Annotated in this window: 106 protein-coding genes (2 of these 106 running past the window's edge); 65 read left to right on the top strand and 41 right to left on the bottom strand. The window is 66.2% G+C overall.

Annotation, left to right across the window (positions count from 1 at the left end; translation table 11 throughout):
• Positions 1-591, bottom strand: partial view of a valine--tRNA ligase gene (locus Ga0102493_RS12300; RefSeq protein ID WP_034903333.1) — the start only. The gene continues 2181 nt to the left of window position 1, outside the view; 591 of the gene's 2772 nt are visible here — the first part of the coding sequence; its start codon is at positions 589-591; its stop codon lies beyond the left edge, outside the window.
• 154 nt (positions 592-745) lie between these two features.
• Here Ga0102493_RS12300 and Ga0102493_RS12295 point away from each other — a divergent pair, with 154 nt between their 5' ends.
• From Ga0102493_RS12295 to Ga0102493_RS12280, 4 genes are all read left to right on the top strand, one after another.
• Positions 746-1858 (top strand): ABC transporter permease, encoded by a 1113-nt coding sequence (locus Ga0102493_RS12295; RefSeq protein ID WP_034903336.1) that lies wholly within the window; start codon positions 746-748, stop codon positions 1856-1858.
• 3 nt (positions 1859-1861) lie between these two features.
• Positions 1862-2695, top strand: coding sequence for an ABC transporter ATP-binding protein (locus Ga0102493_RS12290; protein WP_034903339.1), 834 nt, complete (start codon positions 1862-1864; stop codon positions 2693-2695).
• 68 nt (positions 2696-2763) lie between these two features.
• Positions 2764-3711 carry an MlaD family protein gene (locus Ga0102493_RS12285; protein WP_034903342.1) on the top strand — a complete coding sequence of 316 codons (948 nt, stop codon included), beginning with the start codon at positions 2764-2766 and terminating at the stop codon, positions 3709-3711.
• A gap of 16 nt (positions 3712-3727) precedes the next feature.
• Positions 3728-4339: an ABC-type transport auxiliary lipoprotein family protein gene (locus tag Ga0102493_RS12280; protein WP_034903345.1), complete on the top strand. Its 612-nt coding sequence runs from the start codon at positions 3728-3730 to the stop codon at positions 4337-4339.
• A 10-nt stretch (positions 4340-4349) separates the two neighbouring features.
• Here Ga0102493_RS12280 and Ga0102493_RS12275 read toward each other — a convergent pair whose 3' ends face one another.
• The 6 genes from Ga0102493_RS12275 to Ga0102493_RS12250 are packed head-to-tail and all read right to left on the bottom strand — an operon-like array spanning position 4350 to position 8160.
• Positions 4350-5057, bottom strand: coding sequence for an ATP12 family chaperone protein (locus Ga0102493_RS12275; protein WP_034903347.1), 708 nt, complete (start codon positions 5055-5057; stop codon positions 4350-4352).
• Positions 5054-5293, bottom strand: coding sequence for a hypothetical protein (locus tag Ga0102493_RS12270; RefSeq protein ID WP_051697910.1), 240 nt, complete (start codon positions 5291-5293; stop codon positions 5054-5056). The genes Ga0102493_RS12275 and Ga0102493_RS12270 overlap by 4 nt, the downstream gene beginning before the upstream one ends.
• Positions 5290-5946, bottom strand: coding sequence for an HAD-IA family hydrolase (locus Ga0102493_RS12265; RefSeq protein ID WP_236922221.1), 657 nt, complete (start codon positions 5944-5946; stop codon positions 5290-5292). Before Ga0102493_RS12265 ends, Ga0102493_RS12270 begins: the two co-directional genes overlap by 4 nt.
• A 23-nt stretch (positions 5947-5969) precedes the next feature.
• Positions 5970-6569, bottom strand: a complete 600-nt coding sequence (locus Ga0102493_RS12260; RefSeq protein WP_034903354.1) for an FMN-binding negative transcriptional regulator — start codon at positions 6567-6569, stop codon at positions 5970-5972.
• Entirely contained in the window at positions 6569-7750 is a 1182-nt protein-coding gene (locus tag Ga0102493_RS12255) for an RluA family pseudouridine synthase (RefSeq protein WP_034903357.1), read from the bottom strand. Before Ga0102493_RS12255 ends, Ga0102493_RS12260 begins: the two co-directional genes overlap by 1 nt.
• Positions 7747-8160, bottom strand: a complete 414-nt coding sequence (locus Ga0102493_RS12250; protein WP_034903360.1) for a fluoride efflux transporter FluC — start codon at positions 8158-8160, stop codon at positions 7747-7749. Before Ga0102493_RS12250 ends, Ga0102493_RS12255 begins: the two co-directional genes overlap by 4 nt.
• A 223-nt stretch (positions 8161-8383) precedes the next feature.
• On the opposite strand from Ga0102493_RS12250, the gene rpsU reads away from it, so the two are divergent.
• From rpsU to Ga0102493_RS12205, 9 genes are all read left to right on the top strand, one after another.
• A complete protein-coding gene (gene rpsU / locus Ga0102493_RS12245) occupies positions 8384-8590 on the top strand; it encodes a 30S ribosomal protein S21 (protein ID WP_034903363.1) in 207 nt (68 codons plus the stop codon).
• 180 nt (positions 8591-8770) lie between these two features.
• Positions 8771-9376 carry an FKBP-type peptidyl-prolyl cis-trans isomerase gene (locus Ga0102493_RS12240; RefSeq protein ID WP_034903365.1) on the top strand — a complete coding sequence of 202 codons (606 nt, stop codon included), beginning with the start codon at positions 8771-8773 and terminating at the stop codon, positions 9374-9376.
• Positions 9377-9387: 11 nt separating this feature from the next.
• The gene (gene gatC, locus Ga0102493_RS12235; protein ID WP_034903367.1) at positions 9388-9690 is read left to right on the top strand and encodes an Asp-tRNA(Asn)/Glu-tRNA(Gln) amidotransferase subunit GatC; all 303 of its coding nucleotides are present in this window, start codon (positions 9388-9390) and stop codon (positions 9688-9690) included.
• A 2-nt stretch (positions 9691-9692) separates the two neighbouring features.
• Positions 9693-11174, top strand: coding sequence for an Asp-tRNA(Asn)/Glu-tRNA(Gln) amidotransferase subunit GatA (gene gatA / locus Ga0102493_RS12230; protein WP_034903369.1), 1482 nt, complete (start codon positions 9693-9695; stop codon positions 11172-11174).
• Entirely contained in the window at positions 11165-11335 is a 171-nt protein-coding gene (locus Ga0102493_RS12225) for a hypothetical protein (RefSeq protein ID WP_034903371.1), read from the top strand. The genes gatA and Ga0102493_RS12225 overlap by 10 nt, the downstream gene beginning before the upstream one ends.
• Positions 11328-12824 (top strand): Asp-tRNA(Asn)/Glu-tRNA(Gln) amidotransferase subunit GatB, encoded by a 1497-nt coding sequence (gene gatB, locus Ga0102493_RS12220; protein WP_034903374.1) that lies wholly within the window; start codon positions 11328-11330, stop codon positions 12822-12824. The genes Ga0102493_RS12225 and gatB overlap by 8 nt, the downstream gene beginning before the upstream one ends.
• Positions 12825-12860: 36 nt before the next feature.
• Positions 12861-15035, top strand: a complete 2175-nt coding sequence (locus tag Ga0102493_RS12215; RefSeq protein WP_034903377.1) for a S46 family peptidase — start codon at positions 12861-12863, stop codon at positions 15033-15035.
• 65 nt (positions 15036-15100) lie between these two features.
• Positions 15101-16822, top strand: coding sequence for a cation:proton antiporter domain-containing protein (locus Ga0102493_RS12210; protein ID WP_034903379.1), 1722 nt, complete (start codon positions 15101-15103; stop codon positions 16820-16822).
• A gap of 22 nt (positions 16823-16844) precedes the next feature.
• The gene (locus Ga0102493_RS12205) at positions 16845-17285 is read left to right on the top strand and encodes a universal stress protein (RefSeq protein WP_034903382.1); all 441 of its coding nucleotides are present in this window, start codon (positions 16845-16847) and stop codon (positions 17283-17285) included.
• 67 nt (positions 17286-17352) lie between these two features.
• Here the strand turns inward: Ga0102493_RS12205 and Ga0102493_RS12200 are convergent, their stop codons facing one another.
• The 3 genes from Ga0102493_RS12200 to Ga0102493_RS12190 all read right to left on the bottom strand — a co-directional run bounded on the left by Ga0102493_RS12200 (position 17353) and on the right by Ga0102493_RS12190 (position 23164).
• Positions 17353-17658, bottom strand: coding sequence for a hypothetical protein (locus Ga0102493_RS12200; protein WP_034903385.1), 306 nt, complete (start codon positions 17656-17658; stop codon positions 17353-17355).
• Between the two features lie 218 nt (positions 17659-17876).
• Entirely contained in the window at positions 17877-20765 is a 2889-nt protein-coding gene (locus tag Ga0102493_RS12195) for a M16 family metallopeptidase (protein ID WP_034903387.1), read from the bottom strand.
• Between the two features lie 143 nt (positions 20766-20908).
• Positions 20909-23164: an acylase gene (locus tag Ga0102493_RS12190; RefSeq protein ID WP_034903390.1), complete on the bottom strand. Its 2256-nt coding sequence runs from the start codon at positions 23162-23164 to the stop codon at positions 20909-20911.
• A 284-nt stretch (positions 23165-23448) separates the two neighbouring features.
• On the opposite strand from Ga0102493_RS12190, the gene clpB reads away from it, so the two are divergent.
• From clpB to Ga0102493_RS12175, 3 genes are all read left to right on the top strand, one after another.
• Complete coding sequence (gene clpB, locus Ga0102493_RS12185) at positions 23449-26031, top strand: ATP-dependent chaperone ClpB (protein ID WP_034903391.1); 2583 nt, start codon at positions 23449-23451, stop codon at positions 26029-26031.
• 361 nt (positions 26032-26392) lie between these two features.
• Complete coding sequence (locus tag Ga0102493_RS12180) at positions 26393-29860, top strand: TonB-dependent receptor domain-containing protein (RefSeq protein WP_034903713.1); 3468 nt, start codon at positions 26393-26395, stop codon at positions 29858-29860.
• A gap of 177 nt (positions 29861-30037) precedes the next feature.
• Positions 30038-32041: an alpha/beta hydrolase family protein gene (locus Ga0102493_RS12175; RefSeq protein WP_034903393.1), complete on the top strand. Its 2004-nt coding sequence runs from the start codon at positions 30038-30040 to the stop codon at positions 32039-32041.
• Between the two features lie 110 nt (positions 32042-32151).
• Here Ga0102493_RS12175 and Ga0102493_RS12170 read toward each other — a convergent pair whose 3' ends face one another.
• Positions 32152-32727, bottom strand: a complete 576-nt coding sequence (locus Ga0102493_RS12170) for a hypothetical protein (protein ID WP_051697911.1) — start codon at positions 32725-32727, stop codon at positions 32152-32154.
• 274 nt (positions 32728-33001) lie between these two features.
• On the opposite strand from Ga0102493_RS12170, the gene Ga0102493_RS12165 reads away from it, so the two are divergent.
• Complete coding sequence (locus Ga0102493_RS12165; RefSeq protein WP_034903394.1) at positions 33002-35998, top strand: TonB-dependent receptor domain-containing protein; 2997 nt, start codon at positions 33002-33004, stop codon at positions 35996-35998.
• A 125-nt stretch (positions 35999-36123) separates the two neighbouring features.
• Here the strand turns inward: Ga0102493_RS12165 and Ga0102493_RS12160 are convergent, their stop codons facing one another.
• From Ga0102493_RS12160 to Ga0102493_RS12150, 3 genes are read right to left on the bottom strand one after another with little or no spacing between them, the layout of a single operon-like run.
• Positions 36124-37032, bottom strand: coding sequence for a class I SAM-dependent methyltransferase (locus Ga0102493_RS12160; protein ID WP_034903397.1), 909 nt, complete (start codon positions 37030-37032; stop codon positions 36124-36126).
• A 2-nt stretch (positions 37033-37034) separates the two neighbouring features.
• Positions 37035-38786, bottom strand: a complete 1752-nt coding sequence (locus Ga0102493_RS12155) for a putative 2OG-Fe(II) oxygenase (RefSeq protein WP_236922220.1) — start codon at positions 38784-38786, stop codon at positions 37035-37037.
• A complete protein-coding gene (locus Ga0102493_RS12150) occupies positions 38783-39529 on the bottom strand; it encodes a 2OG-Fe(II) oxygenase (RefSeq protein ID WP_051697913.1) in 747 nt (248 codons plus the stop codon). Before Ga0102493_RS12150 ends, Ga0102493_RS12155 begins: the two co-directional genes overlap by 4 nt.
• Positions 39530-39687: 158 nt before the next feature.
• Here Ga0102493_RS12150 and Ga0102493_RS12145 point away from each other — a divergent pair, with 158 nt between their 5' ends.
• The 3 genes from Ga0102493_RS12145 to Ga0102493_RS12135 all read left to right on the top strand — a co-directional run bounded on the left by Ga0102493_RS12145 (position 39688) and on the right by Ga0102493_RS12135 (position 42996).
• On the top strand, positions 39688-40857 hold the full coding sequence (locus Ga0102493_RS12145; RefSeq protein ID WP_034903403.1) for an acetyl-CoA C-acetyltransferase: 1170 nt from the start codon (positions 39688-39690) through the stop codon (positions 40855-40857).
• 42 nt (positions 40858-40899) lie between these two features.
• Positions 40900-41685 (top strand): SDR family NAD(P)-dependent oxidoreductase, encoded by a 786-nt coding sequence (locus Ga0102493_RS12140; protein WP_034903406.1) that lies wholly within the window; start codon positions 40900-40902, stop codon positions 41683-41685.
• A 177-nt stretch (positions 41686-41862) separates the two neighbouring features.
• Positions 41863-42996: a patatin-like phospholipase family protein gene (locus tag Ga0102493_RS12135; protein ID WP_161490064.1), complete on the top strand. Its 1134-nt coding sequence runs from the start codon at positions 41863-41865 to the stop codon at positions 42994-42996.
• A 155-nt stretch (positions 42997-43151) separates the two neighbouring features.
• Here Ga0102493_RS12135 and Ga0102493_RS15790 read toward each other — a convergent pair whose 3' ends face one another.
• Positions 43152-43262 (bottom strand): enoyl-CoA hydratase, encoded by a 111-nt coding sequence (locus Ga0102493_RS15790; RefSeq protein WP_081845627.1) that lies wholly within the window; start codon positions 43260-43262, stop codon positions 43152-43154.
• 32 nt (positions 43263-43294) lie between these two features.
• Positions 43295-43408, bottom strand: a complete 114-nt coding sequence (locus Ga0102493_RS15785) for an enoyl-CoA hydratase (RefSeq protein ID WP_081845641.1) — start codon at positions 43406-43408, stop codon at positions 43295-43297.
• 52 nt (positions 43409-43460) lie between these two features.
• On the opposite strand from Ga0102493_RS15785, the gene Ga0102493_RS15970 reads away from it, so the two are divergent.
• From Ga0102493_RS15970 to Ga0102493_RS12125, 3 genes are all read left to right on the top strand, one after another.
• Positions 43461-43661, top strand: a complete 201-nt coding sequence (locus tag Ga0102493_RS15970) for a hypothetical protein (RefSeq protein WP_150132467.1) — start codon at positions 43461-43463, stop codon at positions 43659-43661.
• 22 nt (positions 43662-43683) lie between these two features.
• Positions 43684-44556, top strand: coding sequence for a crotonase/enoyl-CoA hydratase family protein (locus Ga0102493_RS12130; protein ID WP_034903409.1), 873 nt, complete (start codon positions 43684-43686; stop codon positions 44554-44556).
• A gap of 61 nt (positions 44557-44617) precedes the next feature.
• On the top strand, positions 44618-45151 hold the full coding sequence (locus Ga0102493_RS12125; protein ID WP_081845628.1) for a MarR family winged helix-turn-helix transcriptional regulator: 534 nt from the start codon (positions 44618-44620) through the stop codon (positions 45149-45151).
• An 83-nt stretch (positions 45152-45234) separates the two neighbouring features.
• Here Ga0102493_RS12125 and Ga0102493_RS12120 read toward each other — a convergent pair whose 3' ends face one another.
• From Ga0102493_RS12120 to Ga0102493_RS12090, 7 genes are all read right to left on the bottom strand, one after another.
• On the bottom strand, positions 45235-46227 hold the full coding sequence (locus tag Ga0102493_RS12120) for a type II secretion system F family protein (RefSeq protein ID WP_034903412.1): 993 nt from the start codon (positions 46225-46227) through the stop codon (positions 45235-45237).
• Between the two features lie 20 nt (positions 46228-46247).
• Positions 46248-47219: a type II secretion system F family protein gene (locus tag Ga0102493_RS12115; protein WP_034903413.1), complete on the bottom strand. Its 972-nt coding sequence runs from the start codon at positions 47217-47219 to the stop codon at positions 46248-46250.
• Between the two features lie 119 nt (positions 47220-47338).
• Positions 47339-48619, bottom strand: coding sequence for a pilus assembly protein CpaE (locus tag Ga0102493_RS12110; RefSeq protein WP_034903415.1), 1281 nt, complete (start codon positions 48617-48619; stop codon positions 47339-47341).
• Positions 48620-48622: 3 nt separating this feature from the next.
• Positions 48623-49336 (bottom strand): CpaD family pilus assembly protein, encoded by a 714-nt coding sequence (locus tag Ga0102493_RS12105; RefSeq protein ID WP_051697916.1) that lies wholly within the window; start codon positions 49334-49336, stop codon positions 48623-48625.
• A 21-nt stretch (positions 49337-49357) separates the two neighbouring features.
• Positions 49358-50974: a type II and III secretion system protein family protein gene (locus Ga0102493_RS12100; RefSeq protein ID WP_069297536.1), complete on the bottom strand. Its 1617-nt coding sequence runs from the start codon at positions 50972-50974 to the stop codon at positions 49358-49360.
• Between the two features lie 104 nt (positions 50975-51078).
• On the bottom strand, positions 51079-52164 hold the full coding sequence (gene cpaB / locus Ga0102493_RS12095) for a Flp pilus assembly protein CpaB (RefSeq protein ID WP_034903418.1): 1086 nt from the start codon (positions 52162-52164) through the stop codon (positions 51079-51081).
• A gap of 113 nt (positions 52165-52277) precedes the next feature.
• Positions 52278-52817 (bottom strand): A24 family peptidase, encoded by a 540-nt coding sequence (locus Ga0102493_RS12090; RefSeq protein ID WP_051697918.1) that lies wholly within the window; start codon positions 52815-52817, stop codon positions 52278-52280.
• A 123-nt stretch (positions 52818-52940) separates the two neighbouring features.
• Between Ga0102493_RS12090 and Ga0102493_RS12085 the strand changes: the two genes are divergently transcribed.
• From Ga0102493_RS12085 to Ga0102493_RS16485, 5 genes are all read left to right on the top strand, one after another.
• Positions 52941-53942, top strand: coding sequence for an alpha/beta fold hydrolase (locus Ga0102493_RS12085; RefSeq protein WP_051697920.1), 1002 nt, complete (start codon positions 52941-52943; stop codon positions 53940-53942).
• Positions 53943-53948: 6 nt separating this feature from the next.
• Positions 53949-55073, top strand: a complete 1125-nt coding sequence (locus Ga0102493_RS12080; RefSeq protein ID WP_034903420.1) for an NAD(P)/FAD-dependent oxidoreductase — start codon at positions 53949-53951, stop codon at positions 55071-55073.
• 63 nt (positions 55074-55136) lie between these two features.
• The gene (locus Ga0102493_RS12075; RefSeq protein WP_069297535.1) at positions 55137-55313 is read left to right on the top strand and encodes a YegP family protein; all 177 of its coding nucleotides are present in this window, start codon (positions 55137-55139) and stop codon (positions 55311-55313) included.
• Between the two features lie 63 nt (positions 55314-55376).
• Positions 55377-55577: a hypothetical protein gene (locus tag Ga0102493_RS12070; protein WP_034903423.1), complete on the top strand. Its 201-nt coding sequence runs from the start codon at positions 55377-55379 to the stop codon at positions 55575-55577.
• Positions 55578-55703: 126 nt separating this feature from the next.
• Positions 55704-55835: a hypothetical protein gene (locus Ga0102493_RS16485; protein ID WP_257784819.1), complete on the top strand. Its 132-nt coding sequence runs from the start codon at positions 55704-55706 to the stop codon at positions 55833-55835.
• 102 nt (positions 55836-55937) lie between these two features.
• Here the strand turns inward: Ga0102493_RS16485 and rnhA are convergent, their stop codons facing one another.
• The 3 genes from rnhA to ispH all read right to left on the bottom strand — a co-directional run bounded on the left by rnhA (position 55938) and on the right by ispH (position 58450).
• On the bottom strand, positions 55938-56387 hold the full coding sequence (rnhA, locus tag Ga0102493_RS12065) for a ribonuclease HI (RefSeq protein ID WP_034903426.1): 450 nt from the start codon (positions 56385-56387) through the stop codon (positions 55938-55940).
• A 66-nt stretch (positions 56388-56453) separates the two neighbouring features.
• Entirely contained in the window at positions 56454-57425 is a 972-nt protein-coding gene (locus Ga0102493_RS12060) for a homoserine kinase (protein ID WP_034903429.1), read from the bottom strand.
• A gap of 20 nt (positions 57426-57445) precedes the next feature.
• On the bottom strand, positions 57446-58450 hold the full coding sequence (ispH, locus tag Ga0102493_RS12055; protein ID WP_034903432.1) for a 4-hydroxy-3-methylbut-2-enyl diphosphate reductase: 1005 nt from the start codon (positions 58448-58450) through the stop codon (positions 57446-57448).
• A gap of 124 nt (positions 58451-58574) precedes the next feature.
• On the opposite strand from ispH, the gene Ga0102493_RS12050 reads away from it, so the two are divergent.
• The 9 genes from Ga0102493_RS12050 to tatC all read left to right on the top strand — a co-directional run bounded on the left by Ga0102493_RS12050 (position 58575) and on the right by tatC (position 66349).
• Positions 58575-59237 carry a hypothetical protein gene (locus tag Ga0102493_RS12050; RefSeq protein WP_034903433.1) on the top strand — a complete coding sequence of 221 codons (663 nt, stop codon included), beginning with the start codon at positions 58575-58577 and terminating at the stop codon, positions 59235-59237.
• Between the two features lie 165 nt (positions 59238-59402).
• Positions 59403-61148 (top strand): arginine--tRNA ligase, encoded by a 1746-nt coding sequence (gene argS, locus Ga0102493_RS12045; RefSeq protein ID WP_034903435.1) that lies wholly within the window; start codon positions 59403-59405, stop codon positions 61146-61148.
• 54 nt (positions 61149-61202) lie between these two features.
• Positions 61203-61883: an SPOR domain-containing protein gene (locus Ga0102493_RS12040; protein WP_236922219.1), complete on the top strand. Its 681-nt coding sequence runs from the start codon at positions 61203-61205 to the stop codon at positions 61881-61883.
• A gap of 88 nt (positions 61884-61971) precedes the next feature.
• A complete protein-coding gene (gene nagZ, locus Ga0102493_RS12035; RefSeq protein ID WP_034903441.1) occupies positions 61972-62997 on the top strand; it encodes a beta-N-acetylhexosaminidase in 1026 nt (341 codons plus the stop codon).
• A 74-nt stretch (positions 62998-63071) separates the two neighbouring features.
• The gene (locus tag Ga0102493_RS12030; RefSeq protein ID WP_034903739.1) at positions 63072-63908 is read left to right on the top strand and encodes a segregation and condensation protein A; all 837 of its coding nucleotides are present in this window, start codon (positions 63072-63074) and stop codon (positions 63906-63908) included.
• A gap of 71 nt (positions 63909-63979) precedes the next feature.
• Entirely contained in the window at positions 63980-64615 is a 636-nt protein-coding gene (scpB, locus tag Ga0102493_RS12025) for an SMC-Scp complex subunit ScpB (RefSeq protein ID WP_034903742.1), read from the top strand.
• A 116-nt stretch (positions 64616-64731) separates the two neighbouring features.
• Positions 64732-64977 (top strand): twin-arginine translocase TatA/TatE family subunit, encoded by a 246-nt coding sequence (locus Ga0102493_RS12020; RefSeq protein WP_034903443.1) that lies wholly within the window; start codon positions 64732-64734, stop codon positions 64975-64977.
• A 66-nt stretch (positions 64978-65043) separates the two neighbouring features.
• Positions 65044-65478: a Sec-independent protein translocase protein TatB gene (gene tatB / locus Ga0102493_RS15780; RefSeq protein ID WP_081845629.1), complete on the top strand. Its 435-nt coding sequence runs from the start codon at positions 65044-65046 to the stop codon at positions 65476-65478.
• Positions 65479-65485: 7 nt separating this feature from the next.
• Positions 65486-66349, top strand: coding sequence for a twin-arginine translocase subunit TatC (tatC, locus tag Ga0102493_RS12010; protein WP_051697922.1), 864 nt, complete (start codon positions 65486-65488; stop codon positions 66347-66349).
• Positions 66350-66863: 514 nt separating this feature from the next.
• On the opposite strand, the gene Ga0102493_RS12005 is transcribed toward tatC, so the two are convergent.
• Positions 66864-68504 carry an amidohydrolase gene (locus tag Ga0102493_RS12005; RefSeq protein ID WP_034903747.1) on the bottom strand — a complete coding sequence of 547 codons (1641 nt, stop codon included), beginning with the start codon at positions 68502-68504 and terminating at the stop codon, positions 66864-66866.
• Positions 68505-68506: 2 nt separating this feature from the next.
• Complete coding sequence (locus Ga0102493_RS12000; protein WP_034903445.1) at positions 68507-69412, bottom strand: NAD(P)-dependent oxidoreductase; 906 nt, start codon at positions 69410-69412, stop codon at positions 68507-68509.
• A gap of 167 nt (positions 69413-69579) precedes the next feature.
• Between Ga0102493_RS12000 and Ga0102493_RS11995 the strand changes: the two genes are divergently transcribed.
• Both Ga0102493_RS11995 and Ga0102493_RS11990 read left to right on the top strand, forming a co-directional pair.
• Entirely contained in the window at positions 69580-70845 is a 1266-nt protein-coding gene (locus tag Ga0102493_RS11995; protein ID WP_034903447.1) for a threonine ammonia-lyase, read from the top strand.
• A gap of 223 nt (positions 70846-71068) precedes the next feature.
• Positions 71069-71917: an arginyltransferase gene (locus Ga0102493_RS11990; RefSeq protein WP_034903450.1), complete on the top strand. Its 849-nt coding sequence runs from the start codon at positions 71069-71071 to the stop codon at positions 71915-71917.
• Here the strand turns inward: Ga0102493_RS11990 and Ga0102493_RS11985 are convergent.
• The 7 genes from Ga0102493_RS11985 to Ga0102493_RS11955 form a co-directional block, all read right to left on the bottom strand.
• Positions 71906-72646 (bottom strand): lysozyme, encoded by a 741-nt coding sequence (locus Ga0102493_RS11985; RefSeq protein WP_034903452.1) that lies wholly within the window; start codon positions 72644-72646, stop codon positions 71906-71908. The two genes, Ga0102493_RS11990 and Ga0102493_RS11985, sit on opposite strands and share 12 nt — an antisense overlap.
• Before the next feature lie 233 nt (positions 72647-72879).
• The gene (locus Ga0102493_RS11980; RefSeq protein WP_083228527.1) at positions 72880-74829 is read right to left on the bottom strand and encodes an alkyl/aryl-sulfatase; all 1950 of its coding nucleotides are present in this window, start codon (positions 74827-74829) and stop codon (positions 72880-72882) included.
• A gap of 118 nt (positions 74830-74947) precedes the next feature.
• Positions 74948-76357, bottom strand: coding sequence for a type I glutamate--ammonia ligase (gene glnA / locus Ga0102493_RS11975; protein ID WP_034903455.1), 1410 nt, complete (start codon positions 76355-76357; stop codon positions 74948-74950).
• A gap of 78 nt (positions 76358-76435) precedes the next feature.
• Positions 76436-76774, bottom strand: a complete 339-nt coding sequence (locus tag Ga0102493_RS11970) for a P-II family nitrogen regulator (protein WP_034903458.1) — start codon at positions 76772-76774, stop codon at positions 76436-76438.
• 154 nt (positions 76775-76928) lie between these two features.
• Positions 76929-77861 (bottom strand): N-acetyl-gamma-glutamyl-phosphate reductase, encoded by a 933-nt coding sequence (gene argC / locus Ga0102493_RS11965; RefSeq protein ID WP_034903460.1) that lies wholly within the window; start codon positions 77859-77861, stop codon positions 76929-76931.
• Positions 77858-78238: a hypothetical protein gene (locus Ga0102493_RS11960; RefSeq protein ID WP_081845630.1), complete on the bottom strand. Its 381-nt coding sequence runs from the start codon at positions 78236-78238 to the stop codon at positions 77858-77860. Before Ga0102493_RS11960 ends, argC begins: the two co-directional genes overlap by 4 nt.
• A 90-nt stretch (positions 78239-78328) precedes the next feature.
• Complete coding sequence (locus Ga0102493_RS11955; protein ID WP_034903463.1) at positions 78329-79717, bottom strand: leucyl aminopeptidase family protein; 1389 nt, start codon at positions 79715-79717, stop codon at positions 78329-78331.
• Positions 79718-79802: 85 nt separating this feature from the next.
• Between Ga0102493_RS11955 and Ga0102493_RS11950 the strand changes: the two genes are divergently transcribed.
• The 3 genes from Ga0102493_RS11950 to Ga0102493_RS11940 are packed head-to-tail and all read left to right on the top strand — an operon-like array spanning position 79803 to position 81921.
• Complete coding sequence (locus Ga0102493_RS11950) at positions 79803-80612, top strand: polysaccharide deacetylase family protein (protein WP_150132466.1); 810 nt, start codon at positions 79803-79805, stop codon at positions 80610-80612.
• Between the two features lie 55 nt (positions 80613-80667).
• Positions 80668-81498, top strand: a complete 831-nt coding sequence (gene map / locus Ga0102493_RS11945; protein ID WP_034903465.1) for a type I methionyl aminopeptidase — start codon at positions 80668-80670, stop codon at positions 81496-81498.
• A gap of 51 nt (positions 81499-81549) precedes the next feature.
• On the top strand, positions 81550-81921 hold the full coding sequence (locus tag Ga0102493_RS11940; protein ID WP_069297533.1) for a hypothetical protein: 372 nt from the start codon (positions 81550-81552) through the stop codon (positions 81919-81921).
• Between the two features lie 44 nt (positions 81922-81965).
• Here Ga0102493_RS11940 and Ga0102493_RS11935 read toward each other — a convergent pair whose 3' ends face one another.
• From Ga0102493_RS11935 to ccmA, 3 genes are read right to left on the bottom strand one after another with little or no spacing between them, the layout of a single operon-like run.
• The gene (locus Ga0102493_RS11935; RefSeq protein ID WP_236922217.1) at positions 81966-82628 is read right to left on the bottom strand and encodes a hypothetical protein; all 663 of its coding nucleotides are present in this window, start codon (positions 82626-82628) and stop codon (positions 81966-81968) included.
• Positions 82628-83278 (bottom strand): heme exporter protein CcmB, encoded by a 651-nt coding sequence (locus tag Ga0102493_RS11930; RefSeq protein ID WP_034903470.1) that lies wholly within the window; start codon positions 83276-83278, stop codon positions 82628-82630. Before Ga0102493_RS11930 ends, Ga0102493_RS11935 begins: the two co-directional genes overlap by 1 nt.
• The gene (gene ccmA / locus Ga0102493_RS11925) at positions 83275-83895 is read right to left on the bottom strand and encodes a heme ABC exporter ATP-binding protein CcmA (RefSeq protein ID WP_034903473.1); all 621 of its coding nucleotides are present in this window, start codon (positions 83893-83895) and stop codon (positions 83275-83277) included. Before ccmA ends, Ga0102493_RS11930 begins: the two co-directional genes overlap by 4 nt.
• Positions 83896-83976: 81 nt before the next feature.
• On the opposite strand from ccmA, the gene Ga0102493_RS11920 reads away from it, so the two are divergent.
• On the top strand, positions 83977-84267 hold the full coding sequence (locus tag Ga0102493_RS11920) for a 4a-hydroxytetrahydrobiopterin dehydratase (protein ID WP_034903475.1): 291 nt from the start codon (positions 83977-83979) through the stop codon (positions 84265-84267).
• A 12-nt stretch (positions 84268-84279) separates the two neighbouring features.
• Here Ga0102493_RS11920 and Ga0102493_RS11915 read toward each other — a convergent pair whose 3' ends face one another.
• The 3 genes from Ga0102493_RS11915 to Ga0102493_RS11905 all read right to left on the bottom strand — a co-directional run bounded on the left by Ga0102493_RS11915 (position 84280) and on the right by Ga0102493_RS11905 (position 87824).
• A complete protein-coding gene (locus tag Ga0102493_RS11915) occupies positions 84280-85089 on the bottom strand; it encodes an SDR family oxidoreductase (protein ID WP_034903478.1) in 810 nt (269 codons plus the stop codon).
• A 79-nt stretch (positions 85090-85168) separates the two neighbouring features.
• Complete coding sequence (locus Ga0102493_RS11910; protein ID WP_034903480.1) at positions 85169-87124, bottom strand: S9 family peptidase; 1956 nt, start codon at positions 87122-87124, stop codon at positions 85169-85171.
• Between the two features lie 82 nt (positions 87125-87206).
• Complete coding sequence (locus Ga0102493_RS11905; protein ID WP_034903482.1) at positions 87207-87824, bottom strand: DNA-3-methyladenine glycosylase family protein; 618 nt, start codon at positions 87822-87824, stop codon at positions 87207-87209.
• Positions 87825-87951: 127 nt separating this feature from the next.
• On the opposite strand from Ga0102493_RS11905, the gene Ga0102493_RS11900 reads away from it, so the two are divergent.
• The 22 genes from Ga0102493_RS11900 to Ga0102493_RS11795 form a co-directional block, all read left to right on the top strand.
• A complete protein-coding gene (locus Ga0102493_RS11900) occupies positions 87952-88269 on the top strand; it encodes a 2Fe-2S iron-sulfur cluster-binding protein (RefSeq protein WP_034903485.1) in 318 nt (105 codons plus the stop codon).
• A gap of 42 nt (positions 88270-88311) precedes the next feature.
• Entirely contained in the window at positions 88312-89337 is a 1026-nt protein-coding gene (locus Ga0102493_RS11895; RefSeq protein ID WP_034903488.1) for a cysteine synthase A, read from the top strand.
• A gap of 9 nt (positions 89338-89346) precedes the next feature.
• Positions 89347-89784, top strand: coding sequence for a hypothetical protein (locus tag Ga0102493_RS11890; RefSeq protein ID WP_069297532.1), 438 nt, complete (start codon positions 89347-89349; stop codon positions 89782-89784).
• 43 nt (positions 89785-89827) lie between these two features.
• Positions 89828-90727 carry a motility-associated ABC transporter substrate-binding family protein gene (locus Ga0102493_RS11885; RefSeq protein ID WP_069297531.1) on the top strand — a complete coding sequence of 300 codons (900 nt, stop codon included), beginning with the start codon at positions 89828-89830 and terminating at the stop codon, positions 90725-90727.
• 313 nt (positions 90728-91040) lie between these two features.
• Entirely contained in the window at positions 91041-91535 is a 495-nt protein-coding gene (locus tag Ga0102493_RS11880) for a division/cell wall cluster transcriptional repressor MraZ (RefSeq protein WP_034903491.1), read from the top strand.
• Positions 91532-92482, top strand: a complete 951-nt coding sequence (gene rsmH / locus Ga0102493_RS11875) for a 16S rRNA (cytosine(1402)-N(4))-methyltransferase RsmH (protein ID WP_034903494.1) — start codon at positions 91532-91534, stop codon at positions 92480-92482. Before Ga0102493_RS11880 ends, rsmH begins: the two co-directional genes overlap by 4 nt.
• Positions 92479-93054, top strand: coding sequence for a hypothetical protein (locus tag Ga0102493_RS11870; RefSeq protein WP_034903496.1), 576 nt, complete (start codon positions 92479-92481; stop codon positions 93052-93054). Before rsmH ends, Ga0102493_RS11870 begins: the two co-directional genes overlap by 4 nt.
• Positions 93051-94919: a peptidoglycan D,D-transpeptidase FtsI family protein gene (locus Ga0102493_RS11865; protein WP_081845631.1), complete on the top strand. Its 1869-nt coding sequence runs from the start codon at positions 93051-93053 to the stop codon at positions 94917-94919. Before Ga0102493_RS11870 ends, Ga0102493_RS11865 begins: the two co-directional genes overlap by 4 nt.
• On the top strand, positions 94916-96430 hold the full coding sequence (locus Ga0102493_RS11860) for a UDP-N-acetylmuramoyl-L-alanyl-D-glutamate--2,6-diaminopimelate ligase (RefSeq protein WP_034903498.1): 1515 nt from the start codon (positions 94916-94918) through the stop codon (positions 96428-96430). The genes Ga0102493_RS11865 and Ga0102493_RS11860 overlap by 4 nt, the downstream gene beginning before the upstream one ends.
• Entirely contained in the window at positions 96427-97893 is a 1467-nt protein-coding gene (locus Ga0102493_RS11855) for a UDP-N-acetylmuramoyl-tripeptide--D-alanyl-D-alanine ligase (RefSeq protein WP_051697932.1), read from the top strand. The genes Ga0102493_RS11860 and Ga0102493_RS11855 overlap by 4 nt, the downstream gene beginning before the upstream one ends.
• Before the next feature lie 21 nt (positions 97894-97914).
• Positions 97915-98985: a phospho-N-acetylmuramoyl-pentapeptide-transferase gene (gene mraY, locus Ga0102493_RS11850; RefSeq protein WP_034903500.1), complete on the top strand. Its 1071-nt coding sequence runs from the start codon at positions 97915-97917 to the stop codon at positions 98983-98985.
• 10 nt (positions 98986-98995) lie between these two features.
• A complete protein-coding gene (gene murD, locus Ga0102493_RS11845) occupies positions 98996-100384 on the top strand; it encodes a UDP-N-acetylmuramoyl-L-alanine--D-glutamate ligase (RefSeq protein WP_051697933.1) in 1389 nt (462 codons plus the stop codon).
• Positions 100381-101610, top strand: a complete 1230-nt coding sequence (locus Ga0102493_RS11840) for an FtsW/RodA/SpoVE family cell cycle protein (RefSeq protein WP_034903503.1) — start codon at positions 100381-100383, stop codon at positions 101608-101610. Before murD ends, Ga0102493_RS11840 begins: the two co-directional genes overlap by 4 nt.
• Positions 101607-102833, top strand: a complete 1227-nt coding sequence (gene murG, locus Ga0102493_RS11835; protein ID WP_034903506.1) for an undecaprenyldiphospho-muramoylpentapeptide beta-N-acetylglucosaminyltransferase — start codon at positions 101607-101609, stop codon at positions 102831-102833. The genes Ga0102493_RS11840 and murG overlap by 4 nt, the downstream gene beginning before the upstream one ends.
• Before the next feature lie 10 nt (positions 102834-102843).
• Positions 102844-104304: a UDP-N-acetylmuramate--L-alanine ligase gene (gene murC / locus Ga0102493_RS11830; RefSeq protein WP_034903509.1), complete on the top strand. Its 1461-nt coding sequence runs from the start codon at positions 102844-102846 to the stop codon at positions 104302-104304.
• A complete protein-coding gene (gene murB, locus Ga0102493_RS11825; protein ID WP_081845632.1) occupies positions 104301-105278 on the top strand; it encodes a UDP-N-acetylmuramate dehydrogenase in 978 nt (325 codons plus the stop codon). The genes murC and murB overlap by 4 nt, the downstream gene beginning before the upstream one ends.
• 10 nt (positions 105279-105288) lie before the next feature.
• A complete protein-coding gene (locus tag Ga0102493_RS11820) occupies positions 105289-106257 on the top strand; it encodes a D-alanine--D-alanine ligase (RefSeq protein WP_034903511.1) in 969 nt (322 codons plus the stop codon).
• The gene (locus Ga0102493_RS11815; protein WP_034903513.1) at positions 106250-107188 is read left to right on the top strand and encodes a cell division protein FtsQ/DivIB; all 939 of its coding nucleotides are present in this window, start codon (positions 106250-106252) and stop codon (positions 107186-107188) included. The genes Ga0102493_RS11820 and Ga0102493_RS11815 overlap by 8 nt, the downstream gene beginning before the upstream one ends.
• On the top strand, positions 107188-108525 hold the full coding sequence (gene ftsA, locus Ga0102493_RS11810) for a cell division protein FtsA (protein ID WP_051697935.1): 1338 nt from the start codon (positions 107188-107190) through the stop codon (positions 108523-108525). Before Ga0102493_RS11815 ends, ftsA begins: the two co-directional genes overlap by 1 nt.
• Positions 108526-108712: 187 nt before the next feature.
• On the top strand, positions 108713-110413 hold the full coding sequence (ftsZ, locus tag Ga0102493_RS11805; RefSeq protein WP_034903516.1) for a cell division protein FtsZ: 1701 nt from the start codon (positions 108713-108715) through the stop codon (positions 110411-110413).
• Positions 110414-110546: 133 nt separating this feature from the next.
• Positions 110547-111932, top strand: a complete 1386-nt coding sequence (locus Ga0102493_RS11800) for a tetratricopeptide repeat protein (protein WP_034903519.1) — start codon at positions 110547-110549, stop codon at positions 111930-111932.
• Between the two features lie 160 nt (positions 111933-112092).
• Positions 112093-112276 carry the 5' portion of a type III secretion system chaperone family protein gene (locus Ga0102493_RS11795; protein WP_034903776.1) on the top strand. Its footprint extends 323 nt past the window's final position, so only the first 184 of its 507 coding nucleotides appear in the window; its start codon is at positions 112093-112095; the stop codon falls past the right edge of the window.

The following is a 112276-nucleotide window of genomic DNA, read 5'->3' as shown; positions in this document are numbered from 1 at the left end:
GAAATTGCCCGAGATCGTCTGCTGCTCGACCTCCAGGTCGGAGATCGCGGTGCGCAGTTTCGGGTCCCAGTTCACCAGCCGCTTGTCGCGATAGATGAGGCCGTCATTGTAGAGATCGACGAAGACCCTGGTGACGGCCTTGGTGAAATGCGGGTCCATCGTGAACTGTTCTCTCGACCAGTCCATCGAACAGCCAAGGCGGCGCAGCTGGCCCGTGATCGAGCCGCCGCTCTCCTCCTTCCATTGCCACACCTTCTCGACGAATTCCTCGCGGGTGTAGTTGGTGCGCTTGTCCTGCCGCGTCTCCAGCTGGCGTTCGACCACCATCTGCGTTGCGATCCCCGCATGGTCCATCCCGACCACCCACAGCGCGTCCTTGCCACGCAGGCGCTCATAACGGATCACGATGTCCTGCAGCGTGTTGTCCAGCGCATGGCCGATATGGAGCGAGCCGGTCACATTGGGCGGCGGATTGACGATGGTGAAGGCCTCGGCATCCGGCCGCTCGGGCCGGAAACAGCCGTTCGTCTCCCAATGTTCGTACCAGCGTGCCTCTATCTCGGCGGGGTTGAAAGTGGTGGGTAGGGTCATGTTTTCTCTTGTCGTTGCCCGGACCATCCCCCGTCCGGCGGTGCATTTCTTCGCTTCCCCATGCCAAAGCCCCTTGTGCGGCGCAACACGTGTGACGGCCGCCCCCGCGTCAGGGTGTTGCGGCCGCGCCGCTTTGTCCGCATAGCGTCACGCGATGGATGAGGCAGCGCATTACGAGCTAGAAGAGGGCCCCGGAGAGGATGGCCGCCGCCTTGTCCTGTCCGGGCCGCTGCTGATCTCCACCGTCGGGCGGATCGAACCGGAACTGCGCCGGCTATCCGGGGAAATCGGGGTCATCGACCTGTCCGGCGTGACCGAGATCGACACGGTCGGCGTCTGGGTGGCCACTCGCCTCGCCGATGAACATTCCGCACGGATCGAGGGAGCGGACGAGCGCGCCGGCCACCTGCTCGATGCGATCCAGGGCATGGGCGGCGAAGGCATCGCCGAGGAGCGCTCCCCTGTCTGGGAGCGCGTGCCCATCGCGACCGGAGAAAAGGTCTTTGCCGCGCGCGCGGGCGTGATCGGCGTGGTCGGCTTCTTCGGCCAGGTCCTACTCGCCTTCCTGACGATCCTGATCAACCCCTCGCGCTTTCCCCACCGCGCGCTGGTGCGCCAGATGGAACTCGTCGGCGTCGCCGCGCTGCCGATCATCGGCCTGATGAGTTTCCTCATCGGGGTCGTCATCGCCCAGCAGGGCGCGGTGCAGCTCGAACAGTTCGGGGCCGAATCGCTCACCATCAATCTCGTCGGGCGGATCACCCTGCGTGAGCTGGGCGTGCTGATGACCGCGATCATGGTGGCGGGTCGTTCGGGCAGCGCCTTTGCCGCGCAATTGGGCACGATGAAGCTGACAGAGGAGATCGACGCGATGCGCACGATCGGCATTTCCCCGATCGAGGCGCTGGTCCTGCCGCGCATCATGGCAGCGACCTTCATGATGATCGTGCTCGGCTTCTATGCCTCGATGGTCGCGATCGTGGGCGGGGCGGTGGTCGGCCAGTTCGCGCTCGGCATACCCTTCTTCACCTTCCTCGAGCGGATCCAGGAGGTCGTGCCGACCTATGACCTTTGGGTCGGGCTTATCAAGGCGCCGGTGTTCGGCCTCATTGTCGCGCTTGCAGGGTGCTATCACGGAATGCAGGTGCGCGGGAATTCGGAGGAAGTCGGCAGTCGCACCACGCTTGCGGTGGTCTCGGCAATCTTCGCGGTGATCGTGATCGACGCCTTCTTCGCCGTGTTCTTCACCGAGATCGGCTGGGGTTGAGCCATGGCGGGCAAACGCGATCCCGGCCACGAACGCCATTCCGACGACCCGCCCATCGTGGTCGAGGGGCTGGTCAACCGATTCGGCGATTTCACCGTGCACGACGGTCTCGACCTCACCGTGAACCGCGGCGAGATCCTCGGCGTCGTCGGCGGGTCGGGCTCCGGCAAATCGGTGCTGATGCGCTCGATCATCGGACTGCAACAGCCAACCGCGGGTCATATCGACGTGCTCGGCCATGCCATCACCGAGGTCGATCCCGATGCAAGCGTGGGGGTACGCAGCCGCTGGGGCGTGCTGTTCCAGGGCGGCGCGCTGTTCTCGACGCTGACGGTTGGCGAGAATGTCGAGGCCCCGCTCAAGCAGTTCTATCCCGAACTCTCGGACGACTTGCGGCGCGAGATCGCGCGCTACAAGGTGCTGCTCTCGGGCCTTCCCGAAAGCGCGGTGACCAAGTATCCGAGCGAATTGTCGGGCGGGATGAAGAAGCGCGCCGGGCTTGCCCGCGCCCTTGCGCTCGATCCGGAACTGCTTTTCCTCGACGAGCCGACAGCTGGCCTTGACCCGATCGGGGCGGCCAAGTTCGACCGGCTGACGGTGGACCTTCGCGACACGCTCGGTCTTACCGTCTTTCTCATCACCCACGACCTCGACACTCTCTACGAAGCCTGCGACCGGGTCGCGGTGATCGCCGAGAAGAAGATCATCGCGGTTGGCACGATCCCCGAACTGGTCGAGACCGGGCATCTCTGGATCGAGGAATATTTCAATGGGCCGCGCGGGCGCGCGGCGCAGGGCGCTCACCAGCGCAGCCGCGATGCAGGGACCAGCGCATGAGGCGAGCGAGGCATGGACAAGCCCCCCCGCCCGCGTTCATAGGGACGCTCATGGAAGTAGGCTGCTAGATGGAAACGCGGGCGAACCACCTCTGGGTCGGCGCGGTGACGCTGGTGCTGCTCGCGGCGCTGGCGGCCTTCATCGTGTGGCTGACCCGCGCGGGCGAGGGCTCGCAGAGCGAATACGACATCTTCTATGGTCAGACCGTCTCGGGCCTTGCGCGCGGGAGCCAGGTCTCCTTCGCGGGCGTTCCGGTCGGCCAGGTGTCCGACATCGCGCTTTCAGAAGACGATCCCGAATTTGTGCGCGTGCGCATACGGGTGCAGGAAGACGTGCCGATCCTTGTCGGGACCACGGCGACGATCCAGTCCAGCTTCACCGGGGTTTCGACCATCCTGCTCGATGGCGCGCGTAAGAACGCGCCCGCGATCACCTGCGAGACAACCGCCTGCCCCGAAGGCCGGCCGGTCATCCCGCCCAAGGACGGCGGCATCAACGCGCTGCTCAATTCGGCGCCGGTCCTGCTCGAACGACTCGCCACCCTGACCGAAAATCTCAACCTCCTGCTGGGCCCGGAAAACCAGAAGGAGATCACCAATATCCTCTACAACACCGATCGGCTGACGGCGGGGCTCGCGGATGCGACGCCCGAACTGAAGGCCAATCTCGAGGAATTCCGCGTCTCGATGCAGGAATTCAACGAGACGATGGAGGCGATCCAGGACCTCACCCGCAGCACCGACGAACTGGTGCAGGGTGAAGGCTCATCGCTCGCCGAAGAGCTGCGCAGCACGCTGCAATCGGCATCGAAGGCGGCCGACGCGCTCGCGGTGACGCTCGAGGATGTGCGGCCGGCGACGCGGCAATTGCGCGAAGGCACGCTGCCCGCCGCCGAGGCGACCTTGCAGGACCTGCGCGCGACCAGCCGCTCGCTTCGCTCGATAACCGAGAAGCTCGAAAGCGAAGGCGTCGGCGCGCTGGTCGAGGGCCGGACGCTTCCGGATTACGAGGATTAGGGCAATGAAGCGAACCATGAGAGCACGCAGCATTGCATTGGCGGGCCTTGCCGCAGGCACGCTGGCAGTCGCCGGCTGCGTCAGCATTGGCGGAGGCGAACCGCCCGAAAGCCTGCTCACGCTGACCTCGACTGCGACCGCGCCGCAGGGATCGGGCGCGCGCGCCGGGGGGCAGGCGAGCGAGGGCGCGATCGCGGTGATGACGCCCGAAGCCCCTGCCAAGCTCGACGTCCTGCGCGTGCCGGTGACGGTGAGCGAGACCGAGATCGCCTATCTCAAGGACGCCTATTGGGTCGAAAAGCCGGCTCGCCTGTTCCGCCGCCTGCTCGGTGAGACCCTGCGCACGCGGACCGATGCGCTCATCATCGACAGCGACGACAGCCCGACCGAACCGCGCGTAAAGCTGCGCGGCATGCTGATCGACATGGGCTATGATGCATCGACCGGCTCTGCCGTGGTGCGTTTCAATGCGGTGCGTAGCGATATCGACGGAAACACCGTGTCGCGCCGGTTCGAGGCGATCGAAAGCGGTGTCGCGGCGGATGCGGGCGCTGTCGGCCCGGCCCTGAACCGCGCCGCCAACCGCGTCGCCGCCGATGTCGCGGACTGGATCGCCGGCGGCGCGTAAGGCCTAAGGCTTAACCCGCTGCGAGCCTCGCAAAGCGCCAGGCGGCAAGAAAATCGGCCTCGCGCCGCGCCCGCCGTGCCTCCGCCTCGTAATCGCGGCCCCACAATTGCGCCTGCCATTCCTCCTCAAGGCTCGCCGCCTGCCACAAACCGCGCGCCGTATCCTCGTCGGCGCTCTCCTCGCCGAGCGCCGAAAGCCCGATGACGAGCGAAGCGGAAAGCGACGCCATGGCTTCGAGCGCGGCAAGACGGAACGGGTTTTCCTCGAGCATCCGGGTGTGCAGTCGCTCCATCTGCTTCGGGTCCTGCGGGCGGTGAACGACCCCGCTCACCCGCACCAGCACCGCGCCCTCGCGGCGTTCGAAGGCGGAAAGAAGCGGTTCCCAGACCTGCTCCTGCCGCTCGAACAGAGGCTCGTCCGGCTCGGCGCGGTAGCACAGCGTGTCGGTCTCTCCGTAGGCGAGGAGCTTGCCCGCGACCGCTTGCGGCGAGGGCGCGACCACGTCGATCGCGTAGTCGGCCATGTCGCGCAGCGGAAAGGCCTTTGGATCGATTCTCTCGCCCGCGCCGTCCCATTCCGCCGCGAGCGCCTGCGCGAGCGGCTCGCTCGGGACGATCTGGGGCCTGCCCTGCTGGGTGCGGATGGGTCGCGTGTCGAGCGTGACCTGCCAGCCGCCCTGCGCCTGGGCGAGGGATACCTTGTCGTAGAAACGCTTCATTCCCCGCGGCTCCGACCGCCCTCGTCTTCCGAGCGTTTCCAGCGGCGCACCATCAGCGTGGGCAGGAAGAAGAAGGCAAGGAGCCCGGCAACGGCAAGGAAGGCGCCCAGCCACCACGGCCCGCCGATTACCTTTCGCGCGATCATCAGGCCGATCAGCAACACCGCTATGCCGCCGATCCGCACCGCGTTCATCGCGATGTAGCGCCGCCGCGCGGTTTCCTCCTGCGGGCTCACGACGGGCGTTCCAGCAACTCGGCCAGCAACTCGGCGAGCTCCGCGGCCGTGCCAGCGACCCCGCGCGCGCCCGTGGCGAGGAGCTCGGACGCGTCGTGATAGCCCCACGCGACCCCGATCGCCGGCACTCGGGCTGCGGCGGCCATCTGCATGTCGAAACTGGTATCGCCGATCATCACCGCTTCCTCCGGCTGTGCCCCCGCTTCGAAGAGCGCCGCTTCGAGCATGGCGGGATGCGGCTTTGACGGATGTCGGTCGGCGGTCTGGAGCGAGACGAACAGGTCGGCGATGCCGTGCACCGCGAGGCAGGCGGCCAGCCCGCGATCCGACTTGCCGGTCGCCACCGCGAGACTCCATCCGGCTTCGTGCAGCCGCGCGAGCAATTCGGCGATCCCGTCGAACAGTGGTTCGTCGAGCAGGCCCTCCTCGCGCCGGGCACGGAAGCTCGACTTGTAGAACTCGGTAACTTCGCGCGCCTTTCCCTCGTCAAGGCCAGGGGCGAGTTCGCGCACCGCGACCGTCAGGCTCAGCCCGACCATTCGGCGCACGAGGGCAGGCTCGGGCGGGAGGAGCCCGGCGCGGATGAAGGCGCGCTCCATCGCCCAGCAGACATCGGCCTGCCCGTCGACAAGCGTCCCGTCGCAATCGAACACGGCCAATTTCGTGCGAGGGCGAGTCACACTGTGCCCTCCCGCACCAGCCGCGCCAGTTCGGCGGCGCCCGCGTCCTCCAGCCCTGCCGCGATGCGCGCGCGCTCGGCCGGGCGTTTCCTCTGCGACAGCTTGGCGGTCGGCCGGGACGCCTCGATCGCGAGCTCGAAACCGACGATCCCGCGGAACAGGCCGGACCAGGTTCGCTCGGACGATTCCTGCGCCTGCCATGTTTCGCCGCCGAGCCGCGCCTCGTGCTTTTCTATGGCGGCGTGCAGGAAGGCCTCGAGCTCCCCGTCCGTCATGCGCCTGACCGTGCCCTCGATCTCGAGCGCGACATAATCCCAGGTCGGCACCGTGTCGCGATTGTCGTACCAGCGCGGCGAAACATAGGCGTCCGGCCCGTTGACCACGATCAGCGCCCGCGCGCCTTCGAGATGGTCGGAAAGGTCGTTGCTGCGGGCGAGATGGAAGCGCACCGCGCCCTCGCCCGCGCGAAGCAGCGGCGTGTGTGCGACCCGCGGGCCGCGGGGGGTGGGGGCGAAGACCATGCCGAAGCAGGCCCCGTCGATCAGGGTCTCGGACAGGACGCGGTCGTCGCTTCGATAGGCGGGATCGGGATGCATCAGCGCCCCTTTCCGGTGCCCTTCGGCTTGCCCTTCCTGCCCTTAGTACCGGCCTTCTTCGCATCACCGCGCGCGCGGCGGGGCGCGCGGGTCTCCTTGCGCGCCTGCTTGAAATGGCGGCGGGCGGCGAGCTTCTTTTCGGCCGGCGTGCGTTCGGGCGGTTCGTCGCGGATCGGCGCGGCGTCGGACAGGGCGGGGTCAAAGCCCAGCGATTCCATGCTCGCGGCGAAATGTTCGGGCAGGTCAGCCGTCACGTCGAGCTTGCCGCCCGCATTGCCCTTGCTTTCGGGCGTGCCGATGATGAGCCGGCGGGCGTGGAGGTGCATCTTGCGGCTGATCGCTCCGGTCAGGAAGGCGTCCTGTCCGCCATATTTGCCGTCGCCCACGATCGGATGACCGATCGCCGCCATGTGGACGCGCAACTGGTGCGTGCGCCCGGTGAGCGGTTCCAGTTCGACCCAGGCCGCCTTTTGCCCGGCGCGTTCTACCACGCGGTAGCGGGTTTTCGCGGACTGCCCGTTCTCCTCGTCGACATGCATCTTCTCGCCGCCGGCCCCGGGTTGCTTGGCGAGCGGGGCGTCGATCGTGCCTTCGCGCACGTCAGGCACGCCGACGACGAGCGCCCAATAGATCTTGCGCGCCGAACGGCCCGAGAACCGCTTGGAATAGCTTGCCGCGCTGCCCGGCGTCTTCGCCACCAGCAGGACGCCTGACGTGTCCTTGTCGAGCCGATGGACGAGGCGCGGGCGCGGCTCGTCCCCTTCCACGAAAGCGTCGAGCAGGCCGTCGACGTGCTTCGTCGTCTTGATGCCGCCCTGCGTCGCGAGCCCAGGAGGCTTGTTGAACACGAGCGCGGAGGGCGTCTCGCGGATCACCATGGCGCGCGCCTCGGCGATCTCGGCCTCGGTCAGCTCGCGGCGCTTGGGCGGCGGCTTGCCGCCTTTCGCCTCGCCGCCCGGAGGCACGCGCAGGACCTGCCCGGCAGCGAGCCGGTCCTCGGGCTTTGCGCGCTTGCCGTCGACCCGGATCTGCCCGGTGCGCGCCCAGCGCGAGACGGTGGCGAAGCCGACGCGCGGCAGGTTGCGCTTGAACCAGCGGTCGAGGCGGATGCCGTCATCGTCCGGCGAAATGGTGAACTGGCGCACCTCGTCGGAGGGGCCTTTGCGGTCCTGTTCGCTCATGCCATGCCCCGCATCAGGACAAGCCCGAACCAGAGCGCCCCGAGGCCCGCCGCGACCGAGAAGCCGGCATAGAAAAGCGCCAGCCCCGCCGAGCCGCGTTCCATCAGCAGCAGCATTTCGAGGCTGAAGGCGCTGAAAGTGGTGAATCCGCCTAGCAGGCCGACGCCGAGCAGGAGGCGCAACGCCTCGCTGCCCCCGCCGCTGCGCGCCAGCCAGCCGAAGAGGAGACCCATCGCACCGCAGCCGATCACGTTGGCGGCGAGCGTCGCCCAGGGGAATTGCCCGATCTGCATCGGGCCCAGCGCATGGGTGATCGCCCGCCCCAACTGGTAGCGGCCCAATGCGCCCAGTGCGCCGCCGGTCATGACCAGCAGCGAGGCGAGGAGAGGAGTGGGGGCAATCGCGTGCATCGCTCCCGCCCCCTTAGCGCCGAGCGCGCGCCATGCCTAGCGCATGCGGCGGACTACCTGTAGGAAACCTTGCAATTCCGCCGCTCCTGCGGTATTACGGGTCATCGAAAGCGCGCGTCCCGGGGGAAACCTGCTGGATTCGCGCCCGTTTTAGCGTCCAATTTGTGCGCATTCCCGCCGATTCGGGCGGGCTCGGCGCGTTTGAAAGAGGTAGTCAGCGTTTATGCAAATCATCGTCCGCGATAACAATGTCGACCAGGCCCTTCGTGCTCTGAAGAAGAAGCTCCAGCGCGAGGGCGTTTATCGCGAGATGAAGCTGCGCCGTCACTACGAAAAGCCGAGCGAGAAGCGTGCCCGTGAAAAGGCCGCCGCCGTGCGCCGCGCGCGCAAACTCGAGCGTAAGCGGGCGGAGCGCGACGGGGGCAAGTGATCCCGTTTGCCGCGCAGTGCCCGGACTTTCGCTCCGGGCCAGGGCGTGGCGCTTTCCGGACGCTCGCGCTGCCTTCGCGTAGCGCTTGAATCCCCCAACCGATTGAGCCATCAGGGCGCGGCAAACATCCGCGCCCTTTTGCTTGTGCGGCGCGCCTCTCGACACCAGGAAACACGCTCAATGGCCGAAGTAACCCGCGTTCCCATCCAGCCTGTCGCCAAGGGCTCGCTCACGAAACTGTGGCTCGGCGTGATACTCGCCGTGCTGATCGGCGGCGGGCTCGCCTTTGCCGCCATGCCCAAGGGCCTCGACGTCGAAACGCTGGTCGAAGGTGAGGGCCCGACGATCGCGGTCGGCGACGTCGCCTGGGTGAAATACACCGGCAAGCTCGCTTCCACTGGCGAAGTCTTCGACCAGACCCAGGAACTCCCCCCGCAGATCGCCGATGTCGTGCGCTCGATCTTCCCGGAAGGCTCGCCCTGGGAAATGCAGGAAGGGGCGATGATCCCGGGCTTCTTCAACGGCCTGCTGCAGATGAGAAAAGGCGGGAAGTACGAGCTCTTCATCCCCGCCGACCAGGCCTATGGCGACCAGCCACCGCCCGGATCGCCGATCCCGCCGAATGCTGATCTCATCTTCGAGATCGAGGTGACCGACATCATGAGCCAGGAGAAATACGAGCGCGACATGGCGATCCTGCAGTCGATGATGCAGTCGCAGATGGGCGGACCTCCGGGTGCCGCCGGGCCGCAGGGTCCGCCGCCGGTTCTGCCCGAAGGCGAGTAAAGGGAGGCTTCATGTCCGTAACCCGCGAACAGGTCGCCAAGATCGCGTCGCTCGCCCGCATCCGCATGACCGACGAAGAGCTCGACCGGATGGCGCCCGAACTCTCGCAGATCCTCGACTGGGTCGAACAGCTCGGCGAGGTCGATGTCACAGGCGTCGAGCCGATGACCGCCGTCATTCCCAACACGCTGCGCCTGCGCGCCGACGAGGTCGATGCCGATCCGCTTACGGGCGGCAATCGCCGCGAGGACGTGCTCGCCAATGCGCCGGTTGCCGAACACGGCTTTTTCGGCGTGCCGAAGGTGATCGAATAGAAATGACCGACCTCACTCAACTGGGTATCAAGGCGATCCGCGACGGCGTGCGCGTCGGAGAATTCACCGCGCGCGAAGTGGCGGAAGCCTTCAACGCAGCGGTCGCCGAGGCGGCCGAATTGAACGCCTTCATCGTCACCACCCCCGGACACGCGCTCGCCGCGGCGGACGAGGTCGACCAGGCGCGCGCCGCCGGGGACGAGCTCGGCGCGATGGCGGGCGTGCCGATCGGGATGAAGGACCTGTTCGCCACGCGCGGCGTCCAGACCAGCGCGGCGAGCCACATCCTCGAAGGCTTCAGGCCCGAGTATGAAAGCACCGTCAGCCAGAACCTCTGGAAGGCGGGCGCGGGAATGCTCGGCAAGCTCAATCTCGATCAGTTCGCGATGGGTTCGTCGAACGAGACCAGCCATTTCAGCAATGTCGCCTCGCCGTGGCGCAAGGCGGGCTCGAACCAGCCGATGAGCCCGGGCGGCTCGTCGGGCGGGTCCTCCAGCGCAGTCGCCGCGCGGATCGCGCCGGCTGCGACCGGGACCGACACCGGCGGCTCGATCCGGCAACCGGCCGCCTTCACCGGCATCTGCGGAATCAAGCCGACCTATGGCCGCTGCTCGCGCTGGGGCGTGGTCGCCTTCGCCTCCTCGCTCGACCAGGCCGGGCCGATGGCAAGGTCTGTGGAGGATTGCGCGATCATGCTGGGCGCAATGGCCGGTTTCGATTCGAAGGACGCGACGAGCCTCGACATGCCGGTGCCCGACTGGGGAGGCGCGCTCTCCAGCGACCTGCGCGGCAAGAAGATCGGCATCCCCGAGGAATATCGCCGCGAGGGGACCGATCAGGCGATCCTCGATGCATGGGAGCAGGGCAAGGCATGGCTCAAGGACGCGGGGGCCGAGATCGTCGATGTCTCGCTGCCGCACACGAAATACGCGCTGCCCGCCTATTACATCATCGCGCCAGCCGAAGCCTCTTCGAACCTCGCGCGCTATGACGGCGTGCGCTACGGCCTGCGCGAACTGCCGGAAGGCGCGGGGCTGCAGGATATGTACGCCGAAACGCGTGAGGCCGGCTTCGGCGACGAGGTCAAGCGGCGCATTTTGATCGGGACCTATGTGCTCTCGGCTGGCTTCTACGATGCCTATTACAACCAGGCGCAGAAGGTCCGTGCGCTGGTCGCCCGCGATTTCGAGCGCGCCTTTGGCGAAGTCGACCTGATCCTCGCGCCGACGACGCCCACGGCAAGCTTTCCGCTGGGTTCGATGAACGAAGACCCGCTGACGATGTATCTGAACGACGTCTTCGCGGTCCCCGCCTCGCTTGCCGGGCTTCCGGCGATGAGCGTGCCCGCCGGGCTCAACCCCGATGGCCTGCCGCTGGGGCTGCAGCTGGTGGGCAAGCCTTTCGACGAGCAGAGTGTGCTCGATGCGGGGCTCGCGATCGAACAGCGGGCGGGCTTTACTGCAGCGCCGGAGAAATGGTGGTGAGCGACGAGTTCGCCCTGACGGTGGTGGGGATCGGCATCATACTCGCCGTGCCGCTGACTTTCATGGTGGCAAATTGGGTACGCAAGAATGTCGACCATGGCGAAGCGCGCTTCGACAGTTCGGGCAAGTTGATTTCGGACAAAGAGAAAAGCGATGAGTGAATACCGCATCCATGGAGCAACCGGCGAATGGGAGGTCGTGATCGGCCTCGAGGTGCACGCGCAGGTGACGAGCAACGCCAAGCTGTTCTCCGGCGCCTCGACCGCGTTCGGGGCAGAGCCGAACACGCAGGTCAGCCTGATCGACGCGGCCATGCCGGGAATGCTGCCCGTGCCGAACCGCGAATGCATCCGCCAGGCGGTGCGCACCGGCATGGCGATCGAGGCGGAAATCCACAGATGGAGCCGGTTCGACCGCAAGAATTACTTCTACGCCGACCTTCCGCAGGGCTACCAGATCAGCCAGCTCTATCACCCTCTCGTGGGCGAGGGGCAGCTGCTGATCGAGGCGGACGAGAAGGCCGGGATTCCCGAAGACAAGATCATCGGCATTGAACGCATCCATGTCGAACAGGACGCGGGCAAGCTGATGCACGACCAGCACCCGACCATGAGCTATGTCGACCTCAATCGCTGCGGCGTCGCGCTGATGGAAATCGTCTCGCGCCCCGACATGCGCTCGCCCGCCGAGGCCGGAGCATACGTGCGCAAGTTGCGCAGCATCCTGCGCTATGTCGGAAGCTGCGACGGGAACATGGAAGAAGGCTCGATGCGCGCCGACGTCAACGTGTCGGTTCGCCGTCCGGGCGAGGAATTCGGCACCCGGACCGAGACGAAGAACGTCAATTCGGTCCGTTTCGTCATGCAGGTCATCGAATACGAGGCCAACCGCCAGGTCGACGTGATCGAGGGCGGCGGGACGGTCGACCAGGAAACGCGCCTGTTCGATGTCGCGACGGGCACGACCCGCACCATGCGGTCGAAGGAAGACGCGCACGACTATCGCTACTTCCCCGATCCCGACCTGCTGCCGCTGGAGCTCGACGACAGCTTCCTCGAGGAATGCCGCGCTTCGCTCCCCGAACTGCCGGACGCCAAGCGCCGCCGTTACGAGGAAGAGCTCGGCCTCACCCCCTACAATGCGCGCGAACTCACCGCCGAGGTCGAGACCTACGCCCGCTTCGAAACGCTGCTCGCAGCCACCGCCGCCAGGATCGGCAAACCCGAAGCCGAGGTCGCGACGCAGGTCGCCAACTGGGCGCTCTCGGTCGCGCCGGGCGTGGCGAAGGGGCTGGGCGAGGAAGCCGACATGGCCAACGCCACGGCAGAGCGCCAGGCCGCCATCCTCGCCATGCAGGACAAGGGCGAGATTTCCGGCGGCCAGGCCAAGGAAATCTACGAGATCGTCCTCAAGGAAGGCGGCGATCCCGAGACCATCGCCGATGAAAGGGGATTGAAGCAGGTCTCCGACACCGGCGCGATCGAGGCGGCAGTGGACGAAATCCTCGCCAGCAATGCCGACAAGGTCGAGCAATATCGCGGCGGCAAGGACAAGCTGTTCGGCTTCTTCGTCGGCCAGACGATGAAGGCGATGCAGGGCAAGGCGAACCCCGCCGTCGTCAACCAGATCCTCAAGGACAAGCTCGGCTGAGCCGGCACCGATTTACCCAAGAGAGAGAACCCCCACATGACCCGCAAGCTTCTTGCCGCCACCCTGCTTGCTTCGGCGAGCATCGCCCCGCTCTTCGCCCCTGCACAGGCGAAGGAAGGCATGTTCACCCCCGACCAGCTGCAGGAAATCGCCGGCCAGCTCGAGGAAGCCGGCCTCGAGATCGAGGCTGAGGAACTCGCCGATCTCACCGGGTTCCCCATGGGCGCCATCGTGTCGCTGGGCGGGTGTTCGGCGAGCTTCGTCTCGCCCACCGGGCTGGTTGTGACCAACCATCACTGCGCGCGCGGATCGGTGCAGTACAATTCGACCGCCGATAACAACTATCTCGAGAACGGCTTCCTTGCGAACGCTCTGGCGGAGGAACTGCCCGCCGCGCCCGGATCGCGTATCTACGTCACGACGCAGGTCACCGACGTGACCGATCGCATGCGCGCCGGGACCGAGGGCATGGAGCCCTATGAACGCTACGAACTCGTCCAGCAGCGCTCCAAGGACATCACCGCCGAATGCGAAGAGGATGCGGGCTTCCGCTGCCAGGTCGCGAGCTTCTATGGCGGGGCCGAATACAAGCTCATCAAGCGTCTGGAAGTGCGCGATGTGCGGCTCGTCTATGCGCCTGCCGATTCCATCGGCAAGTATGGCGGGGACATCGACAACTGGATGTGGCCGCGCCACACGGGGGACTTCGCGTTCTACCGCGCCTATGTCGCGCCCGACGGTTCGGCAGCGGACTATGCCGAGGAGAACGTCCCCTATGAGCCCGAACACCACCTGAAAGTGAGCGCGGCGGGCCTCGAGGAAGGCGATTTCGTGATGGCCGCGGGCTATCCCGGCTCGACCAGCCGATATACCCTGATGGCCGAGGTCGAGAACACCTTCGGCTGGACCTATCCGACCTTCCAGACCCTGTTGACCGACTGGATCGCGACCATCGAGGAAGCCGCTCCGCAAGGCACGGACGCGCGGGTGAAATACGAATCGCGCCTCGCCGGGCTCAACAATTTCGAGAAGAACCTGCGCGGCCAGATCGAGGGCGCGCGCCGCGTCGGCCTCGTCGAACGGCGGCGGGAGCGCGAAGAGGCTCTGGCGGCATGGATCGCGGCCGATCCCTCGCGTGTGGAATATGGCAAGGCGATCGCCGAACTGGCCGAACTCTCCGAGGAAAGCGCGCAGGCGAGCCGGACGAACTTCTGGTACAACAACGCGACGCGGCCTGCGCTGCTGGGCGTGGCCGAGCGCCTCTATCGCCTGTCGAAGGAGCGCCAGAAGGAGGACGCCCAGCGCGAATCCGGCTACCAGGAACGTGACATGGGTTTCTTCCGCCAGGGCCTCCAGGCGCTTGACCGGCGCTTCGACCCGGCGGTGGACAAGGCCGAGTGGGAGCTTTTCCTGACGGGCTATCTCGCCCAGCCTGTGGACGAACGCGTAGCGGTGCTCGACGAGGCGCTCGGCATCACCGCCGACATGACGCCGGCCGACCTGCCCGCGCTGCTGGACCGTTTTTACGCCGAGACCGAGCTCGACGACGCCGAAACGCGCCTTGCGCTGATGGAGGCGACGCCGCAGCAGCTCGAAGCCTCGGACGATCCGTTCATCGAACTCGCGGTGGCGCTCTACGATTACGGCTTCCAGCTCGAAACCGAAAGCAAGACCCGCGCCGGACTCGCGCTCGCGCTGCGTCCCGCCTACATGGAGGCGATCACCGGCTGGCAGCGCGAAAGCGGCGTGCTGACCTATCCCGACGCCAATTCCACCCTGCGCGTCACCTATGGCGAGGTGCTGGGCGGATCGCCCAGGGACGGGATGGCCTATTATCCCTTCACCACGCTCGAAGGGATCACCGAGAAGGACACTGGCGAGGACCCGTTCAACGCCCCGCAGGACCTGCTCGATACGATCGAGGCGCGCGATTACGGTCCCTACAAGCTTGAAAGCATAGGCTCGGTCCCGGTCAATTTCCTGTCCGACCTCGACTCCACCGGCGGCAATTCCGGCTCGGCCACGCTCAACGCGCGCGCCGAACTGGTCGGCCTGCTGTTCGACGGGACGTTCGAGAGCGTCAATTCCGACTGGGATTTCGATCCGCGCACGACCCGCACGATCCATGTCGACACGCGCTACATGCTGTGGGTCATGGACAAGGTCGACGGCGCCGAGCGGCTGATCGAGGAAATGGACATCGTGCGCTGAGGCAGCGCCCCGGAGCCGCCCTGCCGCGCTTGCCAGCGGGGCGGCTTTCCTCGACATAGGCTGTCGTGGAATCGCAGCTTCACATCCCCTACCTGCGCGAGACGCTGGTCTTCCTCGTGGCAGCGGGATTGCTCGTGCCGGTCCTCCAGCGCTGGCTCAGCCCGGTGCTCGGCTATTTCCTTATCGGAGGCCTGATCGGCCCCTTTGGTCTCGGCCTGCTCGCCGATACGTGGGAGCCGGTCGGCTGGTTCGTCATCACCGACCAGGAGGGCGTCGCCGCGCTTGGCGAACTGGGCGTGATCTTCCTGTTGTTCGTTATCGGGCTGGAGCTTTCCTTCGAACGGCTGTGGTCGATGCGGCGGCTGGTCTTCGGGCTTGGCAGCTCGCAGATCCTCGTGACCGGCGCGGTGATCGCCGCCATCGCCTTCGCCTGGGGCAACAGCCTTGCAACCGCCATAATCCTGGGGGCCTGCCTTGCCCTGTCCTCCACCGCGATCGTTACCGCGATCCTGATCGAAGGAGGAAGGCTGGGGACGACAGCGGGCCGTGCAACGTTCTCTATCCTGCTGATGCAGGATCTCGCGGTTGTCCCGATCCTGTTCGCGGTGAGCGTGATGGGATCGCTCGCGATGGAAAATGCCGCGCTCGGCCTCGGCATGGCTCTGGGCGAGGCGGCGCTGACCATTGCGGTGATCTATGGCGTGGGCCGGTTCACGCTGCGCCCGCTGCTCCATCTCGTGGCGCAGACCCACAGCCGCGAGGCTTTCGTCGCGATCGGCCTGCTGCTCGCGGTCGGGACGGCGGCGGTGACGGGTTATGCCGGGCTGTCGATGGCGCTGGGCGCGTTCCTCGCGGGCCTCCTCATCGCGGAAACCGAGTTCCGCCACCAGGTCAAGGTCGATATCGAGCCTTTCAAGGGCCTGATGCTGGGCCTGTTCTTCCTTTCGGTGGGCATGGGGATCGACTGGCGGGTGGTGCTGGATCAGCCGCTCCTGATCCTTTCCGCTGCGCTCGGCCTGATCTTCCTCAAGGTGGCGATCAATTTCGCGCTGTGTCTCGCCTGGCGCCTGCCGCGCAACCGTGCCGGAGAGGTCGCGATCATGCTCGGCCAGGCGGGCGAGTTCGGCTTCCTCGTGATCGGGCTTTCGGTCACGGTCGGCCTCATAACTCCGGCGATCGCGCAATTCATGCTGATCGTCGTCGGGCTTACCATGCTGGCAACGCCGGGGCTCGACTGGCTGGCGCGCCGGGCGGGCGATTGGGTGGCCCCGGCCGAGCGGCTTTCCGAAGGTGAACTCGATTCGATCGACGACGAGATCGAGGGGCATATCATCGTTGCCGGTTTCGGCCGCGTGGGAGAGACCATAGCCTCCGTGCTCGATCGGCAGCATATCCGCTATCTCGCGATCGAGCGCGATCCGGGCCTTGCCCGCGCGGCCCAGAAGGCGGGCCGTCCGGTGCGCCTGGGCGATGCGGCGCGCGTCGACGTGCTGCGCGAATGCTCGCTCGACCGGGCCAGTGCGCTCGTCATCACGATCGGGGACGAGGAAGCGACCGAAGCGCTCGCACGCGAGATTCGTCGCCAGGCGCCCGCGCTTCCCATCTTCGCCCGCGCGCGCGACCAGGGCCATGCCGACCGGCTGATCGATCTCGGCGCGAGCTTCGCGGTGCCCGAGACGATCGAGGGCAGCCTGCGGCTCGCCGAAGTGCTGCTGCGCGATTTCGGGACCGACGAGGCGGTGATCCAGCGCCGCATCTCGCTGGAACGGCAGGGCGAGGACGCCTGAGACGCCAAAAAAGGAGGGGATCATGTACGAACGGGTGCTGGTGGCGGTCGACCTAGACGACACGTTGGGCAGCCGCATCCTGATGCGCCGCGCGGCGGAGATGGCGGGGGAGACCGGCGCGCGGCTCACTCTCGTCCATGTCCGCCCGGACCTGCCCCATTCCTATTCCAGAGCGCTGCCTGATGCGTGGGATCTCGAACAGCAGGAAGCGGCCGAGCGCGAACTCGAAGGACTCGCCGGCTCGCATGGCTGCGGCGCGAGCGTCGACGGCGTGTTCGCGCCCGCCGGCGGCATCGCGCGCGAGGTCAATGCCATCGCCGTAAAGCTCGACATCGACGCGATCCTGGTGGGCGCGCACCGGATGGATCTAGGCCGGATGGTGCTCGGCACGCAGACCACCGCGATCGCGCGCGATGCGCCGTGCGACGTGGTGGTGGTGCGGGCCGAGGAGCCGGGCGACTGACCCCAACGCAAAGGGCCGCCGCAGCGTCAGCTACGGCGGCCCCAGCGAACCGTCCTGCAAAAGGCGATCAGCCTTCCTTTTCGCCCGTCAGCGGCATCGCGCCAAACGCGCCGGCATTGACGGAGCCGGTCATCTGCTCGCCCTCGACCGTCGCTTCGCATTCGAGCGTCATCGGCATCGGGACGGTCATGTTCATCTTCCAGGTCAGCGTGTTGCCGTCGATCTTGCCTTCCTCGACGTCCATCTGGCCCATTCCGCCGGCCATCGTGCCGGTGAAAGTGTTGCCATCGTCACCGGGGACGACGGTGAAAGTGCCGGTCTGGTCGCCCATCGGGCTCTTGACGACGGTCTTGTAGGTACCTGCAACGGACATTCATGATCTCCTTGGCTTCGTCCGGGGCGCTCTCTCTTCGGCCTCGGCGGATTTTGCGTCGAACTGGCTGGCCCTCCCGGCCGCTCTGGCCCGGCCTCGCTGGCTCGCGCTTTTCCTTGCACGGAGCGCAGGCAGGTTCAACCGGAAACGGGCACAGAAAGGGGCGCGGAAGGTAGCCTTTTCGGTCCTCCCGCGCCCCGATCCCGCAAGCCGTAGCGTCAGCCGCCGGCGGCCTCGCTGCCTTCCATCGGGCGCACTTCGATCGGCAGGCCGAGCTGCTCGAGCTGCGGCTTCACCTTCGAAGCGTCGCCGACGACGACCCAGACGAAATCCTCGACGTCGATCGCGGCGCGCGCTGCGGCGTCGAGGCTTTCGGTGGTCTGCGCCTCGTATTTGCCGACCAGCCCTTCGTAGTAATCGTCAGGGCGACCATAGAGCGTCAGCGACTGCATCGCGCCCAGCACCGCGGGCGAGGTCTCGAACCGGCCCGGGAGCGCGCCGACTTCGGAGGCGACGTTGCGCGTCAGCTCTTCTGCGGTCACACCGCTGGTGGTCAGGAATTCGCTCGTCTCGCGGATCATCTCGGCGATCGAATCCCCGGTCCTGTCCGCCTGCACCCCGCCGCCCACGGCATAGACCACCGCGTTCTCGCGCGCCTGGGGTCCGCCGCGCACGCCGTAGCTCCAGCCCTTGGTCTCGCGCAGGTTCATGTTGAGCCGCGAGAGGAAGTTGCCGCCAAGTGAATTGTTGGCATTGGTGAAATCGACCCAGCTCTCGTCGCTCGCATCAAGATCGGTGCGTTGGGCGCCATAGATCACGCTCTGCGGCGAGTTCGGCCGGTCGATGAGGACGATACGATTGCCCTTAACCTCCGCGCTGGCGAGGCTTGAGAAATCCTTTTCGCCCTTGGGGACGCTCGGTGCGACCCAGTCTCCGAAAGCGGCGTTCAGCTCGCTAACGATCTCGCCCAGCGGGCGGTCCGAAACGACGAAGACCTCGCCATTGTCGGGGCGGATCCAGCGGTCCTTGAATGCGACGATGTCGTCGCGACCGATGCTCTCCACGCTCTCGATCGTGGTGACGCCGCCATAGGGCGTGTCGGTCCCGAACAGCTCGATCCCGATCGCGCGGCCGGCGAGGCCCTGCGGCGAACGCATCTGCGCGCGTATGCCCGTCACGGTCTGCGACTTGAGGCGATCAATGTCCTTCTCGTTGAAGGCGGGCTCGCGGATGATCTGGCTGAACAGTTCGAGCGAGGGCGCGAGATTGGCCGACAGCGCCGACAGGGTGAAGGTCGAACGGTCATCGCCTCCGCCGGTCGAGATGCTGACGCCCAGCCGTTCGCGCGTTTCGGCGATTTCCTGCGATGTCAGCTCTTCGGTGCCCTCGTCGAACAGGCCGATCGTGAGGTTTTCGAGGCCCCGCATCTCGGTGGGATCGGCGGCGCTCCCGGCATTGAAGCTCATCGTGACATAGGTCGCGGGCACGGCGTCGCGCTGGGCATAGGTCAGCTGCATCCCGTTCGCCAGCGTGGTCCGCTGGAGATCGGGGAAGTCGAGCGTCGCGATCGTATCGATCGGCGGAGCAGGGCGTTCCTTGGAGACGGTGATCTGCTCGGCCGAGCGATCCCGTTCGGAGGCATTCTCGTCTTCTTCCGCGACGCTTGCGGCTTCCTCGTATTCCTCCTCACGCTCGCCCGGTTCGAGCACCAGCGTGAAGGCAGGCCGCGTCATCCACTTCTCCATCGCCGCCTTGACGTCCTCGGGCGTCAGCGTGGCGAGCGTCTCGAACTGCCTGGCGTAGAAATCGGGCGTGCCGGCAAGCACTTCGCCGCGCGCCAGCGTCACCGCCTTGCCTCCGAAACCGCCGACCTGTTCGAGCCCGCGGATCGTGCCCGCAAGCTCGCTCGTCGCCGCGCGCCGCACCTCGTCCTCGGTCGGGCCGGTCTCGATGTACCAGTCGATCAGCTGCTTGAGCCGCGCTTCGAGCTGGGCGAGCGGGACGCCGTCCTTCAACGTCGCGCTGACATTGAGAATGCCGACGCGCTGGAAATCGTAATTGCCCGCCGAAACGCCGACCGCGAGCTGTTCGTCCCGCACGAGGATTTCATCGAGCCGGCTGGAGGCGAGCCCGCCGAGAATGCGCGTGCCGACATTGAGCGCGGTCAGCTCCTCGCTGGTGATGCCGGGCGCGGGCCAGTAGAGGTCGACCGAAGTCGCCGCGACCTGGTCCTTCATCACCTTGCGCACATCTTCGGAAAGCGTCGGGATGTCGGCTGCGGCGGGCGTGTTGACCGGCCCGCGGTCGATGTCGCCGAACCATTTCTCGACCAGCGGGCGCGCCTCTTCGGCCGAAACGTCCCCGGCGAGCACGAGGGTTGCGTTGTTCGGGCCGTAATTGTCGATGAACCAGCTGCGCACATCCTCCATCGAGGCCGCGTCGAGATCGGCCATCGAGCCGATCACCGAGTGCTGATAGGGGTGGCCGTCGGGAAACAGCGTCTCGAGGATCTCGTAGAAGACGAGCCCGCCCGGCTGGTTGTCGCCTTGGCGCTTTTCGTTCTGGACGACGCCGCGCTGGTTATCGAGCTTTTCCTGCGTGACCGCGCCGAGCAGGTAGCCCATCCGGTCGCTTTCGAGCCACAGCGCGCGTTCAAGCGCGGGACGCGGCACGGTCTGGAAGTAGTTCGTGCGGTCGAAATTGGTCGTGCCGTTGTAATCGGTCGCGCCCATTTCCTGAAGGTACTGGAAATAGTCGTTGGGCGCGTTTTCCGAGCCGTTGAACATGAGGTGTTCGAACAGGTGGGCGAAGCCGGTCTTGCCCTCGGGCTCGTCCTTGGAGCCGACATTGTACCACACCGCGACGCCGACGATCGGGGCCTTGCGGTCCTCGTGGACGATGACGGTGAGGCCGTTTTCGAGCTGGAATCTCTCATAGGGAATGGCGACCTGCTCGACGAGGTTCTCAAGATCGGCGCCCGCTTCGATTTGCGGGGCATCGATGGCCGGCGCATCCTGCGCGAATACGGGCGTAGCGGGCACGTTGGCGGCAAGCGCCAGCGCTGCGCCGAGCGCAAGCGGGCTGGCCGTGAAAAGGCGAAGTTTCATCGATGTAAGCTCTCCGAAAGGCATGTCTGTGGATGCTCGCACCCTACAGCCGCGCCGGGCGCGTTCAAGCGGTGCTCCGCCGCGTTCGACGGAGCGCCCGCTTCAATCGACCAACGCCAAATCGCGTGAGGTGCGCGGCGCGATCAGGACGCGTTGGTCACTGTCTTTCGGCTTTTCGCGTTGGCCAGCACGTCTTCGCGCCAGAAATGGACCGGCTTCAGCTCCTTCGCCGCGTAGAGTTCCATCTGGTCGTTGTAATGCGGGCTGTCGGGGCGTGTCGTGGCCGAACCGAACGGCTGGATCGAGCGCGAGCGGACCTTTCCGCCATCGGCCGGCCATTCGGCCCACTGGATGAAGCTGTCGCCATGAACGAGGCTCAGCCGACCGTCCTCGTCGACGTCCCACGTGGTGGAGGCGCGCAGCGTGTCCGAGCCGCCGTCCAGGCCGAGGTCCTTGTCGCCCTGGCGCAGGCGCAGGAGCTCGCTCATCGGCGGGTCGATCCGGCCGAAATGCTCCCTGAGGTGGGCGACGTGCTTGGCCAGTTCCTCACGGACGTCGGGCCATTCGGCCTTGTTCTGGTATTCGGCCGACATCCAGTCGCGGATCATCAGCAGCGCGAGCGCATCCGCGCGGCCCTCATTGTCGGCGGTGAAATCCCAGCCGAGCAGGAGGTCGCGCGCCTCCCGGATTTCCGGGGCCAGTTCGTCCTCTGCCTCGAGGTTCTCGAGCGCGTCCCACAGCACCGCGACGTAGTTCTCGCGCTCATAGGCCATGTCGTACTTGATCCGCTCGAGCGTCTCACGGTCCAGCACCTGCGCCTCGGACAGCAATCGGTAGGCACGGCGCGAACGGTTGGTCTGCTTGCGCTCGATCCCCAGCACGGGCGAGAACGCATCGGGATCGAGATCGCTGCCTTCGCCCGCAGCGGTGAAGGGTTCGTTGTTCGCGTTGTAGATCCAGCCGGAGGCCGGGTTCACCAGTTTCGGGATCTCGGCATAATCGACCGCGCCTTCCCAGATCAGGTCGGAGCGGTCTCCCGGCAGCACTCCGCGCCAGTTCGCGCCCGTATCCTCGGGCCGATCGGGGATCGCGGCGTTGTAGACATAGGCGATGTTGCCTTCACGGTCGGCATAGATGAAATTGGTCGACGGAATCGCCATTCGGGAAAGCTGCTCTTCCCATTCGGCAAGGCTGGTCGCCTTGTTGAGACGGTAATAGGCATCGAGCTGGTCGATCCGGTCCATCCCGCCATAGCGGATCGCGAAACCTTCCTGTGCGCCGTCCTCGCCTTCGCGCAGGATGACGGGACCGTGGACGCTGCGATGGACCGCGCGCCGGATAGGCAGGACGACAGGCCCCATGCGCACCGGCAGGGTCACCCATTCGGTTTCGAGTTCGCGCCATTCGCCGTCGAGCCGATACTGGCTCGCGTCCTCGTTCAGTTCCAGCTCATAGACATCGACCATGTCGGGCCGGTTGACCGTGTTGGTCCAGCCGAGATGCTCGTTGTGGCCGAGGAAGGGAAAGGGCGAGCCGGGGAAATTCGCGCCGGTGAAGTGCCAGCCTTCCTCGCTTTCGACGCTGAATTCGTACCACGCGACCCCGCCGCGCAGGGGCTGGTGTGAATTGGAGATCAGCGTGGTCGGCCCGCCCGATTTCTCCGGCGCGACCGCGAAGGCGTTGGATCCGAGCAGTCCCGCTTCTTCGCCCAGCGGCAGGACGAGGCGGCTGGCATGTGCGACTTCTTCGGGTTGTTCCGAGGCGCCGTTTTCGCTTTCCGGCATGGGGGGCGAGATTTCGCGCGGGAAGCCGGGAATGTCCGGCCCGAATTCGCGCCGCAGCGGCTTGCCCGATACCAGCGGCTCGATCACGTTGCCGAGCCCGAAGAAGAACGGCTGGCGCAGTGCGAAACCGGCGGCCACGTCCTCGCCATCGACCGGGAAGAGATTGCCGAGCTTGACCTCATCCGCGTTCTCGGCGGCGAATTGGTTGAGCCCGCTCGCATAGGCTTCGAACAGGGCGCGGGTGTCCTCGGGCAGGTCGGGATAATGCCGCTCGGCCGTGCCGCGCGCATTGAGCAGGTGGTAGATGTAATCGAACTGCGCGCCTTGTTCGCCCGCGATCGCGCCATAGCGGCCCTTGGCCATGGCGACGACGTCCTGCAGGGTGGAGAAATCGTCCTCGGCATGGGCGATCGCGACGCCATAGGCGACGTCGGCATCGCTCTTTCCGTAGATATGCGGCACGCCGTATCCGTCGCGGACGATTTCGGCGGTGTAGGTGCGCGTCGGAGGCGGTGTCGTCTCGCGGGCGAAGAACGGTTCCCAAGTCGCCAGCACGACAAAGGCGAGGACGGACAACACGGCGAGCGTAAGCCCGCCTCTTTTCAGCCACTTCATGGACGGTCCCTGAGCTTCGTGATCGCTTGGCATGCGTCATTGCGGGTGTGCGTCCGGCGGGTCAAGGGGCGCTGCGGCAGGATGGAAGGACGGATCGGCAACTTGGGAGGCGCGCCTGGGGGTCTTGCCGAGCGCGCCGGGCGAACCCACCTACTGAACTAACACACCGGGCGCGCCCGCCTTGGGATCGGCGGGGGCGCGAAAACCGGGAGGACGGTACTTGTGTTGCAGAAATGCAACACTATTTGGGAAGGGTAAGCCGATTATCCGATGAGGGGTCTTTCATGAATCTCGAAAAGTTCACCGATCGCGCCAAGGGTTTCCTCCAGAGCGCGCTCACCATCGCCATCCGCATGAACCACCAGCGGATCTCGCCCGTTCACATCCTCAAGGCCCTGCTGGAAGACGAGGAGGGCATGGCCTCGGGCCTCCTGCAGCGCGCCGGGGGTCAGCCCGCGCTAGCCGTGAGCGCGGTCGATGTCGCGCTCGCCAGGGTCCCGGTCGTGACCGGCGGCGGGGCGCAAGCGCAGCCGGGCCTCGACAACGACGCCGTGCGCGTGCTCGACCAGGCCGAACAGCTCGCCGACAAGGCGGGCGACAGCTACGTGACCGTCGAACGCCTGCTCACCGCGCTCGCTCTCGCCCCGGGCGAGGCGGGCGAGGCGATCAAGTCCGCCAGCGTCACGCCGCAATCGCTCAATGCCGCGATCGAGGACCTGCGCGGCGGGCGCAAGGCCGACAGCGCGAGCGCGGAAAACGCTTATGACGCGATGGAAAAATTCGCCCGCGACCTCACCCAGGCCGCGCGCGATGGCAAGCTCGATCCCGTGATCGGCCGCGACGAGGAAATCCGCCGCACGGTCCAGATCCTCGCCCGGCGCACCAAGAACAACCCCGCCCTGATCGGCGAACCCGGCACCGGCAAGACCGCGATCGCCGAAGGGCTGGCGCTGCGAATCGCCAATGGCGACGTGCCCGACAGCCTCAAGGGCCGCACGCTGATGGCATTGGACATGGGCGCTCTGATCGCGGGCGCGAAATATCGCGGCGAATTCGAGGAGCGGCTCAAGTCCGTTCTCGACGAGGTCAAGAACGCCGACGGGCAGATCATCCTGTTCATCGACGAGATGCACACGCTGATCGGGGCAGGCGCGAGCGAGGGTTCGATGGATGCGTCCAACCTGCTGAAGCCCGCTTTGTCACGCGGCGAACTGCACTGCATCGGCGCGACCACGCTCGATGAATACCAGAAATATGTCGAGAAGGACCCAGCGCTGCAGCGGCGTTTCCAGCCGGTCTTCATCGAGGAGCCGAGCGTCGAGGACACGATCTCGATCCTCCGCGGCATCAAGGACAAGTACGAACTGCACCACGGCGTGCGCATCACCGATGCGAGCATCGTCGCTGCCGCGCGCCTGTCCGACCGCTATATCTCGAACCGTTTCCTGCCCGACAAGGCGATCGACCTGATGGACGAGGCCGCGAGCCGCATCCGGATGGAAGTTGAATCCAAGCCCGAGGAGATCGAAACGCTCGACCGGCGGATCATCCAGCTCAAGATCGAGGAATCCGCGCTCGCCAAAGAGGACGACGACGCCTCAAAGGATCGCCTGAAGGCGCTGCGCGAAGAACTCGCCAATCTCGAACAGGAGAGCAGCGAACTCACCACCCGCTGGCAGAACGAGCGCGACAAGATCGAGGCCGAAGGCAAGATCAAGGAACAGCTCGACCATGCGCGGCTCGAACTCGAACAGGCCCAGCGCGAGGGCGACCTCGCGCGTGCCGGGGAGCTGTCCTACGGGCGCATCCCCGAACTCGAGAAGAAGCTCGAGGAAGCCGAGGCGATGAGCGAGAACGCGCTGCTGCGCGAGGAGGTGACCGAAGAGGACATCGCCGCCGTGGTCAGCCGCTGGACCGGCATCCCGATCGACAAGATGCTCGAAGGCGAGCGCGACAAGCTGCTCCAGATGGAGAGCATCATCGGCAAAAGGGTGATCGGCCAGCAACAGGCGGTCATGGCGGTGTCGAAAGCGGTGCGCCGCGCGCGCGCCGGATTGCAGGACCCGAACCGGCCGCTCGGCAGCTTCCTGTTCCTCGGCCCCACCGGGGTCGGCAAAACCGAACTGACCAAGGCGCTCGCCGAATTCCTGTTCGACGACGACCAGGCGATGGTCCGCATCGACATGAGCGAATTCATGGAGAAGCACGCGGTCGCCCGCCTGATCGGCGCGCCTCCGGGCTATGTCGGGTACGAGGAAGGCGGCGTGCTGACCGAGGCCGTGCGGCGCAGGCCATACCAGGTCGTGCTGTTCGACGAGGTCGAGAAGGCGCATTCCGACGTATTCAACGTGCTCCTCCAGGTGCTCGACGACGGGCGGCTGACCGACGGGCAGGGCAGGGTGGTGGATTTTTCGAACACCCTCATCATCCTGACCTCCAATCTAGGCAGCCAGTACCTGTCCAATATGACCGACGATCAGAGCGTGGCCGATGTCGAGCCGCAGGTGATGGACGTGGTGCGCGGGCATTTCCGGCCTGAATTCCTCAACCGGCTGGACGAGATCATCCTGTTCCACCGGCTCGGCCAGGAGGACATGGCGCCGATCGTCGCGATCCAGGTGGGCCGGGTGCAGAAGCTGCTCGCCGACCGCAAGATTACCTTGGACCTCACCGATGCGGCGCTCCGCTGGCTCGGGCGGGTCGGCTACGATCCGGTCTATGGCGCGCGGCCGCTCAAGCGGGCGGTGCAAAGATATCTCCAGGACCCGCTCGCCGAAATGCTTCTCGAAGGCGAGGTGACCGATGGCATGGCGCTCAGAATCGACGAGGGCGACGGCGCTCTGGTGATGACGCCCGAAAGTTCGTGAGCGGGGAGCGGGCGGGGAGCGATTCCCGCCCGCGGCTACCGATCAGGAAACATGACCCTTTTGCGAAACTAGCAATTTGTGTCGCGCAAGGGGCATTTCCTGTAGCGAAAGAAAAGCGACAGTGACATTTGCTTGCTTGCTATTTCCGTGAATGTGGGATTAACGCAACACAGGCGTTAAAAGTGCTGCCGTGCTTGCGGACAATGATGACAACCATGTTTCGCTATTGCAGAAATTCTCCATCGCAGGGGCTGTTCGACCGTCGACGGGGAGAGTGCTGCTTGCCTTGTCCGGGGACATGAAAGGCGCGCAGGGCTGACTTGACGGGCGAAAGGCTCCGGTTGTCGCAACTGGAGTGATCATGAATACCTTTCACCGCAACACGCTGAAGGCGCTCGCCTTCTCCGCTTCCGCCATCGCCTTCACCACCGCCATGCCCGCCTTCGCGCAGGACGCCGAACCGGGTGAGGACTGCCTCCTCAACAACGTGCCCGGCGTCATCAATGCCGAGGGTGAATGCGTCGAGGTTCAGGAAGGGCCGACCGGCGCCACCGCCCAGCAGGCCGAACAGGTCGAGATCACGACCGGTGCCAGCGGCCAGCCGGACCAGGAGCGCGGCATCACCGTGACGGGTTCGCGCATCGTTCGCGACACTTACTCGTCCGTCTCGCCGCTTCAGGTCATCTCGACCGAGGCGCGTCAGGCGGTCGGTGCATTCGACCCAACCCAGATCCTTCAGCGCTCTGAAGCGGCTGCGGGTCTTCAGATCGACGCGACGTTCAACGGCTTCGTACTCGACAACGGTCCGGGTTCCGAAACCATCAACCTGCGCGGCCTCGATCCGAGCCGTACGCTGCTGCTCGTCAATGGCCGCCGGCTTGCGCCTTCGGGCGTGGAAGGCGCTCCCACCAGCCCTTCGACCAACCTCATCCCGGCTTCGCTTGTCGACCGGTTCGACCTTCTGCTCGACGGCGCGTCCTCGGTCTACGGTTCGGACGCGGTCGCGGGCGTGATCAACATCATCCTGCGCAAGGACTTCGACGGGCTCGAACTGTTCGCGGCCGGCGACCTGAACGAGCAGGGTGCGGGCAACGACGCGACCTTCAGCGCCTCGTGGGGGATGAACACCGACCGCGCCTTCTTCGGCATTGGCGCCGAATACCGCTATCGCGACGAAATCCGTTTCAACGACCGCGATTTCTTCAACGGTTGCGACACGCATTACGAAATCGACGCCGATGGTAACATCCGCACGCTCGACGTTCGCACTGCCGCGATCGTCGAGAACCGCACGCCGGGCGTGACCACTTCGGTCGACGAGTGCAAAATCACCAGCCAGGTCGGCCGTTTTGTCTCGCCCTTCCAGACCTACGGCAACCTTTTCAGCATCCCCGGCCTCGGTAACTCGGGCATTCCGGGATACGATGTGTTCTTCACGGGTGGCCAGGACATCGATTCCGATGGCGATGGCCTTCGCGACGTCGATTTCCAGCAGGTCAATCGCAACGGGACCAACCTCGACCAGATCTTCCTCAGCCAGCAGCATCTCTACAACGTGATGGCCTACGGGGAATACACCTTCCCGGGTGAAGCCAACATCACCCCCTATTTCGAGGCGAACTACACCCGCGCGGACATCTCGGCCGACAATACCGGCGCGCCGCAGCTTTTCCCGTATGTTCCGGCAAGCAACCCGTTCAACCCGTGCAACATCAACAACAACGATTGCGCCGGTGCGGAAGTCACCCTGCTCGGTCGTCCCGGTGGCAATGCAGGCTTCAGCCTGCCGGTCATCCCGGTGCTGTCGATCCTTGGTGACCGCAACAATCGCGATATCAGGCAGGAACAGTATCGCGGCGTGCTCGGCGTTCGCGGCGACCTGCCCTTCATCGGGTCGAGCTGGCAGTTTGACGTTTCAGGCGTCTATTCGCGCTCCGAGGGCCGTTCGAGCCTGCGCGGCATTCGCGAAGACAAGTTGGCGCTTGCGCTCGGGATCGACCCGACCGCCGATTTCGACGGCGACGGCATCGCTGACAACAACGGTGACGGCATCGCCGACGATTACGATGGCAACAACGCGTTCCCGCCGCTGACCGGCGGGGCATGCAACGTTGACGGTCTGAGCAACCCAGACCTTGCGCTGGGCGATCTTGCGCAGGGCTGTGTCCCGGTCAACCTGTTCGCGCCCGGGGCGCTCGGCCAGGTGATCGGGGATTTCGAGACCCAGGCGGAGCGGGATTACCTGTTCGGCGAACGCCTTTTCAACACGGTCTACGAACAGACCTTGCTCTCGGCGTTCGTCACCGGCGATCTGTTTGACCTGCCGGCCGGTCCGGTCGGGGTCGTGCTCGGGGCCGAATGGCGCGAGGACAAGATCGACTCCCAGCCGAACGGCGAGGCCGCGAACGGCCTGTTCGTCTCCTTCAGCGCCGACCAGGGCGCGGCCGGTTCCGCCTGGATCCGCGAACTGTTCGGCGAAGTCGACATTCCGCTCATGGCGGCCAAGCCGATGGTGGAGGAACTCAACCTCAACCTCTCGGGTCGTATCACCGACCAGGAGTTCTACGGCACGAACGGAACCTTCGCGATCAAGGCCGGATGGCGTCCGATCCCGCCGCTGCTTTTCAAGTTCAGCTACGGCACGTCTTTCCGCGCGCCGAACCTGCGAGAGAACTTCCTGCGCGGCCAGTCGGGCTTCAACACCTTCAACGACCCGTGCGCCGTTCCGGATGACGCCTACAACACCGAGACCGGCGAATACGTGCAGTCCGGCGACCAGCGCGACCCGCGTGTGCTCGAAAACTGCCGCCGCGAAGGCCGCGACCCGACCCGCGTCGGTCTCGACCCGAACAACCCGGACCTGCCGCCAAACCCGCTTACCGGTGTGGAGATCACGACTGGCGGCTCGCTCGACATCGATCCGGAAACCTCGCGCTCCATCGCGACCGGTTTCGCATTCGAGGAGACCTTCGGAGACGGCTTCGATTTCGCCTTCAACTTCAACTACTACGACATCAAGCTGAAGGGTTCGATTGTCGAGCCGGGCACGCAGTTCATCATCAATGACTGCTTCACCCGCCAGGAAGAGAACCGCAGCCCGTTCTGTGAGCGTATCACCGCTGGGCCGCTCGATTCGACCACCCGTGGCCGCATCACCGACGTGAACAGCGGTTTCATCAACCTCAACCAGGAAAGCGTTCGCGGCATCGACCTCAATGCGACCTTCGGCAAGGATTTCGTGATCGGGGGCGAGACGTTCGACTTCAATCTGATCATGCGTGCCAACCACCTGATCGAGCGGTCGAGCCTCTTCATCGGCGATGATGGCACGCCGACCTTCGATGAGGATGCGGGTGAGTTCTTCTTCCCGTCCTGGACCGGCACCGCGACGTTCTTCGTTGATTGGGAAGATCTCCGCCTGACCTGGGAGACCTTCTACATCGGCCGGGTCGAGCAGGAAGCCGGCGATATCGACCCGCTTTCGGACGCGTTCGGCTACGGACCCGACGGGCAGTTCACCGGCGTCTTCGCCGACACCTGTCTCGGCAGCGGTTCGCGCGATCCGGACGGCACGATCAACGGCAATGTCGCCGGCGACGGTGTGTTCTGCCGCGACGTCGGCTTCGCCGAGGAGTATTTCGAACACGCCGTCTCGCTCCAGTATCGCGGTGACAACATGACGCTCACGGTCGGGATCACCAACCTGCTGGATCGCTCGCCGCCGCGGGTCGACTCGAATGAGGTGTTCTCGGTGGTCAACGTTCCGATCGGCAACGGCTACGACCTCGATGGGCGCGAGTTCTTCGCTACCGTCCGTTACGCCTTCTGATCGCGCGGGGACGCCCGATCAGACCATGAAAAGAGCGGCCTCTCGCCCTTGTCGAGAGGCCGCTTTTTTGGTTTAATCACCAATGTTCGAGCCGCGCGGACGGGAGGCTTCGCGGCAGGGCTCATCGAACCACCATCCGACGCATGGCACCCAAAGCTAATCTGGAAGACGAAACTCATGAAATTCCTCAAAGCCTCGCTCGCGGCTACCATGGCCGGCGTATCCGTCCTCGGCCTCTCGCTCGCCGCTCCCGCAGATACGCAGGCGCAGGGGCAGAATGCCGTTCCGATCGACGTTTGGGCGCTGCGCGACGTGGTCAACGCCGTGCAGGTCTCGCCTGATGGCAAGCATCTCCTCGTCCACAAGATCGAGAGCAAGGACGGGGAGTACCTGCTCGAGATCTACAAGACGGACAATCTGTCTGAACCCTATCGTCGCCTCAACGCCGACCCGATGGAGATCATCGCGGCAAGCTGGGTGAGCGACAACTTCATCTTCGGTACTGCCTGGCAGCAGCGCCGCAGCAAGGTGCAGCGCCCCGAACAGGACACGCGCGATTACCTGACATACGCCTACAATCTCGAAGAGAATGAGTTCAATACGGTCGACGAGAATCTGGAGATCATCGACATCCTGCCGAACGACCCGGAACACGTTCTCGTGGGCGAGGGCAATGCGGTGGCGACGCTCTCCGGGGTTGACCCGATCGCGGCGTTCCGCCCGCGCTCCTATTACAAGTTCAACCTCGAGAGGGGCACTAAATCGCTCATCATCAAAGGGAATACCGAATTTCCGGTTGTTCAGGCCTTCGATAATGAAGGCAATCCACGTTTTACCAGCACGTTCGATCGCGGCGAGGGCAAGCAGAAGACCTATTATCGCAAGCCTGGCGAGGGTTCCTGGACGCAGGTCAATGAATACGATCTGGAAGACCAGTCGAACCTCTATCGCATCCTTTCAGGCATTCACGGTATCCAGGGCTTCGATCCGGAAAACCCGAACATCGGCTACATCATCGAAACCCTTCCGGGTAACGACAAGGCAGGTCTCTACGAATTCGATTTTAACACCGGCAAGATCGGCAAGGAGCTGTTCAAGCCCGAGGATGCGGACGTGATGGGCATTCAGACCCATTCGATCCCCGGCAACGACAAGCTCGTCGCGGCGGTCTATCCGGGCGCGAAGATGGAGCGCCACTGGTTCGACGAGGACGAGAAGGCGTTCTACGAGGCGCTCGAACAGCAGATCCCCTATGCCCACCAGATCTCGATTTCGAGCCGATCGGTCGACGGCAAGACCATGATCGTGACCAATCGCGGGCCGCACGATCCGGGCTCCTACTGGCTGGTCAAGGACGGCCAGCTCGCAAAGCTCGGCAGCCGCAACCCGCTGGTCAACCAGGACATGCTCGCGGATGTGAAGTATATTCGCTACACGGCGCGCGACGGGCTCAGCATCCCGGCCTATGTCACCGTGCCCAAGGTCGGAAAGCCGCCCTTTCCGCTGATCGTGCAGCACAATGGCGGCCCGCACGTGAACGGGATGGTCTCCTATGACGAGATCGGCCAGTTCCTCGCCAGCCAAGGCTACATGGTGCTGCATCCGGAAAACCGTATTTCGGTCGGCTGGGGGCAGAAGCATTTCGATGCGGGCTATGGCGAACACGGCCTCGCCATGCAGGACGACAAGGATGATGGTGTCCTCTACCTGATCGAGCAGGGCCTGGTCGATCCGGACCGGGTCGCGTTCATGGGCTGGTCCTATGGCGGCTATGCCGCGCTCGTCGCCGCGAGCCGTGAGCCGCAGCTTTACCAGTGCACGGTAGCCGTCGCAGCAGTGGCCGATGCCGAGAAGCAATATCTCGGCCGGCGCGACTCCTCGCTGAAGGCGCTCGACGAATGGTCGAAGCGCCGCGGCACGATCGGGGTAAATCCGATCAACGAGGTCAACAAGGTCAACATCCCGCTGCTGATGGTCCACGGCGATGTCGATCGCCGCGTGATGTATTACCACTTCAAGGACTACAAGAAGGCCTTCGAGTACGCGGGCAAGCAGGGCCAGTTCGTCACGCTCGAGAAGGCGGATCACTTCTCCAACACGCTGATGTACAACCACCAGCAGCAGCTCTACACCAAGGTTGCGGACTACCTCGCCAACGATTGCGGTCCGGGCGGGCTCTGATCCGGCGCGAGATTAGCTGAGGGGGCTCGGTCGCGATGCGGCCGGGCCCCTTTGCTTTGCCGAATGCCGAGCCGCCGGGGAAGAGACGGGCCGGGAGGGCTGGGTGCGCGCTATTCGATGCGCTTGCCCTTGACCCCCATCTGCCCGTTGATGCGGATGAAGAAGGTGCCGAGCGAGGCTTTCTTGAGCTCGACCTCGTCGCCCGGTTCGATGTCGGCGAGCCGCGTGGGCACCTTGAAGATTTCCCAGCGCGCGCCTTCTGCGGTCGTGAACTCGGCCCTGCGGCGCGGGCGATAGCGCACACTGGTGATGGTCGTCGTCAGCGTTTCGGTCGCCTCGCTGTCCTTCTCGTCGCCCTTCAGGATGCCGACATCGGGCACCGAAAAGCCGAAAAGCTGGCGGCGCGTGCGGCGCACGTCCTCGCGGTCGACGAGCCGAACATCGCCTGCCTCGCTCGCGACGACGAGCGAGCCGACCCCGGCATCGAAGCAGGCGAGCCGCTCTGTGTCGTCCTGGATCCGCTGGCACGTCTTCAACTGGTCGAGAATGTCCGCCCGCACCACGGTGTCACCCGTGGGCGAAGTATCCTGCGATTTCAGGACCCCGCCCGATGCAAGGAGCGCGGCCGCCGCGAAGGCGCAGCCGGCGCGTGCCAGGCTGGGGCTCCACCTTTCGAATCGTTTCATGAAACACCCTTTCCGTTATCTGGTCTGCATACGCCCATAGTCGATCCGTGACTCGCCTGCACAGCGCAGGATAGTTTCGCCCGGTGCCGCATGTGGCACGCTTCGCCGAAGGATGTAGCGCTTTTGCCACAGGTTGGAGACAACCCGCGCGACACTGCGGCCCGACAATTGCTCTGGACAGCCACACTGTCATACATCCGCCACTTAGCGGGCATCGGCCCGTAGAGAGTTGCGTGCGCCATTTCGGTGCGCGTTATGATAGGGGACACATATCATGCGTTTTAATAAGGGTTCGCTCCTTGCGGGCACGATGATGGCCAGCGCCATGATCGCAACGCCGGCCATGGCCCAGGACACCGATGTCGATCCGGCGATCCAGTCGGGTGCCGACCAGAATGCCGATACCGACAATTTCATCACGGTCACTGGCTCGCGCATTCAACAGCGCAATGTCGAAACTGCTGCGCCGATCGCGGTGGTCGAGGCCGAGGAATTTAAGCTGACGGGTGCGGTCAACGTCGAAAACGTGATCAACGCCCTGCCGCAGGCGGTTCCGGGAACCACGGCATTCTCGAACAATCCGGGTAACGGTGCCGCCACGCTCAACCTGCGCGGTCTCGGTGCGACTCGTACCCTCGTCCTTGTCAATGGTCGCCGCTGGGTTTCCTTCGACACCAACCAGATCGTCGACCTCAACACGATCCCGCAGTTCCTGATCGAAAGCGTTGACACAGTCACTGGCGGTGCCTCCGCGGTCTACGGTTCGGATGCACTCGCTGGCGTCGTCAACTTCAATCTCAAGAAAGTCGAGGGCATTGAATTCGGCGGCCAGTACTCGCTTACTGAACGCGGTGACGGTGCGCGCTACCAGATGTACGGCGCGATCGGCACCAGCTTCGACGATGGTCGCGGTAACGCAACGGTCTATGCCGAATACTTCAACCGCGAATCCATCTTTCAGGGCGGTCGCGCCTTCTCCGCCTCTGCACTTGGCGGCGAAACTTTCGGCCTTCCGCTCCAGGCGTTCGGTTCTTCGACTCTTCCCACGGCGCGTTTCAACGCCCCGACCGAGATCGGGATCGTTCCCGACGCTGACTGCGATATCGCGGGCCAGTGCGCTCCGCTCGCGGACGGTCTCGTCATTGACGACGCCATTTTCGACACTCCGGGCGTTGGCCGTGCACGTGCGGGCGATACGTACAACTATGCTCCGGTCAACTACCTGCAGATTCCGCAGGAACGTTACCTGCTCGGCGGTTTTGCCGATTACGAGTTCACGGACGGCCACCGTGCGTACACAGAAGTGACCTTCGTCAACAACCGCGTAGCGCAGGAACTTGCGGCGACCCCGGTCACCGGCACGTTCAATGTCGACATCGCGACGGTTGCGCCTTTCCTCGACGCAGCTTCGCTGGCCGAGCTCAATCAGCTCGACGCCAATGAAGCCGCAGCGAGCGCTGCGCGCGTCGCGAACGGTCTGACCGCGCTGCCGGGTGCGGAACTCGGCGTCGTGCGAGCATCGCTCCAGCGCCGCGTGCTTGAAACCGGTGCACGCAACACGCTCGACGAGCGCAACGCCTTCCGAGTGCTCGCTGGGGTTCAGGGTGCGATCACCGACAACCTCAACTATGATATGTACTACTCGTACGCTCGTACCCGCAACGCCAACGTCCAGCAGGGCAACGTGTCGCGTTCGGCCTTCCAGGCCGGTCTTGATGGGACGGGGGATGTTGCGCTGAACATCTTCGGCCCCGGCACGTTGACGCCGGAAATGGTCGATTCGTTCAGCATCACCGCGCAAAACGGCGACGTCTCGACTGTCGAAGTGGCAGCGGGCTCGGTCTCCGGTTTCCTCGGCAATCTCGGTCTTGGCGGTAGTGATATCGGCTTTGCGGTCGGTGCGGAATATCGCCGGGTCACTGCAGAGTTTATCCCCGATACTGCGCTCGCTTCGGGCGACGTCATCGGATTCAACGCGGGCAGCCCGACCGAGGGTGCCTATGACGTGAAGGAAATCTTTGCTGAAATCGACGTGCCGATCTTCGAAACGGATGGCGGGGTCCGGCTCGACTTAAACGGCGCTGCCCGTTATTCGGACTACTCGCTAGACAACGTCGGCGGAGTGTGGACCTATGCCGGCGGCGTACAGTTCGTCCCGACCCCGGGCGTCCTGCTGCGCGGTCAGTATCAGCGCGCGGTTCGCGCGCCGAACGTGGCCGAGCTGTTCCAAGGCCAGGCGATCGGTTTCCCGGCTGCGACCGACCCGTGCGGCAGCGCGACCTTCATCGGCGACAATCCCGGCGCGGCGCAGACCTGCATCGACACCGGCGTTCCTGCCGGCAATGTCGGCAATGCCGGCGCGGTTCAGCTGAACGCGCAGATCCCTGCACTGTTCGGCGGCAACCCGAACCTCGGTGAAGAAACCTCGACCAGTTTTACCGGCGGTGTCGTTTTCCAGCCCAGCTTCGTGCCGGGCCTGACGATCACGGCGGATTACTTTAACATCGAGGTTGAAGACTTCATCACCATCGCGGGCGGCAGTCTCCAAGGCCTGCTCAACCTGTGCTATGGTGAGGTGCAGGACATCAACACTCCGGCGTGTCAACCCTTCGTCGGTATCCGCAACCTCGACGGTGCGATCACAGTCGACGCGCCCCCTCTGGTTTCGGGCGTGAACGCGGCGGAACTTACGGTTTCGGGCGTCGACCTTCAGGTCAACTACCGTGCCGACCTGCCGTTCTCGCTGCTGACCGATACCGGGAACTCGCGGTTCAACGTGAATTTCCTGGGCACTTGGACCGACCAGAACGACTTCACCCCGGTCGCCGGCCTCCCGCAGGTCGACCAGTGCGCCGGGGCGTTCGGTGGCAATTGCGGCCAGCCGATCCCGTCGTTCAAGTGGACGTCGCGTTTTACCTGGGTCGATGGCCCGCTGACCACCTCGGTTCGCTGGCGTCACCTTTCGGGCACGGATGACGCGCTCGACACGGTCGATTTCGCTGCTTTCAACGGCATCGAGCGGATTGGTGCGTACGACTTGATCGACCTCACGTTCTCGGTCGAGGCGACCGAGAACGTGACGATCTCGGCCGGTATCAACAACCTGTTCGACACCCTGCCGGGCACGCCGAACATCGATGCCAACGGTATCGTGACGAACCGTCCCAACAGCCTCCTGCTGGGCGACAACCAGGAGCAGGCCAACACCTTCCCGAGCGTCTTCGACGTCCTGGGTCGGGACTTCTTCATCTCCGCAGCGTTCTCGTTCTAAGCGACGACGCCCGCAAGAGCGGAACAAGAGAGGGGCGGCGGACTTCGGTTCGCCGCCCTTTTTCATGCGCGAGGCGAGAAGCGCGGGAAGCCGACGCGCCCATCACACCTCTGCGAGAGAAACTTTCAGGAGAAGGTCAGGAAATCGGCGAGTGCCCGGCCCGAGGGCTCGGCCACGGGCACGGTTTCGCCGGGCTCTAGGCCATGGGCGGCGAAGGCGGCCTTAATATCGGCGCGCGCATCGGCCCTTTCGCAGGCGCGCGCCAATGAGGCGATGCGGCCGAGCTCATTTTCCGCCTGGGCCGCGATGGCCTCGATCGTCGTCTCGATCGCTCCGGGCTGCGCCCCGCGATCGGCCCCGATCATGATCGCGCGCCGAACCGCTTCGGGAATTTCCCAGGCGGGCGTGCCGCGGCCATGCGCCTTTTCCCCGAGCATGGTAAGAGCGGCCGCCACCTGCGCCGCCGCAGCGATACCGCCGCGCGGATCGTGAAGCGCGCGGATCACGGTCGCGGGAACCGCCTTTTCTTCTATAGCCCACAGGATCGCCGAACGGCGCGCGCGATTGTGTTCGAGGATCGGCCCGTCGCCGCGATGGACCATCAGCCCGACCCGGCCGTCCGGGCCGAGCACGCGCGCGATTTCGCCGGCCACGGCAGCGACATCGCCATATTCGAAACCGAACTGGCTGGTGACCGCGTCGAAACTGTCATCGGCGAAGGGCAGGTCCTCCATCGCAATCCCGCCGCGGGTCGCGGTGCCTTCGGGCGCGGGCGGCAGTTTGGGCGCGCGGTCGATGCCCTGAAGGTCGAGATCGCGGCGTTCCTCGCGCAGCCAGCGCAGCACTCGTCCATCGCCGGTCGCAAGGTCGAGCAGCCGCGCACCTTGGCGCAGACCTTCGGCAAAGCCGCGCCACGCGGCGCGCTGAGCGGTTTCGATCGCGGCCCAGCGTTCGGGCAGGCAGCCTGTCGAATCACCGCCCGCATTCGCCTTCCAGAACTCGCCCCAGGCGCGCGCGTCGTCGTGGTCGCCCATGCTCATGAGCCCGTCACCACATCGAAGGCGACCGTCATCCTCTCAGCCGATCCGAAAGGCGTGGTGCCGTGATAGAGGGTCGAGGGAAACAGGGCGAGGTGCCCCTCGCGCGGCTCTATCGTGGCAAGCGGCGGCAGGTCGAGGCCGAGATCGGGCGGCGGGCGGCCGATCTCGAGCCAGCCCTGCGGCAGCTCGCCCTCGGCCACCGGCGTATGCGCTGCCTGCGGCACGACGAGATAGAGCGCCGAGGAGAGGATGCCCTGCGGATGAATATGTGCGGTGTGGTAATCGCCCCCTTTCGGCGAGCCTGCACCCGGTTCTGCACCCCCCGCAAGCCGTACCGACCACGATCCGAGCAGCTGCCAGGGCGTCTCGCAGTGACGCAGCAGCGGGTGGCTGTCGTCGAGCGGCGGAAAGCCCGCGCGGTGCACCTCAAGCGTCGCGAGGATCGCCTCGTGCAGTTCGGCGAGGACGGGTTCGGTGCGGTGAAACAGGATGCCGCGCGTCTGCGTGCCCCCGCGCAGGCTCTGGCCGAGCGGCATGGTCGATCGGTAGTGGATCGCCCGCAATTCGGCCACGGCATCGGCGACGAGCCCCTCGCGTCCGACCAGTTCGCGCAGTTCGACCAACCCCGCCTGTTCGTGCAGCCAGGCGGCCTTTTCGCGCGCAGCTGCGTCCTCGCCCAGCCGCCACGCGATCCCGCGCAGCGCCCATGCGGAAATATCCCACGGATTGCCCGCCAGCGCCCGGTCCAGGCAGGCATGCGCGCGGGTCAGGTCGCGCGCGCGCAGGGCGTGGCGGGCCTCGTGGAGAAAGCGCATCGCCCGGTTGTCCGACAGATGCGCGAAGATCGCCTCGGCCCGGTCCCACTCTCCCGCAGAGCCTGCATGCACCGCCTCGATCAGCGCGAAATGCGTCTCGTTCGGGAAGCGGCGGCGAGCCTCGGCGGCGACTTCGGCAGCTTCGGCAGCGTGGTCGAGCCCGGCGAAGGCCTCTGCATGGGCGGCGGGAATATTGGGATCCTGCGGGATCTTTTTCGCGGCTTCGGCGAAAGGGGATGTCCAGTCGGCCTCGCCTGCCGCGTGCTTCAGTCCGGCGAGAAAGGTCAGCGCAGCGATGAAGCCGGGGGCCTGCGCGCAGACCTGTTCGGCGATCAGCCGCGCGCCCGCCGCATCGCCCGCGACCTCGAGCGCCTGCGCCTTGCCGAGCCACAGGTCGGCATCGCCCGGGTTGACCGCGATCGCCGCATCGAACCGGGCGAGCGCATCGCCTTCGCCGCGTTCGAGCGCGACGCGGGCGCGGCCATGCAGCGCGCGCGGGTGGCGCGGATCAGCGCCCAGTGCCGCATCGTACCAGCGCGCCGCCTCGGCAGGTCGACCGGCGGAGCGATGGGAAAGCGCGGCGACGCTGCCATAGCGCGCGACGCTGCGGCCTTCCTTTTCATGGGGCGCGATTGCCGCCAGCGCGTCCTCGTGTCGCCCCAGCCTTTGCAGCGCGATCGCGTGGTTGAGCGCATAGTCGATCATCGCCGGGGCCAGCGCGCAGGCACGGGCGAAATGCGCCGTGGCCGCCGCGGAATCGCCCGATTTGAGCGCGATGTCCCCCGCCGCATCGGCGAGCGCGGCATCGTTCGGATGGGCACGCCGCGCTTCCTCGGCGATGGTCCGCGCGCGTTCGAGTTCGCCGCGCTGCATCGTCATGCGCAGCTGCACCATCGCCTCGGCCGCGGAGATCGTGGGGGAGGGCGGGTTCATTTCGTGCGCAGCCAGCCGGTCACGGCGAGCCGCCCGACCGGCGCGAAGGGCGGGACGTAACTCACCATGTGCGCTTGCGGCACCTTGAACAGGTTGAGCGCGTTGAAGCGAGGGCGGAATCCTTCGACCACGTCGCCATCCTCGTCGAGGAAGAGGAGATAGCCGCCCCAGTCCGGATGCCAGTCATCGCGCGCGAAATTGAGGACGTATGCGACTTCCCAGCCTTCGGCGACATGGCTGTCGATGTGGCGGCCGAGATAATTGCCGGGGGCGAACAGGGTCGCCTGCCCGTCGGCCTTGAACAGTCCCTCGATTCCCGTCACCGAGCGGGCGAGCTCCATGAAGGCAGGCGCGTTGATGTGTTCGAGCAGAATCTGGTGCGCCTCGCTCCCCCGCCAGCCTTCCTGCACCGCGGTCAGGATCGGGTAATGCGCGAAGCGGAAACCGTATTCGCCGCGCGACGTGTGTTCTTCGGCGGCCTTGAACGCTGCGCCGAGCGCCTGCTGACCCTGCGGAGTGCCGGTTTCCTCGGCGCGGAAGCTCTTGGGCTCGGCCTCGCCCGCGCCGGTCGCCATGCCCCAGGCCGTGCCCTTCGCCAGTACCGTCAGGACCTCGCGCGCGCTTTCGGGCGTCAGCACGTCGCGCACCTGCACCCGCCCGGTCGCGGCAAAGCGCCGCGCGAGGGCCGCCCGGTCGAGCGCGGGATTGATCGCGAAGAGGGTCCTGGGCGCCGCTGTGCTCACGCCGCGATGCCTGCCAGCCCCTCGCCCCGCTGGCAAGGCATTCGCGGCGCCTTGCCGCCCGATTTTGCCCGCTTGATTCCGGCTCGCGCGTCCCATAGGCGAGTATCAAACCGCAACCGGTTTTCGGGATCACGTTTCGGGATCACAAGGAGAGAGAGATGAGCACAGCCTATATCGTCGAAGCCGTCCGCACGGCCGGTGGCCGCCGCGGCGGGCGGCTGGCCGGGGTGCACCCGGTCGATCTGCTCGCCGCGTCGCTGGACGCGATCGTGGACCGCAGCGGGATCGACCCCAATGCGGTCGACGATGTCATCACCGGCTGCGTCACGCAGGCGGGGGAACAGGCGATGCAGGTCGCTCGCATGGGCGTGCTCGCCTCGAACCTGCCGGATTCTACCCCGGCGGTGACGATCGACCGTCAGTGCGGCTCCTCGCAGCAGGCGATCCAGTTCGCCGCGCAGGCGGTGATGAGCGGCACGCAGGACGTCGTCATCGCGAGCGGCGTCGAAAGCATGAGCCGCGTGCCGATGGGTTCGAACGCGACGCTCCACATGAAGGAGGGCCTCGGCCACTACAAGTCGCCCCGGCTCGAGGAGAAATTCCCCGGCATCCAGTTCTCGCAGTTCATGGGCGCCGAAATGATCGCCAAGAAGCACGGCTTTTCCAAGGACGATCTCGACCGCTTCGCGCTTTCCAGCCACGAAAAGGCGATCGCCGCGACGCAGGCCGGCGCGTTCGAAAACGAAATCGTTCCCATCGAGATCGAGACCCCAGAGGGTACCGAGATGCACACCGTGGACGAAGGCATCCGGTTCGATGCGACCCTCGAAGGGATCGCGGGCGTCAAGCTCCTGTCGCCCGAGGGCAAGATCACCGCGGCCTCGTCCTCGCAGATCTGCGACGGGTCGAGCGCGGTGCTGGTCGTCTCCGAAGAGGCGCTCAAGAAATATGGTCTGACGCCCATCGCGCGCATCCACAACCTGACCGTCACGGCGGGCGATCCGGTCATCATGCTTGAGGAACCGCTCTTCGCAACCGATAAGGCGCTCGAGCGCGCGGGGCTCAAGATCGACGACATCGACCTCTACGAGGTGAACGAGGCGTTTGCCCCGGTGCCGCTCGCCTGGCTGAAGCATACTGGCGCCGACCCGGACAAATTGAACGTCCATGGCGGCGCGATCGCATTGGGCCACCCGCTCGGCGCGAGCGGAACCAAGCTGATGGCGACGCTGGTCCACGCGCTGAAGCGGCACGGCAAGAAATACGGCCTGCAGACGATGTGCGAAGGTGGCGGCGTCGCCAACGTGACCATCGTCGAGGCCGTGTAAGAGTTTCAGGAACAACAGGTTTCCGACCGACAGGAGAGAGTAATGGAAGTATCTGCAAAAACCCCCGCCGTCGTCACCGGCGGTGCCTCGGGCCTCGGTCTTGCCACCGCCCGGGCGCTTGCCGCGAAGGGCGCCAAGGTCGCGATCTTCGACCTCAAGGAAGAGGACGGGGAAAAGGCTGCCAAGGAACTGGGCGGCGTGTTCTGCAAGGTCAACGTGACTTCGGATGAAGACGTCGATGCGGCCTTCGCCAAGGCGCGCGAAGCCCACGGGCAGGAGCGCATCCTCGTCAATTGCGCCGGCATCGGCAACGCGATCAAGACCGCCAGCCGCGACAAGCAATCGGGCGAGATCAAGCATTTCCCGATTTCGGCCTTCGATTTCGTGATTCAGGTCAACCTCATCGGAACCTTCCGCTGCATCGCCAAGTCGGCCGCGGGCATGATGACACTGGACCCGCTGTCCGAGGACGGCGACCGCGGAGCGATCGTCAACACCGCCTCCGTCGCCGCGGAAGACGGTCAGATGGGCCAGGCCGCCTATTCGGCGTCGAAGGGCGGGGTCGTCGGCATGACGCTGCCCATCGCGCGCGACCTGATGCGCGAAGGCATCCGGGTGAACACGATCCTGCCCGGCATCTTCGACACCCCGCTGATGAACGCCGCCCCGCCGCAGGTGAAGGAAGCGCTCGCCGCCTCCGTGCCGTTCCCCAAGCGGCTCGGCCTGCCCGAGGAATACGCCAAGCTCGCCATGTGCATGATCGAGACGGGCTATTTCAACGGCGAGGACGTGCGTCTCGACGGCGCGATCCGCATGGCCCCTCGTTGATCGCTCGCGGTGGCCGCATGCCTCCGCGCTGATCCGCGAAACGCCGGCATTGCCGGAGACGAACAGCCCGCCGGAGCGATTCCGGCGGGCTTTTTCGTTTGATTCGATGTGCGATGCGTTAGGAGACGGAAGTACTGACGATTCAGGGGGACGCAGATGCGCAATCGCGGGCAGGCCATGATCGCACACCTCGCAAGGACGGTGTTGGGCGTCGTGGCCGCCGCGGCCCTGTCGGCCTGCGGCGCGCTGCCCGAACGTCCGCAGGTCTCCGCAGACGCGCAGGTCGGCGCCGTCGTCCCAGGGTTCGAAAACGCCCGGCTCTGGCAAGACGGCAGAGCCAGCGCCTGGAACGGCTGGCGCGCACGGGCCGCAGCGCAGCGGGCGCAGACCGGGAGCACCGGGCGGCTCGAAATGCTCGCCATTTCCTCGGGCGCCGACAAGGGCGCTTTCACCGCAGGCTATCTCGGCGGGTGGAGCGAAGCTGGAACCCGGCCCGAATTCGACATCGTCTCGGGCGTGAGCACCGGCGCACTGATTGCGCCCTTCGCCTTCCTCGGCGAGGAGTACGATAGCCGTCTCGAAGAGCTCTATACCGGGATCAATGCGCGCATGATCTACCGCATGCGCTCCGTCCAAGGTCTTCTGGGCGGGCCTGCGCTGGCGACTACCGAACCGCTCGCCGAACTGATCGAGCGCTATGCCGATACTTCCGTGATCGACCGGGTCGCGCAGGAGCATGCGGGCGGACGCAGGTTGCTGGTGATGACCGCCAATCTCGACGCGCAGCGCGGCGTGGTATGGGACATGGGAGCCATCGCTTCGAGCGACAGCGCCGAACGCTATGCCCTGTTTCGCAAGGTGCTGCTCGCTTCGGCCAGCATTCCGGGATTCTTCCCTCCGGTCCTGATCGACGTCACCAGCGGGCAGCAGCGCTTCAGCGAGCTGCATGTCGATGGCGGAGTGGTTTCGAGTATCCTCGTCATCCCCCCGGCCGTCGCGTTCGAGGACCAGGCCAACGGGACCAAGGTCGATGCGCGTCTTACCGTCCTTTACAACGGCGCGCTCGGCGCGGTCCACAAAGTGGTGAAGCCCGATGCCTTCTCGATCATGGAGCGCGCCCTGTTCACTGCGATCAAGCAGGCCGACCAAGGCGAGATCCTGATCCTCAAGCAATACGCGCAGGAGGCCGGGCTGGTGCTCGATATCGAGAGCATCGGGCCCGAGGCCGAGCAAGGCGATCAGGACCTGTTTGACCAGGACTTCATGAACAGGCTCTATCGCCGCGGGCGCGAGCGCGGGCTTGCCCGGTAAGCGGTCGGCGCCGTTGCGATGACGCGATGTCACCGAGTGGGCGCGGGCGGCAGTCCCTGGGCCAAGCGAAAACCCCCGCCGGGATGCGGCGGGGGTTCGGTTGCGGGACCCGGTGGGGGTGGGGGACTGGTGGGTCCCGCGCGGGGGACGGGGGATCAGATGACGAGATTCGGTGTGGCCGGGACGATCGCATAAGCGAACAGGATCGCACAAAGCGTGATCGAGACGGCGGCGGCGAGCAGGGTCTGGCTGGTGACGGCGAACATTGCGGTATTCCTTTGGTGAATGGCCCGGCGGATCAGGCGACCAGCGAAGGGCTGGCGGGGATGATCGCATAGGCGAAGAGGATGGCGCTCACGCCCAGCGAGATGGCGGCGGCGAAGAGGTTGCGGCTGGTATCGGTGTTCAACATGGGTCGGTCTCCTTGGCTTTGGTTCGGTTCGGTGCGGAAGTCGTTCCGCTTCATGCCCAAGACTCTGCACAGCCCGTGCCAAACTTGCGAAATGGCGGAAATCCTGACTTTCGGCGGTTCACCAGCAGGTGCTGGCCAAGGCTCTTTGCGCAAGATCGGCAAAATTTCCCAAACTTTGGGATCGATATTCACCCGCTCTTCATCCCCGGCCAATCTGACAGGTTTTTCTTTGCCGAAAGCCGTGCCATCGTGACCGCCGAAGGAGAGTGCAACCCATGACCAATCCCACCCAGATAACGGTCGAAAAGGCCGACGGCATCGCCACCATCACCCTCGATCGCCCAGAAAAGATGAACGCCTATACCGGCACGATGGGGGCTGAGATCATCGCCGCGATGGACGATATAGATGCCGACGACAAAGTGCGCGCGGTGATCTTTACGGGCAGCGGCGAAAAGGCATTCTGCGCCGGTGCCGATCTCACACCCGAGGGCGGAGGCCAGGTCTTTTCCAGCGGCGAGGAGGTCAAGGACCTGTCCGACAGCCGCGTGCGCGACGGCGGGGGCCTGCTTACGCTGCGCCTGTTCGAATCGAAAAAGCCGCTGATCTCGGCCTGCAACGGGGTCGCGGTTGGCGTCGGCGCGACGATGCAGCTTGCCATGGACATTCGCCTAGCAAGCGAGACCGCTCGCTACGGCTTCGTCTTCGCGAGGCGCGGGATCGTGCCCGAAGCCGCTTCAAGCTGGTTCCTGCCGCGCATTGTCGGCATCTCGCAAGCGCTCGAATGGTGCTATTCGGGCCGGGTGTTCGATGCCGCCGAGGCCAAGGCGGGGGGTCTGGTGCGGTCGGTCCATGCGCCGGCCGACCTTATGTTTGCGGCGAAGGACCTCGCAAGCGAGATCGCCGAGAACACCTCGGCCATTTCGGTCGCGATGACGCGGGCGATGATGTGGCGGCTGATGAGCGCGGATCATCCGATGGAGGCGCACAAGATCGATTCCCGCGCGATCTACCGCCTTTCGCGCGGGGCCGATGCGAAGGAGGGGATAGCGAGCTTCCTCGACAAACGCCGCCCGGTCTATCCCGGTAGGGTCAGCGAGGACATGCCCGATTTCTACCCCTGGTGGGAGGAGCGCACCTACGAGTGAGCGCGGGGCTGCGCGACATGACACTTGCATGACGCACTGGTTTCACTAGAAACTAACCGGCATGACACAAATCTTTAGCGCCGATGCGCCCGCCACGACTGAGACCGACCAACCCTGGGGGCTCGGCGGCTTCCTGCCCTACCGCCTCTCGCTCGCCTCGAATGCGGTCAGCAGCCTGATCGCGGAGCGTTATCGCAAGCGCTTCGGGCTCAAGATCCCCGAATGGCGGGTGATGGCGGTGCTGGGCGACACGGCGAACGGGACGGGGCGCGAGGGGCGCACGCAGCGCGACCTCACCCGCGCGACATTGATGGACAAGGTCGCGGTCAACAGGGCGTGCAAGGTGCTGGAGGAACGTGGCCTAATCGCGCGCGCCGCGAACGAGGCGGACGGACGCTCGCACATCCTGGAGCTGACGGCGGAGGGCCGGGCGGTCCATGCCGAGATCATGCCGCTCGCGCTTGCGACGGAGGCCGAGCTGTTCGAGGGGCTCGCCCCTGCCGAGCAGAAGGAGGTGAAGCGCCTGCTCCAGCGGCTCTACGAACGCGCCATCGCCCTTTCCGAAGACACCTCCGTGGAAACGCCCGCGGTCTGAAAACCCCGAAGGCAACGCGCAAACGCGAACCGGCCGGGCTCGCTTCTTGCGGGCCCGGCCGGTTCTCGATTGGGATCGTGCGCCTATTTTATGAGCGCATCCGAGATCGAACAGGCCGCCGGTCCGAGAATGACGATGAACAGCACCGGCAGGATGAACAGGATCAGCGGCACCGTCATGATCGCCGGCAGGCGCGCTGCCTTTTCCTCGGCGCGCATCATGCGCTCGTTGCGGAATTCGGCTGAGAGCACGCGCAGCGCGGAAGCGAGCGGGGTGCCGTAACGCTCTGTCTGGATCATGGTCGTCACCACGCCCTTCACCGCGTCGAGATTGACGCGATAGGCGAGGTTGTTGAACGCGGTTTTGCGTTCGTTGAGGAACGACAGCTCGATCGCGGTCAGCGCGAATTCGTCGCCGAGTTCGGGATAGGCCCGGCCCAGTTCCTTCGCCACGCGGTTGAACGCGGCATCGACGGTCAAACCGGCCTCGGCGCAGATGACGAGCAGGTCGAGCGCGTCGGGCAGGCCCTTCTGGATTTCTGCCGTGCGCTTCGACGCCTTGTTGCTGAGATAAAGTTCCGGGCCCTTGTAGCCGAGCAGAACGGTAGCCGCGAAGCCCATGAGCTGCATGAACGGGCCGTTGTCGAAATAGTTGGCCCAATAGAACACGAGCAAGCCGACAGACCCGAACACGATCGGCAGCACCGCGCGCAGGCCGATAATGAGGACGGCCAGTTCCTTGTTGCGGTAGCCGGCATAGGCGAGCTTCTGCTGAACCGCTTCGACCTGGCTCTGCTGCAGGACCTTCATCCGGCTGAGCTGGTCCTTGACCTTGTCGGTCGTATCGGTCCGCCGAACGAGGCTGGCGCGCTTCTTGGCGCTGCTTGTGACGATGCCCGCCTTCAGCTCCTCGCGCCGCGAATTGAGCGCCTTCACGCGCTTCGCCATCGGGTCCTTGATCGTCACCGCGCTGTAGATCGCGACGAGCACGGCGAGCGCCGCGATCCCGGCGAGGATGGAGCCGACGAGCACGACGTCGAAGCCGAGCAGGGTGGGTCCGGGGGGTTGGTTCAGCATGGTTCTGTTTCCCGGATAGATTAGATTTCGAAGCTGACCATCTTGGCCATGACGAAGGCACCAATGCCCATCCACGTGAACCCGCCGAGCCCGGCGACGATCAGACGGTCATCGGTGAAAAAGCCGCCGATATATTCCGGATTGATCCAGAAGATCATGGCGAACACGATGAAGGGAAGCGAACCGACGATGTAGGCCGACGCCTTGGATTCGGAACTCATCGCCTTGATCTTGAGCTTCATCTGGGCACGCTTGCGCAGCACGTCGGCAAGGTTCGACAGCGTCTCGGCGAGGTTGCCCCCCGTTTCGCGCTGGATCGCGAGCGTGATGCAGAAGAAGTTGAATTCCGGGATATCGAGCCTGTCGGCGGTGTCTTGGAGCGCGTCCTCCATCGTCTTGCCGATCTTGATGCGTTCGGTGATGCCCTTGAATTCCTCGCCCACCGGGCCGGGCACTTCCTGCGCGACCACGCCGAGCGTCTCGGTCACCGGGAGCCCCGAGCGAAGCCCACGCACGAGCAGCTCGATCCCGTCGGGGAACTTGGCGTTGAACGCGTTGGTGCGCCTCTTGATGAAGAAGCCTACCACCATGTGCGGGATGCCGGCGCCCACCAGCAGGCCGACGCCGAGCGAGAGCAGCAACGCCCCGCTCTGGATAAAGATGATCACCGCGACCGCGATCCACAGGCCGAGACTGGAATAGAGATATTGCGACAGGCTCCAGCCCTTGCCGGTCCGGTCGAGCCGCCCTTCGAGTGCCTCGAGCCTCGAGCCGGCGCCCGCCTTGCGGTAGAGCTTGGGCTTGCGTGCCGCGATTGCGCGCTTGAACTGGGATTCGACCTTGGCATCGAGGCTTTCGGAGTGGCGATAGCGCAGCGCCTGGACGCGGCGCTTCTGCGCCTTGCCCACACCCGCACCATCGAGCAGGAGATAGCCGATCAGCAGGACGCCGAAGATCACGCCCGTAATGAGCAGGGTCTCGAAAAAACTCATGCCTCTGGCTCCTGCCTCAATTCATTCCCCGGACCTTGCGGTCCCACGTGACGGTCACTGCGGGGGCGCGGAGGGTGCAGGCCTGTCGGCCCGTCCGTCCGGCCCCCGCGCGCGCCCCGTCATTCGGCCGCTTCGGCCTCGCTCTTGTCCTTCTTGGCCAGCAGTGACTTGAAGTCGAAGCTGCCAAGCAGCGATTTCTTCTCTTCCGCTATGCTCTCGAGATCGTCCTCGCTCGCGCCCATCACGCGTTCGGCGAGCTGCTTGATCGCGGCGGTCGCCTTGCTCGAACGGTTCGCATCGACGAACACCTGCCCCAGCTTGGCCGCGTTCGAGGCCGCCTTGATGTCGTAGGGAATGACGAAGTCGATCTTGCGCTCGATCGAGGCTTCGAAATCCGCCTTGGAGATCTCGGCGACGGCCGGCTGGACCTTGTTCGCGACGATCATCGGGTGCGCGTGCGCGGCATTGGTCTTGAGCCACGACAGGATGCGGATCGCATCGCGCGCCGAGGCGAGCGTCAATTCGCAGGTGACGAGTACGAGGTTCACGTCGCCGAGCAGCTGCGGAAAGTTGATCAGCATGTTGCGCGGCATGTCGATGACCGTCATCTCGAAGGCCTGGCGGAACTCCTCCTCCAGCTGCACGAAGGCCGATCCATCGGTCATCAACGGCTGGTTGATCGGAGCTTCGGCCGACAGGATCGACAGGTTGTCGTTCGCCCGGATCATGGCGCGTTCGATGAACAGGCCGTCGATGCGGCTGGGATTGTCGATCGCGTCTGTCAGCCCGCGGCCCGGTTCGAGATCGAGTGCAAGCGCGCCGGTCCCGAAATGGACGTCGAGGTCGAGCAGCGCGGTCGGCGCCTTGTGATGGTCGGAGAACAGCCAGGCGAGCGAGGTCGCCAGCGTCGAGGCGCCGACGCCGCCGCGCGTGCCGACCACCGCGGTCGAGATGTGGCGGCGCACTGTGTCGCCGTCACCCGAACGCGGCGCGGTGAACACGGTCAGCGCGTTGTTGAGGGCATCGTGCACTTGCTGCGCCGAAAGCGGCTTGAGCAGGTAATCGTGAATCCCGCTTGCAAGCAGATCGCGATAGAGCCGCACGTCGTTGACCTGGCCGATCGCGATCACGACCGTGCCCGGCTCGCACACTTCGGCGAGCGCGTTGATGTCATTGAGCGGATCGCCGCTTTCCGACAGGTCGACGAAGAGGATCGCCGGCGAAGCGCTGACCGAAAGCGACTGGATTGCATTGCGCAATCCGCCCTTGTTGCACTTTTCCGGCTGCCAGCCCATTTCGATCACGACCGGACGCAGCACGTCGAGTGCGGTGTCGTCGCAGATATAGGCCGCGAACGGATCGCGATTGCCGGGAAGACCGTTTTTCCAGGGAGCATTCATGGCTTAGTTTCCTCCTCCTCCGCCGCCGCCGCCGCCGGCACCGCCGCCGCCGCCACCGCCGGCCACCGCATTCATGAGACCCCGCGCCCCGGTGGGCTCGGCATCGCGCAGGGCACCGATCGCCTTGTTCGAAGTGGAGATGACCGTTTCGCTATCCCCCTTCTTGCCTTCGAGAAGGTCCTGCGGATCGGCCACCATCGCGGCGATGTTGCTGTTGGTCGCGCAGCCGAAATTGGGGCTGGTTGCGTTCGTGTAATTGGCATCGGCAGGCGCCGACCAGTCCGGACATCCGGGCACGCGCGCCTCGGACCGGCTGATGACGACGCGCGCCTGGCCGGGTTGCATCATGCCCTCGGTCGCCGGCGCGGTCTCGCTCACCATCAGGCCATAGCGGCCGGCGAGGTCGTTCACCGCGTTCGTCACCGCCGGGTTGGCGGTAGGGTTCTCGATCGAGATGCGGTCGCCATAGCCGAGGTCCATCGCCTCGAACCAGCCATTGAGCCGCTGCTGTTCAGAAATCGGCAGGCCGGAGGCATCGGTGTTCACATCGAGCGTGAAATTGGTCCGTTCCACCACCGGCTGCTTGACCGAATAGAGCGTGCGGTTGGTCGGCATGCCCGCGCATCCGCCAAGCACAAGGCCGAGCGAGAGGGCGATTGCGACGCCGGGGGCGATACGCAGGGCGCGGGGCCGCTTGCGGTTTCGTTGAAGGGTCATGGGATTACCTTTCCTCTCGCGTTACAGGCTGAAGCCGGGCGCGGCCGCGCCGTCGGAATCCGCGGTGCGGTCGGTGCGTCCGCGTCCGCGATCGTCAGCGCGCTTGGCCGGTTTCGGTAGCTGCGGCACGTTGTTGGGCACGATCGCCGACGGGTCGGCATTGCTGATGTTGGGCGAGGGTGCGTCATCCCCGACCGCGGTCGGCTTGGGACGATCGGCACCCGACTGGCCGGCATGGTTCTGGAAAGCGATGAGCTGTTCGAGCTCGTTCGCCGAACGATAGCCGTCGGTCGGAAGCACGATGTCGTTCGCATCCACAGGCTTCACGAGATAGGGCGTCACGACGATCACCAGCTCGCTCTCGCCGCGGCGGAATTCCCGGCTGCGGAAGAGGTTGCCGAGGATCGGCACGTCGCCAAGACCCGGCGCCTTGTCGAGCGCATTCTGCGAATTGCTGCTCATCAGCCCTGCAATCATGAAGCTCTGGCCCGAGCCCAGCTCGACCGTCGTTTCGGTGCGACGGGTGGTGAGCGCGGGGACCTGGAAACCATTGAGCGTGATCGAGCCCTGGCTCGACAGTTCGGAGACTTCCGGGCGGACCCGCATCGAGATGCGGCCGTTCGAAAGCACGGTCGGCGTGTAGGACAGGCTAACGCCGAACTGGCGGAACTGGATCGCCACGTTGCCGAGGCCCTGGGCGATCGGGATCGGGAACTCGCCGCCTGCAAGGAAGGTCGCGGTCTCGCCCGACAGAGCGGTGAGATTGGGCTGCGAGATCGTGGTGACGAGGCCGAGGCGCTCCGACAGGTCGAGCGCGCCCAGCGTGTCGATGCCGAACAGGCGACCTAGGCCGGAAATGGTGGTGCCGCCCTCCGAACTTACGGCCGGCCCGGGGATTTCGGTCCCGTCGGGCAGGATGAAGGCCGATTGAGCGACATTGTTGCCGACGCCGAGCGGGCCCTGCGGCGACCAATCCTGGGACCCCCCGAGCTCGCGACCCGTGCCGACGCCGAAGCGGAAACCGCTCGACCCGTCGATCTGGGTGAGATTGCCGCCGATCTCGCGAACGAGGCTGCGGCTGACTTCGGCGAACTTGACCTGCAGATTGACCTGCAGCGGCGTCGCGGTCTTCATCCGGCTGATGACATTGGCCTCCTCGCCGAGGAAGGCCTGGACGAGACGCTCGGCCTCGGCGGCGTCCTCGGGTGCCTTGACCGTGCCGGTAAGAAGCACGGTGTTGGTGCCCATCGTCGCGACGTTGACCTTGGCATCGGGCATGGCGAGCGCAAGCATCTGGTCGATGCTCGAGATGTTGTTGCCCACCCGGATATTGGCCGAGAAGATGACGTCGCCTCGCGCATTGCTGGCATAGATCGTGGTCTCGCCGCCGGCGCGTCCGAAGACGTAGAGCTGGCGCTGCGACTTGATCTGGACGTCGGCTATGTTCTCGTTGGCGACGAAGACATCGGTCATCGCGCCCGGCACGGTGACGAGCTCGCCGCGGCCAATCGACAGGACGATCTCCTGGCTGGGCTTGATGACCTGCTGCGCGGTGGCATCGGTCGCGGGCATGGCTGCCACCAGCGGGACGAGCGCAAGGCTTGCCAGCAGCAGTTTCGCTTTCAGGCGGCGTTTCATTGTCTGACCCCCTCGGATGGTCCGGCTTGCGCGCATGGTTTCGGCCCCGTGCGCTGTGAACTGGGTAAGTGCCCCGGTCATTTTCTGTCTCCTCGGCGCGCGCTTCAGCGCACCGTCAGCATGGCGCTGGGCACGGTCTTGCCCGCATTGCGAACGCCCTGCCCGGTGGCCGCGGCGATGCCGCCACTGACCGGAACTTCGGTGGTCTGCTGGCCGCGGGTGACGCGGACGCTCGGCCCGGTGATGACCGGCGCTCCGCCCCTCGTCCCCGAAACGCCCGGTCCGGCCGGAGTGGACTTGGCGTCGCCGCCATCGTCCTGCGGCGGGATCGACGAGCGCTGGAAGCGCGAAACGTCGCCGCCGGTGGCGTAGGTCGAGCCCTTGTCGATCGGGCGACCCATCGCAGCACGCAGGATCCGCTCCTCCTCTTCGGGGGTGGCGTCATCGGGGATGCGGACATCGCCCGAGGCAATCGCGCGTTCGAGTTCGGCCTGGTTGTCCGCGATCGAGCGTAGGACGAGGCTCAGGGTGCCGACGGTCTGGGCGACGGCGATCTTTTCGGCGATCTTGGGCGTCACTTCGAGCGTTACAGTGCGGAAGGCGCGGACGACGGTCTTGCCCTGTTCGTCGGACACCTGTTCGGTCGACTGGTCGGTGGCGAGCACGCGCAGGTTGCGCAGCACGGTCTCGGCGGCCTTGAGCGGGCGGCCTTCGCCTTCGACGGTTTGGGTGAGCACGAGATCGACGCGGTCACCCGGGAAGACGAAGCCGGCAACGCCGGTGCGGGCCGAGACGGGTACGGTTACCGCACGCATCCCCGGACCGAGCGCCGCCGCGAGGAAGCCGCGGTCGCCCGGGCTCACCAGCGAGCCTTGGGTGACAGGCTCGCCGGCAGTGACGGGATAGCGCACGACAGTGCCGAGCAGCTGGTTCACGTCGCTTTCGCCATCGAGGAAATAGGCATCCTGCACCAGTTCCTCGGGCCATTGCTGGTAACCCAGCGCATCGGCGGTGATGATCGTGCCCGAGGGCAGGGCCCGCTGCGCGACAAGCACCTTGGGTCCGGTGGGCTCGGGCGCGGCGACCGCTTCGGGTGCGGCGCCGCCTGCGAACATGCTCCGCGCGGCAAAAGCGGTACCGACAGCGATGATCAGCGCGCCAAGCAGCAGAACCAGCTTCTTCCTATCCATGGCTAATCTAGCCCCCTAGTAAGCGCCCTTAGTCGTTTGGCGGGCGGGTATGGTTTCAATGCGTAAGCCCGGAAGGGTTAAGATCGGGTTGACCCGGGAAACTCCGGAGCACGTTAAATCGCGTTCTCCGTGAGCCCGTTCGCGGCGGCGACGCTGTCGGCGCCTTCGAAAGCGGCGGCATAGGCGCTATCGGGCAGGTAATTCGCGCCCAGCACCCACAGCCCGCCGATCGCAATGGCGACGCCATAGGGTATAGCGAGTCGATCGCGCTCGCGGCGCAGGAAATGCCAGCTTCCCATGACCACGGTCAGCACGCCGCCCGAAAGCGCCATGATGACGATCAGCTGGAGGAACAGCATCGGCTCGATCCACAGCGCGAGCGCGGTCAGCAGCTTGACGTCGCCACCGCCCATCACGCGCAGCGCGAACAGCCCGGCGAGGATCGCGAAGGCGGCGATCGCCACACCCAGCTGCAGCGCGACGTCGGGCCACAGCGAAAGGCCGGACGACCACCAGAACACAGGCGCGCCCAATGCGATCGCGGCATTCAGCCAATTGTCGATCTGGCGCCGCCGGATATCGGTGAAAGCGGCGAAAAGCAGCGCGATTGCCAAGGCAATCAGCAGCCCGTAGTGAATGGTCGTCACAAGCATGATGCCCCCCGGAAACTGGCGAGGTTGGCCCGCCCGGTCGGCCCCGGCGGCTCTCGCTTGAGGCTGTGCTACAGGTTATGGCTTACCAAATAGTAACCAAACCCGAAGGCGGAGATCGGCGATATGAACGAAGCGGCGGCGGTGAAGCGCGGGGCAGCAGCGGGGGCCGGGCAGCCGCCGATCGATCGGCGCGCGATCCCGCCCCATGCGGTCGAAACCGTCTGGATCGCGCCCGACGGGCACGAAGTGCGCCGGATCGACTGGCCCGGATCCGATCCCGCTCGGCCGCGCGGGTCGATCCTGTTTCTTCCCGGCCGCGGCGATCATTACGAGAAATATCTCGAAGCGCTCGAGCAGTGGCACCGCGCCGGCTGGCGCGTGACCGCATCCGACTGGCGCGGGCAGGGCGCTTCCGGGCGGCTCGGCAAGGACGCGGTGACCGGCCATGTCGAGGATTTCGCCCATTGGGTCGACGATCTTGCCCACCTGTGGGAGCGCTGGAAGGCCGAAACGCCCGGCCCCCATGTCCTTGCCGCGCATTCGATGGGCGGGCACCTGTCGATGCGCGCCGCTGTCGAAGGCCGGGTCGATCCCGATGCGGTCGTGCTGTCCGCCCCGATGCTTGGCATGAACGGCCCGCCGCTGCCGCTGCCCGCGCTTCACGCCATCGCCAGGACAATGACCCGGATCGGCGATCCCGCCCGGCAGGCGTGGAAGTGGAGCGAGAAGCCGGGCGAGATGCCGGCCGCGCGCAACGTGCTCCTCACCCATGACGACGACCGCTACGAGGACGAGATCTGGTGGCGCAGGCACCGCCCCGAACTCGTGATGGGCCCGGCAAGCTGGCGTTGGCTCGAACGCGCCTACGCCTCGTGGCGCGGGCTCGAGGAAGCGGGCGCGCTCGAAGCGGTCGAAACGCCGGTCCTGATCCTTTCGACCAGCGCCGACAAGCTCGTCAGTCATCCCGCCAATGTCCGTGCCGCGCGCCGCCTTCCCCATGCGCGGCTGGTCGAATTTGGGAGCGAGGCGCGGCACGAGATCCTGCGCGAGGCCGACCCGGTGCGGACGCGCGCGATGGACGCGATCGCCGCTTTCCTTGACGAGGTCGCCCCGGCGCGGGATTGAGGCGCCATGACCGGGACTGTTCACGATTTCGCCATCGTCGGCGCCGGAATGGCCGGCGCGAGCATCGCCGCCGAGCTTGCTGCGCATGCCAGGGTCTGCGTGCTTGAGGCGGAGGACGCGCCGGGCTATCATTCGACCGGACGCTCGGCCGCATTCTGGGAGGAATGCTATGGCGGGCCGGGCGTGGTCCCGCTGACGCTTCCCTCCGGGCGCTTTCTGCGCGAACGTGGATTCCTTAATGGGCGCGGCGCGCTCTATGTCGGGCGGGGCGAGGATCGGGCGACAATGGACGCCTTCATGCGCTCCTTCGAAGGCACGGGCGTCACGATCGAGCGGTTGGGCCGCGAGGGGCTCGAAGCGCGCGTACCGCACATGCGCGCCGATTGGGTCGATGCGATATGGGAACCGGCCTGTGCCGACATCGACGTTGCGGGGCTGCACCAGCACTATCTCAAGAAACTGCGCGCCGCCGGGGTCGACCTGGCCTGCCGTGCGCGCGTCGCCAACCTTACGCGCGAAGACGGCATCTGGCGGATCGGATGCGAGGACGGGCGCGAATTCCTGGCCGCGAACCTCGTCAATGCGGCGGGCGCGTGGGCCGACACCGTCGCGCACATGGCGGGCGCCCAGCGGCTCGGCATCGATCCCAAGCGGCGCACGGTCGCGCAATTGCGGGTTTCGCCCGCCGCCCCCGACGACCTGCCGCTGACGCTCGACATCAATGGCGGATTCTATTTCAAGTCGGACAATGGCCGTCTCTGGCTCAGTCCGCATGACGAAGTGCCGAGCGAACCGTGCGATGCCGCGCCAGAGGAAATGGACGTTGCGCTCGCGATCGACCGGTTCGAAAAGGTGACCGAATGGCGGATCGAGGCGGTCGAGCATCGCTGGGCGGGGCTGAGGAGCTTCGCCCCCGACCGGCTGCCGGTCTACGGGCCGGACCCGCTGGTGCCGGGCTTTCTCTGGTTCGCCGGCCAGGGAGGCTTCGGCATTCAGACCGCGCCCGCCGCCGCGCGGCTGGGGGCGCAGATCATGCTCGGGCTGAAGGCCGATGCGATGACCGCCGACATCGACGCGTCCGCCTATTCGCCGGAGCGATTTCACGCCGGGGAAAATGCCCGGACTGGCTAGCCAAGGCGGCTTCGATCTGTAAGGTTGAAAGCCTCACACAGGTTAAGGGAAAGGGGAAAGCCGATGTCTCACGCGTTCGAGATCTACAAGGACAAGGCCGGCGAATTCCGCGTGCGGTTCAAGTACAATTCGGAAATCATGTTCTCGACCGAAGGCTATTCGAGCAAGGCGAGCGCGCAGAACGCCATCGCATCGATCAAGAAGAACGGCCCCGACGCGCCGATCGAAGACAATAGCTGATGTCCTGACGCCCGCGGCGATCGTGGCGAGACGCGCGTCGCGGGCATCTACATCGACCCGCTCGTGCAATCGGGCGAGGTCGTGGCGGGCAGCGACGAGGATTCGCAGCGCCGCTTCCAGAACGATCTCGAGATCGAGAACATCAACCGCGTGCTCGGCGCCGATGACTATGACGGCGACGGCATCCAGGAGGTGTATTTCGCGCTCACCGGCGGGACCGCGTTCCTGCGCGCGCTGATGCACGAGGACGGCAATATCCGCTAGGCCAACTACCAGTCCGAGCAGGAGGTGATCGACTACCTCACCGCCAACGGATACGATGAAAGCACGTTCGGCGACTGGTTCGGCTCTACGACCGCGCAGGGCTCGTAGCAGGCGAAGCCGGCCTCCGTGCTGGCCGAACCGTTCCACGAGCGCGGGGCGGGGCTGGCCGATGCGGGAGCGATGCCCGAAATGGTCGCGCTGCCCGGCTCCCTGACCCAGCCGCTCGACCAGGGACTGCTGCACGAAATATGCGGCTGATTGCAGGACATTGCGTGAGGAAAGCCGGAAATTTCCGGTCCGGGGATTTTCCGAAAAGGAACACTCCCTGCGCGCATTTCATGAACCAAGGCTCCGGCGAGGTCATCCCTCGTCGCCGCGCGCGATCCTCTCCGCTTCGTCGCTGGCAAGCCGGTCCACCCGGTCGTTTTCCGGGTGGCCCGAATGCCCCCTTACCCAGTGCCATGTAACCTCGTGGCGGGCTGCGACATCGATCAGGTCATGCCATAGATCGGCATTGCGCACCGGCTTCTTGCTGGCATTCACCCAGCCGCGTTTCTTCCAGCCTTCGACCCAGCGGGTCATCCCGTCGAGGACGTATTTGCTGTCGGAATAGAGCTCGACCCGGCACGGTTCGGTCAGTGCGGCGAGCCCGCGAATGGCGGCGGTGAGTTCCATTCGGTTGTTGGTCGTGTCCACCTCGCCGCCCGAAAGCTCTTTCTCGTGCTCGCCCATGCGCAACAGCGCGCCCCAGCCGCCTGGGCCGGGATTGCCCTTGCAGGCGCCGTCGGTGAAAACCTCGACCCGTTTCATCGGACGTCTCATCGCGGAAAGCCTCCTTGCCGGGATTGGCGCGCGAGGCAAGGGGCGGCGGAGCGATCAGGCGAGGAGCCGGTCGCCGTTTTCGGCATAGAAGCGCCAGCGGGCGGCGAATTCCATCGGGTCCTTGCGAGTGACGAGCGCGTCTTCGGGCGTATCGAGCCAGTCCTCCGCTCGGCTCGCGACAAAGCGCAGGGCAGCGCCTTGCGCGATTCGCCCGAACAACGCGCGCTCGTCCTCCTCAAGCGGGCGGACCGCTTGGTAGGCGGAAAGCAGCGCTTCACCCCGTTCGGGATCGTAGACGTTGGTGTCGGCATGGAAGCACCAGGCGGCATGGGTGGTCGCAAGGTCGAGTGCCATCACGTCGGTGCAGGCGAAATAGAAGTCGATCATCCCGGTGACCTGTTTGCCCAGCATGAGGACATTGTCAGGGAAGAGATCGGCATGGATATTCGCCCGCGGAAGGGCGGAAAGGTCGAGCGCGGCCGCCTCGCGCGCAGGGGCGAGAAGGGCGGGAAGTTCCGGATGGATCCCGCCGAGAGCTTCCTGGCCGCAGAATTCGAGTATCGCCAGATTGTCGGCGAAACCCATCGTGTTGGCCCGCCTGAGAGGAAAGTCGCGTCCTTCGATATGGATGCGGGCCAGCGCCGCGCCCACCGCGCTTGCCTGCGCCGGAGTGGGCCGAGTGGGAGAGACGCCCGGCAGGTATTCGATCATGGCAACCGCCTTGCCGCGTTCCATCCGGTAGGCCGCGCCGCCGCGATCGTGGATCGTGCGCGGGACAGGGCAGGAGCGCTCGGAAAGGTGATCGAGCAGGCCCAGGAAATAGGGCAGGTCCGATAGCTCGATCCGTCTTTCGTACATCGTCAGGATGAAGCGCTGCGTGCCCGCGCCGGTGCCGGAGGTTTCGACCAGCCAGTTCGAATTGGAGACGCCTTCGGCAATGCCCTTGGCCGAGATCAGTTCGCCGACATCGTATTCGCTGATCAGCCGGGCGAGTTCCTCCGCGCCGAGATGGGTATAGACCGCCATTTCGCCCCCCCGAAGTGGGCCTATTCGGTGAGCTGGCGAGGCAGCTTGAAGACCATCTTTTCTTCCGCCGCGGTGATCGTCTCCTCGGCGATCGGGCGCATCCTGCCGAGCGCCTCGACCACTTCGCGCACCAGGATCTCGGGCGCCGAGGCACCTGCCGTGATGCCGAGCGTCGTCACCCCTTCGAGCCATGCGGGGTCGATCTCGGATGCACGCTGGATCAGTTTCGAGGGCGTACCAAGCCGCTCCGCGACCTCGACGAGGCGCAGCGAATTGGACGAATTGGGCGCCCCGATCACCAGCACGAAATCGCAATCCTGCGCGATCTCCTTGACCGCGGCCTGGCGGTTCGAGGTGGCATAGCATATGTCCTCCGCCTTCGGCCCCTCGATATTGGGATAGCGCCATTCGAGCGCCTCGATGACTTCGCGCGTGTCGTCCACCGAAAGCGTCGTCTGGGTCAGATAGGACAGCGGTTCGTCGCTGTCGAAGGGGAGCTTGTCGACATCTTCGATCGTCTCGACCAGCGTCATCTGGCCGGGCTCCACCTGGCCCATCGTGCCGATCACTTCGGGGTGGCCCTCGTGGCCGACGAAGATTATGTGGCGCCCCTTTTCGATCTGGCGTTCGGCCTGGCGGTGAACCTTGGAGACCAGCGGACAGGTCGCATCGACATAGAGCAGCTTGCGCCGCTTGGCCTCTGCGGGCACCGATTTGGGCACGCCATGCGCGCTGAAGACGACCGGCGCATCGTCGGGCACCTCGTCGAGTTCCTCGATGAAGATCGCGCCTTTCGCTTCGAGTCCCTCGACCACGTATTTGTTGTGGACGATCTCGTGCCGGACATAGACCGGCGCGCCATAGCGTTCGAGCGCCTTCTCGACGATCTCGATCGCCCGGTCGACCCCGGCGCAGAACCCGCGCGGGGCGGCGATCAGGAGGTTGAGCGGAGCCGCATCGGCTGCGGCAGAAGCTGCGGGGGCGGCGCTCTCGGCGAGCGGCGTTTCGGGCATGGGCGCGTTCATGTCGCTTCCTCTAGCGTTTTGTGGCGCGCATCGCTAGGGCTGACGCGACTTTAAGGGGCGGTCCGCGGCTGCGGGCGAAACCCCGTGCATATTCGACAAGGCAATCGAGGACGGCTTTTTCACAATGTTCAGACGCACCCCCCTCGGGCCTGCTCGTCTCCTGCCCGCCATGGCTGCCCTTGCCGCTATCGGCGCCTGCTCGCAGGAAGGCGAGCTGGTGGTCGATCAGGGCGTCGGCATCACCTCGGTCCTGACCTCCTGCCCGGCGGTCGGCATTCCCGATTACACGGGCGACGTGACGCTGTTTTCGGGCAGTGGAAAGACCGCGTCCGATCTCGACCTGACCGCGGCGATGACGAACCTGCGCTCGAACTGCGACGACGGCGGCGAGAAAGTCTACACGACCGCGACTTTCGATGTGGTCGCCCGCCGCGCCGACGTGCGGGGCGCGCGCACGGTGACGCTGCCCTATTTCGTGACGGTGCTGCGCGCCGGCTCGGCGGTCGTCTCCAAGAGGGTGGGCGAGGTCACGCTGACCTTCGCCGACGGCGAGGAGCGCGCCATGGCGAGCGGCAATGCGGCGAGCTATGTCGACCGCTCTGCCTCGTCGTTGCCCGAGGACATCCGCGAACAGATCACGCGACGACGCCGGCCCGGCGATCCCGAAGCCGCGCTCGATCCGCTCGCCGACCCGGAAGTGAAGGCGGCGATCGCACGCACCCGCTTCGAGATGCTGCTGGGCTTCCAGCTGACCGAGGATCAACTCGCCTACAACGCGACGCGTTAGGTCTTTCGCGCGACATGCGGCGGGCGATTCCCCGCCCCCGCGGCCTGACGACCGCATCGCTGAGGGCGCCCGGTCGGGCCTGCGGGCCTTAAAGGCCCGATTCTGAGCACTTGAATCTTTGGCGAGTCCCCGCGAAGGCGGGGACCTCAAGCGCATGGGACACTCATGGAACACACCACTCTCTACGCCGAATACGCAGGCCGGATCGAAGCCGCGCTGAAGGCATTGGTCGCACAAGGGCAGCTGCCCGCCGACGCATCCTTCGCCAACGTGACGCTCGAGCCGCCGCGCGATCCCTCGCATGGCGACCTTGCGACCAATGCGGCGATGGTGCTGGCGAAGGCCGCAAAGACCAATCCGCGTGCTTTGGCCGAGCTGATCGTCGAAAAGCTCGCCGCCGATCCGACCGTCACCAGCGCCGACATCGCAGGCCCCGGCTTCATCAACCTGCGGCTCGATTCGAGCGCATGGCTCGGCGAACTTTCCGCGATTCACGATCTCGGCGCGGATTACGGGCGCTCCGAGATGGGCAGGGGCCGCCGCGTCAATGTCGAATATGTCTCGGCCAATCCGACGGGTCCGATGCATATGGGCCATTGCCGGGGCGCGGTGGTGGGCGACGCGCTCGCGACGCTGCTCGAACATGCCGGGCACTTGGTGACACGCGAATATTACATCAACGATGCGGGCGGGCAGGTCGACACGCTCGCCCGGTCGGCGCACCTGCGCTACCGCGAAGCGCTCGGCGAGGATATCGGCGCGATCCCCGAGGGCCTCTATCCGGGCGACTACCTGAAGCCGGTGGGCGAATATCTCGCGAGCGAACTGGGTGCGCGGTTCCGCGATGCCCCGGAAGAGGACTGGCTCCCCGCGTTTCGCGCCGAGGCGGTGGAGAAGATGATGGACCTCATCCGGTCCGATCTCGCGCTGCTCGGCATCCATCACGACGTATTCGCCTCCGAAGCCGCGCTCCATGTCGCGGGCAAGCCCGAAGAGGCGGAGGAATGGCTGCGCGCGCACGATCTCGTCTATGACGGCGTGCTCGAAGCGCCCAAGGGCAAGGCCCCGCCCGAGGACTGGGAGCCGGTCGAACTGCCGCTTTTCCGCTCGACGAAGTTCGGCGACGACCAGGACCGGCCCATCAAAAAGTCGAACGGCGCGTGGACCTATTTCGGTGCAGACCTCGCCTACCACATGCAGAAGGCCGCTCACGCCGACGAGCTGATCGACATCTGGGGCGCGGACCATGCAGGCACGGTCAAGCGGATCAAGGCCGCCGTCACCGCCCTGTCGCAAGGGCAGGGGCGCACAATCCCGTTCGACGTGAAGCTGGTGCAGATGGTTCAGCTGATGCGCGCGGGTGAGCCGGTCAAGATGTCCAAGCGTTCGGGCAATTTCATCACCATCGCCGACATGGTGGACGAGGTAGGCAAGGACGTGGTGCGCTTCACCATGCTCACCCGCAAGCCCGAAGCGCAGATGGAATTCGACTTCGCCAAGGTCGTGGAGGCATCGAAGGACAACCCGGTTTTCTATGTCCAGTACGCCCATGCCCGGATCCGCTCGACGCTGAGAAAGGCGGCCGAGGCCGGCTTTGCCCCTTCGGGCGATGCGCTTGACCGGCTTGGCGATGAGGAAATCGCGCTCATCCGCCTTGCCGCGCGCTTCCCGCGCGAGATCGAGGCCGCCGCGCGGGCGCGCGAGCCGCACCGGATCGCCTTCTATCTCTACGACCTCGCGGCCGAGCTCCATGCTTTCTGGAATCTTGGCAACGATTCGCCCGAAAAGCGCTTCATCGTGGAACAGGACGCCGAGCTTACGGGCGCGAGGCTTTTCCTGGGGCAGGCGATCGGGCAAGTCGTTCGGGCCGGGCTGGCCGTGTTGGGGGTGGAAGCGGTAGAATCCATGTAGGACGCCGCCTCCGCGGATGCTCGCGATCGGGGCAATGGGGACAGAAGGGACAAGGTGCACACCAAGGTGATGGTCGAGGCCGAATACGAAGAGATCGACGACGGCGAGGAGCTGGCACTGTCCGGCGACGACAGCCTGCCCTGGCTCGAATCCGACGAGGAGGACGACGAGGCAGGCGGGATCGACACCGCGCAGGTGATCGGCTTCGTCGCGATCCTGGTCGCCCTGCTCGTGATCGTCGTGGGCGGGATCTGGTATTTCACGAACCGCGCGGGCGATGGCGAATTTGTCGCCGACGGCAGCATCATTGCTGCGCCCGATATCCCGGTGAAAGTCAAACCCGACGATCCCGGAGGCAAGGAATTCGAAGGCACGGGCAATGTCGCTCCGGTGGTCGGCGAAGGCCAGACCCGCGAAGGCCGGGTCGCGAGCGATGAAGAGCCTGTTCCCGCACCCGCCGAAACGGCCGCCCCGGAACCACGGGAAGCGGCAACGGATGACGGCGTCGCGGTCCAGCTCGCCGCCTATTCAAGCCGCGCCCGCGCACAGCAGGGCTGGAACGAGCTGTCGCGCCGCACGGATGCGCTCTCCGGCGTGCGCTACCGCATTGCCGAGGGGCAGATCGACATCGGCACGGTCTATCGCCTCCAGGCGATGGCGAGCGACCGGGCCGGCGCCGATGTGCTGTGCGCCGCGCTAAAGGCCGACGGGCTCGATTGCCAGGTCAAGCCCTGAGCGATGGCTTGCTCCCGCGGCGGCGTTTTCCCCATGGCGGATGCTTACCCCGCTTGCGCACCCGTCTGGGCGGTGCAAGGCTCAAGACATGACACCGGCGATTTTCGGATGTTCCGGCCCTAGCCTTACGGCCGATGAACGCGCCTTCTTCCGCGAAGCGGATCCGGCGGGCTACATCCTGTTCGGTCGCAATTGCATCGACCGGGAACAATTGCGCGCGCTCACCGACGACCTGCGCGCGCTTCACGGGCGGGAGCGGCTGCTGATCTCGATCGACCAGGAAGGCGGCCGCGTCGCCCGGTTGCGCCCGCCTCATTGGGGCGCCTATCCTACGGGCGAGGCGTTCGCTCGGCTCTACAGCGTCGCTCCTGCAAGCGCGATCCAGGCCGCGCGGCTCAGCGCGCGGGCGATGGCGCTCGAGCTTTCGGCGATGGGGATCACGGTCGATTACCATCCGCCCCTCGACCTCAGAATGGCCAGCGCGCACGACGTGATCGGCGACCGCGCTTTCGGCGAGGACCCGGTGCAGGTCGCCGCGATCGGGCGCGCGGTCCTCGAAGGGCTGGCCGAAGGCGGGGTCGCGGGCTGTATCAAGCACATGCCCGGCCATGGGCGTTCGATGGTCGATTCGCACCGCGAGATGCCGACCGTCCGTGAAAGCGCCGACGAACTGGAGCGTGACCTCGCCCCGTTCCGCGCGCTCGCCTGCTCTGCGCGGATCGGGATGACGGGGCACCTGCTCTTTCCAATCTGGGACGAAGAGAACCCGGCGACCCTCTCGCCCACGATCATCACCGAGGTGATCCGCGGGTCGATCGGCTTCGAAGGGCTGCTTCTGACCGACGACATTGACATGGAAGCGCTCACCGACACGATCCCCGAACGCTCGGCCCGCGCTATCGCGGCGGGCTGCGACGTGGTGCTCAATTGCTGGGCGAAGATGGACGACATGACGGGCATCTGCGAGGCTCTCCCGGCGATGGATGACGAGGCGCTCACCCGGCTCGATCGCGCGCTGGAAGAAACCTGCGTGGCCGAGGCGATGGGCTCCGAACACGCCGACCTCATCGCCGAGCGCGACGCTCTGCTCGCGCTCACCGGAGAACACGCATGACCGATACCGCCGACAGGCCGGGCGAAACCGAAACGGCGCGGCGCCAGCGGGTCGAGGGAGCCGGGACAGGCTTCATGCTCACAGGCGGAGTGGCGGGGGCGAGCGAACCCACCGCCGAATGGCGGACTTCCGACGCATTCGAGGACGAGGTCGGGCGGCAGGGCGCGAAATCGGGCGACACGCCGCTGATCCTCGAACTCGACGGGTGGGAAGGGCCGCTCGACCTGCTGCTCGACCTCGCACGGCGACAGAAGGTCGACCTGCGCCAGATTTCGATCCTCGCCCTTGTCGACCAGTACCTTGTCTATATCGAGCGGGCAGGTGCCCTGCGGCTCGAACTCGCAGCCGATTACCTCGTCATGGCGGCCTGGCTGGCCTATCTCAAATCGGCGCTGCTGCTGCCCAAGGACGAACAGGAGGACCCCTCTCCCGAAGAGCTTGCGCTCCGTCTGCAGCTGCGCCTGCAGCGCCTGTCGGCGATGCGCGAGGCGGCGGCGCGGCTGATGGCGCGCGACCGGATTGGGCGCGACATCTTCCTGCGCGGGCGGCCCGAAGGGTTGCGCACCGACCGCAAGACCGTCTGGAAAAGCGATGCCTATGCCCTCATTCAGGCCTATGGGCAGGTGCAGGCGCGCACGGCCCCGCGCATCTATCACGTCGCCAATCGCCCGGTGTTGACATTGGACAGCGCGCTCGAACGGGTCTCGGCCATGCTCGGGGTGACGCTCGACTGGATGGAGATCCGCGACTTCCTGCCGCCCCATGCCGAACCCGCTCTGCGCAGGTCCGCGCTTGCCTCGAGCTTCGTCGCAGCGCTCGAACTGGCGAAAATGGGCCGCGCTGAACTGGCTCAGGACGAAGCGTTCGCCCCCTTGCGCATCAGGCGACTGAGGGAAGGGACCACGGCGTGAGCGAAGGGACCGGCGAGGGCGCCAGCGACGGCGTTAGACCTGGCGGGGACGAAAGTGAGGGCGGAAATGAAGTGCCCGCTCCGGACGCGGTCGAGCGCGCGCTGGAGGCGACCCTATTCGCCGCCGAGGAGTCGCTGACGGTCGAACGGCTCGCGACCCATCTCGGGGGGCTGGAAACCGGCCAAGTGCGCGAGGGGCTGCGCGCGCTGGCAGAGCGCTATTCGGAGCGCGGCGTGCATCTTGTCGAGCGCGGCAAACGCTGGCACTTCGAAACGGCGCCCGATCTCGCCCATCTTCTGCGGCGCGAGCAGGAACAGGTCCGCCGCCTGAGCCGCGCGGCGACCGAAGTGCTCGCGATCATCGCCTATCACGAGCCGGTGAGCCGGGCCGAGATCGAATCGATTCGCGGTGTCCAGACCAGCGCGGGGACTCTCGACGTGTTGATGGAGGCGGGCTGGGTGAAGCTGGCCGGACGCCGCGAAGTCCCGGGGCGCCCTGTGATCTACGCGACCACGCCCGAATTTCTCGACCATTTCGGCCTCGAATCCCGCCGCGACCTGCCGGGAATCGACGAATTGCGCGCCGCCGGCCTGCTCGATCCCGTGGACGATGCGTTCGACGAAGCGATGGAAGCGCTCGGCGGTGGAGGCGATGAGGGCGAACCTTGCGACGACCAGGACGACGAAGCGGATGAAAAGGAGGCCTGATGGGCCGCCCGGCCGCGGCTTCGCGGCCAAACCCGCCGAGGTGACTGGCACAAGCGAAGGATCGCTCCTATATTCGTGTCAACGGTCCCAGACGGGCGGAAAGAGAGCATTACACCATGGGCGGCATCGGCATCTGGCAAATCCTCATCATCGCGCTGGTCGTCCTCGTCCTGTTCGGGCGTGGACGCATCTCGGAAATGATGGGTGATTTCGGCAAGGGCATCTCCAGCTTCAAGAAGGGCATGAGCGAGGAGGATACGTCTTCCGATCCCGCCCATTCCAAGCGGATCGAAGCGCCGGCGAGCGAGGCTTCGGCCAGCGAGACGAAATCGGCCGAAACGAGCGAGAAGACCGGCTCCTGAAGCAGGAAGTCGCGCTCTCGCGCCGACTGATCAGCCCGCGATAAGGAGGCGCGCGCCGCTTTTCCCATGTTCGACATTGGCGCTGCAGAACTGTTGGTGATCATCGTCGTGGCTGTGATCGTGATCGGCCCGAAGGAGATGCCGCGCGCCATGCGTACGGCCGGGCGCTGGATCGGCAAGGTGCGCCGCGTCTCGGCTCATTTTCGCACCGGGATCGACGCCATGGTGCGCGAGGCCGAGCTTGAGGACATGGAGAAGAAGTGGAAGGCGCAGAACGAGGAGATCATGCGCCGCACCGCGGTCTCGGCCGAGGACAAGGCAGGTGAGCCGGTGATGACCGGCCCGCCGCCGATCGACGATGGGAGAAGGCCGGCTCCTTCCGATCATCCGACCCATGACGACCCGCCAGCGCCGCCGACGCCCGAGGATATCGCCGGATCGGGCGTGCCGGGCGACAACGTGCCGGCAAAGCCCGCTTCCGAAATGCCGAAGGGCGATTAGGCGCGCCATGGCTTTCCAGATCAAGGATATCGACGAGACGCGCGCACCGCTGCTCGACCACCTGATCGAGCTGCGCACGCGGCTCGTGCGCTCGGTCATCGCGCTGGTGATCGGCTTTGCCGTGTGCCTCTATTTCGCCGACCCGATCCTCGGCTTTCTCGTCCAGCCGTTGAAGGACGCCTTTCCCGAAGGTGAGGGCCAGCTCATCTTCACCAAGCTGCCGGAGATCTTCTTCGTCGAACTGAAGGTCGCGCTGTTCGCGGGCTTCATGGTAAGTTTCCCGATCATCGCCAACCAGCTGTGGGCTTTCATCGCCCCGGGACTCTATGCGCGCGAGAAAAAGGCATTCCTGCCGTTCCTCATCGCCACGCCGGTCCTGTTCGTCAGCGGGGCGGCGCTTGCCTATTACGTCGTGATGCCGACGGCGTTCCGGTGGTTTCTCGGCTTCGGAGGAGAGGCCGGCGGCTTGGCGGTACAGGCGCTGCCGGCGGCGGGCGATTATCTCAGCCTCGTCATGCAGTTCATCCTCGCCTTCGGGGTGACATTCCTGCTGCCGGTGCTGCTGATGCTGCTGCATCGCGCAGGCATCGTCACGCGCGCGCAATTGGCGGGTGCGCGGCGCTATGTCATCGTCGGTGTCGTGGCAATCGCCGCGGTCGTGACGCCGCCGGATCCGGGCAGCCAGGTGATTCTCGCCGTGCCGCTGCTGCTGCTGTTCGAGGGTTCGCTGCTTCTCATGCGGCTGCAGGAACGCGCGGGCGGCAAGCGGGAGAAGGGACCAGAGGCCGGTGCGATCAGTGCGGAAGCGGACGCTCCGGGGAATGCGCAATCGTCCAAAACGGACTCGGCTGGGGCGGGCGGCAGCGACTGATCTGCCCCGACGAGACGCTCATCGCGCGGCTCGTCCTTCTCGCCGGCTTCGCTCCATCGCAGCCAGGGTGAAGCCGTTCGCGGTCGCGTCGCTCGTTGGTGGGCAAGAAGCAGGCCCGGCCAGGATGTCGGTTTCGAAAGGCGGCGTCCCTGTCAGCGCGCCAGCCCATCGCCGGGTGGCCACCGTCTTGAGTTCAAACGGTCATGCAGACAGGTTGCACCGCGCAGGGCCGAGGCCGAGTTGCGGCTTATCGCTGCGAGCTGGAGATCCAGCGGAAAAGATCGCGCACAAAAGGAAGCCGGGCACAAAAAAGGCAACCGGTTAGGGGGCCTTCAATGATCTGTGTGAAAGCGGTTTCGCTTACGGGCTGACAGCGCTGTCGTCATCGCCATCCGCGGCGATAATGATACCGCCGAAATGATATCCGAATATCCCGCTTCAACCATTCACTGAGTACTACTTGCGATCGTTGCAGCCGTCCTTGCATGGTTTGCGGCGGTCCGGTCGCCAGCCCCTAGTTCTCGAGCACAAGCAGCCCGCCGACCCAGACCTGTGCGATGCGCGTTTCGCGAATCTCGGAGGGCGATACGAGGAGCGGATCGCGGTCGACCAGCAGGAAATCGGCTCGCTCGCCTGGCAGCAAACGCCCGAAAATGCCTTCGGCAAATCCGGCATAGGCCGCGTCCGCGGTGAACCCTGCCAGCGCCTGCTCGCGGCTCACCGTTTCCTCGGCCCGCCAACCGCCGAACGGGCGGCCATTTTTATCGGTGCGGCTGATCGCGACGGCGATCCCTGCGAAGGGATCGGCCGGCTCGACCGGCGCATCTGACCCGAAGGCAAGCCGCCCGCCCGCCTCGAGAATGCTGCGCCAGGCATAGGCACCCTTCAGCCGCTCCTCGCCCAGCCGCGCTTCGGCCATCATCATGTCCGAGGTCTGGTGCAGTGGCTGCATCGAGGCGATCGCCCCGTGGCGCCCGAATCGCTCGAGATCGACCGGATCGACGATCTGGGCGTGCTCGATCCGCCAGCGCCGGTCTCCCTTGTAGCTTTCCGAAAGCTCCTCGATCGCGAAGAGCACGTCCTCGTTCGCGGCATCGCCGATCGCATGGACCGCGCTCTGGAACCCGTCCATCGCCGCGCGGCTCATCAGGTTCCTGAGCTGCGACGGGGTGAGCAGGGGCAGGCCGTGGGTGTCGGGCTCGTCGGCATAGGACTCTTTCAGGTTCGCCCCGCGCGATCCGAGCGCGCCGTCGAGATAGAGCTTCACGCCGAGCAGCTTGAGCTTGTCGTCGTAGAGCCAAGGGGTCGGCCCGGGCCCGCCGATCAGCTCCATCGCCTCGACCCCGCGGGCATAGGCCATGATGCGAATGCGCAAGCCGCCAGTGTCGCCCGCACGGCGATAGGTCATCCAGTCGACCACGCTCGTCCCCATGTCGGCGACTGCGGTCACGCCGAGGCCGAGCAGCACCTGCTGGGCCTGCGCGAAGGCATTGTCGCGGTCCTCGGGCCGGGGCGGCGGGACGACTGCGCCGACGAGCGGGATCGCGTTGTCGACGAAGACGCCCGAGGGTGTGCCGCTTTCGTCGCGGATGATCCGCCCGCCTTCGGGATCGGGCGTGTCGGCGGTGATCCCGGCCCGCTCCATCGCAAGGCTGTTGGCCCAGTTCGCATGGTTGTCCGCGCGCTCCAGCCAGACCGGGCGGTCGGGCACGATCGAGTCCAGCTCGGCTGCCGTCGGAAAGCGCCCGAGGCCCCATTTCTCCTGGTTCCAGCCGCGCCCGAGGATCCACGGGCGGCCCGGGTTTTCCTCGGCGAAACGGCGGACCTTCTCGAGCGCTTCCTCGAGCGAATTGGTGTCCGACAGGTCGAGCGTGAGCGCGGCAAAACCGATATCCATGACATGGACATGCGCATCGATCATGCCAGGCAGCATCACCTGGCCTTTGCCGTCGACCGCATAATCGACTTCGGGACGGTCGTCGCCGCGGGTGACGAGGTCTGTGATGATCCCTTCATCGTCGAAGACGAGCCCGTTGAAGCGCACGACTTCGCCGTCCTCCCCGATCGTCACTCCGTCGACGTTATAGACGAGCGTGTCGGCGGCGGCGGGCGCGGCGATGACCGCCGCAGCGGCGGCGAGCAAGGTGCGGAGCATGGTCATTTCTTCGTGTTACCCTCGGGAAGGCGCGTGATCAGCGCGCTGGTGTCGTATCGGTTGCCGCCCGCGGCCTGCACGTCGGCATAGAACTGGTCGACCAGGGCAGTGACGGGCGATGCGAGGCCGAGCCGCTTCGCCTCATCCAGCGCATAGCCGAGATCCTTGCGCATCCAATCGATCGCGAAACCGAAATCGAATTCGCCCCTGCACATCGTCTGCCAGCGATTGTCCATCTGCCAGCTCTGTGCAGCCCCGCCCGAGATCGCCTCGTATGTCCTGTCGAGATCGAGCCCCGCCGCATCGGCCAGCCGGACCGCTTCGGAAAGGCCCGCAAGCGTGCCGGCAATGCACATCTGGTTCGCCATTTTGGCGGTCTGGCCCGCGCCGACGGGACCGACATGGACGATCGCCTTGCCATAGGCCTCCATCACCGGACGGGCGCGCGCCATGTCTTCGTCCCAGCCACCGCACATCACCGCGAGCTTGCCGTTCTCGGCGCCCGCCTGACCGCCGCTGACCGGCGCGTCGACAAAGCCGATGCCGCGGGCGGCGCAGGCTTCGCCCAGCTTGCGCGCCATGGCAGCCGATGTGGTGGTGTGATCGACCAGCAGCGCCCCTTCGCCGAGCCGGGCGAGCACACCATCCCCGCCCAGGGTCACGGCTGCGAGGTCGTCGTCATTGCCGACGCAGGTGAAGACGATGTCGGCCCCGCGCGCGGCATCGGCGGGGGTTTCTGCGAAGGAGATCGCGAGCCCTTCCCCCTCCCACGCCGAGCGCCATTTCGCCGCTCTTTCGGGGGATCGGTTGTAGGCGGTCACGCGGTGTCCGGCGCGGGAAAGGTGGGCGGTCATCGGTCCGCCCATCACGCCCAGCCCGATGAAGGAAAGCTGCAATGTCTCGGTCATGGGGCGCGTGACTAGTCGCTCGCTGCGCACTTGCCAACGCATTCGAACGCTCGGGCGAGCAGGCGGGCGAGCCGCCGGGCCAGCTAGCGGGAGCCGCGCGGGTGAGTGCATTTCGCGCAAGGAAGCGATTGCCCTTCATGGCGCCCCGGCCTAGGGCTGCGCGGGTCATGACTGCGCAACCGCTCCCCAAAAAGGCTCCGCACCCGGCGACGCCCGGGCCCGAGGCTCTCACCATCGACACTGTTCGCGCCGCCGCGCGCGCGATCGAAGGCGCGGTGGTCAAGACGCCGATGATGCACTCGATCACGCTCTCGCAGATCACCGGCGCGGATATCTGGCTGAAATTCGAGAACCTCCAGTTCACCGCCGCCTACAAGGAACGCGGCGCTCTCAACGCTCTGCTTGCCCTCTCCGGGGAACAGCGCGCGCGCGGCGTGATCGCAGCGTCGGCCGGCAACCATTCGCAGGGCCTGTCCTATCACGGGACCCGGCTGGGCGTGCCCGTGACGATCGTCATGCCGCGCACCACGCCGACGGTGAAGGTCATGCAGACCGAAAGCGTGGGCGGTAAAGTCGTGCTGGAGGGGGAGACCTATGACGAGGCCTACGCCCGTGCCCGCGAGATAGAGGCGGATCTCGGCCTCACCTTCATCCACCCCTTCGACGACCCGCTGATCGCGTCGGGACAGGGCACGGTCGCGCTCGAGATGCTGGAAGTGAAACCTGATCTCGATTGCCTCGTCGTGCCGATAGGCGGCGGCGGGCTGATTTCAGGCATGTCTACGGTCGCGCGATCGTTCAATCCCGCTATCGAGGTGGTCGGCGTCCAGTCGGCGCTCTTTCCCAGTATGTTCGCACAGATCAAGGGCGAGGAACACGATTGCGGCGGCGACACGCTGGCCGAGGGGATCGCGGTCAAGAAACCGGGCGCATTCACCGCGCAGGTCATCGCCGAACGGGTCGACGACATCGTGCTCGTCGATGAGCCAAGCCTCGAAAAGGCGGTCTCGCTGCTGCTCCAGATCGAGAAGACGGTGGTGGAGGGCGCGGGGGCGGCCGGGCTCGCCGCGGTGATGAGCTATCCCGAAAGGTTCAAGGGCAAGTCGATCGGCCTTGTCCTGTGCGGCGGGAATATCGACACGCGCCTGCTCGCCAATGTCCTGCTGCGCGATCTCGCCCGGCAGGGCCGCCTCGCACGGCTGCGGGTGACGCTGCAGGACCGGCCAGGCGCGCTGTTCAAGGTCATGCGCCTGTTCGATGCGCACAATGTCAACATCATCGAGATCTATCACCAGCGCATCTTCACCACGCTTCCGGCAAAGGGCCTCATCACCGACATCGAGTGCGAGGCGCGCGATGCGGCGCAGGTCGACCAGCTGGTGAAAGCGTTGAGGGAAGAAGGGTATTCGGTGCAACCGGTCGAACTGAACTGACGCTGGCGCGACAGAGGCTGTCCCGAACGGGTAACAACCTTGCGCATGTTTGGTTCGGATCGCTCCGCTTTGGTGCCGTTTTCCCTCCCAGCCTGTGCAAACTAAGCGAATATTCACCCTGATTCGTGGTTAAGGGACTTTTACCGGACCCTTCGAGCAGGCATAACATTGTCTTAACACGAGCCCCGCCGATTCCCCCTTGCCAGAGGACCCGACAAGACCCGTGACGGCCCCTATTCGCTTTCCCCGTTTCTTCGTGACCTCGCCCGCGCCCTGCCCTTATCTGCCGGGCAGGCAGGAGCGGAAAGTGTTCACGGAGCTCAAGGGCGCGCATGCGGACCAGCTCAACGAAGCGCTCGGTCGGATCGGTTTCCGGCGCAGCCAGACGGTTGCCTATCGCCCGAGCTGCCTCGATTGCCAGGCCTGCGTTTCCGTCCGCGTGATGGCCGGGGAATTCCGGCCCTCGAATACGCAGAAACGCGATATAAAGCGCAATTCGGATCTTATCGCGACGGAATGCCGTCCCTGGGCGACCGACGAGCAGTTTGAACTGCTCGCGCGTTATCTCGGCGAACGGCATCCGGATGGCGGCATGTCGCAGATGGACGAACTCGACTATGCCGACATGGTCGAACACACGCCCGTCACCACCAATGTGGTTGAATATCGTGAACCCGACGCGGACGGCAATCCCGGCGATCTGGTGGGGGCCTGCCTGACCGACCGTCAGGGCGACGGGCTTTCGATGATCTATTCCTTCTACGATCCCGCGCATCCCACACGCGCCGGGCTCGGCAATTACATCATCCTCGACCATATCCGCCGGGCGGCCGAACAGGGCCTGCCCTATGTCTATCTCGGCTATTGGGTCGAAGGGTCGCCGCGCATGCAGTACAAGGTGCGCTATCGCCCGCTCGAAAGGCTCACTCGCGAAGGCTGGCAGGTCATGGATGCGGACGAACAGAGCCGCCTGATCGCCAAGGCAACAGCTCCGCGCAACGAAGGCAGGGACGACATCGCGGCAGCGCGCGGCAAGGATGGCCAGCCGCTTCGCTTTCCCTCATCGGACTGAACCGCCCGCGTTGCTCTCTCGGGACAGGTAGAGCGCGGCTTCTGCTGCACGGCGTCTGACCAGCCCCTTCATCACTCGTCCTGCCGCCTTGTTCCAGCGCGCGAATTCGCGCGCGGCGCCTGCGTGGTCGCCTGCGCAGTGAAGGCGCGTCAATGTCGCACGGCGTATGGCCCCGGTATTGTAATGAAAGCTCAGAAGCGCATCGAACTGCGCCTGTGTGGTCGGTGCAGCGCCGATCGCCCGCGTGACCTCGGCTGCATAGCGTTCGAGATCCGTCTCGAGGCGCGCATCGCATTGGGCCTGCGTCCACACCGTACCCGGCTCGATCAGGCTGTCGGGCTCGATCCGCTCGCCTGTCGCCCCCCAGCCGATCGTCCATGGCTCGTCCCCGCTAGCCGGGTCAGGATAGGCCTCGACCAGCCCGTCGCTACGCAGGCGGGCGCAGCCCTCGAAACGTTTGATGATGGCGATCCCCTCTGCCCCGATCCGCCGCGCTGCGGGTCGGCTGCGCCGGATACGTGGCACGCTGCCGCCGCCAGTCCGCGTCTCCGCTGATGCCGCGCCCGAAGGCCCGCTATCCATGTGGGTTCGTCCGGCCCCCAGCGTTTCGTCGCTGGCGGCATCGAGCCGCTCGACCTCGCTCTGGCGAAAGCCGCGCCGCCGCATGATCGTCCGCATCGCGTCGAAGATCGGCTTGCGCGGGCTGGGCTGGGGATCGGGACCGGTCATCGCAGGGACTCCTTCGCAGCTGGCAGCAAAGGAGCGGCGATTAGGCAGAGGCGACACCAGTAGGAAAATGAAAAGATGCCGATAGCTCACTCAACGCTCGCAGCGTCCTCGTCCTCGTTTGCCGGGCAGGCGAGTCCGCGTCCTGCCCAGCCGACCCGATCGTGATCCTTGGCGATCTCGCGGAATTCAGGAAGGCGCCGTAGCGGCTCGCTGCCGCTTGCTGAACTGGCTGTTCAGGGCGTGACGATCTCGAAGCTTCCCGGCATCGGATCAAGCGCGCCGAGCAGCGCGGCAAGCGCGTTCTCGTTGCCTTCGACCGTAAGCCCTGCCGTTTTCATCTGCGCCAGCGGCAGCTTTGCCAAAAGCAGGCCGAGGACAAGCTGGCGCGGCGCTCGCACGATCGCATCGGGCGCGGTGCGCATGTCGTCCATGCGCCCGATAAGCACGCTCTCATTCGCCTCCATGAGCGCGGTCTCGTCGCGATCGGTCAATTCGAAGCGTACAGCAACGTGCGGCTTCCCCAGCTTTTCCGGGTCGTAGCGCGTCGCCGCCGAATCGAGAAGCAGTCCGGTCGGGATCGCGGCGATCAGGTCCGCACTCTGAGTGCTGAAATTGTCGGCCCGCCCGTTGCGCAGCTCGCTAGCCGCGACGAGGAACTGGTTGCGCCAGATCGCGCTTTCGGACTGGTAGCCCTGCTGCTCGTAGCTATCGGCAAGGAGGTTCTTCGCCGCCGCATTGTCCGGTTCGGCGAATACGAGCTGCTGGAGAAGGTCTGAGGACCAGCGATAGTCGCCTTCGGCCATTGCAACGCGAGCAAGCGCAATCATCCGGTCTGCGCCGCCCAGCGCCTCGACCATCCGCTCCGCGCGGGGGATCGGAGGGTGCGCGTGGAGATTGGCGGGGACCGCATCGTACCAGCCGAGATAGTATTGGTAGATCGCTTTCGAATTGTGGCTGTAGGTACCGTAATAGCCATGGTTCGACCATTCCTCGGCAAGCTGGGGCGGCAGCGGGACGGCTTCGGCGATCTCGACCATGGTCGCGCCGCGGTTCATCCGGCGCACCGTCTGGTCGTGGAGATAGCGATAATTGTCGCGCTGCGCGGCGAGCCATGCCGTTCCTGCCTCGCGCCCGAATTGCGGCCAGCAATGGCTCGAGATGACCACGTCGCTCCTCGGTGCGTAATCGGTCACCGCCTCGTCGAGGAAGCGTGCCCAGGCTCGCGTGTCGCGCACCTTCGCCCCGCGCGGCGTGAGGATGTTGTGCATGGTGCAGGTCGCGATTTCGGCGGCAAGGAAGGTGCGTTGCGGCGCGACGTAGACGTTGAGCTCGGAGGGCGCCTCGCTGCCCGATACGATCTGGAATTCAAGCTCGACACCGTCGATGCGCCGCGTTTCGCCGGTCTCGCGGATGATGTCGGTGGGTTCGACCAGGGTTATGGTCCCGCGCGAGACGGCCATGCCGATTCCGCTTCCCATCTGGCCCGCGTCGCCAGGGACCAGCCCCGCGCCGAACTGGTAGGCCGCGCGCCGCTGCATCGCGCCGCCGGCCAGCACGTTCTCGGAACTGGCCTCTTCCATGAAATGCTCGGGTGCGATCACCTCTACGCGGCCCGCGGCGATATCCCCGGCGCTGATGACGCCGCGCACGCCGCCGAAATGGTCGGCATGGCTGTGGCTGTAGATCACTGCGCTGACAGGCCGTTCGCCCAGCGTGTCGTTGACGAGTTCGAGCGCCGCCGCCGCGACTTCCTTCGTGGTCAGCGGGTCGATCAGGATCCAGCCTGTCTCGCCGCGGATCACGGTCATGTTCGAAAGGTCGAAGCCGCGCACCTGCCAGATTCCGTCGGCCACCTCGAACAGGCCGTGGCGCTTGAGGTAGCGCATGTGCCGCCACAGGCTCGGATGGACACTGGGCGGGGCCTCGCCGTCGACGAAAGCGTAGGCGTCGAGGTTCCAGACCGGCTGGCCGTCGGCATCACGGATCAGCGGCTCGGTGCGGGTCGCAAGGAAGCCGCGCGCGGCGAAATCGGCGTCGCGCGTTCCGTCGGGTGGAAGCGAGGCTGCCGCTTCGCGCTGGGCCGCGACGGTCGCAGGGGAGGCGGGTTTCGGGCTCTCCTGCGCGCCTGCCGCCGATGCCAGCGCGGTTGCGGCGAGGCCTGCCACGATAAAGCTTTTTCTCATGTCCCTCTCCCCATTTCCCGAGAGGATAGGCGAGGGCGGGGGCGCGAGGCAATCGGGCATGAAAAAAGCCGCCCGGACAATGATCCGGGCGGCTTTCCCACGGGTGAAACGGCGCGCGTCAGGCGCTGTAATACATGTCGAATTCGACCGGGCTGGGGGTGGTCTCCCAGCGCAGCTGCTCTTCCCACTTGAGCTCGGCATAGGCCTCGATCTGGTCGGTCGAGAACACGCCGCCCTTCAGCAGGAATTCGTGGTCAGCCTCGAGCGCTTCGAGCGCCTCGCGCAGGCTTCCGCACACGGTGGGCACCTCGGCCAGTTCGGCCGGGGGCAGATCGTAGAGGTTCTTGTCCATCGCCTCGCCGGGATGGATCTTGTTCTCGATCCCGTCGAGCCCTGCCATCAGCAGCGCCGAGAAGGCGAGGTAGGGGTTGCAGATCGCGTCGGGGAAACGGAATTCGACCCGCTTGGCCTTTTCGCCCGCGCCGTAGGGAATGCGGCAGGAAGCCGAACGGTTGCGCGCCGAATAGGCGAGCAGGACCGGCGCCTCGAAGCCCGGCACCAGCCGCTTGTAGCTGTTGGTGGTCGCGTTGGTGAAGGCGTTCACTGCCTTCGCATGCTTGATGACGCCGCCGATGAAGTGAAGGCAGGTTTCCGACAGTCCGGCATATTCATTGCCCGCGAAAGTCGGGGTGCCGTCCTTCCAGATCGACATGTGAGTGTGCATGCCGCTGCCGTTGTCGGCCTTGATCGGCTTGGGCATGAAGGTCGCGGTCTTGCCATAGGCGTGGGCGACCTGCTGCACGACATACTTGTACACCTGCACCTGGTCGGCGGTCTTGGTCAGGGTCGAGAAGGTGATGCCGAGTTCATGCTGGGCGGCGGCGACCTCGTGATGGTGCTTGTCCATGTTGAGGCCCATTTCCATCATCGTCGAGACCATCTCGCCGCGGATGTCCGACGCGCTGTCCACCGGAGCGACCGGGAAATAGCCGCCCTTGGCGCGTGGGCGGTGGCCCATATTGCCGGCTTCGTATTCCTTGCCGGTATTGGTCGGCAGCTCGATGTCGTCGATCGCGTACCCCGACCCGGCATAGCCATCCTCGAAGCGCACATCGTCGAACATGAAGAATTCGGGTTCGGGTCCGACGAAGATGGTGTCGCCGATGCCGGAGGACTTGAGATAGGCCTCGGCGCGCTTCGCGGTCGATCGCGGATCGCGTTCGTAAAGCTGGCCGTCGGACGGTTCGACGATGTCGCAGAAGATCGCCAGCATCGGGGTGGCCGAGAAGGGGTCGGTGTAGACCGCGTCCATGTCGGGCTTGAGGATCATGTCGCTTTCATTGATGACCTTCCAGCCCTCGATCGAGGAGCCGTCGAACATCAGCCCGTCCTCGAGCGCGTCCTCGTCCATCGCGCTCGCCGCCATTGTGAGGTGCTGCCATTTGCCCTTGGGATCGGTGAAGCGCAGGTCGACCCATTCGATTTCCTCGTCCTTGATCTGTTTGAGGACGTCTTTCACGCTTGCCATATTCTCACTGCCTCCACGATTTGGTGCTGGTTGTTGGAGAGGATGCCCGCCTACCCGGCGAGCGGGGTTGTCTCGCGCTCAGATCGCATCGTCGTCGGTCTCCCCGGTGCGGATGCGGAGTGCGGAATCGATCGTGCTGACGAAGATCTTGCCGTCGCCGATGCGGCCCGTCTTGGCCGCCGCCGCGATCGCTTCGACCACGCGCGCGGCCTGGTCGTCCGGGACGACGACCTCGAGCTTCTTCTTGGGCAGGAAATCGACGACGTATTCGGCGCCGCGATAAAGCTCTGTATGGCCCTTCTGACGGCCAAATCCCTGGACTTCGGTGACGGTTATGCCGGACACGCCGATTTCGTGCAGGGCCTCCTTCACCTCGTCGAGCTTGAAGGGTTTGATGATCGCCTCGATCTTTTTCACGTGGTCCCCTGTCGCTCGCGGCCCGTTTTTCGACCCAAGCTGTAGCGCAAGGAATCGGAAGGTGTGCCTATGGAATTAGCAAGATTGTGACGCGCGGCGCAACAGGGCTCGTGACCGCGCCGCAATCTGCCCGAAATTTGGGCAGAAGGCCCGTTCACAGGCGCAATCCTGCGGTTTCGGGAAGGCCGCACATAATGTTGAGGTTCTGGATCGCCGCGCCTGACGCGCCCTTGCCGAGATTGTCGAGACGGGCAAGAAGGCGGGCCTGCCCGCTTTCGGGACCGCCGCCATACACCGCCAGTTCCATGCCGTCCCAAGGTTCGGCATCGCGGCGCAACAGGATCTCGGACGGCTGGTCGGGATATTGCAGCACGGTGATGAGGGAGCTGTCCGCATAGACGCTCGCCAATTCGCTCTCGAGCATCGGTGCCGAATTCCGTTCTTCCAGCAGCGGGGCCGGGATCGGCACGTCGACCACCATTCCCCGGTGCGCCGGAATCACGCTGGGCGAGAATGCCGGTGGGAACGAAAGGCGGGCATAGGCCTGCATTTCCGCAAGGTGCTTGTGCCCCAGTCCAAGCCCATAGGCGCGAAAGGCGATGTCGCGCTCGGCTTCGAACCGCTCGATAAGCGCGTTGCCCCCGCCCGAATACCCGCTCACCGCGTTGACCGTGTAAGGCCAGTCGGCCGGCAGCAGGCCCGCCTTCACAAGGGGCGCGATCAGCGCAAGGAAGCCCGTGGGATAGCACCCCGGATTGCTGATCAACCGCGCGTTCGCGATCCTTTCGTGCCCGATGATTTCGGGAAAGCCATAGGTCCACCCCTCCGCCACGCGGTGCGCGCTCGAGGCGTCGATTATCCTCGTGTCGGAGCCTTCGGCGAGCTTTGCCGACTCTTTGGCGGCCTCGTCAGGCAGGCAAAGGATCGCGATGTCGGCTTCGTGCAGCGCCTCGCGCCGCTTGCCCGTATCCTTGCGCTCCGCATCAGCGAGCACGATGAGGTCGAATTCCTCGCGGCCCGTGAGCCTGTCGCGGATCTCGAGGCCGGTCGTGCCTGCCGCCCCGTCGATGAAGACCCGGTGGGTCAAGCCTCGCGTTCCCGTGGCGCGAGGTCGCCGATGCGGCAATAGCCGCTGGGCCCTTCCGGCCCGAGACAGCCCCAGACCCAGTCGCCTGCGATGTCGAGCACTTCGAACCGCGCGCCTGCGGGCAGGCGGTGGAGAATTTCGCTGTCCTCGCGCGGAAGCAGGCGCAGCTCGGCACCCTGCGGCCCGAGCGAGCGGATTTCGGGGATGACGTAATGCGCGGCGAGATGCTGCCCTGCGAGCGCGATATGGGCAAGGTCGCCGCGCAGCGGCAGGGTGCCGGGCGCGGGTCGCTCGACCGGGCCATCCAGGCCGAGCACGCCGGTCGGCACGCCATAGCCTGCATCGCCTGTCATGCTGTCCGCTCGCGCGCCGTTCATCGTCTGGTCGCTATCCTCGCCGGGTCGGAATTAGGGTGAAGCCGCGCGCTTAGCGGCAAGGCGGTCCGCGGGCAAGCGAGCGCGCTGCGATCACCCGCCGTAGCGTTTGCGCAGCGCGTGCCAGCTTGCGCGCAGACCACAGGCGCCGCCGCCCTTGGCCCGTCCGGGTTTTGCCGATGGGCGCCAGGCGAACGTGTCGAAATGCACCCAGTCGAGGCCCTCTGCGACAAAGCGGTCGAGAAAGAGGCCCGCTACGCTCGCGCCGGCAAAGGCGTTCTGGTGCGCGTTTGCAAGGTCCGCGATATCACTCGACAGCCATTCCCGGTAGGAATCGGGAAGCGGCAGGCGCCATGGCGCGTCGTCGTTTTCCTTGCCAGCGGCAAGAAAGGCCTCGGCCGTGTCGTCGCGGCGCGCCATCATGGCGGCGAAATCGGGGCCGACCGCGACCCGCGCCGCGCCCGTCAGGGTGGCGAAATCGACGATAAGGTCAGGTTCCTCCTCGCTTGCCCGGGTGAGCGCGTCGCCCAGGATCAGGCGACCTTCGGCATCGGTGTTGTGAATCTCCACCGTCAGCCCCTTGCGGCTCGCCAGCACGTCGCCGGGACGGAAGGCCGAGCCGGAAATCGCGTTCTCGACCGCGGGGACAAGCAGGTGCAGCCGCACCTTCAATTGCGCGCCCATGACCAGCCCTGCAAGCGCGATTGCGTGCGCCGCGCCGCCCATGTCCTTCTTCATCAATCGCATGCCCGATCCCGGCTTGATGTCGAGCCCGCCCGAATCGAAGCACACGCCCTTGCCGACGATCGCAAGAACGGGGTCCCCTTCGTCTCCCCAAGTCAAATGCATGATCCGCGGCGCGTGATGGCGCGCGGCGGCCCGGCCGACCGCGTGGACCATCGGGTATTCCTGTTCCAGCGTATCGCCGCGCGTCACCTTGAGCTGTGCTCCATGCGCCTTCGCCAGCTTCTCGCATTCCGCTTCGAGCGCAGCCGGTCCCATGTCCTCGGCCGGCGTGTTGACCAGGTCGCGGACCTTCATCTCGGCCTCCGCCTCGGCCCGCAACGCCTCCATCCGGGCGATTTCTCCGGTAAGCAGCACGCGCGGCCCCGCCGGCTTGTCCTCGGCACGGTAGCGGGTGAAGCGGTATTGCGCGGTCATCCAGCCGAACATGGCAACGCCCGCCTGGCGCTCCCCCGCGAGGCGATAGGTCCCGCCGGGCAGCGCCTCGGCAAGCGCGGCGAGGCACCAGCTCGAAAGGCTTTCCGGGTTCGCAACCCCGCCGACGGCGAAGAAACCGTCACCATCGGGCACGATCCCGACCTGGTAGCCGCTGCCATCGAATTTCTGCGCGGCGAGGCTGGCACGCTGCCCGGCGGAGAGGGTCTTGGCGAAGTCCTCGAAGCCGTCCTTGTTGACGAGGTGGATGGCGGTGGCATCCTGGCCGCGATCGGGCTGGATCAGGTCCTTTGTATCGGTCATAGAAGGCTACTTAGTCGTGGCTGTGCGCTTGTCACGTTTCAATTCGGGCGAGCCGCGCCTTGTCGGTCCGCCAGGGGAGGGTGCGATGCGGTCTGTGTGGCTTGCCGGGGCGTGTCTTGCGCTGATCGGATGTTCGTCGCCCGAGGAGATGGGCGAGGCTCTGGGTGCCGAGGGGACCGATGCCGGTCTCACCGTCTCCAGCACGGACGACCCGCGGCCCGTCAATTTCGAGGATCATGACGAACGCGGCGGCGGCACGCGCGATTTCCTCTATGCCTGGCCCGCCGAGGTCTCGGCGATCCCGGCGCTCGCCGAGCTGCTGGCGCAGCGGCGCGACGCGGCGCTGGCGGAACAGAAGGCCGACTGGGACGAAGCGCTCGCCGAATTCGCGGGCGAGGACTGCGCCTCGTGCAAGGCGCGCGGTTTCTCCAAGGGCTGGGACGTTGCCGCCGACACGCCGCGTTTCCTCTCGCTCAAGGGCGAGATGAGCCTATATACCGGCGGAGCGCATCCCAATTCCGCTTTCGACGCGCTGGTCTGGGACCGCGAGGCGGGCGTGGGCCTCGATCCGGTGGATCTGTTCACCTCGCCCGATGCGCTCTACCGGGCTGTGCGCGCGCCCTATTGCGATGCCCTCCTCTCCCAACAGAAGGAGCGGCGCGGAGAATATTTCACTCCTCCCGAAGACCCGCTGGCGCAGTGCCCCGGCCTCGACGACCTCGTCCTCGTTCCGGCGAGCAATGGCGGCGAAGCGATCGACGAACTGTACCTGCTCGCCGCGCCCTATGTCGCAGGGGCCTACGCCGAGGGACCTTACAAGGTCCAAGTGCCGGTAACGGACGCGGTGATCGCGGCAGTGAAGGAGGAGTATCGCGGGGCCTTCGCCGCGCCGTGAGCCGCCGCGCAGGCGGGGACTCGCAAGTGAGCGACGGTCTCGCTATGTAACGCGAATGACCGAATACCAGCTCGTCGAAAACAACGACACCGTCTACCGCGACGGTACGATCAAGCTACACACCGAAGAAGGCTTCGAGGGGATGCGAAAGGCCGGAAGGCTAGCCGCGACCATCCTCGACGAATGCGCCGAGTGGGTGCAGCCGGGCGTGACCACGGAAAGCATCGACGCGAAAATCCGCGAGATGATGCTCGATGCGGGCGCTGTTCCGGCAACGCTCGGCTATCGTGGCTACACTCATTCCTCGTGCATCTCGATCAATCACGTGATCTGCCACGGCATCCCGGGCGACAAGGTGCTTAAAGAGGGCGACATCCTCAACATCGACGTGACGCCGCTGTTGGACGGCTGGCACGGCGACACGAGCCGGATGTTCTACGCGGGCGAGCCGCCGATCAAGGCGAAGCGGCTGGTCGACGTCACCTATGAATGCCTGATGCTGGGGATCGAGGCGGCGTCGAAGCCCGGCGCGCGGCTGGGCGATATCGGCGCCGCGATCGAGGCGCATGCGAAGCAGTTCCGCTACGGCGTGGTGCGCGAATTCTGCGGGCACGGGCTTGGCCGCCTGTTCCACGACGCGCCCGAGGTCGTCCATGCGGGGAAGGCGGGCACGGGGCCGGAGCTGAAGCCCGGCATGTTCTTCACGATCGAGCCGATGATCAATCTCGGCAAGCCCTGGGCGAAGGTGCTGGGCGACGGCTGGACGGCGGTGACGCGCGACAAGTCGCTTTCGGCGCAGTTCGAGCACAGCCTCGCGATCACCGAGGACGGGGTGGAGATCTTCACCAAGAGCCCGACGGGGCGGGACAGGCCGCCTTATTCCTGATGTCCGGCGAACGCTCTTGCGGTGCTCGAATTGCCAAGGCTATCAAGCCTTATGGCGTCGCGTGATGGAAATCTCGGACTAGAAGTCGAACTACCCTATTGGGTTCAGCAGGACTTTCGCACTCGAGTGGCGGGATTGCTGGCAGTCACCTATTCGGTCGCTATAGCCGCATATCTCACAGGCTTTCCACCGTGGGTGGTCGTGTTCGGTATGCCAACCTACATCTTGGCGGCGATCGCTACCTATTATCAGCTTCGCGAGAATGGCCGGTCAGGCTGGTGGATAATCCTGATGATCGGAAACTTCGGTTTCGGGCCGAAGTTTCTGGGTCTGCCCATCCTTGGCATCGCCATGAATATGGTCCCCGTCATAATGGCGTGGAGGACCATCGAAGGTTCTGGCGATACCGCCGATCTGGGCTAGGTTATTGCTGGTTTCTTACGGACGTTCCGCCTGCAATGGCGAGCTTACAAAAACCACACCGCCAGCACCCCCACCATCACCGCAATCACGCCGAGCGAAAAGCCGAGCATCCACAAAACCGGCTTCGACACCCGCCCCAGCACCTTCCACTCATAGCCCAAGGCAATCGCCAGCGTGATCGGCACCTGCGCCGCGATCGCGACCGGATCGGGCAGGCCCGCCACCTGCACCACGCGCGCATAGGCCGGGGTCATCAGCGCCAAGGTCCCGATCAGCATCGCCTGCCGGTGCGCGTGCATGTCGCGCCTGCGAGCGAAATGCAGCGCCGCGAAATAGAGCGGCAGGAAGGTCACGAAGGCGGCGAGGTTTACCACCGTTACTTCCGGGCGGCCCAGTTCCCGCCCGATATTGACCGAGATGATCGCGCCCGAGACCGCCATCGCGCCCACCAGCGCCATCGAGGCTCTTCCGAAAGCGCGGTGCAGGTCGAGCCGGTGCTCGGCGGCGAGCCAAGCCTGGCTGGCGAGGAGTCCGAGCCATGCCACCATGCTGGTCGCATGAAGCACCACGATCGGCGTGTAGCGCGCCTGCACCGCCGGATCGGCAATCGCCTTGGCCGCGAAGGCGAGGAGGGTGAAGCCGAGCAGGGCCTGTGCGATGCGGCTCAGCAGCAGGCCCGATTGGCGATGACTTTCAGGGGCGCGCATCAGTTCTCCCTCGCGGCGCGAATGGCAGCTCCCGCTGCGAAGGGCGCGATCGCGACCAGCAGCAGGCTTGCCGCACCAACGAAGCCGAGGCTCGCCGGGTCCTGACGGGCGAGCGCGCCTGCACCGAAAATGAGCACGGGCAGGGCAAGCGGGACGAGCAAAAGGCCTGAAAGCGCCGCGCCAGAACGCAGGCTGGCGGTGAGCGCCGCGATGATGAGGCCGATTGCCGCAAGGCCCGGCGTGCCTGCGAGAAGGCCCAGCAGCAGCAGGTGCAATGTCGGCCCGTCCAGCGCCAGCAGCGCGGCGGCGGGGAAGGTCGCGAGCACCAGCGGCGGGCCGAAGCTGAGCCAGTGCGCAAGCAGCCGCACCGCCATCATGGCCTCTTCCGAAACGCCTCGCAGCCGCAGTTGGTCGAAGGTGCCCAGTTCGATGTCGTCGGCCACCAGCCGGTCCAGCGGCAGGATCGCGGCGAGCAGGGCGGCGATCCACACCACGCCCCCGCCGGTGCGGGCGAGCAGGGCAGCGTCCGGCCCGACCGCGAAGGGATAAAGCATCGCCACCGCGACGAAGAAGACGAGCGGGAGCGCGGCGCCTCCGCCTGCGAAGGGGAAGAATTTCGCAAGGTCGCGGCGCAGCAGCGTTCCGATCACGCGGGCTCTTCCCGGGGCGCGTAATCCTCGATCGCAAGGCTTCTCAGACCCGGCACGGCAAGCGTTTGGTGCGAGGCGACGAGCGCGATGCCTCCGTGCGCTAAATGTTCGCCGACAAGTTGCGTGACGGTTGCGATGGCGCCCGCATCAAGCCCCGACAGCGGTTCGTCGAGCAGCCAGATCGGCACCCGCCGCCCCATCAGCGCTGCGAGCGCAGCGCGCTTCCTCTGCCCTGTGGAAAGGTAGCGCACCGGCACGTCGAGCAGCCGTTCGAGCCCCAGCCGCGCATGGATCGAGCCGGCATCGGCAACACCGTCGACCCGCTCCCAGAAACCGAGCGCGCGGCCCAGCGGCAGGTCGGGATCGAGCGCGGGCCGTTCGTCGACGAGGCCGATGCCGCCCACCGCCTCGACCTCGCCCGCATAGGGCCGCGCAAGCCCGGCCAGCGTGCGGATCAGCGTCGTCTTGCCGGTCCCGTTCGCTCCCGTCAGGTGCAGCGCCTCGCCCGTATCGAGCGCGAAGGACAGCTTTCGCAGCAGCAGCCGTTCGCCGCGGCGGCAGGCAAGCCCCTCGGCAGCGAGGCGGGGGCCGGGAACAGCTGTTTCAGAACCTTCCATTGCGCTCGTGCGTTAGGCAAAAGAACCCATCCTCACAAGCAGTGAACCTCTGCGACCAGCATGCCAACAGGGAGCACGAAAATGGCCGTATCCGAACTCGACGAGAACGATCGCAAGGCGCTTTTGCAGGACCATCCCGAATGGGAGCTGATCAATGACGGCAAGGCGATCCGGCGGACGTTCCAGTTCGACGATTTCTCGCAGGCCTGGGGCTTCATGAGCCGGGTCGCATTGATCGCCGAGGCGCAGGAACACCATCCCGAATGGTTCAACGTCTATGCCAAGGTGGAGATCACGCTGACCACTCACGATGCGGACGGGCTATCGGTGCGCGATGCGACCATGGCCCGCGCGATCGATCGGTTGGTGTGAGGGGGCGCTCCGCTATCTGCCGAGCAGCGCCGCGCCCGCGCGGTTCTGCTTGCGGACCTTGTTCGGAAACCAGCGCTTGGCGAAATTGAGCCGGCGGGCGGTCTTGCCGACGAGGTAGTGTAATTCCTCGCCGTGGACCGCGTTCCAGACCGCTTCGGCGACTTCCTCGACCGGCGTGATCTCGAGCCCGGCCGCCTTCACCCGGTCGCGCACCATCTCGTTCGAGCGGCGATTGCCGGTTCCGTCCAACAGCGGCGTCTCGATGAAGCTCGGGCAGATCGAGCAGACCTTGATGCCATCGGGTGCCCATTCGGCATCGAGGCTTTCGGCGATTCCGCGGACCGCAAACTTGGTCGCGGAATAGACGCTCATGCCGGTCCCGCCTGCAATGCCGGCCGCGCTCGCGATATTGACCAGCGCCGAACCGGGTGCGGTGTCGAGCAGGTGCGGATGGGCCGCCTGCGCGCCGAACAGCACGCCCTTCAGGTTGATGTCGAGGCAGCGTTCGATCTCGTCCGTGTCGAGTTCGGCGAGCGGCCCGCCCGTGCCGATGCCGGCATTGTTGACCACGACGTCGATCCGGCCCCCGGCGGCGGTGCGAAAGGCGTTGAGCGCCTCGTCCCACGCGGCCCGGTCGCGCACGTCGAGCTTGTGGGCGTATTTGAACCCGCCGGGGATCAGGCCGAGCGTGTCTTCCATTCCCTGCTGATTGACGTCGCCGATGCCGACGAACCAGTCCCGCTCTCCGAAATGGCGAGCGATCGCCCGGCCGATGCCCGACGCCCCGCCGCTGATGAAGATGCTCCGGCGCTGTTGTCCCATTAGGGTCCCTCTCCCATGAATTGCGTTTTGCAACTGTCTAGAAGGACCGGGAGGCTTTGTCAGCAGGGTTGAGCCCGGTTCAGCCAGGCACGCCCGCAAGGCCTTTCACGTACCCCTCGCCCTCGACGATCTCGGCGGTCGAAGGCTTGAGCACATCGCCCAGCGGCTCGGCCCGTCCGCCGAGGCATTGGGCGAGGAAATTCTCGGCAAGCGCAAAGAAGGCGATCGAGTTCTCCGGCCGGGCAAAGCCATGCCCCTCGTCGGGATAGAGGACATAGGTGACGGGAATGCCCGCCTCCTTCATCGCGCCGACGATCTGGTCGCTTTCGGCCTGCTTGACGCGCGGATCGTTCGCCCCTTGCGCGATCAGCAGCGGCTTGGTGATCCGGTCGGCCTTGTAGAGCGGGCTCGCCGCCTTGAGCAGGGCAAGGCCCTCCTCGGTATCGGGATTGCCCATGCGCTCGTGGAAGATCTTCACCATCGGCGCCCAGTAGGGCGGGATGGTCGAAAGCAGCGTTTCGAGGTTTGAAGGCCCGACGATATCGACCCCGCAGGCGAACACGTCGGGCGTGAAGGCGAGGCCCGCCAGAGTCGCATAGCCGCCATAGGAGCCGCCCATTATCGCGACCTTGTCCCTGGCGGCGATGCCCTCTTCGATGGCCCATTCGACCGCATCGATGAGGTCGTCGTGCATTTTCAGACCCCATTGCTTGTTGCTGGCGTTGATAAAGTCCTTGCCGAAGCCGGTCGAGCCGCGGAAATTGACCGAAAGCAGCGCGTAGCCGCGATTGGCGAGCATCTGGTGTGCCGCGTTGAAGCCGTAGCTGTCGCGCGCCCAGGGTCCGCCATGAACCAGCAGCACCATCGGCACCGGGTTTTCCGGACGGCCGTCGCCATCGTCATCGCTGCCTGGCGGGAGCGTGAGATAGGAGGGCAGGGTAAGTCCGTCCCGGCTGGCGATCTCGAGCGGATGCATCGGCTGCAGCGGCGAGCCTTCCAGTTCGGGGCGCGAGACGTAGAACGCCGTCAGCGTTTCTGCATCGCGGTCGAAGATGTAGGTCGCGCTCGGCGCGGTCAGCGGGTCGTTCCAAACGATCCATGTCCGGTCGTCGTCGGTGCGGCTGGAAATTCCGAAATCGCCTTCGAGCCTTCCGCCCAGCCAGTCGAGCGCCGCGCCGATCGCGGGATCGATCGCGGTCCACTGGGTCGTGAGGTAATCGACCGAATAGGCCTGCACCTCGCCGGTCTGCTGGTGGCGGATCGTGCCGCCGATATCGGCCTTGTCGTCTTCGGCGATGAGCGTGCGATCGCCCGTCGCCGTGTCCTGCGCATAGAGCGCAGCGGTGTTGCGCCCGCGGCTGTCGAGCCAGTAGAGCAGCGACCCGTCGGTGGTGTAGCCGGCAGGCCCGGTGGTGAGCGAATCCTCCATCGCGGTCGTCTCGAATGGCTCGTCCTCGACTTCGCCTTCCGTCACCCGGAAATAGTCGGTCCCGCCTGCCTCGTTCTGGCGCATCGCCATGCGCAGCGTAAGCGTGTCGTCGGCCATGAAGCCGGCGAAGGAATTGTTCTCGTAGAACAGCGTGAGCGCGCCCGTGTTGAGATCGAGCAGGTATACGTCGTGGAACTGCGGATCGCGGTTGTTGAGCCCCACAAGGATCCGGTCCTTGATCGTCTCCGATGCGCCGACGACCTGGACGCGCGTGTTCTCGAACGGGGTCAGCGTCGTCTGCTCGCCGGTTTCGAGGTCGATCCGGTAGAGCAGGAAATTCTCGTCCCCGTCCTTGTCCTGGACATAAAGCAGGCTCTTTGCATCGCCCGGCCAGAAATGCTGGCGGATCGGGCGCGCGGTCGCTTTCGTCATCACCCGCGCCTTGTCCGGATCGTGCGCCGGGGCGAGCCAGATGTTGAGCACGCCTTCGTGAGGGGCAAGCCAGGAGAGCCACTTCGCGTCGGGGCTGATCTTGCCCTGCGCGCGGGTGGGGTTGCCGAACAGCGCATCGCGCGGGATGATCGGAAAACTATCGGCAGCAGGCATGGTCTCTCCCTTTTGTCGTTATGCTCACCGGGCCATGTATGCCCCATGCGCCCGATTGCCAGAGGCGGTTTCGACAGGCGCGCTACAGCGCGGGATCGGCGTAGAAGTGCCAGGTGAAGATCGCCATTGCCCCGCGATGCGGTGCCCACGGTTCGGCCAGAGCGCGCGTCTCCTTCTCCTTGGGCCGTTCATCCATGCCTGCGAGCCGCCGCACGCCTTCCTGCACGGCAAGGTCGCCGGCGGGCCAGATATCGGGGCGGCCTTCCGCGAACAGAAGGTATATCTCCGCCGACCAGCGCCCGATGCCCTTCACCTCGCTGAGCAGCGCGATCGCCTCCTCGTCGCCTTCGGGCAGGGCATGAAGATCGATTGCGCCCGCCTCGATCAATTCGCATAGCGAGCGTGCATAGCCCTGTTTCTGGCGCGACAGGCCGCAGGCACGAAGCGTGTCGAAATCGCGTGCCAGCAGTGTTTCGGGCGCGAAATCCTCGCCCAGTTCAGCCTCGAGTTTCGCCCACATCGAACTCGCCGCCGCGACCGAGACCTGCTGGCCGACGATCGTGCGCAGCAGCGTTCGGAAACCGCGCGGCCGTATGCGCGGGGCGGGATAGCCGACCCGGCTCAGCTCGCGCGCGACCCGTTCGTCCCGTGCCGCAACCTCGTCCAGCGCGGCGCGCAATTGCCCTTCGGTCAGCCCCATCGCGGCTCGCCCACTCTCAAATCCCCTAACTTGCCTCGCGCGGGAAACTCGCCTAGCAGCCCGCGAGTTTCCCGAACAGCGCAAGTCCTTGCGCGCAACCTTTCGAACGGCAGGAGAACGAAAGCCCATGCCCAAGCTGGTCGTCACCAATCGCGAAGGCGAAACGAGCGAAATCGACGTCGAGGACGGTCTGACGGTGATGGAAGCCATCCGCGACAACGGCTTCGACGAATTGCTGGCGCTGTGCGGCGGATGCTGTTCGTGCGCGACCTGCCACATCCATGTCGATCCGGCCGCGATGGACAAGCTCCCGGCGATGAGCGAGGACGAGGATGACCTGCTCGAAAGTTCGGATCACCGCACCGAAACCTCGCGCCTGTCGTGCCAGATCCCGTTCACCGACGCGCTTGACGGGCTCAAGGTCACGATCGCTCCCGAAGACTGATCCTGGTTGCGGGCGGGACGATCCCGCCCTAGTTCGTAACCCATGAATATCACGGCGCCCATCGGCGACACGCTCTCGCTTATCGGCAACACCCCGCTCGTCCGGCTTTCCGGGCCGAGCGAGGCGGCCGGCTGCGACATCTGGGGCAAGTGCGAATTCGCCAATCCCGGCTCCAGTGTAAAGGATCGCGCGGCGCTCTGGATGATCCGCGATGCCGAGGAGCGCGGCGAGCTCAGACCCGCCGGGACAGTGATCGAGGGCACGGCGGGCAATACCGGCATCGGCATCGCGCTCGTGGCCAACGCGCTCGGCTACAGGACCGTGATCGTGATGCCGGACAACCAGTCGAAGGAGAAGATGGACACGCTGCGTGCGCTCGGCGCCGAGCTGGTCCTCGTTCCCCCGACCAAATACGCCGATCCCAACCATTTCCAGCACGTCTCGCGCCGGATGGCGGAAGAGACGGAAGGCGCGATCTGGGCCGGGCAGTTCGACAACATCGCCAACCGCAAGGCCCATATCGAAGGCACCGCACAGGAGCTGTGGCACCAGACCGAAGGGCGGATCGACGGCTTCACCTGCGCCGCGGGGACCGGCGGGACGATCGCGGGCGTCGGCATGGGTCTGAAGGAGAAGAACTCCGAAATCCGCATCGCTCTGACCGATCCGCATGGCGCGGCGCTGTACAACTATTTCGCGCATGGCGAGCTGAAGGCCGAAGGCTCTTCGGTTGCCGAGGGGATCGGGCAGGGCCGGATCACCGCCAATCTCGAAGGCGCGCCGATCGACACGCAGTTCCGCATTTCCGACGAGGAAGGCCTTGTCTGGGTCGAGCGCCTGCTGCGCGGGGAAGGGCTTTGTCTCGGCCTGTCCTCGGGCATCAATGTCGCGGGCGCGATCGAACTCGGCCGCCAGCTCGTCTCCGAAGGGCGCGAGAACCCGCAGGTCGCGACGATCCTGTGCGACACCGGTTTTCGCTATCTCTCGACGCTCTACAACGCCGAATGGCTGCGTTCGAAGGGCCTGCCGGTGTTCGACTGGCTGGAACGCGGCGATGCGGCGCGCTAGGATCGGGCGATGAAAGCACGCAGGCTCTTCGCGATGGAACCGGCCGGCACGGGCGAAGACGCCCGCGAGGGCGCGCCCGAAGGCGCGCCGCTCGGCGGCACGCGCACCGAAGCGATGCAGCGGCTCCAGATCGGTGTGTTCGGGATCTGTGCGATGATCCTGCTGGTGGGCCTTGCGAGCATCATCGGGAGCCAGGCCGATCTCGTCGAGGAATCCGCCGTGCCCGATGCCGCGCCCACGACCGAGCCGACCGCCGTGCCCACACAGCGCGATCCGCTTGCCGATGCGGGCGTCGTCCCGCCGACCGAGCCCGACCCCCAGCCCGCCGCCGAGCCCGAGCCGCATTCGCAGGCCGGGCCCGCGCCGTTGAACGGTCCGGCCGCCCTCAACCCGCCCGCCTCGGCGGGCCCGCGCGCCGGGCAGGGGCAGCCGGGCGGCCCCGACTGATGGGCGCTGCCTCGTCCCGCAAGCCGCGCTAGCCCCCGCCCCCGTGTCGCCCCGGCCCGCCCGCGCCCTCATTACCGGCGGCCTCGCCGTCCTTCTCGTCATCGGTCTCGCGCTGCTCTTGCCGCGCCTGTTGCTGCCCGGCGATCCGCCTGCGGTCCGGTCTGACGGCCAGCCCGCGCTCCCGACGGCACCGCCATCCGCTCCCGGCGAGCGCCCCCGCCTGGGCCTTCATACGGGGCTTCCACTCTATCGCCCGCTCGGCATCGACGTGAAGGCGATGGCGCGCGGGCAAGGCGAGGTACCCTGGCAGCGCCGCGCGCTGGAAAAGGGCCACGCGCTCGTCCCGCTCGACACGCTTTCGCCCACGATCGGCCTGGTGCCCGGGGACCCGCCGGTCGATCCGCTCGAAGGGCTCGATCGGCTCGCGGTGATCCAGCCGCGCGCCCTGTCGCCGGCCGACAATGTCGCGCTCGACGAATGGGTGAAGGCGGGTGGGCGGCTGCTCTTGGTGCTCGATCCGATGCTGACCGGCGAATACGACCTGCCTCTCGGCGATCCGCGTCATCCCAACAGCGTGGCGCTGATCCCGCCGGTGGTCGAGCGCTGGGGACTCCAGATCGTCTATGACGAGACGCAGGAAAGCGGCCCGCGCTTCGCTTCCCATGAAGGCGGGACGATCCCGCTCGCGCTGGCGGGCGAGGTGCGCGCGCTCCGGGGGCGGGAGGATGGCTGCACCTTCGCCGCGTCCCGCGCGCTCGCCCGGTGTCGGGTGGGCGAGGGGAGCGTCACCGTGCTCGCCGATGCCGCCGTGTTCGAGCACGAGAGCCTCGCCGCCGAAGCCGGGCAGGGCAGTTCGGCGATCGGCGCGCTGGTGGATTACGCCTTCGCCTCCGGGAAGGGCGGGGACCGTGCGGGAAAACCGCGGGGCGGGGTCGGGGAATGAGCGGGAATCGGACGGGATTTCAGGGTTCGAGCGCCCCAAAGTTGACAAAAGTCATTCGCGGGGGTCTCCGTGCGAACGCGGGGTGTAGGAAAGAAACGTGAGATAAATCAGCTGTTTACCAAGTAATCCCGCGAAATCCCGCAAAATTCCCTTTTCACCCGCATGCTTCCCGGATATTACCGGGGTCCATCAAGCATGCCGATTTGTCCCGCGTCGCCGCTCTCAGCGCGGCGCGCCGCCCGAACGCGCGCTCGGGCGGCGATGGGGAAGGTGTGTTCGGGGACGGTGCATTCGAGAGGGGGTCACACGGGAAGTGGCGGGTTTTGCGGGATATAACGGACAGGCCTTTTCGCCCGCAGGCGACAAGGGTCGTTTTGTCCTGCCGCCGACCTTCCGCAAGGCCGTGAAGGAAAGCTCCGGCGGGGCGAGGACGCTCTGCCTTGCGGTGCACGACAAGTATGACTGCCTCGTCGGTTTCGGCCTCTCGCGCATGGATGAACTGCACGAACAGCTCGACAAGGAGGAGGAGCGCGCGATCCGCCTCGGCCTCACCGATTTCGACCCCGACGTGCGCGCCCAGCAGCTGTTCGGCTTCGAGCAGATCCCCTTCGACGATTCGGGCCGCTTCGTCATGCCCGACCATCTCAAGCACCTCGGCAAGGTCGAGGACGGGCTCTATTTCCACGGCGCGGGCAAGTTCTTCTTCGTCTGGAACCCGGCCGAGCTCGACCGGATGGACGCAAGCTTCAAGGGCGCGCAGGCGACCTGTCGCGCGCTGATGGCGAAGGCGAAGGGAGGCGCGAAGTGAGCGCGCCTCACATCCCCGTCCTGCTCGATGAAGTGGTCGCCGCGGTCGCGCCTGTGCCCGGCATGAAGGTCGTCGATGCGACCTTCGGCGCGGGCGGCTATTCGCGCGCGCTGCTCGATGCGGGGGCGCGCGTCTTCGCCTTCGACCGCGATCCGCACGCGATCGAGGAAGGCGCGTGGATGGAAGCGCGCTATGGCGGCCTCCTCTCGCTCCACCCGCACCGATTCTCGAAGATGCGCTCCGAAATGCAGCGGATGGGCGTCCCGCAGGTCGATGCGGTCGTCATGGACATCGGCGTCTCCTCGATGCAGCTCGACCGGGCGGAGCGCGGCTTTGCCTTTTCGCAGGACGGCCCGCTCGACATGCGCATGGGCGGCGAGGGGGAAAGCGCCGCCGATTTCCTCAACACCGCCGACGAAGCCGCCATCGCCGACGTGCTCTATCACTACGGCGAGGAGCGCCAGTCGCGCCGCGTCGCCCGCGCGATCGTCGCCGCGCGCCCGCTGGAAACCACCGGCGACCTCGCCCGCGTCGTGCGCAGGGCATTGGGCCACAAGCCGCATGAGAAGAAGGACCCAGCAACCCGCACGTTTCAGGCGGTGCGGATCCATGTGAACGACGAACTCGGCGAACTCACCGCCGGTCTCGCTGCGGCGGAAATCCTGCTGCGCGAAGGCGGGGAGCTGGCGGTCGTCAGCTTCCACAGTCTCGAGGACCGGATCGTCAAGCGTTTCCTCAAGGAGGCCTCGGGCGCGGGCCGCGCGGTGTCGCGCCACCTGCCCGGCGAAATTCCCGGTCCCGCGCCGACCTTCGCAAAGCTTTCCAAGGCGATCCGCCCGAGCGAGGCCGAGATCGCGCGCAATCCGCGCGCCCGATCGTCGGTCCTGCGCCATGCCGTCAGGACGGATGCTCCGGCCCGCGCGATCAACCAGGGAGAGGCATCATGATGGTCACCCATTCCAGGATGCGCTCGCTCGGCTGGGCCGCGATTCTGGTGATGTGCATCGGCCTGTTCGTGCTGCTGAGCCTGCGCGTCCATGCGGTGAAGAGCGAGGTGCTGCTCGCCGAACGCCAGATCATCCAGCTGGAGCGCGAGACGCGGCGGCTCGAAACCGAATTCCAGGCCCGCGCCAACCAGCGCCAGCTGGCCGAATGGAACAGGGTCGAATTCGGCTACGAGGCCCCGCGCGCGGACCAGTATCTCGAAGGCGAACGCCAGCTTGCGAGCCTCGGCCAGCCGCGCGGGCCCGATGCGCCCGCGCCGATCCGCGTCGCCCGCGCCGATAACGCGGTCGAAGGCGGCGATGGAGCCGATGACGGCGCGCGCGCCATGGTGTCGCCCGTCACTGGCAGGCCCGTCACGCTTGCGTCGGCGGCCGCGGCGAGCGCAGATGCGCCGACCCGCTTTGCCGAAGCCTTCGGGGAATTCCTGCTCGACGCATCGCCGATCCGTCCGGCGCGGGCCCAGGGCGTGGTGGAGATGGGCGAGCTTCGCGAATCGAGAGGCAGCGCTCAATGAACGTCCAGGCCCCCGGCCTCGGGCGCGGTCTCGCGGCCGGGATCGGCAAGGGTTCGGCTGAGCGCCAGCTTCCGCTCGGATTCGAGCCAGCGCCGCCCGGCGCGCGTCAGGCGGCGCAGCCCTCTGCGACACCTGCCCGGGCGCCGAACCCGCGTCCCGCTTTGCCGACCGGGCGCGGCCAGATCGTTAGCCTGCGGCAGGAATTGCTGCTTACCGCGCGCGCCCGGCTGCTGGTCATCGCGCTGCTTTTCGTTCTCATCGCCTGCGTCGCGCTGGTGCGGATCGGCTGGCTCGGCCTTGCGGGCGAAGGGCCGGCGCGCACCAGCCTCGATGCCGCGCTGCTGCCCGATCGCGGCGAGATCACCGACCGCAACGGCGTGCCGCTGGCGCGCGCCTTCGATGCCTATGCGCTGTGGTTCAATCCGCGGGCGATGGACGATGGCGGCTCCCCGCTGGTGCGATCTCCGGAAAGGGTCGCGGCCGGGCTGAAGGCCATCTTCCCCGAAATGGACGAGGCGGCGACCGCGCAATTGCTGCGAAACGGCAGGCCCGCCTATCTGCGCCGGCGCATCCTGCCCGAAGAGGCGAACGCGGTGTTCGACCTCGGCGAAGTCGCGCTGGAGACCCCGCGCGAACAGGACCGGCATTATCCGCAGGGAAAACTCGCAGCGCATGTGCTGGGCTATGTCGTCGAGGAGGAGGACGGCGCGCTCGGCGGGCGGGTCGGGATGGAACAGGTGCTGGATGATCGCCTGTCCGATCCGGCCCTGCGCGCTCGGCCGGCGGCGCTTTCGATCGACCTGCGCGTGCAGGGCGCGCTCGAGGACGAGATGCGTTCGGGCATGCTCGCGACCGATGCGATCGGGGCCGCGGGCGTGGTGCTCGATGTCGATACTGGCGAGGTGCTGGCGCTGGCCTCGCTGCCCGATTTCGACCCCAACCGGATCGCCGAGGAAGACGTGCCCAACATGCTCAACCGGGTGACCAACCAGGTGTCCGAACTGGGTTCGACCTTCAAGCCGCTGACCGTTGCGGCCGCGATCGATGCGGGCGTGATCCGCGACCTGTCGCGCGACTGGGATGCACGTCCGGTTGAGATCGGCCGCCGCCGGCTCGCGGATTATTCGGACAAGGGCGATGCGCTCAACATCCCGCAGGCGCTGGCCTATTCGTCGAACACGGTGACGATGCGCGTCGCCGACAAGCTCGGTCCGGAGAAGCTCAAGCGGGTGCTGATGGACCTCCACATGCACGAACGTCCGACGATCGAACTGCCCGCGCGCGCGCTGCCGTTCTGGCCGAAGGGCGAATGGAGCCGGATCCGGACCATGACGGTCGGCTATGGCCACGGCATCGCGGTCACTCCGCTGCATCTTGCGAACGCCTATGCCGCGATGGTCAATGGCGGGGTGTGGCGCCCGGCGACCCTGCGCAAGCTCGACGCGGACGAGGTGCCCCGCGGCAAGCGGGTGTTCAAGGCCTCGACCTCGGCCCGGATGCGTCAGCTGCTGCGGATGATCGCGCTCTACGGCACCGGGCGCAGCGCCGACGCCGAAGGGTACCGGGTGGGCGGCAAGACCGGATCGGCGGAGAAGAATTCGGACGGGCGCTATTCCAAGACCAAGCTCATCAGCACCTTCGCCGCCGCATTCCCGATGGACCGGCCGCGCTATGTCGTGGTCGTCGTGCTCGACGAACCGCGCGGGACCATCGCCAGCTCCTATCAACGCACCGCGGCGTGGAACGCTGCGCCGATCGTGGGCCGGCTGGTGCCGCGGATCGGACCGATGCTGGACGTGCGCCCCGACGACCACCGCGACGTCGATATCTCCGACCTCAGATACCTGATGGAGAAGGGCAAGTGAGGCTCTCGGCGCTTCTCGAGGCGGCGGGGCTGGAGCCGGCGGGCGAATGGAGCGATGCGGCGGTGAGCGGCTTTGCCATCGATCATCGCAAGGTCGCGCCCGGCACCGTCTTCGGCGCCTTCCGGGGCGAGCGCTTCAACGCCGAGGACGTGATCCCCCAGGCGATCGAGGCCGGCGCCGTCGCCGTGGTCGCTTCCCCCGAGGCCCGCGTCGAGGGCGCGGCGCATGTTGCGAGCGAAGAGCCGCGCCGCGCTTTCGCCCGGCTCGCGGCGCGTTTCTTCGAGCCGGTGCCCGAAACGCTCGTCGCGGTGACGGGGACCAACGGCAAGACCTCCACCGCCGAAATGACCCGACAGATCTGGCGCATGTGCGGCCGCAGCGCGGCGAGCATCGGGACGCTGGGCGTCACCACCCCCGACGGGAGCGTTTCGACCGGGCTGACCACGCCCGACATCGTCACCTTCCTTGCCAACATGGCCGGGCTCGCGCGCGAGGGGGTCACCCATGTCGCCTACGAGGCATCGAGCCACGGCCTTGCGCAATATCGCAATGAAGGCCTCACCCTCGCCGCGTCGGCCTTCACCAATTTCAGCCGCGACCACCTCGACTATCACGGCACGATGGAGGCCTATTTCGAGGCCAAGATGCGCCTGTTCGACGAAGTCGCGCAGCCCGCAAGCCCGGCAGTGATCTTTGACGGCGGGCGCGACGAGGTGTGGATCCCGAAGGCGATCGAGCGGGCGAAGGCGCGCGGGCTCGACGTGCGCTCGGTCGGCGAGAAGGGCCGATTCCTGCGGCTGACGGCGCGCGAGGCAACCCAGCTCGGCCAGGTCCTGACCGTGGAATTCGAGGGAAGCGCGCGCACGATCAAACTTCCCCTGATCGGCGAATACCAGGCCGCGAACGCGCTGGTGGCGGCGGGCCTTGCTTTGTCGACCGGCTGCGAGGCGGGGCAGGTGTTCGATGCGCTCTCCCGCCTCCAGCCGGTGCGCGGCCGGCTCGAACGCGCCGCGATCGCGCCCGTGGGAGCGCCGGTCTATGTCGATTACGCCCACACGCCCGACGCGATGGAAGCGGCCATCGCCGCGCTGCGCGGCCATGTCGACGACGCACGCGGCGGCCGGCTCACCGTGGTCTTCGGCGCAGGCGGCGACCGTGATCCGGGCAAGCGCGCGCCCATGGGAGACGTCGCGGCGCGCGGGGCTGAACGCGTCATCGTCACCGACGACAATCCGCGCGGCGAGGACGCAGGCGCGATCCGCGCCGCCATCCTCGAAGGCGCGCGGGGCGCAGGCGGCGAGGCGGAAATCATCGAAGTCGCAGGGCGCCGCGATGCCATCGCCGAGGCCATCGCCGGCGCGGGCGATCACGACATCATACTCGTGGCGGGGAAAGGTCACGAACAGGGGCAGATTATCGGGTCTGGAGACGATATGCGGGTTCTACCGTTCGACGATGTGGAAGTGGCGCGCGAATGCGCAGGCAGACGTAACCGGGATACGGGTCGATGACGCGAAGCACCTCTGCGCTCCTCAAGAGCTGGCCGATCGCGCCGCGCGATGCGCTTCCGCTCGCGTTGTGGGATGCGTCCGGGATCGCCGCGGCCACCGGCGGCACGGCGAGCCACGCCTTCCAGGCCTCCGGCATCGAGATGGATTCGCGCGACGTGCGCCCGGGCGACGTGTTCGTGGCGCTCAAGGGCGAAAGCATGGACGGCCACCGCTTCATCGAACAGGCCTTTGCCCAGGGAGCGGTCGCGGCGATCGTCGACCGCCCGATCGATTTCCCCCACGTTCTTGTCGAGGACACGACCCGCGCGCTCCACGACCTTGCCCATGCTGCGCGCGAACGTTCCGGCGCGGTGCGCATCGGGATCACCGGATCGGTTGGCAAGACCGGCATGAAGGAGGCGATCTTCGCCTGCCTCGACCGCGCGAGCCGGGGCGCGGCGCATCGCAGCGTGCGCAGCTACAACAACCATGTCGGCGTGCCGCTCTCGCTAGCACGAATGCCCGCGCGCGCGCGGTTCGGCGTGTTCGAGATGGGGATGAACCATGCAGGCGAGATCGCGCCGCTGTCGGCCCATGTCCTCCCCCATGTCGCGCTCATCACCACGATCGCGCCCGCCCATATCGAAAATCTCGGCAGCATGGAGGCGATCGCGGACGAAAAGGCGCAGATCTTCACAGGGCTGATGCCGGGCGGGACCGCGATCATTCCGGCCGACAGCGAATGGGCGGACCGCCTGATCGGCCATGCGAGGAGGCTGGGGCACAAGGTCGTGACCTTCGGCCGCAGCGCGGGCGCCGATGTGCGCCTGCTCGATGCGATCCCCTCTGCCAATGGCGGCTCACTCGTCACCGCCGATCTGGGCGGGGCGGCGCGGCTGTGCTTTTCGGTCGCGGAGCCGGGCGAACACTGGATCGCCAATGCGCTTGGCGTCATGGCAGCGGTGCGCGCTGCCGGCGGCGATCTTGGCGCGGCGGGCCTTGCGCTTGCGGAGATGGGCGGGCTGAAGGGCCGCGGGGCGCGCTTTCAGCTCGAAGTGCCGGGCGGCAAGGCGCTCTTGATCGACGAAAGCTACAATGCCAATCCCGCCTCGATGCGCGCCACGCTGCGGGCGCTGGGACAAACCCCGGCGCATCGCCGCATCGCGGTGCTCGGCAGCATGAAGGAGCTTGGCGACTTTGCCGAAGGATTTCACGCCCAGCTCGCCGAACCGCTGATCGAGGCGAAAATCGACCACGCGATCCTCGTCGGCGACGAGATGCGCTCGCTGGCCGCCGAACTGGGGAAAGCGGTCGCCAATTCGCTTGGATTCCCGCCCGCTTTCGAGCATTGCGAAACGCCTGCCGAGGCGATCCGGGCGCTCGGGCAATATGGTCTCACCCATGGCGATGCCGTGCTCGTGAAGGGCTCCAATTCGGTCGGGCTCGGTAAGCTGGTTCTACATTTCACCAAAGGCGCGCCCTAGGGACGGGCCGGGGACGAGTTCATGCTCTATCTTCTTGCGGAATGGCTGGGTTTCGAAGGGGCGCTCAATCTCGTGCGCTACCAGACCTTCCGCTTCGGTGCGACGCTGATGACGGCGCTCGTGTTCGGGCTCATCATCGGGCCGCGCTTCATCAACATGCTGCGCGTGCGCCAGGGCAAGGGCCAGCCGATCCGCGAGGACGGGCCGCAATCGCATCTCGCAAAGCGCGGCACGCCGACCATGGGCGGGCTGATGATCCTCGTCGCGCTCACCGTTGCGCTGGTCTTGTGGATGGACCTGTCGAACCCGTTCGTGTGGGCCTGCCTTGCCGTCACGATCGGTTTCGGGATCATCGGCTTTCTCGACGATTACGCCAAGGTGTCCAAGGCGAGCCATGCCGGGGTTTCGGGGCGGGTGCGCCTGCTGATGGAATTCGCGGTCGCAGGCATCGCGAGCTGGATCATCGTCAGCCAGATCAGCACGAACCTTTACCTGCCCTTCTTCTCCGACGTCGAGATCTCGCTCGGCCCGGCCTATTACGTCTTCGCCGCCTTCGTCATGGTCGGCGCGGGCAATGCGGTGAACCTGACCGATGGGCTCGACGGGCTCGCGATCATGCCGGTCATCATCGCGGCAGGGACCTTCGCGATCATCGCCTATCTCGTCGGCCGGGTCGATTTCAGCGAATATCTCGGCATCCCGCACGTGCCGGGAGCGGGAGAACTGGCGGTGTTCTGCGCGGCGATCATGGGGGCGGGGCTCGCCTTCCTGTGGTTCAACGCGCCGCCCGCCGCCGTCTTCATGGGCGACACCGGCAGCCTTGCGCTGGGCGGCGCGCTCGGCGCGATCGCGGTCGCGGCGCATCACGAAGTCGTGCTGGCGATCGTCGGCGGGCTGTTCGTGCTTGAGGCGGTCTCGGTCATCATCCAGGTCTTCTGGTTCAAGCGCACCGGCAGGCGCGTCTTTCGCATGGCGCCGATCCATCACCATTTCGAACAGCTAGGCTGGAGCGAGAGCAAGGTCGTGATCCGGTTCTGGATCATCGCCATCGTGCTCGCGCTGCTGGGCCTTGCGACGCTCAAGCTGAGGTGAGGGCGCGCGCGTGATCACTTCCGCCGCCTTTTCCGGCAAGCGCTATGCGGTGCTAGGGCTGGCGCGGTCGGGCGCCTCGAGCGTCGAGGCGCTGCTGGCGAGCGGGGCCGACGTCACTGCCTGGGACCGCGACGACGACAAGCGCACCGCGTTCGAGGGGCGCTGCGATCTCGCCGATCCGCTGGGGCTCGATCTCACCGGCTTCGCGGGCGTCGTGGTGTCGCCGGGAGTGCCGCTCAACACCCATCCGATCGCCGCCCATGCCGCCAGGTTTGGCGTTCCGGTGATCGGCGACATCGAACTCTTCGCGCTCGCACGGGGGGACATGGTCGAACACCGCGTGGTCGGCATCACCGGGACCAACGGCAAGTCGACCGTCACCGCGCTAACCCATCACATCCTCGCCATGGCGGGCTTTCCGAGCTGCGTGGGCGGCAATATCGGCGAGCCGATCATGACGCGCGAACCGCTCGCGCCCAATGAGAACGGGCTGGGCATCTACGTGCTGGAGCTGTCGAGCTTTCAGATCGATCTCACCTTCAGCCTCGAAGCGGATGTTGCTGCGTTGACCAACATTACGCCGGACCATCTCGATCGCTATGCGGACTATGCCGCCTATGCCGCGGCGAAGGAGCGCCTGTTCGACATGCAGTCGGCGCGCCGTCTCGCGGTGTTCGGCACGGAGGACGGCCCGACGGGCGAGATCCACGCGCGGCAGGCGGAACGGCGCGGCCAGGGGCGCGCGGTTCTGGCCGACCTTGCCCGGTTCGAGGCGCTTCAGCATGAATGGCCGTCCCTGCAGGGGCCGCACAATCTCCAGAACGTCGCTCTCGCGGTCGCGCTGGCCGAGGAACTGGGCGTGACCGAGCCGCAATGGCGCCATGCCCTGCCGCGCTTTCGCGGGCTGCCGCACCGGATGGAGCGGACCTGCGAGAAGGACGGCGTGCTCTACGTCAACGATTCCAAGGCGACCAATCCCGCCTCCGCCGCGCCTGCGCTCGCCGCCTTCCCCCCCGATGTCGCGATCCATGACGGCAGCCCCCGCGTGCACTGGATCGTCGGCGGGCTCGCCAAGGAAGATTCCCTCGCCGAATGCGAAAGCCATCTCGCCAATATCGCCGCGGCCTATACGGTGGGCGAGGCGGGGCCGCTTTTCGCGAGGCTGCTCGAGGGGCGCGTGCCCGTCGAGCGCTGCGAGCTAATCGCCGAGGCGGTCACCCGCGCTCATGCCGCCGCGCGCCCCGGCGATGTCGTCCTGCTTTCGCCCGCCTGCGCGAGTTACGACCAGTTCCGCGACTACGAGAAGCGCGGCGAACATTTCCGCCACCTCGTCGGCGTGATCGCCGATTGCGAGGTGCGCACACCCGGCCGTCTCATGGGCGCGGAGGAGCTGTCATGACCACGCCCGGCGTCTTCCCCGCCCCCCGCAGGAATTCCTTCGCCCCGCCGCCCGCGCTCGTGCGGCGCGGCTTGCGCGAGGAAATGCGCATCTGGTGGCGCGAGGTGGACAGGGCGCTGCTCGCGCTCATCGTGTTGCTGATGGGCTTCGGAACGCTTGCTGTCGCCGCCGCGTCCCCGGCGAGCGCAGACCAGCTTTCGACAGCCGCCGTCACGCTCGATGCGTTCATGTTCCTGAAGCGCCACGTGGTCTTCCAGCTGCTCGGCCTTGCGCTGATGATCGGCCTGTCCGTCCTCGGCCGCGAGGATGCGCGCCGGATCGGCATAATCGCCTTTGCCTTCATGCTTGCCCTGCTCGTTCTCGTGCCCTTCATCGGGGTCGAGAAGAATGGCTCGCGGCGCTGGCTCGAAATCGGCATGAGCCTCCAGCCGAGCGAGTTCCTCAAACCCGGCTTCGCGGTCGTGCTTGCGTGGATCCTGTCGTGGCGGCTGCGCGATCCGCAGCTTCCGGTGCTGGCCTTCGCGAGCGCCATCCTTGCGCTGATCGCGGGGCTCTTGATGATGCAGCCCAATCTCGGTGAGACGATCCTGTTCGCCGGCATCTGGTTCGTGATGGTGATGCTGGCGGGCGTCTCGCTGAAACGCATCGCGAGCGTTGCGGGGGCGGGGATTGCCGGGCTGGTGCTGACCTATTTCTTCTACGACAATGCCAGGAACAGGATCGATTCCTTCCTTGGCGGCGGGACCGCCTTCGACCAGGTCGACCTCGCCTTTCGCACGCTCACCAATGGCGGTTCTACGGGGACCGGCCTGTGGCTCGGCACGCGCAAGATGAACCTGCCCGAGGCGCATACCGACTACATCTTCTCGGTCATCGGCGAGGAATTCGGCCTTGCCGTATGCGCGCTGGTGGTGGCGCTTTACTGCGCGATCGTGCTACGGGCGCTGATGCGGCTGGTGGACGAGGACGACCTATTCGCGCTGCTCGCGGGTGCAGGGCTGATCGCGCAGGTGGGCGGGCAGGCTTTCATGAACGTGCTCGTCAACCTCCAGCTCTTCCCGTCCAAGGGCGCGACATTGCCGCTCATCAGCTATGGCGGGTCCTCGACGCTGGCGGTGTGCTTCGCGCTCGGGCTATTGCTGGCGATCACGCGGCGCAATCCCTTCCTCACGCGAGAGGGCGGCGGATTGCGCGAGTTTTTCGAGCGCAAGGAGGAGCGCGCATGACGCACGCAACGCGCCAGAGAGCCCGCAGCGGGGCCAGCCGCCATTTCGTCCTCGCGGCAGGCGGGACGGGCGGGCACCTGATCCCGGCCTTCGCGCTCGCCAGCGAACTCGAAGCGCGCGGACATCACGTTGCGCTCGTCACCGATGAACGCGGGAGCAACATTCCCGGCCGGCCCGAGGGGCTGACCGCCCATGTCCTGCCCGCCGGGCGCTTCGGCAGGAACCCCGTAAAGTGGATCGGCGGCATCCGCGCCGTGTTCGAAGGGCGCAGCATGGCGCTGCGCCTGTTCGATGCGTTCGAACCTTCCGCGGTGATCGGCTTCGGCGGCTATCCGGCGCTGCCCGCGCTGCTCGCCGCGACGTCGGCGAAAGTCCCGACCGTCATTCACGAACAGAACGCGGTGCTCGGCCGGGTCAACCGCCTGCTGGCGGGCCGGGTCGATGCGATCGCGACGTCCTATCGGCAGGTCGACCGGCTGAAGCCGAAGCACGCGCGCAAGGTCCATCTCACCGGCAATCCGGTGCGCGAGGAAGTGCTTGCCCTGCGGGACATGGATTTCCCAGCGCTGACCGAGGAGGGTCTGCTGCGCGTTCTCGTCACCGGCGGCTCGCAGGGTGCCCGCGTCCTGTCCGAGATCGTGCCCGACGGGCTCGCCATGTTGCCCCCGGCGCTGCGCAGCCGGCTTCAGGTGACGCAGCAATGCCGCCCGGAGGACCTCGAGGCGGTCCGCGCGCGCTATGCCGCACACGACATACCGGCCGAACTCGGCACCTATTTCGAGGACATGCACGAACGGCTCGCCGACACCCACCTGTTCATCGGGCGTGCGGGCGCATCGACCATTGCCGAACTGACCGGCGTCGGCCGTCCGGCGATCCTCGTGCCGCTCGCGATTGCGACCGACGATCACCAGGCGGCGAACACGCGCGAGATCGTCAAGGCGGGGGGCGCGCGGATGATCCGGCAGGAGAAATTCACGGCCAAGGAACTCGCCAAGCAGATCCAGGCGCTCGCGCAGAACCCGGCCAGCCTCGGCAATGCCGCGCATGGTGCGTTCAATTGCGGGCGGCCCGATGCGACCAAGGACCTCGCCGACCTCGTCGAGAGCCTCGGCGGGATCGACCTGATGGACGTAATCCGCGTCGGCGAGAGCGCTCCGCGCGGCGCGGCGGCTGCGGTGCGCACGCAGCCTTCGACGCGCGACGAGGACATGGCAGCGTGAGGCGCGCAGGATGAGAGGCGTTCCGACCGATATCGGCACGATCCATTTCGTCGGGATCGGCGGGATCGGCATGTCCGGCATCGCCGAGGTAATGCACAATCTGGGCTACAACGTGCAGGGCTCGGACATTGCCGAAGGCGTCAGCGTCGAGCGGCTGCGTGGGCGCGGGATCGCGGTCCATATCGGCCATGCCAAAGGCAATGTCGAGGGCGCTGCGGTGGTCGTTACCTCCACTGCGGTCAAGCGCGACAATCCCGAGGTGGTGGCCGCGCTCGAATCCCGCATCCCGGTCGTGCGGCGGGCGGAAATGCTCGCCGAACTGATGCGTCTCAAATCGACGGTCGCGGTCGCGGGGACGCATGGCAAGACCACCACGACGAGCATGGTGGCAAGCCTGCTCGACCGGGGCGGGATCGATCCGACGGTCATCAATGGCGGGATCATCGAACAATACGGATCGAACGCACGACTGGGCGATTCCGACTGGATGGTGGTCGAGGCGGACGAAAGCGACGGCAGCTTCCTGCGGCTGGACGGTACCATCGCGGTCGTCACGAACATCGATCCCGAACATCTTGATCATTACGGCGATTTCGACGGGGTGAAGCGCGCCTTTCTCGAATTCATCCAGAACGTGCCCTTCTATGGCGCGGCGATATTGTGCGTCGACCATCCGGAAGTGCAGGCGGTGATCGGCGAGGTGCGCGATCGCAAGGTCGTGACCTACGGCTTCTCGCTCCAGGCCGATATCTGCGGGGTCAACGTGCACAGTGCGGATGGCGGCAACACCTTCGACGTGATCGTGCGCCAGCGCGGGCAGCGCGACGAAAAGCACGACCGCCGGATCGAGGGCGTGCACCTGCCCATGCCCGGGCGCCACAATGTCCAGAACGCGCTCGCGGCGATTGCCGTTGCGATTGAAATGGGCTGTTCGGACGAGGTCATCCGCGAAGGCTTCGGCGCGTTCAGCGGCGTGCGGCGGCGTTTCACCAAGGTCGGGGAGATCGCGCTTGCCGGCGGCAGCGTCAGCGTGATCGACGATTATGCCCACCATCCGGTCGAGATCCAGGCCGTGCTCGCCGCCGCGCGCGAGGCGGTCGCCAGCGAAGGTCCGGCGAACGGGGAGGGCGCGCGCGTCATCGCGGTCGCCCAGCCGCATCGCTACACCCGCCTGCATGACCTGATGGACGGCTTCCAGTCCTGCTTCAACGATGCCGACATGGTGCTGGTCACACCCGTCTACGAAGCGGGCGAGGAGCCGATAGCGGGCATCGATTCCGCCGCGCTCGTCTCGGGCCTCAAGTCGCGCGGTCATCGCAGCGCGAACACGGTCGAAACCCATGCCGAACTGGCCGAGAAACTCGCCGCCGCGCTGCGTCCGGGCGACATGGTGGTGTGTCTCGGCGCCGGGGATATCACGCGCTGGGCGGCTACCCTTGCGGGCGCTGTCGAAGCACATGTGAGAGCATGAACGATCACATGGTCCAGCCCGGCGACACCTGGAAATACGACGACGGACGGGCCCCGACCTGCGCGGTCGAGGGCGCGGTGTCGGCGCCCGTGCCGCTCGAGGGTATAAGGGGCGATCTCACCTGCAAGGCGCCGCTGGCGAAGCTCGTCTGGTTCAAGAGCGGCGGGCAGGCCGACTGGCTGTTCGAACCGGCCGACCTTGCGGACCTCAGGCTCTTCATCGAGCGGTTGGGCGGGCAATTGCCGGTCATGGCGCTGGGCCTCGGTTCCAATCTCATCATCCGCGACGGGGGCGTGCCCGGCATCGTGGTGCGGTTGGGCAAGGCCTTTGCCGGGGTCGAGGCGGGCGAGGGCTCTACGCTCACCTGCGGCGCTGGCGCTCCGGGCATTCTCGTCGCATCCACCGCGCGCGACAACGGCATTGCCGGACTCGAATTCCTGCGCGGGATACCGGGCACGGTGGGCGGCTTCGTGCGGATGAACGGCGGCGCCTATGGCAGCGAGGTCGCCGACGTGCTGGAGACATGCGAAGTGATCCTGCCGGGCGGCGAGATGGTCACGCTTCCGGTCGGCGATCTCGGCTACAGCTATCGCCACAGCGATCTTCCCGATGGCGCGATCGTCGTCTCGGCGCGATTCAGGGGGCGCCCCGGCGACCCGCAGGAGATCGGCGCGGAGATGGACCGCATCGCCGAGGCGCGCGAGCAATCGCAGCCGATCCGCACCAAGACGGGCGGTTCGACCTTCAAGAACCCCGAAGGCGGCAAGGCATGGCAGCTGGTCGATGCGGCGGGCTGCCGGGGGATGATGCTGGGCGGAGCGCAGGTCAGCGAGAAGCACACCAATTTCCTCATCAATACGGGCGAGGCGACCAGCGCTGACATAGAGGGGCTGGGCGAACTGGTGCGCGAGAAGGTCTACAAGAATTCGGGCATCATGCTCGACTGGGAAATCCAGCGGGTGGGACGGCCGTGAGGTTAATGGCATGAGCACTGAACCCCTCCATGTCGCGGTCCTGATGGGCGGCTGGGCGAACGAGCGCGAGGTTTCGCTGATGAGCGGACGCGGTGTCGCCGATGCGCTGGAGCTGAAGGGCTACCGCGTCACCGAAATCGACATGGGCCGCGATGTCGCCGCGCGGCTTGCCGAGGCTGCGCCCGATGTCGTCTTCAACGCGCTTCACGGCGTGCCGGGCGAGGATGGGAGCGTGCAGGGCATGCTCGACCTGATGGGCCTCGCCTATACCCATTCGGGCCTTGCCACATCGGTCATCGCGATCGACAAGCAGCTGACCAAGCAGGCGCTCGTCCCCCAGGGCATCCCCATGCCCGGCGGGCGGATCGTCAAGTCCGCCGACCTGTTCGAGCGCGATCCGCTGCCGCGGCCCTACGTCCTCAAACCGGTCAACGAAGGCTCCTCCGTCGGCGTCGCGATCGTCACGGCGGACAGCGATTGCGGCAATCCGATCTCGCGCGACGCGCCCGGCCCGTGGCAGCAATTCGCGCAGCTGCTTGCCGAACCCTTCATAAAGGGACGCGAACTCACCGCCGCCGTGATCGACGGAGAGGACGGGCCGCGCGCACTGGGCGTCACCGAGCTCGTGATCGATCAGGGCTTTTACGATTACGAACACAAATACACCGAGGGCCGCACCCAGCATGTCTGCCCCGCCGAGATCCCGCCCGCGATCGCGGCCCTGTGCGAACACTATGCGCTCAAGGCCCACCAGGTGCTGGGCTGCCACGGCACCAGCCGGACCGATTTCCGCTGGGACGACGAACTGGGCGAGGAAGGGCTGTTCGTCCTCGAAACCAACACCCAGCCCGGCATGACCCCGCTCAGCCTCGTTCCCGAGCAGGCCAAACATGCCGGGATCGGCTATGCCGAACTCGTCGACCTGCTGGTCAAGGAGGCTGTCAGAGTCCACGGTTCCAAGGGGGCAAGCCATGGCTAACCGGATCAGGCGTTCGGACGGAAAGGGCGTGCGGCGCACGGCGAAATCGCAGAGCCGCGCAGGCCGCGCGCGCTGGGCGAAGGCGAAGACCAGCGGCTTTGTCGACAGCGCGATGGGCGTGCTTCCCTTCACCGAGGAGCAGTGGACCCGCATCTGGCTCGCCATCATCATCGGGGCGGGGGTCGCGCTCGCTTTCGTGATCGCCAATTTCGCGGGTGTCCCCGCCATGGCCTCGGCCGAGGTCTCGCGCATGGCGTCCGAAGCCGGCTTCGAGGTGCGGCGCGTGCGCGTGACGGGCACGGACCGGATGGACGAGCGCGAAGTCTATGCCCGCGCGCTCGCGCAGCGGGATCGCTCGATGCCCGATGTCGATATCGAGGCCCTGCGCGCGGAATTGCTCGACCTGCCATGGGTCGCCGATGCGCGGGTGTCCAAACAGCTGCCCGACATGCTCGCCATCGACATCGTCGAGCGCGAACCGCATGCGGTGCTGGTCAAGCCCGACCGGCTGGTGCTGATCGATATCGGCGGCCATGAACTGACCCCCGTCGCGCCCGAGGATGCGGCCGGGCGCCTGCGCATTTCCGGCCCCGGCGCCGCGCGGCAGGTCGGCGCGCTCGACCGGCTGCTCGCCGCCGCGCCCGCGCTCGGCCCCCAGGTCGAGGCCGCCGAATGGGTCGGCAATCGGCGCTGGAACGTTACTTTCAACGGCGGGCAGGTGCTCGCGCTTCCCGAAGGCGAAAACGAGGCGGCAAGTGCGTTCGTCAAGTTCGCGCGGATGGACGGGCAGAATCGCCTGATCGGCGGCAAGGTCGCAAGTTTCGACATGCGCAACCCGCCGCGCGTCTACATGCGCGTGCCGGGGCGCAGCGAACGATTGCAGGCCGAGGACCTCGCCGCCGAAATGGCCGCCGGCGAGGGAGCGGAGTGATGGCGAAGGCCGGCGCGGGCAATTCCGGCAGGGGCCCCGCGCGCCCGCGCCTCACCCGGACCATCGGTGCGGTCAATGTCGGCTCGTTCCGGATCTCGGCGATGATCATGGGCGAGGCGGACAACGGCGATCTCGTCCTGCTGGGGTCGGGCCACCGGGCGAGCAAGGGAGTGCGGCGCGGCTATGTCACCGACATGGACGCGGCGAGCTTCGCGATCCGCGACGCGGTCGAGCGGGCCGAAAAGAACGCGGGAGCGAGCGTGGGCGGCGTGTGGATCGCCTGCGCGGGGGCAGGGCTCAAGAGCGATGTGAAAAGCGTCGAGACCGAAATCGGCGGGCGGCGGATCGAGGAGGAGGATGTCGAACATCTCCTCTACCTTGCGCGCGGGGCGATCCAGCCCGACGGGCGCACGGTGCTGCACGCCCAGCCGGCGCATTACACGCTCGACGGGGCGCATGGCGTCGCCAATCCGCGGGGCTTGCATGCCGAACGGCTCGGCGTCGACATCCATGTGATGCTGGCCGACGGGGCGCCGGTGAAGAACCTGATGGAGGCGGTCCAGAACGCCCATCTCGATGTCGAAGGCGTGGTCGCCGCCCCGCTTGCCTCGGGCTATGCCTGCCTGTCCGAGGAGGAGCGCGAACTGGGCGTCGCGCTGGTCGAGATAGGGGCTGACGTCACCAATGTCTCGGTCTTTGCGGGCGGCATGCTGCTGGGTCTGACCGCGCTGCCGATGGGATCGGCCGACATCACCGATGCCATTGCGCGGGCCTTCGGCATCCGTCAGTCGCAGGCCGAGCGGCTCAAATGCGTGTCGGGTTCGGCGATCGCCTCTCCCAGCGACCACCGCGAGATGATCTCGCTTACCGGGCCGGACGACGACTGGGAGGAAGCCGGTGCGGCAACGGTCGCACGCGGGGCGGACGATCGCGGGCGGATCGCCCGGGCGGAACTGGTCTCTGTCATCACCCAGCACCTCGCGCGGCTCACGACAGAGATCGGCAAGGTATTGAAAGCCATGGGATTCAGCGGTATGCGCAGCGGCCAGGTGGTGCTCACCGGCGGGGGTGCCGAACTGGCGGGTCTTGCCGAATTCGCGCAGGGCGCGCTTGGTATGCCGGTCCGGATCGGACGCCCGCCCGCTTTCGAGGGCCTGCCCGAGGCGCACGCGACGCCCGGATTTGCGACACTGGCGGGTCTGTGCCTCTATGCCGCGGACGATCCGGTCGATATCCGGGCATTAGGCGATCGCTTCGCGCGGACGCGGGTGGCGGGCGCTGCGGGCGGTCCTTTCGCGGTCGGACGGCTGATGCGCGCGCTGCGGGAATATTTCTGAATCGGGCGGCAGGGTGTGTCGCTGCGGGCGCCCATGTGGCATGGTGAAGCGCGAAACGGGAGCAAACCGGTAGGGTCGCTGTGGATAAGGGTTAAGACGGTATAAACCGCCGGACCCGATTGTGTCAGAGAATCGCACAAGGCCCGGATTTCCGTGGGAAGCGGGACGGCGGCTGGAGGAAGAACGGATGAGCATCAATATTGGACCCGCCGCGGCGGAGGAAATCGCTCCTCGCATCACCGTCATCGGGATCGGCGGCGCGGGCGGCAACGCGATCGCCAACATGATCGCGGCCGAGATCGAGGGCGTCGACTTCATCGTCGCGAACACCGATGCGCAGGCGCTCAGCAGCTCGTCTGCGGAACGACGCATCCAGCTCGGCCCGGACATCACCGGCGGATTGGGTGCGGGCGCCCGCCCCGAGGTCGGCAAGGCCGCGGCCGAGGAAACCGTGGCGGAGATCGAGGAAGCGCTGGAAGGCGTGAACATGGTCTTCATCGCGGCCGGCATGGGCGGCGGGACCGGCACGGGCGCCGCGCCCGTCATCGCCGAGGCCGCGCGGCGCAGGGGCGTTCTCACCGTCGGCGTTGTGACCAAGCCGTTCCTGTTCGAAGGCACGCGCCGGATGCGCGCGGCCGAGGCCGGGATCGCCGAACTCCAGCAATCGGTCGACACGCTGATCGTCATCCCCAACCAGAACCTCTTCCTCGTCGCCAAAGCCGAGACCACCTTCAAGGAGGCCTTCCAGCTCGCCGACGAAGTGCTGCAGCAGGGCGTGCGTTCGATCACCGATCTCATGGTCATGCCCGGGCTCATCAATCTCGATTTCGCCGACGTGCGTTCGGTCATGAGCGAGATGGGCAAGGCGATGATGGGCACCGGCGAAGGCGAAGGCGAGAATCGCGCCCTGGAGGCGGCCGAACAGGCGATCGCCAACCCGCTGCTCGACGGCGTTTCCATGCAGGGCGCCAAGGGCGTCATCATCTCGATCATCGGCGGCGAGGACATGAAGCTGCTCGAGGTGGACGAGGCCGCGAACCACATCCGCGAACTCGTCGACGAGGATGCGAACATCATCTGGGGCAGCGCCTTCAATCCCGATCTCGACGGCAAGATCCGCGTTTCCGTGGTCGCTACCGGGATCGAACAGAGCGCGTCCGCCGGCCATGATCGCGGCGCCGCCGGGGCAGCGCTTGGCGGCGCTCTCGGCGGAGCGCGCGCGCCCAAGCGCCCGGTGCTCGAACTGCCGGGCGAAAGCGAGCTCGATGCACCCGCAGTACCCGCCGCCGAGGCGGACGATACCCCCGAGTCCGAGCCCGAACTGTCGGTCCCCACGGCTGCGCTCGACGACGGCGAGGATTACGACGAGGAAGAGGACTACTCCGAGCCCTTCGATCTCACCGGGATGCAGGCGGGCGACGAGATGGGCGAGCTCGAAGGGGACGATGTCGACGATATCGTGGACCCGCTCGCCGGGCTGCGCGGGGCCGAGGACGACGAGGAGCCGCTCGACCTGACCGGCGAATACACCGAAGAGGACGATGCCGCGCAAGCCGCGGGCACGGATGCGGCCGGGGACGACCTGCTTGCCGATGCCGACCGGCTGGCCGACGCCGACGAACCGCTTGCGCCGCGCCAGGGTGAACGCCGCCGGGGGCTTCTCGGCGGAGGTGGCTCGAGCGCCAGCGCAGATGGCGCGCAGGGGTATGCGGGAAGCGGGCCGGAAAGCGGAACCGGGGTCTCGGGCGGCGGCAGCACCCTGTTCGAGCGGATGGCCAATCTCTCGCGCAGCTCTTCCCGTGAGGACGACGAGGACGACGAGGATGACGATGACGGCAGGACCGCCCTCAGCATCCCGCCCTTCATGACCAGGCAGCGCAACCAGTAGCACGTTCCGGTGGCGAGCTTTTCCGATCCGGCGACCTGACGGATCGTTTCGTCGATTTCCCGGGGCCTCCTGCCGCGCCATTGGCGTGGCGGGTATGGTGCGGGGCAAAAGGCGCGCTAGGTCCCTTTCTTCGATGCCACCCCGTATCCTGACCTTGCCCGCGCTCGCCCTTTCGGCGCTGCTTGCGCCCGCCTTTCTCGCCGCCAGCCCCGCGGCCGCGCAGGAAGTGACCTCGCGCGAGGTCGTCCAGCCGCTGCCCTCGCCTGCGATCCAGCGCCTCAACCGGGCGCTGATGGAACTCGCGAGGCGTCCCAAGAGCCTGGCGGCGTTGGTCGAGGCGGGCGATGCCTCGCTCGCGCTCGACGATCTTGACGCGGCGATGGGGTTCTATGGCCGGGCCGACGACCTTGATTCCGAAAATGCGCAGGTCAAGCTCGGCATAGCGGCGGTCTATTTGCGCTCGGGCCGCCCGGTGGAGGCGCTGGAAGCCTTCGCGCTCGCCGAGGCGGCGGGGGCGACGCCGCCCGAATATGCGCGCGACCGCGGCCTTGCCTACGACCTCGTCGGCGATCACGCACAGGCGCGCGCGGTCTATGAACAGGCGCTCGCGGTCGATCCGGAGGATCCCGAAACCATCCGCCGCCTCGCGCTCAGCCATGCGATCGCGGGGAACCAGGCGAGCTTCGAGGACACGTTGCGCCCGCTGCTCGATAAGCGCGACTATGCCGCCTTTCGCACGCGCGCCTTCGGTCTTGCCATCCTCGGCGAACAGGCGCGCGCGGCGGCGATCGTCGATGCGGTGATGCCGCGCGACCTTGCCGGGCGGCTGACGCCCTACCTCGCCTACATGCCGCGCCTCACCCCCGCGCAGCAGGCGGCGGCGGCCAATCTCGGCATTTTCCCGCGCGCCGCCGAGATCGGACGCGAGGACCCGAGGATCGCCCGTTTCGCCCGCGAAGCCGAGGCCGATCGCAAGCTCGAGCCAGCCGGCGCGCCGCTCGGCACGCGCTTTGCGGCGGCCGAGCCGGACACCCCCGCTGCCCGCGATCCGGAGCCCCGGCCTGATCCCGCGCCCCGGCCCGAACCGGTGAATGCGGCCAGTGCGGCGGACACGCAGCCCAGGGTCGCCGACGCCTTTGCCGATCTGGGCGGGGACGAGCTTCCCGCGGCCCGGCGGCCCGCCGAAGCGGTCGATCTCGCCGCGATCGAGGTCCCGCGCGAAAAGCCCGCCGAACCCGAACCACCCGCTCACCCCCGCCGCATCTGGGTCCAGGTCGCGACCGGGCAGGACCTTGCCGCGCTCGGCTTCGACTGGCGGCGCATCGCGCGCGCGGCTGACGGGCTGCTCGACGCCTACACGCCCCATACGACGCCGTGGGGGCAGGCGAACCGGCTGCTTGCGGGTCCGCTCGACAGCGACCGGGAAGCGCGCGAAATGGTCAATGCGCTGGCTGCGAAGGGTCTCGACACGTTTCCGTTTACGAGCCCGGAAGGCAAGGAAATACAGGAGCTTGAGTGAGGGGCGCCGCGCTCTCCCCGGCTTTCTTTGCACAGGCTTTGAACAGCCAACTCCGCTTCTCCCCAAGCACCGCGTCAACCGGCGTTGCCAAGGCCGGGGGCACGTGTGCATTCCTTCTTCCGATGCAGATCCGACTCCCCCATTCGAGGTCCCGCGCATGATGCCGCGCCGCGACCACGCCTTCGCCGACCGCGACGATGCCGCCCCGCTCGACATGCTTGCCGCCTTGTTCGAGGCGCGCGGCTGGCCGTGCGAAATGATCTCCGACGACGAGATGACTGGGGAGATCGCGGGCGCCTGGGCGAAGTATCAGCTGCGCGCGATCTGGCGCGGGTCGGACAATG

It is taken from the genome of Erythrobacter litoralis, from assembly GCF_001719165.1.
Lineage (GTDB): Bacteria > Pseudomonadota > Alphaproteobacteria > Sphingomonadales > Sphingomonadaceae > Erythrobacter > Erythrobacter litoralis.
The sequence above is the reverse complement of the archived record's forward strand: the minus strand, read 5'-3'. Positions and strand labels throughout refer to the sequence as shown.

Bases quoted from the DNA above. Each gene is read 5' to 3' on its own strand.
- Ga0102493_RS12290 (WP_034903339.1), top strand. From the start codon at position 1,862: ATGGCGGGCAAACGCGATCCCGGCCACGAACGCCATTCCGACGACCCG.
- Ga0102493_RS15970 (WP_150132467.1), top strand. From the start codon at position 43,461: ATGCCCAAGACTCTGCACAGCCCGTGCCAAACTTGCGAAATGGCGGAA.
- Ga0102493_RS11865 (WP_081845631.1), top strand. From the start codon at position 93,051: ATGAACGTCCAGGCCCCCGGCCTCGGGCGCGGTCTCGCGGCCGGGATC.
- ftsA (WP_051697935.1), top strand. From the start codon at position 107,188: ATGGCGAAGGCCGGCGCGGGCAATTCCGGCAGGGGCCCCGCGCGCCCG.
- Ga0102493_RS12170 (WP_051697911.1), bottom strand. From the start codon at position 32,727: ATGAAACGATTCGAAAGGTGGAGCCCCAGCCTGGCACGCGCCGGCTGC.
- Ga0102493_RS11980 (WP_083228527.1), bottom strand. From the start codon at position 74,829: ATGAGAAAAAGCTTTATCGTGGCAGGCCTCGCCGCAACCGCGCTGGCA.
- Ga0102493_RS12130 (WP_034903409.1), top strand. From the start codon at position 43,684: ATGACCAATCCCACCCAGATAACGGTCGAAAAGGCCGACGGCATCGCC.
- Ga0102493_RS12120 (WP_034903412.1), bottom strand. From the start codon at position 46,227: ATGCTGAACCAACCCCCCGGACCCACCCTGCTCGGCTTCGACGTCGTG.
- Ga0102493_RS12255 (WP_034903357.1), bottom strand. From the start codon at position 7,750: ATGAGCGAACAGGACCGCAAAGGCCCCTCCGACGAGGTGCGCCAGTTC.
- Ga0102493_RS12050 (WP_034903433.1), top strand. From the start codon at position 58,575: ATGTTCAGACGCACCCCCCTCGGGCCTGCTCGTCTCCTGCCCGCCATG.
- Ga0102493_RS11895 (WP_034903488.1), top strand. From the start codon at position 88,312: ATGAATATCACGGCGCCCATCGGCGACACGCTCTCGCTTATCGGCAAC.
- Ga0102493_RS11995 (WP_034903447.1), top strand. From the start codon at position 69,580: ATGACTGCGCAACCGCTCCCCAAAAAGGCTCCGCACCCGGCGACGCCC.
- Ga0102493_RS15785 (WP_081845641.1), bottom strand. From the start codon at position 43,408: ATGTTGAACACCGATACCAGCCGCAACCTCTTCGCCGCCGCCATCTCG.
- Ga0102493_RS11840 (WP_034903503.1), top strand. From the start codon at position 100,381: ATGACCACGCCCGGCGTCTTCCCCGCCCCCCGCAGGAATTCCTTCGCC.
- Ga0102493_RS11955 (WP_034903463.1), bottom strand. From the start codon at position 79,717: ATGACCGATACAAAGGACCTGATCCAGCCCGATCGCGGCCAGGATGCC.
- Ga0102493_RS11910 (WP_034903480.1), bottom strand. From the start codon at position 87,124: ATGCCTGCTGCCGATAGTTTTCCGATCATCCCGCGCGATGCGCTGTTC.
- Ga0102493_RS12240 (WP_034903365.1), top strand. From the start codon at position 8,771: ATGGCCGAAGTAACCCGCGTTCCCATCCAGCCTGTCGCCAAGGGCTCG.
- Ga0102493_RS12160 (WP_034903397.1), bottom strand. From the start codon at position 37,032: ATGGGCGACCACGACGACGCGCGCGCCTGGGGCGAGTTCTGGAAGGCG.
- Ga0102493_RS12030 (WP_034903739.1), top strand. From the start codon at position 63,072: ATGCTCACAGGCGGAGTGGCGGGGGCGAGCGAACCCACCGCCGAATGG.
- Ga0102493_RS11870 (WP_034903496.1), top strand. From the start codon at position 92,479: ATGATGGTCACCCATTCCAGGATGCGCTCGCTCGGCTGGGCCGCGATT.
- murB (WP_081845632.1), top strand. From the start codon at position 104,301: ATGAACGATCACATGGTCCAGCCCGGCGACACCTGGAAATACGACGAC.
- murG (WP_034903506.1), top strand. From the start codon at position 101,607: ATGACGCACGCAACGCGCCAGAGAGCCCGCAGCGGGGCCAGCCGCCAT.
- Ga0102493_RS12175 (WP_034903393.1), top strand. From the start codon at position 30,038: ATGAAATTCCTCAAAGCCTCGCTCGCGGCTACCATGGCCGGCGTATCC.
- Ga0102493_RS11960 (WP_081845630.1), bottom strand. From the start codon at position 78,238: ATGAACGGCGCGCGAGCGGACAGCATGACAGGCGATGCAGGCTATGGC.
- Ga0102493_RS12135 (WP_161490064.1), top strand. From the start codon at position 41,863: ATGATCGCACACCTCGCAAGGACGGTGTTGGGCGTCGTGGCCGCCGCG.
- Ga0102493_RS11935 (WP_236922217.1), bottom strand. From the start codon at position 82,628: ATGCGCGCCCCTGAAAGTCATCGCCAATCGGGCCTGCTGCTGAGCCGC.
- murC (WP_034903509.1), top strand. From the start codon at position 102,844: ATGAGAGGCGTTCCGACCGATATCGGCACGATCCATTTCGTCGGGATC.
- Ga0102493_RS12205 (WP_034903382.1), top strand. From the start codon at position 16,845: ATGTACGAACGGGTGCTGGTGGCGGTCGACCTAGACGACACGTTGGGC.
- Ga0102493_RS11920 (WP_034903475.1), top strand. From the start codon at position 83,977: ATGGCCGTATCCGAACTCGACGAGAACGATCGCAAGGCGCTTTTGCAG.
- Ga0102493_RS11890 (WP_069297532.1), top strand. From the start codon at position 89,347: ATGAAAGCACGCAGGCTCTTCGCGATGGAACCGGCCGGCACGGGCGAA.
- Ga0102493_RS12115 (WP_034903413.1), bottom strand. From the start codon at position 47,219: ATGAGTTTTTTCGAGACCCTGCTCATTACGGGCGTGATCTTCGGCGTC.
- Ga0102493_RS12260 (WP_034903354.1), bottom strand. From the start codon at position 6,569: ATGCATCCCGATCCCGCCTATCGAAGCGACGACCGCGTCCTGTCCGAG.
- Ga0102493_RS12275 (WP_034903347.1), bottom strand. From the start codon at position 5,057: ATGAAGCGTTTCTACGACAAGGTATCCCTCGCCCAGGCGCAGGGCGGC.
- tatC (WP_051697922.1), top strand. From the start codon at position 65,486: ATGGCTTTCCAGATCAAGGATATCGACGAGACGCGCGCACCGCTGCTC.
- Ga0102493_RS12280 (WP_034903345.1), top strand. From the start codon at position 3,728: ATGAGAGCACGCAGCATTGCATTGGCGGGCCTTGCCGCAGGCACGCTG.
- clpB (WP_034903391.1), top strand. From the start codon at position 23,449: ATGAATCTCGAAAAGTTCACCGATCGCGCCAAGGGTTTCCTCCAGAGC.
- Ga0102493_RS11905 (WP_034903482.1), bottom strand. From the start codon at position 87,824: ATGGGGCTGACCGAAGGGCAATTGCGCGCCGCGCTGGACGAGGTTGCG.
- mraY (WP_034903500.1), top strand. From the start codon at position 97,915: ATGCTCTATCTTCTTGCGGAATGGCTGGGTTTCGAAGGGGCGCTCAAT.
- Ga0102493_RS11815 (WP_034903513.1), top strand. From the start codon at position 106,250: ATGGCTAACCGGATCAGGCGTTCGGACGGAAAGGGCGTGCGGCGCACG.
- Ga0102493_RS12100 (WP_069297536.1), bottom strand. From the start codon at position 50,974: ATGAAACGCCGCCTGAAAGCGAAACTGCTGCTGGCAAGCCTTGCGCTC.
- Ga0102493_RS12110 (WP_034903415.1), bottom strand. From the start codon at position 48,619: ATGAATGCTCCCTGGAAAAACGGTCTTCCCGGCAATCGCGATCCGTTC.
- tatB (WP_081845629.1), top strand. From the start codon at position 65,044: ATGTTCGACATTGGCGCTGCAGAACTGTTGGTGATCATCGTCGTGGCT.
- ispH (WP_034903432.1), bottom strand. From the start codon at position 58,450: ATGAACGCGCCCATGCCCGAAACGCCGCTCGCCGAGAGCGCCGCCCCC.
- Ga0102493_RS12075 (WP_069297535.1), top strand. From the start codon at position 55,137: ATGTCTCACGCGTTCGAGATCTACAAGGACAAGGCCGGCGAATTCCGC.
- Ga0102493_RS12165 (WP_034903394.1), top strand. From the start codon at position 33,002: ATGCGTTTTAATAAGGGTTCGCTCCTTGCGGGCACGATGATGGCCAGC.
- Ga0102493_RS11855 (WP_051697932.1), top strand. From the start codon at position 96,427: ATGACGCGAAGCACCTCTGCGCTCCTCAAGAGCTGGCCGATCGCGCCG.
- gatC (WP_034903367.1), top strand. From the start codon at position 9,388: ATGTCCGTAACCCGCGAACAGGTCGCCAAGATCGCGTCGCTCGCCCGC.
- gatB (WP_034903374.1), top strand. From the start codon at position 11,328: ATGAGTGAATACCGCATCCATGGAGCAACCGGCGAATGGGAGGTCGTG.
- Ga0102493_RS11800 (WP_034903519.1), top strand. From the start codon at position 110,547: ATGCCACCCCGTATCCTGACCTTGCCCGCGCTCGCCCTTTCGGCGCTG.
- cpaB (WP_034903418.1), bottom strand. From the start codon at position 52,164: ATGGATAGGAAGAAGCTGGTTCTGCTGCTTGGCGCGCTGATCATCGCT.
- Ga0102493_RS12145 (WP_034903403.1), top strand. From the start codon at position 39,688: ATGAGCACAGCCTATATCGTCGAAGCCGTCCGCACGGCCGGTGGCCGC.
- ftsZ (WP_034903516.1), top strand. From the start codon at position 108,713: ATGAGCATCAATATTGGACCCGCCGCGGCGGAGGAAATCGCTCCTCGC.
- Ga0102493_RS12250 (WP_034903360.1), bottom strand. From the start codon at position 8,160: ATGCACGCGATTGCCCCCACTCCTCTCCTCGCCTCGCTGCTGGTCATG.
- Ga0102493_RS12190 (WP_034903390.1), bottom strand. From the start codon at position 23,164: ATGAAGTGGCTGAAAAGAGGCGGGCTTACGCTCGCCGTGTTGTCCGTC.
- argS (WP_034903435.1), top strand. From the start codon at position 59,403: ATGGAACACACCACTCTCTACGCCGAATACGCAGGCCGGATCGAAGCC.
- Ga0102493_RS11940 (WP_069297533.1), top strand. From the start codon at position 81,550: ATGGCGTCGCGTGATGGAAATCTCGGACTAGAAGTCGAACTACCCTAT.
- Ga0102493_RS11915 (WP_034903478.1), bottom strand. From the start codon at position 85,089: ATGGGACAACAGCGCCGGAGCATCTTCATCAGCGGCGGGGCGTCGGGC.
- Ga0102493_RS12215 (WP_034903377.1), top strand. From the start codon at position 12,861: ATGACCCGCAAGCTTCTTGCCGCCACCCTGCTTGCTTCGGCGAGCATC.
- nagZ (WP_034903441.1), top strand. From the start codon at position 61,972: ATGACACCGGCGATTTTCGGATGTTCCGGCCCTAGCCTTACGGCCGAT.
- Ga0102493_RS12180 (WP_034903713.1), top strand. From the start codon at position 26,393: ATGAATACCTTTCACCGCAACACGCTGAAGGCGCTCGCCTTCTCCGCT.
- Ga0102493_RS12085 (WP_051697920.1), top strand. From the start codon at position 52,941: ATGAACGAAGCGGCGGCGGTGAAGCGCGGGGCAGCAGCGGGGGCCGGG.
- gatA (WP_034903369.1), top strand. From the start codon at position 9,693: ATGACCGACCTCACTCAACTGGGTATCAAGGCGATCCGCGACGGCGTG.
- Ga0102493_RS12285 (WP_034903342.1), top strand. From the start codon at position 2,764: ATGGAAACGCGGGCGAACCACCTCTGGGTCGGCGCGGTGACGCTGGTG.
- Ga0102493_RS12125 (WP_081845628.1), top strand. From the start codon at position 44,618: ATGACACAAATCTTTAGCGCCGATGCGCCCGCCACGACTGAGACCGAC.
- Ga0102493_RS15790 (WP_081845627.1), bottom strand. From the start codon at position 43,262: ATGTTCGCCGTCACCAGCCAGACCCTGCTCGCCGCCGCCGTCTCGATC.
- map (WP_034903465.1), top strand. From the start codon at position 80,668: ATGACCGAATACCAGCTCGTCGAAAACAACGACACCGTCTACCGCGAC.
- Ga0102493_RS12225 (WP_034903371.1), top strand. From the start codon at position 11,165: ATGGTGGTGAGCGACGAGTTCGCCCTGACGGTGGTGGGGATCGGCATC.
- rnhA (WP_034903426.1), bottom strand. From the start codon at position 56,387: ATGAAACGGGTCGAGGTTTTCACCGACGGCGCCTGCAAGGGCAATCCC.
- Ga0102493_RS12080 (WP_034903420.1), top strand. From the start codon at position 53,949: ATGACCGGGACTGTTCACGATTTCGCCATCGTCGGCGCCGGAATGGCC.
- Ga0102493_RS11985 (WP_034903452.1), bottom strand. From the start codon at position 72,646: ATGACCGGTCCCGATCCCCAGCCCAGCCCGCGCAAGCCGATCTTCGAC.
- Ga0102493_RS11900 (WP_034903485.1), top strand. From the start codon at position 87,952: ATGCCCAAGCTGGTCGTCACCAATCGCGAAGGCGAAACGAGCGAAATC.
- rpsU (WP_034903363.1), top strand. From the start codon at position 8,384: ATGCAAATCATCGTCCGCGATAACAATGTCGACCAGGCCCTTCGTGCT.
- Ga0102493_RS12200 (WP_034903385.1), bottom strand. From the start codon at position 17,658: ATGTCCGTTGCAGGTACCTACAAGACCGTCGTCAAGAGCCCGATGGGC.
- Ga0102493_RS11820 (WP_034903511.1), top strand. From the start codon at position 105,289: ATGAGCACTGAACCCCTCCATGTCGCGGTCCTGATGGGCGGCTGGGCG.
- Ga0102493_RS12105 (WP_051697916.1), bottom strand. From the start codon at position 49,336: ATGACCCTTCAACGAAACCGCAAGCGGCCCCGCGCCCTGCGTATCGCC.
- Ga0102493_RS12155 (WP_236922220.1), bottom strand. From the start codon at position 38,786: ATGAACCCGCCCTCCCCCACGATCTCCGCGGCCGAGGCGATGGTGCAG.
- Ga0102493_RS12140 (WP_034903406.1), top strand. From the start codon at position 40,900: ATGGAAGTATCTGCAAAAACCCCCGCCGTCGTCACCGGCGGTGCCTCG.
- Ga0102493_RS12195 (WP_034903387.1), bottom strand. From the start codon at position 20,765: ATGAAACTTCGCCTTTTCACGGCCAGCCCGCTTGCGCTCGGCGCAGCG.
- glnA (WP_034903455.1), bottom strand. From the start codon at position 76,357: ATGGCAAGCGTGAAAGACGTCCTCAAACAGATCAAGGACGAGGAAATC.
- Ga0102493_RS12060 (WP_034903429.1), bottom strand. From the start codon at position 57,425: ATGGCGGTCTATACCCATCTCGGCGCGGAGGAACTCGCCCGGCTGATC.
- Ga0102493_RS12005 (WP_034903747.1), bottom strand. From the start codon at position 68,504: ATGCTCCGCACCTTGCTCGCCGCCGCTGCGGCGGTCATCGCCGCGCCC.
- ccmA (WP_034903473.1), bottom strand. From the start codon at position 83,895: ATGGAAGGTTCTGAAACAGCTGTTCCCGGCCCCCGCCTCGCTGCCGAG.
- Ga0102493_RS12090 (WP_051697918.1), bottom strand. From the start codon at position 52,817: ATGCTTGTGACGACCATTCACTACGGGCTGCTGATTGCCTTGGCAATC.
- Ga0102493_RS12000 (WP_034903445.1), bottom strand. From the start codon at position 69,412: ATGACCGAGACATTGCAGCTTTCCTTCATCGGGCTGGGCGTGATGGGC.
- Ga0102493_RS12020 (WP_034903443.1), top strand. From the start codon at position 64,732: ATGGGCGGCATCGGCATCTGGCAAATCCTCATCATCGCGCTGGTCGTC.
- Ga0102493_RS12295 (WP_034903336.1), top strand. From the start codon at position 746: ATGGATGAGGCAGCGCATTACGAGCTAGAAGAGGGCCCCGGAGAGGAT.
- Ga0102493_RS11950 (WP_150132466.1), top strand. From the start codon at position 79,803: ATGCGGTCTGTGTGGCTTGCCGGGGCGTGTCTTGCGCTGATCGGATGT.